We start from the raw sequence: 115,343 nt of genomic DNA, 5'->3' as shown, positions 1-115,343 counted from the left end.
TTTCCATGTCTTTCACATCCGCGCGCCGGCTTGCCGCCGCGTTTTCGCTTGCCGTCCTGTTTGTCCCAGCCGCCCATGCCGGCGACGTCACCTTCGCCGTCAAGAACAGCCACCCCAATGCCATGCGCCTCGAGCTCTACAGCCAGGACCGCGACTATGTCTGGCCGGGCGATGGCAAGGATTTCTATCTCGACGACGGCGAGACCAAGCAGCTGCCGATTTCCTGCAACGAAGGCGAATCGATCTGCTATGGCGCCTGGGTCGACGGCGACGAAGGCACCTATTGGGGCGTCGGCCCCGGCAACAAGGAAAAATGCGAGGATTGCTGCTATACCTGCAGCGGCGGCGAGACCGAGGAGATCGATCTGGTCCCCTGACCGGTTTGCCAGCTTGACGGTTTTCCTGCTGGGAGCCATAGCCTGTCCAAATACCCAAGGCACGCCGCGTATTCAGGCGCGGCGTGCTCCAGGCAAACAGGGAGCACGCCAATGGCTGGCATGGTCGAAAGCGACAAGATCGACGTCGGATTTTCCGGCAAGCGCTGCATCCACTCGCGCAATTGCGTGCTCGGCGACCCGCACGTCTTCGTGCCCAACGCGCCGGGCCAGTGGATCCATCCCGAGGCGGCCAGCGTCGAGAAGATCGTCGCGCTGGCCGAGAACTGCCCCTCGGGCGCCATCACCTATGTGCGCAAGGATGGCGGGCCGCAGGAAAAGCCACCAGTGGTCAACACCGTGCGGCTACGAGAAAATGGTCCGCTGGCGGTGCATGCCGAGATCGTGCTTGGTGACGAGACTTTTTATCGCGCCACGCTCTGCCGCTGCGGCGCCTCGCAGAACAAGCCGTTCTGCGACAACAGCCACATCAAGGCGGGCTTTACCGCCACCGGCGAACCGGCGCTGAAGGACACGCCCGCGCTGGAGACCCGTGACGGGCCGCTGAAGGCGACGCCGACCCCCAACGGTCCTCTCAAGCTCGAAGGCAATGTCGAGATCGTCACCGGCACCGGTCACACGGTCGACCGCACCACCAAGGTCTTCCTTTGCCGCTGCGGTCATTCCGCGAATAAACCGTTCTGCGATGGCAGTCATAAGAAGGTGGGGTTTGTGGGATAGGTGAGTAGCCAATCTCCCCCCTCGTGGGGGAGATGTCCGGCAGGACAGAGGGGGGCGCCGTAGAGCGCTGCCTCCAACACGCAGCGAATAGTGCAATGCCTCATACGCCTTTGCCTCCAAGACATCGCGCAAACGCCAGATCGATGCGCAAGGTCACGACACCAGCTGAATTGAAGCTGTGGAACGAGCTTCGCGCACTGTTTGATGGGGCTTGGCTTCCGCCGGCAATTTCCAATCGCCGGCTACATTGTCGACTTTGCTTGTCCGGAGAAGAAACTTGTCGTCGAAGTCGATGGCTCCCAGCATGCGGACCCAATCACCGGCGACCAAGCCAGGACATCGCGCCTGGAGCAAGACGGCTGAATCGTTCTGCGCTTCTGGAACGACGACGTCATTCGCGACATCGATAATGTGTGCCAGCATATTGTTATGGCGGCCGGGCTTGGCTGATGCTGCCATAACCGCGGCAAGGTCGGCGGGACAGCGCCCCCCTCTGTCCTGCCGGACATCTCCCCCACGAGGGGGGAGATCGCTTGTGGCCCATCTCTCCCGGCTTTATCCGCAAGCCCGTATCCGCTAAGGGCAGGCAACCAAACAATCTGCCCGGACCCCGCCCCAAAATGACCAAGCCAAAACCTCTCTTCCTCGGCATCGACACCGGCGGCACCTACACCGATGCCGTGCTGTGGTCCGAGACCGAAGGTCCCCAGCAGGGAGCGAACAAGGGCAAGGTGCTGGCCAAGGCCAAGGCGCTGACCACGCGGCATGATCTGGCCGTCGGCATTTCTGGCGCCGTCGATGCGGTGCTGGAGAAAGCGGGCACCGATCCGGCTGACATCAAGCTGGTCTCGATGTCGACGACGCTCGCCACCAACGCACTGGTCGAGGGTCAGGGCGGCCGGGTGGCACTGGTCATGATCGGCTTTTCCGAGGCCGATCTTGCCCGCGATGGCTTGAAGACCGCACTTGGCACCGACCCGGTGGTGTTTTGTCCGGGCGGCCATGATGTGCATGGCAATGCGGCAAAGCTCGATCTGTCCGGGCTGGAGGCGATGCTGCCGGAACTCGGCGCCTCGGTGTCCGGCTTTGCCGTCTGCGCCTATTTCGCCACCCGCAATCCCGCGCACGAGATCGCCGCCCGCGAGCTGATCCGCGACAGGACCGGCCTGCCGGTCACGGCAAGCCATGAATTGTCGGCCAAGCTCGGCGGTCCGCGCCGGGCGCTCACCACGCTGCTCAACGCCAGGCTGATCTCGATGATCGACCGGCTGGTGGCGGCGACCGAGGGCTTTCTCGCGGCGCGCGACATCGCCGCGCCCCTGATGGTGGTGCGTGGCGATGGCGCGCTGGTTTCGGCGGCGTTTGCCCGCCAGCGGCCGATCGAGACGATCCTCTCGGGTCCCGCCGCCAGCCTCGTCGGCGCCCGCCACATGACCGGGCTCGACAATGCGGTGGTGTCCGACATTGGCGGTACCACCACCGACGTCGCCGTGCTCGATGGCGGCCGGCCGCGGCTCGATCCGGAAGGCGCCACCGTCGGTGGCTTCCGCACCATGGTCGAGGCGGTCGCCATGCGCACGTTCGGCCTCGGCGGTGATTCCGAGGTGACGCTGGAGGATGGCGCGCTCAACCCGAAAATCCTGCTCGGGCCGCGCCGGCTGGTGCCGCTGGCGCTGGCTGGCATGGCGCATGGCGAGGCGGTGACGGCGGAGCTCGAACGCCAGTTGCGCGCCCCCAACACCGGCCGCATGGATGGCCGCTTCGCGGTCCGCACCGGCGTGCCGGACCGGCTCGCGGCGGGGCTGACCGTCCCGGAGGCAAAGCTCTACGAGGCGATCGGCGCGACGCCGCTTGCCCTCGACAGGCTGCTGACATCGAACGCCCAGAATGCCACCCTGAACCGCCTGGTCTCGCGCGGGCTGGTGCATATCTCAGGCTTCACGCCATCGGACGCCGCTCATGTGTTCGGCAAGCAGGCGAATTGGGATGTCGCCGCCGCTCGCCTTGGCGCCGAATTGTTCGCCCGCAGGCGCGATGGCCGTGGCCAGCCGATCGCCGCATCACCGGAGGTGATTTCGGAACGCGTGCTGGTGACGCTGACGCGCTGGTCGGCCGAATACATCCTGGAAACCGCCTTTGCCGAGGACGGGCTCGATGGTGCGGCCACCGTGGCGCACGCGCTGGTGCAGCGCGCCGTCGATGCGCATCCAGGCATCGCTCGCCTCAGCGTCGCGCTCGACCGTCCCGTCATTGGGCTGGGCGCTTCGGCCCCCCTGCATTACGCCGGTCTGGCGCCCTTGGTCGGCAATGACTGCGTGGTGCCCCGGGATACCGATGTCGCCAACGCGCTCGGCGCCGTCGTCGGCCAGGTCAGGGTTTCGGCCGAGGCCCGCGTCAGCCAGCCCAAGGAAGGCCTGTTCCGGCTTGCCTCGGGCGAAACGGTGCGCGACTTCCTCGACGAAGCGGCGGCGATCGCGGCCGCCGAGGCCGACGTGCGGGCCATTGTCGCCCAACGCGCCCGGGATGCCGGCACCGACAGCGCCGAGATCGAGGTCGCGACGGAGTTCCGTGTCTCGACCGTCGAAGCGCAGCGCATGTTCATCGAAGCGCATGTCGTGGCAGTGGCCTCGGGCAGGCCAAGGATCGCGGTTTAGATTCAGGTGAGGCCGGCCTGCAAATGGCGGCGTCCTGCGCTTCCGGTGCTCACGTACCTTAAGTACGCTCCGCTCCGGTTCTCGGACGCCACCATTTTCGACTCGGCCTGACCTGAATCCTGCGCGTTCGTCATCCTAGGGCGGAGCAGGAGCGAAGCGACGTTGCGGAGACCCTAGGATCCATTCCGTGACGTTGGAGGTAGAGCGAACGGTTCAGAATGGCGCACGCAAACAGATGAAGAACACATCCGCACGGATGTGTCTTCAAAGAAGGCCCAAAATGCCCCACCTTCACCCTAAGCTGAATTGACCCTGCACCCCCAACATGCCAAACGCCCCGCAAAGCCTTTCATCTGGAGTTAGCCTGATGACCGATCGCATCGAGATCGCCGGATTGCGCATTGCCCGCGAGCTGCATGACTTCGTCGTCGACGAAGCGTTGCCCGGCACCGGCATCGAAGCGGCGCGCTTCTGGAACGGATTCTCCTCCATCGTCCATGATCTGGCGCCCAGGAACCGGGCGCTGCTGGCGAAACGCGACGCCATGCAGGAGAAGCTCGACGGCTGGTACCAAGACAAGGGCGCGCCGATCGACATGGGCGCCTACAAGGCGTTCCTGAAGGAGATCGGCTATCTCGTTCCCGAAGGTCCGGCCTTCAGCGTCTCGACCGAAAATGTCGATCCGGAAATCGCCGTCGTCGCCGGGCCGCAGCTCGTCGTGCCGGTAATGAACGCGCGCTATGCGCTCAACGCCGCCAATGCGCGCTGGGGTTCGCTCTACGATGCGCTCTACGGCACCGACGCCATTCCCGAGACCGGCGGCGCTGAGAAGGGCAAGGCCTTCAACCCCGCGCGCGGCGCCAAGGTGATTGCCTGGGCAAAGGACTTCCTCGACCAGTCGGTACCGCTGACCACGGGCAAATGGGCAGGCGTCAACGGGCTCTCGATCGCCAATGGCGCGCTGAAGCTCGGCGAGGGCGCCGGCGCCACCACCCTTGCCGACCCGAAACAGTTCGCCGGCTATCGCGGCGATGCCGAGAATCCGGAAGCCGTGCTTCTGGTCAAGAACGGCCTCCATACCGAAATCCTGATCGACCGCGCCAACCAGATCGGCCGCACCGACCCGGCTGGAATCGCCGACGTCATCCTGGAATCGGCTTTGACCACCATCCAGGACTGCGAGGACTCGGTCGCCGCTGTCGACGCTGAGGACAAGGTCGTCGTCTACCGCAACTGGCTCGGCCTGATGAAGGGCGACCTCGCCGAAGAGATCAGCAAGGGCGGCAAGAGCTTTGTCCGCAAGCTCAACCCCGACCGCGCCTACACTGGACCCGCCGGCGGCCAACTCACCGTGCCTGGCCGCTCGCTGATGCTGGTGCGCAATGTCGGCCACCTCATGACCAATCCGTCGATTCTGGACCGTGACGGCAACGAGGTGCCGGAAGGCATCATGGACGCGGCGATGACGGCGCTGATCGCGCTGCACGATGTCGGGCCGAAGGGGCGGCAGATGAACTCCCGCGCCGGTTCGATGTATGTGGTGAAGCCAAAGATGCACGGACCGGAGGAAGTCGCCTTCGCGGTCGAGATCTTCGACCGCGTCGAGGCGCTGCTCGGCATGGCGAAGAACACCATCAAGATGGGAATCATGGACGAGGAGCGGCGCACCACCATCAACCTCAAGGAAGCGATCCGCGCCGCACGCGAGCGCGTGGTGTTCATCAACACCGGCTTCCTCGACCGCACCGGCGACGAGATCCACACCTCGATGGAAGCCGGCCCGATGATCCGCAAGGGCGACATGAAGCAGGCCGCCTGGATTTCCGCCTACGAGGCCTGGAATGTCGACACCGGTCTCGAATGCGGGCTGGCCGGTCATGCCCAGATCGGCAAGGGCATGTGGGCGATGCCCGATCTGATGGCGGCGATGCTGGTCGAGAAGATCGCCCACCCCAAGGCCGGCGCCAACACTGCCTGGGTGCCGTCGCCGACGGCCGCGACGCTGCACGCCACGCACTATCACAAGGTCGATGTCCACGCCGTCCAGGCGGCGCTGAAGAGCCGGCCGAAGGCGAAACTCGACGATATCCTGTCGGTGCCGGTGGCCGTGCGGCCGAACTGGACACCCGACGAGATCCAGCGCGAACTCGACAACAACGCGCAAGGCATTCTGGGCTATGTCGTGCGCTGGATCGACCAGGGCGTCGGCTGCTCGAAAGTGCCCGACATCAACGATGTCGGCCTGATGGAAGATCGCGCCACGCTGCGCATCTCCTCGCAGCACATCGCCAACTGGCTGCGCCACAAGGTCTGCTCGGAAATCCAGGTCAGGGATTCGTTGCAGCGCATGGCGGCCATCGTCGATCTGCAGAATGTCGGCGATCCGCTCTACCGGCCGATGGCGCCGGATTTCGACAGTTCGATCGCCTTCCAGGCCGCCTGCGACCTGGTGTTCAAGGGAACGAGCCAGCCGAATGGCTACACCGAGCCGGTGCTGCATAAGCGGCGGCTGGAGTTGAAGGCGAAACAGGGCTGAGCTGGCGCAAGCTTGGGCCGGAACCGGCCCACGGACCCTCCTGAATGGGCTCAGTTCAGCCCAAGCGCATCGCGCAGCTTCGAAACGTTATCTGCCAGCCGTCACCGGCCCGGCCGGTGCCTCGAGGCCGCCTCGCGAGCGTAGAGCCGGCAATGTTGTGCCCAGTACTGCGGTCTCTACGCCGCCTGCGCCACACGCTCCGCGCTCATGCGATAGGAAATCGCCTCGGCCAGATGGATGCGGCCGACGGTTTCGCTGGCGTCGAGGTCGGCCAGCGTGCGCGCCACTTTCAACACCCGGTGGTAGGCGCGGGCGGAAAAGGCGAGTTTTTCGCTGGCGTCCTTGAGCAGCGACAGGCCGGCGGCATCGGGCATGGCGATCGCCTCGATGACAGCCGGCGCGCAATGCGCGTTGGTGGTGGCGCTGTTGACGCCGAGCCGTTCGAAGCGCTCGCGCTGGAGCGTGCGCGCGCGGCCGACGCGGAGTGCAACGTCAGCACTCTTCTCCGCCCTGTCGGGGCGGATCAGGTCGCTGGCCGAGACCGCCGGCACTTCAATACGAAGATCGATGCGGTCGAGCAGCGGTCCTGAGATGCGCGCTTGATAGTCGGTGCGGCAGCGCTCGCCGCGTACGCAACGATAACCCGGCTCGCCGGCCATGCCGCAGCGGCACGGATTCATCGCCGCCACCAGCTGGATGCGCGCCGGATAGGTGACGCGGTGGTTGGCGCGCGCGATCATGCAGTCGCCGGTCTCAAGCGGCTGGCGCAGCGCATCGAGCGTCTGCGGCGTGAATTCGGGGAACTCGTCGAGGAACAGCACGCCGTGATGCGCTAGGGATACTTCGCCCGGCCGGGCGCGCATGCCGCCACCGACCATCGCCGCCATCGAGGCCGAGTGGTGCGGAGCGCGGAACGGTCGCCGGTCCGTCAGCTTGCCTTCGCCGAGCTCGCCGGCCACCGAGGCGATCATCGAGACCTCCAGGAGCTCCTTCGGCGCCAGCGGCGGCAGGATCGACGGCAGCCGCTGCGCCAGCATCGATTTTCCAGAGCCGGGCGGACCGACCATCAGCAGGTTGTGGCCGCCGGCGGCCGCCACCTCCAGCGCCCGCTTGGCCGTCTCCTGGCCCTTGATGTCGGCGAGGTCCGGCAGGTCGCGCGGCGCGGCGCGGATGCCGGCCTCGGGCCGCGACAGCACCTGCGTGCCGCGGAAATGGTTGGCGATGGCAATCAGGCTGCGCGGCGCCAGAATGTCGAATTCCCGCCCCGCCCAAGCAGCTTCCGGTCCGCAGGCGAACGGGCAGATCAGGCCCTTGCCCTCGGCATTGGCGCCGATCGCCGCCGGCAGCGCGCCGGCCACGGCGGTAATCGTGCCGTCGAGCGACAGTTCGCCAAGCACGACATAGCCGGCCAGCATGTCGCCCGGAATGGCGCCAAGTGCTGCCATCAGGCCAAGCGCGATCGGCAGATCGTAGTGGCTGCCTTCCTTGGGCAGATCGGCCGGCGCCAGGTTAACGGTGACCTTCTTCGACGGCATCGACAGGCCCGACGCATGCAGCGCCGCCTGCACCCGCTCGCGGCTCTCGGCCACCGCCTTGTCGGGCAGTCCGACGATCTGGATGCCGACCTTGCCGGGCGCGATCATCACCTGCACGTCGACCGGCACGGCCTCGATGCCCTGGAAAGCGACCGTACGAACCCGCGCCACCATTCTTTGCCCCCGATGCCGTCTCTCCCCAGCCTTTGTGAGCCGGCCGCGAGCGACGTCAACGCGAGACAACCACAGATTTTAGCCCAAGGCAAGAACAATACAGGAACAAAGAGAGGCGTGCGCCTACCGTCGACGGGCTCGCAACAGCCTGCAAGGCGCCTCACCGAGCGCGTGACGATGCGAGCCGCGCAGGATGGAGGCGAATGTTCCGGGAGTCCGTGCAGATCACGACGGCTTCACCGCCAGAAAAGTGTTCCACCCTCGCTCCTTCCTGCCGACGCGGAAGCTGTGGCTGACAAGCTCCATGCCGGCGGCCTCGATGCGCGCCGCGAAGGCGTCCTTGCGCCAGTCGACCGTATGGTATCTGCCGCTCGTTTCGCCGTCGCCGTCGCGCATCGAGACGACAGAGGCACCACCGGGCCGCAACGCCCGCGCGATCTTCTCCAGAACCGGGTCGATCTGGTCGCGCGGCACATGGATCAGCACGGCAAGCGCCACCACCGCGTCATAGGGACCGCCAAGCTCGTCGGTGATCACATCGAGCAGATCGCCGGTCTTGCCGCGGGCTGCCTGCAGTTCGAGAAAGCGCCGCGTCGCGTCGGTCCGCCGGACCTTGACGCCGAGGCCCTCCAGGAAGTCCGCATCGCGGCCAGGTCCGGACCCGATCTCCAGGATTCGGCCGCCCGGCCCGGCGATCGCCGCGGCGCGCTTGAGCGCGGCCTGGTCGTTCGGGTGGGGAACATGTCCGACAATCTCGTCATAACGGACCGCGTAGTCCTCATACGACTCGACCGTCCGACGGCTCTGCGCCAGGGCTTTCGCGGGCACGGTCATCATTCTCTCTGTCTCCGGGCGCCAATCGTGTCTAGCGGATGCTGCCATAAGGCGCGTGGCCGTCGAGCAGGCCGATGTCGCGCTTGAAATGGTCGGACAGCGCGCGCTGATCGAGCAGGCGGCGCGACCGCGATCGGAAGGGAGCAACGAAGAGGTCCAGCATCGGATGACGGACTGTGAGGCGCCGCGTGGAAGTGTTCATGGCCATGTCCTTTCGGGTTGGGTCGATGGTTTGAGTGTGCGCTTGCCGGCTCTTGGCTTCCAATCGAACGTCGCTTATCATGCATCAACAGGATTGATGTGTGATGAGCTGGGACCTGCCGCCATTGGGCGCCATCAGGGTGTTTGAAGCCGCATCGCGGCTGGGCAGCTTTACCAAGGCGGCCGAAGAACTCGGCATGACCCAGTCGGCGGCGAGCTACCAGATCAAGGTGCTGGAGGAACGCGCCGGAACACCGCTTTTCGTAAGAAAAACAAGGCAGATCGCCTTGACCGAGGCCGGCGAGCAGCTGGCGCCGCACGCATCGGGTGCCTTCTCGGCGCTGGCCGATGCGTGGGTGGCGACCAAGGGCGGCGCCACCGGCGTCTTGTCGGTCACCACGGTCCAGACCTTTGCCTCGACCTGGCTCGCCGTGCGCCTTGGAGCATTCCAGCTGATGCATCCGGACCTTGCCGTGAAAGTCGACACATCGTCCCGGCTGGCCGATTTTGGGCGCGACGGCATGGATATCGGCATTCGCACCGGCACCGGGAAATGGCCGGGCCTGGCAGCCCACTATCTGTTCAAGGCGGATTACACGCCGATGCTCAGCCCGAGGCTGGTGCGGAGCGTGGGAGGCATCCGCCGGCCCGAGGATCTCTACAAGCTGCCACTATGCTGTTCGACCGATCCCTGGTGGAAGATCTGGTTCGAAGCAGCCGGCGCCCGCTTCGAGCCCGATCGCATCATAGCCGGCCCGGAGCTTGGCACGCAGGCCTACGACGCGATGGCGGCGCTGACCGATCAGGGCGTCGCCATCCTCACCCGCAACCTCTACAGCTCGTTGCTGGCGACAGGACAGCTCATTCAGCCGTTCGAGGCCATGGGGTCCGACGGCGACGGCTACTGGCTGGTGCATTCCGAAAGCCGCCGCAACACCCCGAAGATCAGGCTGTTCAGGGACTGGGTGCTGGCCGAGACGGCTGATGTCAGGGAGCGCGAACAGCGCCGGGTCGAAGAGCCTTGATCAAATCAGGAACATCAGGGGAACCGGTAACCGGACCGGTTGCGCCCCGGTTGTAGCCGGCTGCAAAAAGCGGAACATGGTTAACACAAAATGAAAACGGATTATGTCCGCTTCGCTTCGACCGCATCCCAGAACAGGGCGGCAATATCCGCCCCGCCGAAGCGATGCACTTCGCGCACGCCCGTCGGCGAGGTGACATTGATCTCGGTCATGTAGTCGCCGATGACATCGATGCCGACCAGGATGAAGCCGCGTTCCCTGAGCGACGGCCCGATGCGGGCGCAGATCTCGCGCTCGCGCGCCGTCAGCTCGGTTTTCTCGGCACGGCCGCCGACATGCATGTTGGAGCGCGAATCGTGCTCGGCCGGCACCCGGTTGATGGCGCCGACCGGCTCGCCGTCGATCAGGATGATGCGTTTGTCGCCCTTGCGCACATCCTTCAGGTAGCGCTGCACGATATAGGGCTCGCGGAACAGCTGGCCGAACATTTCGAGCAGCGAGGCGAGGTTGCGGTCGGCCTCGTGCAGATGGAAGATGCCGGCGCCGCCATTGCCGTAGAGCGGCTTGACGATGATGTCGCCGAATTCCTTGCGGAAGGCGGCCACCTCGAGCGGATCCTTGGTGATCAGCGTGTCCGGCATCAGATCGGAAAACTCGGTGACGAAGATCTTTTCCGGGCTGTTGCGCACCCAGGCCGGGTCGTTGACGACCAGCGTCTTCGGATGGATGCGCTCGAGGATATGCGTGGTGGTGATGTAGTTCATGTCGAAGGGAGGGTCCTGGCGCAGCAGGATGACGTCCATCTCCGATAGGTCGGTGCGAACCTTTTCGCCCAGCGAGTAGTGGCTGCCCTTTTCGTCGCGCACCTGCATCTCCTCGATGCGGGCAAACACCTTGCCGTCGCGCAGCGACAGGCGGTCGGGCGTGTAGTGGAACAATTGATGGCCGCGCCGCTGCGCTTCCAGCGACAGCGCGAACGAGGTGTCGCCGGCGATCGACACGGTCGAGACATGGTCCATCTGGACGGCGATTTTCAGCTTCATGGCGGATCCCCAGCGCAGTCAACGCAAGCGATATAAGGGTCCCGGCGCCTTCTGCCAATCGGGCCACGCCGTTAACGGTCGAAGACCAGCCGCGAGTAACCCAGGAAGGACAGCGTCATGGCCACCAGCGAAGCGATGGCAAGCGCCGCCAGTGGTGGCGCCGCCGGCAGCACCAGCAGGATGGCTGAGTAGACGGCATAGTTGACGATGCTGGTGGCGACGCCGACGCCGCCATAGCGGGCGCCTTCCTGTGTCACGCCTCTGCTCGACGGCGAGAAGGTCAGGTGCCGGTTGATCTGCCAGGTGACGAAGAGCGCGAAGCCGATCGACAGCATGCGGGCGACGAAGGGTCCGAGCGGCGTGACGGCGAGCAGCAGCCACAGCGCCGCCGCGTCGGCGACGAAGCCGATGCCGCCGGCGAAGACAAAGCGGACGATGCGTTGCATCGGTCAGGCCGCACGCGAGGCCTTGCCCGGTTGCGGCTTCCGAACCACGTCGCCGGTGCGGCGCTCGACACGGCCCGAAGGCATGGAGAGATAGAAGATCCGCTTCTGCTCGGCGCGCCCACGCGAGACCGAATCGAGGATCAGTCCGGTCACCGCCGCCAGCATGGACAGAAGCAGCAGGCCGACCGACAGCACCCAGGTCGGCATGCGCGGTACCAGGCCGGTCTCGGCGAATTCGACCAGCACCGGCGCCATCAGGAACAGGCTCGAGGCCAGGAAGAACAGCGAAAAGGCGCCGAAGAAGCGCAACGGCTGCGTCTCCTTCATCAGCATGGCGAACATCCACAGGATCCTGGCGCCGTCGCGGAAGGTCGACAGCTTCGACGACGAGCCTTCCGGCCGGCGGCCGTAGTCGAGCGCAATCTCGCTGACCGGCAATTTGAGCTGCGAGGCGTGCACCGACATTTCGGTCTCGATCTCGAAGCCGCCGGAGACGGCGGGGAAGCTCTTGACGAAACGCCTGGTGAAGACGCGGTAGCCGGAGAAAATGTCGGTGAAATCGCTGCCGAACAGCCATTTGTAGAGGCTGTTGAAGGCCCGGTTGCCGAAGGCATGGCCGGCCCTGCCGGCATCGTCGGTGACGCCGCGCCTGGTGCCCACCACCATGTCGCAACGCTCGGTCAGGAGCGTGTTGATCAATTGCGGCGCGTCCTCGGGCGCGTAGGTGCCGTCGCCATCGGCCATCAGGTAGATGTCGGCGTCGATGTCGGCGAACATGCGCCGCACCACATTGCCCTTGCCCTGGCGCGGCTCGCGAACCACGATGGCGCCGGCCGCGCGGGCGCGCAGCGCCGTCAGATCCTTCGAATTGTTGTCGTAGACATAGATGGTTGCCGCGGGCAGCGTCTCGCGGAACCGCCGCACCACCTCGGCGATGGTGAGCTCCTCATTATAGCAGGGCAGGAGCACGGCGATGACGGGTTCATGGCTGATGTCTTGCGGCATTTTCGTCTCCGAATGCCTTGTCGACCATGCGGTCGCGCTCCGGAAACCGGCCGCGTTCAGGCGGTTTTACTATTTATTGAAGCCGTTAAGGCTAGGTTTAAGACCGACTTCACGAGTGTCGATTGGCCTGGAAAGGCCCGGCATTCCCGCCAAGGGCGATCGGCATGAGCACAGCAACGGGAACTTCCACAGGGAAGTCCGATATCGCGTTCGCGTTGCTTGCCGCCTTGCTGCTGCTCGGCCTCAATGCCCAGCAGGGATTCCCGCAACTGGCCAATCCGGCGGGCGACAATGACAGCCTGCTGCAACTGGTCGAAGTCCGCGACCTGCTGGCGGGCCAAGGCTGGTTCGACTTGCACCAATACAGAATGGGGCTGGAGGGCGGCTTCGTCATGCACTGGTCGCGGCTGCTCGACGCGCCGCTGGCATTGAGCATCCTTGCCGTTTCGAGCCTGACTGGCAGCGCCGCCCTGGCCGAACAGATCGTGCAAATAGTCTGGCCGGCCCTGCAGTTCTTTATCGCGGTCTTGTTCATCATCCGCGCCGCGCGCGCTTTCGCCGGCCCGCCCGCTGTGCTGCCCGCCGCCGTCGTCGGCGGGGCGGCCTTGTATTACATCGGGATTTTTTCCCCAGGCGCGCTCGATCATCACAATGTCCAGCTGATGCTGACGCTGGCGAGCCTGGCCCTGCTGCTCGAGGCGCCCACGTATCGGCCGGCTGCCCTTGTCGCGGGCATCTGCGCCACGCTGACCCTGGCCATCGGCATGGAAAGCGCGCCCTATGCCGGGGCCCTCGGCGCCGTCGTCGCTCTGCTGTTTCTCGGCAATGGCGACGCCGAAAGGCTGATCGCCAGGGATTTCGGCCTCGGCGTCGCCGGCGTCTCGGCTCTGGTCTTCGCCGCCACCATCCCCGTCTCGTCCTGGGGCCAGGCCCAGTGCGACACGTTCTCGGTCGTGCAGTTCGCCGTCACAGCGCTTGCCGGCACCGGTCTGGTAATCATTGCTTCATGGAGGGCAGCCAACGCGACGGCCGCCCAGCGCCTGATGTCGCTTGGCCTGCTTGCCGTCGCTCTCGCCCTCGTCGTGGCGTTGCTGTTCCCGCAATGCCTGGCGGCGCCCTATGCCCATCTCGACCCGCGCCTGCAGCAGATGTGGCTCGGCTATATCGAGGAGGCGCAGTCGATCGTCCAGCTTGTCGTCGACGATCCGGCAAGGGCCGTGGCGCGTTTTGCCACGCCGCTGGTGGCCATCGTGCTGATGGCGCTCCGTTTCAGCCATGGCGGCTGGCGGCGGCAGGACAGCCTCGTCGCCGCACTGCTGGTCGTGGCGGTCCTGGTCAGCGCCTGGGAAGTGCGCGGCTCGACCTTCTCCATCGCCTTCGCGGTGATCCCGCTTTCGGCCTGGATCGCCAAATGGCGGCAGCGGGCCGAAGCCAGCCCGTCCAGCGGCTCGGTACTCAGGATGGCGGCGGCCTGGCTGATCTCGGTCAATGCCATCTGGTCGGGTGCCGCCGAGGCTGCCTCGAGCGCCTTCGCAACTGCTGCACCCGCCAGGGACGCCAGCATCGATGCGCCCTGCAACAGCAAGGCCTCGTTCGCCGTGCTTGGCGCGATGGCCCCCACCACGGTGCTTGCCATCTCCAATCTTGGCTCGCCCATCCTCGCCTTTACCGGTCATCGCGTGTTCGCCGGGCCCTACCATCGCAACGTCGCCGGAAACCTGCTCGTGTTCGATGCATTGCTGGGCTCGGCCACCGACGCCAAAGCCATCGTCGAAAGTCACCATGTCGGCCTTGTCGCGCTCTGCCGCGACAACCCTGAAAGCCGGCTGTTCGCTGCCAGGGCGCCGGACGGTTTTCTGGCCGGGCTGATGCGCGGCAGCGTGCCGGAATGGCTGGAGCCGGTGGCGGAGACCCGTGGCGCTCCTCTGGAACTGTACCGCGTCCGGCTCGGCGGCTGATCCAGCCGGCAGACGCTACTCCTTCCGATACAAGATCATGCCGCCGTGATGCAGCACGCCGTCGATGAACGTGCCATCGGCGGTGAATCCGGTATCGTCCCAATAGTCGATGTGATGCCCCCGGACTTCGTAACGCCCCCGATACGCGCTCTCCCGGGTTCCACGCGCTTCGTCGTACCGGCCATTTGGAAGCAGCTTGTGACGGACATGGCCATCGGCTGTCACCCACATGCCTGCATAGGGATGGCTTTGAGCAGTGATTTGCTGGTCGGGATTCATCTGGGCGACACCTTTCTGCACGGGGACCGCGCCAAAGAGAAGCATGAGCGATGCAAGCAGGGAAAACGACGACGTCATGGCCGCTACCTTGTGGCCGTCGGCCGAATGACGATCTCGTTGACATCGACGTCGTCGGGCTGCTCGATGGCGAAGCGCACCGCGCGGCCGATCGCGTCCGGCTGCAAGGCGATCGCCCGGTAGGTCTTCATGGCTTCGGCCGCCAGCGGATCGGTGATGGAATGGGCCAATTCACTCTCGACCACGCCGGGATGAATGCAGGTCACCCGAATGTCGTCGTTCTCCTGCCTGAGGCCGTCGGAAATCGCCCGCACCGCGTATTTGGTCGCGCAATAGACCGCTGCCGTTGGCGCGACCGAGAGCGCGCCGACCGAAGCGATGTTAATGATGTGGCCGGAGCCTCTCGCGGCCATCTCCGGCAGCACCGCGGCGATCCCGTGCAGCACGCCCTTGATGTTGACATCGACCATGCGGTCCCATTCGTCGACCTTGAGGGAGGCCATCAGCGAAAGCGGCATCACGCCGGCATTGTTGACGATCACGTCGACGCGTCCCCAGGCTTGTCGCGCCGCCTCGGCAAAGGCAGCGACATCGTTACGGTCGGTGACGTCGAGGCCGCGGATCCTGGCCTCCCCACCGTGCGCGGTGATCTCCTCGGCGAGCGCCTCCAGCCGGTCTGTGCGCCGCGCGCCGAGCATGACTTTCGCCCCGGCGGCGCCGAGTTCGCGGGCAATCCCCGCGCCGATTCCGCTTGATGCGCCGGTAATGAGGACGGTCTTGTCGAGGGGCATGCTTGTCTCCTGTTCCTGGATTGACCGCCGCCTTGCGTCGGTTGCCAGGAAGATAGAATTGCCCCATTGTCGCGTTAAGACAGCCATTTCTTGACGCTATGGAAAGCCACGCTAACCAATGGATCTCAACGCGCTCTCCGTTTTTGCGCTTGTCGCCGAGGAGCGGAGTTTTCGCGCCGCCGCTGACCGGCTGGGTGTCACCCGCTCGGCCGTCAGCCAGACGATCAGGCGGCTGGAAGAGACCATCGGCATAGCGCTTGTGCGGCGCACGACGCGCAGCGTCAGCCTCACCGAGGCGGGGGAGCGGCTCCGCGCCGAAATCGCGCCGGCCATCGCGGACATGCGTGCCGCGGTCGAGGCCGCCGGCAGCTTGCGTGGGCGCCCGCGCGGGCAGTTGCGGCTCGCTGTTTCGTCGATCGCCGAGGGCTTCCTGTCAGGGCCGTTCCTGGCAGCCTTCGCCGAGGCCAATCCGGAGGTTCAGATCGACATCACGGTGACGGACGATGAATTCGATATCGTTGCCCAGGGATACGATGCCGGCGTCAGGCTGGGCGAAGTCATCGAGCAGGACATGATCGCGGTTCCCGTTGCCGGTGACGAGCGGCAGCTGGCTGTCTGCGCGCCAGCCTACCGCGATCGATTTGGTGAGCCTGCGCATCCGAGCGAGCTTGCGGCCCGTCGCTGCATTGGTTGGCGTCCCGCTCCCGGGGTTGCGCCCTACCGATGGGAATTCGCGGTCGACGGCAAGGAGTTCAGCGTCGCCGTCGCCCCGGAGATCACGACAAACGACATGACGTTGATGATCAGGCTCGCTGTCGCCGGCGCCGGCATCACCTTCGGCATGGAACGGAGCTTCCGTCCCTGGCTCGACCGGGGCGAGCTGGTGCCCATCCTGGAGTCCTACTGCCCACGCTTTGCCGGCTTCTATCTCTATTATCCCGGCCGCCGCAACTTGGCGCCGAAGCTGCGCGCGCTTGTCGATCACCTGCAGCGCTTCAGATAGCGTCGTGGGATCGTTGGCGGGTCTCGAAAAATCGATTCAAGCGATACGTTTCCTAAAGGGTTTGCTGCCAGTCTCGAAATAAATTCCGACGACAAAACAGGGACGAACAGGGACACCGATGCAAGCTCCGTTTGGCACCGGTCAGGCAAACAGGGAAAGCACGGATCTGGCGTTCACCGATCCGTTGACCGGGCTTGGCAATCATCGCCGCTTCTTCGACAAGGTCGACCGCCTGATCAGCGACCGCGCCGACGATCCCGCGCCCTTCACCGTCGGCATTCTCGACCTCGACGGCTTCAAGCCGATCAACGATCTGTTCGGCCACAAGGCCGGCGACGACATCCTGATCCAGGTCGCCATGCGGCTGCGTGCCTCGATGGACGGCCATTCGACGGTCTGCCGCATCGGTGCCGACGAATTCGCCTTCCTCTACCCGCTGGTGTTCTCGGAGGATGCGGCGGCTGAAAAATCCCGCATGCTGATCGAGATCCTGTCGGCGCCCTATGATGTCGGCGAGCGCACCGCCAGGCTCTCGGCCTCGGTCGGCTGCTCGCTGTTCTATTCGGGCGACGAGACCACCGAGATCCTCATCAACAAGGCCGAAACGGCGCTCTACCATGCCAAGCGTTCCGGCCGCGGCCGCGTCGTCGTCTACACCCGTGAGATGGAAGAGGCCGCCAAGCGCGTCACCCGCATCGAGCAGGCGCTGCGCCGCGCCGTCTCCGCCGGGGAGGTGGAGCCGCATTTCCAGCCGATCGTCGACCTCACCACGCGCCGCACCATCGGCTTCGAGACGCTGGCGCGCTGGACCGATCGCGATCTCGGCGCGGTGCCGCCGACCGTCTTCATCCCCATCGCCGAGGAGCGCGGCATCATCGGTCCGCTGTCGCAGCTGGTGCTGCGCAAGGCGACCGAAGCCGCCAGGAGCTGGCCGAAGGACCTGTTCCTGTCCTTCAACCTGTCGCCCTCGCAGCTCGTCGACCAGAACACCGGCCTGCACATACTGGCGATCCTCGACCGCACCGGCTTCGATCCGCGCCGGCTGGAGATCGAGATCACCGAGACCGGCCTGATGAACGACCCTGCCTCGGCGGCGCAGATCGTCGAGGATCTGCGCCGCGTCGGCATCCGCGTCTCGCTCGACGATTTCGGCACCGGCCAGTCCTCGCTCGGCCGGCTGCGTGAATTCCATTTCGACAAGCTCAAGATCGACCGCGCCTTCGTCGCCTCCATTCTCGAAGACCGGCCATCCGAGCACATCATCCGCGCCATCCTCGCCATGTGCGAAGGGCTCGGCATGGACGTCGTCGCCGAAGGCATCGAAGAGGAAGCGCAGGCCGACCGGCTGGTCCAGTTCGGTTGCGCCGGCGGACAGGGCTATCTGTTCGGCAAACCGGCCGATGCCGATGCCACATTGGGCTACCTCCGTGATTCCTTCCGTGGCGCCTTGCGCGCCAAAGCGATCTGAGCCCAGGACTTCGGCGCCGCCCGCCATGTGGCGACGCCACTTCGCGGGTCGAGCATGGCACCATCGCCTTTTTGTCAGACATAAGCCCGAAAATGCGTCTTTTCGCCCTTGCCCGCCGGACGTGTCTGGCTAGGATGCGCGCCGGTTGACCCGGGAGACGAAAATCATGATGCCATCGGCGCGGTTTGCCGACCTCGAAGGCGCTTCGGTGCTGATCACCGGCGGCGGCTCCGGCATCGGTGCGGCGTTGACCGAAGGGTTCACGCGCCAGGGCGCCAAGGTCGCCTTCATCGACATCGCCGATGCGCCGAGCATCACGCTCGCCGACCGCGTTGAGAAAGAGCTCGGCCGGCGTCCGCTCTACCTCAAGACCGATCTGCGCGACGTCGAGGCCTTGCGCGCTGCAGCCGCCCGGGCCGCCGACGCGCATGGCGACGTCACCGTGCTGGTCAACAACGCCGCCTGGGACGAACGCCATGAAGTCGAGGACGTCACCGTCGAATTCTGGGACAACAATCTCTCCATCAATCTCAGGCCGCATTTCTTCACCGCGCAGGCGGTGGTGTCAGGCATGAAGCGGGCCGGCGGCGGCTCGATCATCAATTTCACCTCGACCTCCTACCTGATCAACCATCCCGACATGCCGGCCTATACCGCTGCCAAGGCGGGCATACTCGGCCTCACCAAGGGGCTGGCCGGCAAGCTCGGGCCCGATCGCATCCGCGTCAACGCCGTCGCGCCCGGCTGGGTGATCACCGAGCGGCAGCAGGAGCGCTGGGTGACCGAACAGGCGCTCGCCGCCCATGTCGCCAAGCAGTGCATCAGGGACGTCATGCGGCCGGACGACATGGTTGGCACGGTGCTGTTCCTGGCCTCGGACGCTTCGCGCATGTTGACCGCGCAGATGCTGATCGTCGATGGAGGCTTCCTGTGAGCCCAGCCAGCAACGTTCCGGCGGTTGCCGCGCTCGATTGGGGCACGACCCGGCTCCGGGCCTGGCTGATCGACGGCGCCGGCAAGGTGCTTGCCGAGCGTCGCGGCGACGACGGCCTGATCACCGCGCGCGAAAAGGGCTTCGCCAACGTTCTGGAGAGCCATCTGACGGCGATGGGTGCGCCGGAGGAATTGCCCGTCATCATCTGCGGCATGGCCGGTTCGCGCCAGGGTTGGCTCGAGGCGCCCTATGTCAGCGTGCCGTCGCCGCTCGGCGCCATTCTCGGCGGCGCCGCCCGTGTGCCTGATCAGAAACGTGACATCCGTATCGTTCCCGGCCTTGCCCAGCGCCTGGCCGACGCGCCCGACGTCATGCGCGGCGAGGAAACGCAGTTGGCCGGCGCCGGCCTGCCGGCCAAGGGCCGCCATCTCGTCTGCATGCCCGGTACCCATTCGAAATGGGTGCTGGTCGAGGACGGCGCCGTCACCGGCTTTGGCACCTGGCCGACGGGCGAGCTGTTTTCCGTGCTTGCCGCGCACTCGATCCTGCGCCATTCGCTGGGCGAACATCCCAGCCCGGTTGCTGCCGACAATCCGTTCTTCCGCCGCTGGTGCGAAATCGCACTGGGCGAGGGTGGTGACGTCACCTCGCGGCTGTTTGCCATCCGCGCCGCCGGCCTGCTCCAGGATTTGAAGGCCGATGATGCGGCCGCCTGCCTGTCCGGCCTGCTGATCGGCGGCGAGATTGCCTCCGCCCGGCGCCGGCACGGCGCCGGCGCGACATCGGTGGTGCTGGTTGCCTCGGGCGCGCTGGCCGTGCTCTACCAGGCGGCGCTCGGCCTTGCCGGGCTTGGCCTGCGCACCGTCGACGCCGACGAAGCAGTACGCGCCGGGCTGATCGAAGCCGCGCGCGAGAACGGCATGATCGCCAGAACCGGAGCAGCCCTATGAGCCAGACCGCACCTTTTCCCAAACTCAAGCGCGGCCTGGTCGCCATCCTGCGCGGCCTGAAGCCCACCGAGGCGATCGCCATGGGCCAGGCGCTGTTCGACGCCGGCATCGAGGCGATCGAGGTGCCGCTCAACTCGCCCGAACCGTTCTCGTCGATCGCCAGGATTGTCGAAGTGCTGCCGAAAACGGCCCTGGTCGGCGCCGGCACCGTGCTGACGGCGGCCGATGTCGACAGCCTGCACCGGGCCGGCGGTCGATTGCTGGTCAGCCCCAACATCGATGCCGAGGTGATGGGCCGCGCCAAGACATATGGCATGGTCACCATGCCTGGCGTGTTCACCCCTACAGAAGCTTTCCAGGCGATCCGGCTCGGCGCTTCGGCGCTGAAATTCTTTCCCGCCAGCGTGCTCGGCGCATCGGGCATTTCCGCGATCCGGGCCGTACTGCCGGCGCAGACGCTGGTCGGCGCGGTCGGCGGCGTTTCGGACAAGGATTTTGCCGGCTACAAGGCGGTTGGCGTGACGGTCTTCGGGCTTGGCTCCAGCCTGTTCAAGCCTGGCACGAGCGTCGACGACGTAGCGGCGCGCGCACACGCCGCCGTCGCTGCCTGGGACGCGGCATTCGGAGACGCATGATGAGCGAGGTTTCGGTTTTCTCCGACCATGTCTGCGAGCTCGGCGAAGGGCCAAGCTACGATCCCGCCACCGATGCGTTGTACTGGTTCGATATCGTCAACTGTCGGCTCCTGGAGAAATCCGTGGCCGGCGGTGCGCTGAAGATCCACGAGCTTGGCCAGATGGCGAGCGCCATCGCCATCATCGACGACAAGCGTCAGCTGATCGCCACCGAGACCGGCCTCTTCGTCCGCGACGTCGCGACCGGCCGGATGACGCTGCATACGCCTGTCGAGGCAGACAACCCCCTTACCCGCTCCAACGATTCCCGTGTCCATCCCTGCGGCGCCTTGTGGATGGGGACGATGGGCAAGAGCGAGGCAAAGGGCGCCGGTTCGATCTACTGGTTTTTCAAGGGCGAACTGCGCAAGCTATTCTCCGGCATCACCGTGTCGAACTCGATCTGTTTCTCCGGGGATGGCGCGCTCGCCTATTACACCGACACCTCGACCGGCCTGCTGATGCGCGTCGCCTGTAATCCGGCGACCGGCCTGCCCGCTGGAGAACCAAATGTGTTCGTCGATCACCGCTCGTCCAAGGGCTATGTCGATGGGTCGGTCGTCGACCACGATGGCGTGCTGTGGAACGCCGTCTGGGGCGGCAAGGCGGTCAAGGCCTATTCGCCCGACGGCACATTGTTGCGCGAAATTGCGATGCCGGTGACGCAGCCTTCCTGCCCGGCTTTCGCCGGCGCGAAGGCGGACCGGCTGGCGGTGACGTCGGCCTGGAAGGGCAAGGACGAGAAGCAGCGCCAGCTCGACCCGCAGGCCGGCATGACGTTCGTCCTCGACATCAAGGTCAACGGCCGCTTCGAGCCACGCGTGCTGATCGCCTGAACGAAGGTGGCCGATAAACGTCCTCGCCGGCGTTGTCACGCAACCGTCCGGGACGGTCGGTTTCGCGAAAGCCCACGGCATGCGCCGTGCGATGCTGGGCGATCACATAGCCGGGATTCAATCATCGCATGTCCAGCCGCAGGCCAGAACTGATCCTCGTCCACGAGCCGGAGAAGGCTTGCTTCGAGCGCCTGGTCGCCGAGGGCTATGCGCCGAAGCGTGCCGCCGAGATTTCGTCCTACCTGGCGCAGTCGACCGACCTCGCGCCCGAATTCGACACGCTCGCCGCAGCCTGTGACAGCCGCGGCCTCGCCTTCGCCGCGGTGGAGCTGGACGATGCCGCAAGCGCGCTCACCGGAGCCGATCCGGCCACGACGCTGGTCTGGACGCTGACCGACGGCATCGCCTATTTCCGTGGCGGCGGCGCACCCGCGCTGGCGCGGCTCAATGGCCTGAGAACGATCGGCGCGGACGATTCGCTGTTCGCGCTCTGCCAGGACAAGTTCCGCTCCGGCGCCGTGCTTGGCGCGCTCGGCCTGCCGGCGCCGCAGGCGGGACTTGCCCGCAATGGAAACTGGCTGGTCGAGCCGCCGGCCTCCGCTGCCGGCTGGTTCGTCAAGCCCAACAGGCTCGGCGCCAAGATCGGCATCTGGCCGGATTCGCGCGTAGCCGATCTCGGCCACGCGCTGGAGCTCAGCCGCCGTGTTTTCGCGGCCTATCGCGACGATGTCGTCGTCCAGCCCTATGTCGCCGGCCGCAATGTGCGCGCCAGCTTCCTCGGCCTGACGCCGGAAACCGGCGTCGAGGCGCTTGGCGTCGCCTTTGTCGAGTCAGGCGCGGACTTCCAGACCATGGCGGACAGCCTGGCGCTTTATGGTGACACCGGTGAGGCGGCGAAGGCTGCCGGGCACTATGCCGAACCCGAACTCGCTCCAGTCGCGGACAGCCAGCCGGTGGCCGATGCGAGGATCAGGGTGATCGCCGAACGGCTGATCAGCGGGCTCGGCCTGCGCGACGTGTTTTCCATCGACCTGCGCGTCGAGGCAGATGACACGGTTCATCTCATAGAATTCGAGGTCTGCCCCGGCCTGCCGTGCTTCGATTTCCGCGCCTACTGCCGCCAGCAATGGGCGCTGAGCCTGGCGGACGCGATGGCGGAAACCGCCGCAAGCCGGTTGCGCTCATGACGCCAGGGATAGCGGCGCGACACCCCTCGCAATCGGCATCCGACGGCTAAGCACGGAGCGAAGCGACGCGGCGCGGACATGCCGTGACTTCGATCCGCTGCGACGGTGCGGAATTCCGCTCGGCCGCCCCCGGACCTAAATGCCTTCGACCAGCACGATCTCGCCGTCGGCGACCTTCTGGCGGATGGCGACCGCGCGCTGATACTCCGGCGAGTGATAGCAGTCATGCGCGGCGGCGAGTGATGGAAATTCGATGATGACATTGCGCGCGCGGCCCGGACCTTCGGCTTTCTCGTGTTCACCGCCGCGGGCGAGAAATGTCGCGCCGAAGCGCTCGAAGGCCGGCTTGGCGGCCGCGACATAGTCCTTGTAGCCTTCGGCGTCGCGCACATCGACACGTGCGATCCAGTATCCCTTGGGCATTCTCTTTTCTCCTATCGTGCTGGCTCGTCAGGCCGAGCGCATTTCTTCCAGAATGGCCTCGGCCGCCGCGCGCCGGTCGCTTGCCGCGACGATCGGCCGTCCGACGACCAGATGGCTGGCGCCGTTGCGGACCGCCTGCGCCGGCGTCACAACGCGCTTCTGGTCGCCATGGTCGCTGCCGGCCGGCCGGATGCCGGGCGTCACCACCGCCATGTCCGGGCCGACGATGCGGCGCACCGCTTCGGCTTCCGCGGCCGAGCAGACGATACCTCCCATGCCGGCATGCAGCGCCTGTTCCGAGCGCCTCAGCACCAGCGTGTGCGGGTCATATTCATAGCCGACATCGATCATGTCCTGCTCATCCATCGAGGTCAGCACGCTGACGGCGAGCAGGCAAAGCTCGCTGCCGCGCGCTGCCTCCACCGCCGCCTGCATCGCCTTGGGATAGGCATGGATGGTCAGCATGGTCATGCCCATCTTGACGATGTTCTCGACGCCCTTGGCCACCGTGTGGTCGATGTCGAGCAGCTTCATGTCGAGAAAGATTTTCGTCCCGCCGCTGGCCAGCTCCCTGGCAAAGTCGAGCCCGCCGGCAAAGGCCAGCTGATAGCCGATCTTGTAGAAGGAGACGACGCCGTCGAGCTCGCGCACCGCCTGCTCGGCCTCCTTGACGGTCGGCACGTCGAGGCCGACGATCAGTCGCTCTTGCATGGATTGGGCCTGCATGGAATGGGCCTGCATGGTTGCGGCGGTCACACCTCGACCCTGGTCGACAGCATGCGCGAGGTCTCGATCAGCGTGCGGCATAGGTGCTCCATCGATTTGTGCAGTCTTTCGTCACGGAAATGGCCGTCCCCGTCGAAGGCGTCGCCACCCTCCGGCACCGAGCATTCGGGCGTCACCACCTCCATCTGGCAGCGCACCAGCACGGCGCGCAGATGGTTGATGCAGCGTATGCCGCCGAAGTGTCCGTTGGAGGACGAGCAGAGGCCCGCGACCTTGCCGGCAAGCGGCCTGACCGATCGGCCGCCATCCCGTCGCACCCGGCTCACCCAGTCGATCGTGTTCTTGAGCAATGGCGGGATCGAGCCGTTATATTCGGGCGTCGCGATCAGCAGCCCGTCATGAGCGGCGATCAGCCGCGCCAGCTTCTGGGCGTTTTCGGGGACGCCTCTTTCCATTTCCAGGTCTTCGTCGAGGATCGGCAAGGGATAGTCGGCGAGCGAAACGCGGGTGACCTCGGCGCCCTGCACCGCAAGTTCCTTCTGCGCCACGTCGGCGGTCCTGCCGCTATAAGCGCCTGTGCGCACCGAGCCGGCGAAGACGAGGATTTTCGGGATCACTGCCATTGGCCAACCTTGTTCTGGGACACGTACAGCCAAGGTTCGATCAAATCAACGCATCGGCGCCATAAAACGCTCGGTATTGGCCGAAGCCCCCGACTTCGTCATCCCTGGGCGAAGCAGGAGCGAAGCTCCGTCGCGGAGACCCTGGGATCCATTCCGTGACCTTGGACGTAGAGTGCAGCGGAGCAGAATTCTTCTTCGCCGCGGCACGTCGAGGTCGCGGCATGGATCCCTTGGGCTGCGAAGCAACGCCAGGGGTCTGCGCCGCGTCGCTGCGCTCCTTGCTCCGCCCGTGGATGACGAAATGAGGGATGTTTCGGCCAATCGCCAAGCTATGCAGCCAGCATCAGGAACCGCGAACGGCTCAGCGCGTCCGCTAATGCGCTTCGCGCCGGTAGATCCACAGCTGCGTCGGCGGGATGTTGCGGAAGATGAAGTCGAAATGCTTGACCGTGTAGTCGCCGCGGCCCGCCGGGATCGGCGACATCGGACCATAGGTCAGCTGGACGATCGGCCGTCCGGCCGGGATGCGATCGAGCAGGCTTTCGATATAGGCGATACGCTGGGCGACCGGGAAGTTGAGCAGCGGCACCCCGGAAACGACGCTATCGAAGATCATCCCGCGCCTCTCGCCAAGCGTGGCGTTGAGGTTGAAGGCATCGCCCTCGATGACGTTGACGCCGGGATAGAGCTGGCGCAGATGGCGCACGAAATCGGTGGAATATTCGACCGCGTAGAGGTTTTCGGGCCGCACGCCCTGGGCGAGGATGGCGCGGGTGATGACGCCGGTGCCGGGACCGACCTCGAGCACCGGCAGGCCGGACTTCGGGTTGACGATCGAGGCCATCTTGCGCGCGGTGATCGAACTGGTCGGAACGATGGAGCCGACGGTCTTCGGCTTGTCGATCCAGCCCTTGAAGAATTTGAGTTCGTCGTCGAACTTCTCGGCAAACGCCTTCCGCAGTCCGTGACCACGTGCCATGCAAGCTCTCCTCAGCGCGCCCCTTGGAAGCTACTTAACATCTGGGTGACGCAAGGCAAGGCACGGCCATGCCTATGTCGTGGATAAGATAGCTTTGGTCGCGTCTCAACTTTCGCCGAAAGACTCGAAAAAGTCCTTCATGCGAGCGAAAAAGCCGCTCGATTGGGGCGAATTGTCCTGCGAGGAGAGTTGTTCGAACTCCTCCAGCAGCTCGCGCTGGCGACGCGACAGGTTCTGTGGCGTCTCGACCGCGGTCTGGATGTAGAGGTCGCCGACATTGGGCTGGCGCAACACCGGCATGCCCTTGCCCTTGAGGCGGAACTGACGTCCGTTCTGCGTGCCTTCGGGGACCTTCACCTTGGTCTGTGTGCCGTCGAGCGTCGTCACCTCGAAGGAGCCGCCAAGGGCCGCCGTCGTCATCGAGATCGGCACCTTGCAATAGAGGTCGGCACCGTCGCGCTGGAAGAATTCGTGCGGCTTGACCGCCAGGAAAATATAGAGGTCGCCCGACGGCCCGCCGCGCAGGCCGGCCTCGCCTTCATTGGCCAGCCGGATGCGGGTGCCGTCCTCGATGCCGGCCGGGATGTTGACCGAGAGCGAGCGCTCCTCGGTGACGCGGCCCTGGCCGGCGCATTTCGGGCACGGGTCCTTGATCGTCTGGCCGCGGCCCTGGCATTGCGGGCAGGTCCGCTCGATCGAGAAGAAGCCTTGCGTGGCGCGCACCTTGCCGTGGCCGTTGCACATCGAGCAGGTAACCGGCTGGGTGCCGGGCTTGGCGCCGCTGCCGGAGCATTCCGTGCAGGATATCGAAGCCGGCACGCGGATTTGCGCGGTCTTGCCCGCGAAGGCTTCCTCCAGCGAGATTTCCATGTTGTAGCGCAGGTCGGCGCCGCGCTCGCGGCCACCGGAAGAGCGGCGCTGGCGGCCGCCCATCATGTCGCCGAAAATATCCTCGAAGATGTCGGCGAAGCCGCCGGCGCCAAAGCCTTGCGCGCCGCCATTCATGCCGCCCTGCTCGAAGGCGGCGTGACCGAAACGGTCATAGGCCGCGCGCTTCTGCGGGTCCTTCAGCGTCTCATAGGCTTCGTTGATTTCCTTGAACTTGTGCTCGCAGGAATGATCGCCGGGGTTGCGGTCGGGATGGAACTGCATGGCGAGCTTGCGAAAAGCGCTCTTGAGCGCCTTCTCGTCGGCGCCCTTTTGCACGCCCAGCGTTTCGTAGAAATCAGCTTTCATTTTTTCCCGCAGTCCGGATCAACGTCTTGATGCATTGTTGCGTCGTTTGCCGGCATGTTGTCTCGATTTAGGATCGGTGCCGCCCGGATGCCAGTGCCGGTGTGCGCCTGTCCGGGTTTTTCTGTTATTTTTTCCGCGAGGGTTGCAAAAAAGCCCGGCCTGCGCCGGGCTTTTCGCATTATCTTGCCGTCAGGCCGTTCAGGCCGACTTCTTCTTGTCGTCGTCCTCGTCGATTTCCTCGAAATCGGCATCGACCACGTCGGAGTCCTTGGCCGCATCCGCCTTGGCGTCGGCTTCCGCCGCTTCCTTCTGCGAGGCCTCGTACATGGCCTGGCCAAGCTTCATGGAAGCTTCGGCGAGCGTCTGGCTCTTGGCCTCGATGTCGGCCGGGTCGTCGCCCTCCGCAGCGGTCTTGAGCGCCGCGATCGCGTCCGAAATCGCCGTGCGCTCGGCCTCGGAGACCTTATCGCCATATTCCTTCAGCGACTTCTCCGAGGAATGCACCAGCGCTTCGGCCTGGTTGCGGGCCTCGACAACGGCGCGACGCTTCTTGTCGGTGTCGGCATTGGCCTCGGCGTCCTTGACCATCTTCTCGATGTCGGCGTCCGAAAGACCACCCGAGGCCTGGATGCGGATCTGGTGCTCCTTGCCGGTGCCCTTGTCCTTGGCCGAGACGTTGACGATGCCGTTGGCGTCGATGTCGAACGTGACTTCGATCTGCGGCACGCCGCGCGGCGCCGGCGGAATGCCGACCAGGTCGAACTGGCCGAGCGCCTTGTTGTCGGCGGCCATTTCACGCTCGCCCTGGAAGACGCGGATGGTCACGGCCGACTGCGAATCCTCGGCCGTCGAGAACACCTGGCTCTTCTTGGTCGGGATCGTCGTGTTGCGCTCGATCAGCCTGGTGAACACGCCGCCCAGCGTCTCGATGCCGAGCGACAACGGCGTCACGTCGAGCAAAAGCACGTCCTTGACGTCGCCCTGCAGCACGCCGGCCTGGATGGCGGCGCCGAGTGCGACGACCTCATCCGGGTTGACGCCCTTGTGCGGCTCCTTGCCGAAGAACTGCTTCACGATCTCCTGGATCTTGGGCATGCGGGTCATGCCGCCGACCAGGACCACTTCGTCGATCTCGCCAGCCTTCAGGCCGGCATCCTTCAGCGCCGCCTTGCACGGTTCGATGGTGCGCTGGACGAGATCCTCGACCAGGCTTTCGAACTTGGCGCGGGTCAGCTTCAGCGTCAGGTGCTTCGGGCCGGTCGCGTCGGCGGTGATGAAGGGCAGGTTGATCTCGGTCTGCGTCGTCGACGACAGCTCGATCTTGGCCTTCTCGGCCGCTTCCTTGAGGCGCTGCAGGGCAAGCTTGTCGGCCTTGAGGTCGATGCCCTGTTCCTTCTTGAACTCGGCCGCCAGATATTCGACCAGGCGCATGTCGAAATCCTCGCCGCCGAGGAAGGTGTCGCCATTGGTCGACTTCACCTCGAACACGCCGTCGCCGATTTCCAGCACCGAAATGTCGAACGTGCCGCCGCCAAGGTCATAGACGGCGATGGTCTTGCCTTCCTTCTTGTCGAGGCCGTAGGCGAGTGCCGCGGCCGTCGGCTCGTTGATGATGCGCAGCACTTCCAGGCCGGCGATCTTGCCGGCGTCCTTGGTGGCCTGGCGCTGGGCGTCGTTGAAATAGGCCGGAACGGTGATGACCGCCTTCTCGACCTTCTCGCCGAGATAGGCTTCCGCCGTTTCCTTCATCTTCTGCAGGATCATGGCCGAGATCTGGCTGGGCGACTGCTTCTTGCCGCCGGCCTCGACCCAGGCATCGCCATTGTCGCCCTTGACGATCTTGTAGGGGACAAGCTTCTTGTCCTTCTCCGTCACCGGATCGTCATAGCGGCGGCCGATCAGGCGCTTGACCGCGAAGATGGTGTTTTCAGGATTGGTGACCGCCTGGCGCTTGGCCGGCTGGCCGACGAGACGTTCGCCGTCGCCCGAGATGGCGACGATGGAAGGCGTCGTGCGCGCGCCTTCCGCATTCTCGATCACCTTCGGTTCCTTGCCATCCATGATGGCGATGCAGGAGTTGGTGGTGCCGAGATCGATACCGATTACTTTTGCCATTTTTCTAGTCTCTCCGCTAAGCAGGCTCTCAGGACCCGGTAAAGGCGTTCCGATGAAAGCCCCTGTTCACAAGAAATCCCGTCCGGCCACCGGTTGTCCGGCGCCGCACGGCTTGGCGCGTATATAAGAACAGGCGGCATCGCGCGCAAGCATTCTGCGCAAGGCTTCCATGAACCTTTCCACGCCGGCCAGCGACTGATGTCCAGGTGCCGCATGGTGCGGCCCCGGAAAGGAAGCCCCCATGACCAGCAACCCAGAGACTCCGCGGTCTCCGGGACCAACAGGAGCTCGGCGCGACCACCGCCTTCGGGACGGGGTCGATGCGCTGGGCTTTCCGCTGATTCCGTTGACCCTGCGCAGGAGCAGGCGTATCGTCACTATGAGGAAAGCAGACAATTCAATCAGGGAAGAACGAGCCGGACCGCCGCGACTTGCCCTGATTTGTGCGGCAAGTCCGGACGTCTCTCCCCTGGACTACGGGGGTAGTGTCATGTCTCGCATCCGCGGCTCGTTCGTGCCTTCTTCAGAGTTAGACGGCCGCTTGCGCGGTGCCTTGCAGGCCACAGGCTTGCTGGCTCTCGCGCTTGCCGCCAGCCTGTGGCTGGGCGGCGCGGCCAGGGCGCAGGAAACCCAGATCATTTATCCCGGCTCGATGGCGGTCACCGGCTTTCCCGGCACCATCATCCCCAATTTCGACGAGGGACTGCCGCCCGGCGTCGATCCGGTCGACGAGACCTTCATAGACACCTCGCGCGCCACCTTGCGCGTGTTCGACGTTTCGCACCTGGGCGGTCCGGCCTCCGGCCAGCTCGTCTTCACGCCGCCGCCTTTCGAGGTGACCGCAGGCCAGATCGGTGAGGTGTTCGGCCTCACCTATGATGACGGCGTGCGCGACGGTGTGCCGTCCGGCATTCCCAACCTCTATGCCGCCGCCACCTCGCTGCATGGCGTCGAGATCGTCACGCCGGACGCCGACAAGGACGGCAGGCCGGAGCGGCAGCGCCGCGGCACGGCGGGCGCCACCTTCATGAATGGCCAGTTCGGCACCGAAAACGGCGGCGGACCGGGCACCATCTGGAAGATCGACGGCATTACCGGCCAGGTCGCCAAATTCGCCGATATCGACACCAACAGCGGTCCTGGCATCGGCAATCTCACCTTCGATCCCGTCCACCGCCAGTTCTTCGCCTCCGATCTCGACACCGGCCTCATCCATCGCATCGACGCCAACGGCAGACTGATCGACACTTTCGACCACGGTGTCGCCGGCCGCCCAGCGCATGGGCTGGCCCCGGTCGCCGACGATGGCGCTATAATGGACATACAGGGCGCGGCCTTCGACACCGAAGACCCCGACAGCTGGGGCTACACCCAGGATGAGCGCCGCGTCTGGGCCGTCTCCTATCATGGCGGCCGGCTCTATTATTCGGTTGGCGAAAAGTCGGAAATCTGGTCTGTGGGCATTGCCCGCGACGGCACCTTCGCCGGCGATCCGCGCTGGGAACTGACGGTCAAGGCCGACAAGGACTACGCCGTCACCGACATTACCTTCGACAACAGCGGCTTCATGTATCTCGCCCAGCGCGGCCCTGTCGAAAACCGCTATGACTACAGCCGCTTCGCCGATTCCGGCAAGGGCGAGGTAATCCGCTACTTCAGAGAGTATCCCGACGATCCCTCGACGGAATCGGTCTGGGTCGAAGCGCCGCAGGAATATGCTGTCGGCTTCCCGCAAGGCAACAGGCAGTCGGCCGGCGGTCTCGACCTGCAATATGGCTACGATGCCGACGGCAATCTCGACACCTCGGTCTGCACCCAGACCTTGGTCAACACCGGCGACAAATTGCGCGACAACCCCGAGCTTGCCGAAAAACTCGCGGCTGGCGGGCCGCTTGCGGTCCATGGCGTGCAGATCACGCCCAAGGACCTGGTCAAGCCGGCCAACGTGCCGCCCTTCGGCTCCTGGTTCGTCGATTTCGACGGCTATTTCGAGGATCCCGAAGTGGAAGGCCATGTCGGCGACGTCGCCGTCTGGCATCCCTGCGAGGGCCGTGCCGGCTATTACGAGGAAATACCGGGCGGCTATGAGCCTCCCTTCTACCCGCCGGACTTCCCACCGCCCGGCAATCTGCCTCCGTGTCTCGATGTCGAGGACGTGCAATTCTACTGCACGCCGCGCGGCCTCGAGGCCGATCTCTATCTCCATGACCATGCCGGCTTCGGCGGCGATTCGATCAAGGTCCAGTCCAGGACGCCAGGCGTCGGGGTGACATCACCCATGTCGCATGCGCCAGGCGAGCCGTACACGATCGACATCACCGGCCACTATCCGGGCGACAGAGTGGATGTCGGGCTGTGCTTCTACAGGAAGTCCGATAAGGACAAGGGTGGCTACTACCCTTGCTGCAAGATGACCTTGCCGCTCCGCACCCCAGCCGTCAGCTGCGAACGTTGAGGAGGCAAAGATGACCATTCTTGCCCCATCCCCGCTCGCGACCAAAACGCAAAAAACCGTCATGGAGACGATCATGAAACCCCTGTCATATGCCAGGCGCGGTGCGCGCTGGCTGATGGCGGCCGGTATCGCGGTCGCCCTTGCGCCCGCGCTGCCGGCATCCGCCGCCCAGACCGTCCAGGCTGTCACCAGCCCCGATGTGCAGCCGCTGCAGCTCGACAATCCGCGCATCATCAACCCGGAACCCGGACGTGTCGTGCCGTTCTTCACCAAGACCGGTGGCCAGCGCAGCTGCGACTATGTCTTCTACACCTTAACCTTCGGGCTGCGCGGCAATCCGCAAGGTTTTGCCAATCCGGGCCTCGAGGCGGCGCTGAAGAAAGCCAAGCTCGACTTCAAGGACCAGCTTCCGCACGGTCTTTCGATCGTCAACGTGACGGTCTCCGGCGACGGCACCGATGCATCGGGCGGGGCCTTGCCGAGTGCTGTCATCAGCAATTCGGCCGGCCCCAACGACACCGCAACGGTTTCCGATTTCCGGATTTCCGCCAGCGATCTCGATGGCTCGGGCGCACCGAACGAACGCGTCATCACTTTCCGCATTACGGCCAAGATCGACCACGCCGCGTTTCCGGCGCCGGTCAATGTCGACAACCAGGGCCTGATCAAGGTTACCTCGGGCCCCGGCACGGGTACCCTCATCCCGTCGCAGGATCCGGGCAAGCCGGATGACGGCAACATCGCGACCGGCGAAAAGACCTCGATCCGGATCGACCTCACCAAATGCGACAGGCAACCTCCGCCTCCAACCGACCACGAATGCTTCAAGGTCGAGCGCGGCACGGTCGACTGCGTGCCCGGCGGCGGCGCCTTCATCTATCACATGCCTGTCGGCCCGGAGATGGGCGGTAAGTGGGTGCAGGTTTCGACGACCTCACCAGGCATCACCATCATCCCCGACACCCAGAAAGTGCCGGTGGGCGGCGGGGTGCTCGACTGGAAGATCGTCGGCGCTTCACCCGGTGACGTCATCCATCTCATCGTCACCGGCATCGAGACCTATGCCGGACCGAAGGAAGGTTGGGGCCTGTGCTGCACGCAAACCATCGACATCATCATCCCGCGCGACCAGAGGTGCCCGCCCAAGGACAAGGAGCCGGACCTCAAGGTTGAAAAGCATGCAGATGTCACACGTTGCACGATGGGTGGCGGCTGCGTCTTCACCATCCGGGTCACCAATGTCGGCACCGCGCCCTACAACGGCAAGATCGTGCTCGACGAGGTGACGCTGCCGGCCGGCTCGACGCTCGATTCAGGGCCCAATCCGCCCTGGGTCTGCGCGCCGGGTACCACCCCGATGACGTGCACCTATCCGGTGACCACGCTCAATCCGGGGGCCTTTGTCGACCTCAAGCTCGGCTTCAAGCCGGCCGGAGGCTGGCAAGGCAGCGTGCTGCGCAACTGCGCCACCTACAATTACGGCGCCAGCGGCAAGCCGCTGTTCGGCAGCCAGGCCAATGACCGTGGCTGTGCCTCGATCCCGATCTGCCGCCGCGGCGACCGCAACCCGGAGTGCCAGCCGCCGGTCGAGAAGAAGGTCGACCTGATCCTCAAGAAGCGTGCCCGCACCGAAATCTGCACCGCCGATGGCGTCTGCACCTTCATCATCGACATCATCAACAACGGCACATCGACCTATAACGGGCCGCTGACGGTGATCGACAACTACCCAAGCGGCGCGCCGACATCCTCGACCTTCGGGCCGAGCCCGCCCTGGACATGCGGCCCGAACGGCCCCGGCCAGTTCCGCTGCGACAATCCCGCCATCTCGCTGCCGGCGGGCGCCTCGACGCCGATCTTCGTCAAGGCGGTCGTGCCGGCCGGCTACCGGTCCGACACGATCGAGAACTGCGCCGAGGTGAAGGCCGTCCCCGGTGAGGTCGACCTCACCAACAACAAGGCCTGCGCCAAGGAACGCATCCGCCATCCCAATGGCGGCCAGCCGACCTTGCGCATCACCAAGGTGTGCAGCGGTTCGCTCGCCGGCGCGGCGCTGGTTTCCTGCCGCATCACCGTTAGCAGCGTCGGCACCGCTGCCCCCACCGGTCCGGTGCGGGTCAACGATGCCGCCACGCTGGTGTCGGGCGGAGCGCCCGTGCAGATCCAGACCGTCACCCCCGACGGCGCGGAATGGGCGTGCGGGCCGGTTCCGGCCAACGCGTTGTCGTGCCAGATACCAGGCGCCGTCATGACGCCCGGAACCTCCAGGCACTTTGACGTGACGGTCTCGGCCAATGGCGAGTTCGAGAACTGCGCGCGCGGCTCCTACGGGCCGGCGCAGGGCGACGATGTCGTCTATCCGATCGGCCAGGCCTGCGCCAAGGGCGGCGGTCCTTCGACGATCCGTGTCGAAAAGACCGGCGACCGCGAATGCCGCGTCGGCCAGCCCTGCTCGTTCGACATCACCATCACAAATGACGGGACGAGCCCCTTCTCGGGTCCGGTCCGCATCGGCGATGCGATCGGCGTGGAAGGGCTTGGCCGGCTGGAAGGTGTTGCGATCACCTCGATCGACCCGCCTTTCGGCTGCTCGCCGGAGCCGACGACCTTGCCGGCCTCCTGCATCGCCAACCTGACGCTCGGCGCCGGCGAAAGCCAGTCGCACCGTGTGACGGTGGTCATCCCCGACGATGGGCGTCTTGCCAACCTGCAGGGCAACGTCAATGGCCAGAACTGCGTTGGCGTGCTCTCTCCCGACACACGTGTGCAGGGCGGCGGCGATGTGCTGTCCAAGGATGCGACCAACGTCCAGGGCGATCGCGGCAAGGCCTATGCGTGCCATCCCTTCATCATCACGCATGAGGTGAAGAACGAGTGCTCGCCGGGCTTTGTCATGAACGACGCCGGCCGCTGTGTCTGCCCGGAAGGCACCACCTTCCGCAACGGCCAGTGCACGGGCGGCGGCACCAACGTTCTTCCGTTGCCACCGCCACCGCGCTGCGTGCTGCTCGAAGGCCAGATCCGCACCGAGGACGGACGCTGCGTCTGTCCGCGCGGCACGGAGCTGGAGAACGGAAAATGCGTCAGGACCGACAGGCCCGAGCAGTGCACCATCCGTGGTCAGGTCCACGACGCCGACGGCTACTGCGTCTGCCCGCGCGGCACCGAGGTGCGGGACGGCGCCTGCCGTCAGATCCGGCCAAAACCGCAGCAGTGCCGCATCCCTGGCCAGTTCCGCAATGCCGATGGCGACTGTGTCTGTCCGCAAGGCACCGAGCTGCGCAATGGCGCCTGCCGTCCGGTCCGGCCGAAGCCCGAGCAGTGCACCATCCGTGGCCAGGTCCACAATGCGGACGGGGACTGCGTCTGCCCGCAAGGCACCGAGGTGCGCGACGGAGCCTGCCGCCCGGTCCGGCCGCAGCCTGACCAGTGCACCATCCGTGGCCAGGTCCACGACGCCAACGGCAATTGCGTCTGCCCGAGGGGTACCGAGGTGCAGGGCAACGCATGTCGTCGACCAGGTCCAGTGCTCCAGCAGTGCGACATACGCGGCCAAGTCCACAACAAGCGCGGCGAATGCGTCTGTCCGCGTGGGACCGAGGTGATCGACGGCGCATGCCGCAAGCCCAGGCAAGAGAGCGAATGCGCGCCGGGCTCGCAGATGGTCAACGGCCAGTGCCAGCCGATCTTCAGGCGACACTGCCCGGAGGGTACGATCGGGCGGTATCCGAACTGCCGGCCGATACGCGGGCAGCCGTCGCTGGAGCTCGATCCGGGCCAACTGCTGCAATTGCTGCCGCAGCGCAGGCAGCAGATCGACCAGCAACAGGATCCGGTTCCTAACAGGGTCCTGAAGCTCCAGCAGCAATAGCCATCTGCGCGACGCCAAACGAGAACCCGCCGGAGCAATCCGGCGGGTTTTTCTTCATGACCCGCGCAGGCGGTGATTGGCCGCCCAGGACCAACGCGCGCCGCGACGTTACCCCTGCCTGTGGAACCGCCGTGCTTGCGCCCTCGACAAGTCGCCAGGAGCGCTTTAGGCAGTCGGTTCGGAGCGCCCGTATGAAAAGGACGCCCGGAAAGGCCACGAGATGAGCAAAAAAACCTTGATCGCACCGTCGGTGCTGGCATCGGATTTCTCGAAGCTCGGCGACGAGGTCGAGGCGGTGGCGGCGGCAGGTGCCGACTGGATCCATCTCGACGTGATGGACGGGCATTTCGTGCCCAACATCACCTTCGGCCCGCCTGTCATCAAGGCGATCCGCAACCGCACCAAGGCCTTTTTCGACTGCCACCTGATGATCGCGCCCGCCGATCCCTACCTCGCCGCCTTCGCCGAGGCCGGCTGCGACGGCATGACGGTGCATGCCGAGGCCGGGCCGCATCTCGACCGCTCGCTGCAGACCATCAGGAACCTCGGCAAGAAGGCCGGCGTCTCGCTCAATCCGGCGACGCCCGAAACAATGATCGAATATGTGCTCGACCGGCTCGATCTGATCCTGATCATGACCGTCAATCCGGGCTTCGGCGGCCAGGCCTTCATCCCGGGGATCATCGACAAGGTGAGAAGGGTCAAGGCACTGATCGGCGACCGGCCGATCCGCATCGAGATCGACGGCGGGGTCTCGCCGGAAACAGCCCCGTTGGTCACATCGGCCGGCGCCGACGTGCTGGTGGCGGGTGCTGCCATCTTCAAGGGCGGCAGCGTCGAGGCTTACCGCGCCAATATCGAAGCGATCAGGACCGCGGCCGACAAGGCTGCCGGCTAACACAGCGCGGTCATCCGGCTTCAATTCCAACACGCCGGCTTTGTGCGATCACCACCCTTCAGCGTAGGCACGCCCGAATCAGGCCGCCCGGGAGGCCTGATTCGGCGCGTTGTTCCTTGTCTTTGCGCGCGACAGAAAAGATGCTCGCACGGGCACAGGAGAAACAGATGTTTGTGCGTGCATACAAAACACGTTAAGTTTCCACTGGTTGTAGAGATATTCGAATTCCCGCGATCGGCGTGCGGATTGGGTATATTTCTTTGTTCTAAAGTACAATAGCGCGATCTTCTGCTTGAGCGGCTGGAGCGTGGCGCTGTATGGTACTGGTACAGAAGGGGAATTTTCGGACTCGAATTGCCCAAGACGACAGTTGGGGACAAGGAGTCGCTTTTGACATACGGAGTTGCCAATCTGAACGACGACGGGCCCGGAGCCAAGAGTACGCTTGCCAGCACGGTCTATCATCAATTGCGTGATGATCTTCTCGCCGGCGCCCTGGAAACCGAAAGCAAGCTGCGCGTCGAGTGGGTCGTTTCCAAGTATGGCGCCGGCGCCTCTCCGGTTCGTGAAGCCCTCAATCGCCTTGCCTCCGAAGGTCTCCTCGGCCGCCATGACCAGCGCGGCTTCTTCATCATGCCGGTCACTGCGGCCGAACTCGAGGAGCTGACGCGCACCCGTTGCTGGCTCGAGGAGCGGGCGCTGCGCGAATCCATTGCCCACCGCACCGCCGAATGGGAAGAACAATTGGTGCTGGCGCTGCATCGCCTGGGGCGTGCCTCACGTCTTTTGCCGCAAAGCAGCTCGTCGCTCAATCCGGACTGGGAGAAATTGCACCGCACCTTCCACCGGGTGCTGATCTCGGCCTGCCGGTCGCACTGGCTGGTGGGCTTCTGCGACCAGCTTTCCGATCACGCCTACCGCTATCGCCAGATGGCCAATGACGGCGAGAGCGTCCAGCGCGACGATTTCGCCGAACACCGGCTCATTGCTGAAAATGCGCTGGACGGAAATGCGGACGGCGCCGTCCAGGCCCTGATCGATCACTACCAGCTGACCGCCGCCATGTGCATGGAACGCTTCAAGCAAGGCGAGACGCCAAAGGCCGCCGCCGGTCCGGGTCAGCGCGCCCAGCGTTGACGGCTGTCTGACCGTCGCGCTCCGCTGTCCCATCTCTCGAATCTTTTCGGTAGACGCCGGGCAGCCGTTTGCGGCCTTGACGGCCGGGCCGGGAAACGCGAACGCTTCGCCGCGTGCCGACCCGCGGCCGGCGTCGACATTGCCGTCACCCACAATTGCGTCACTCCAGGAAGATTTCATGAGCAATCATCTGTTCGATGCATTCCGGTCCCGGATGCCCTCGCCTGGGCATCCGTTGATGGAAACCGATGATGGCCGCACGCTCACCTATGGCGACATGCTGGCGCGATCGGCGCAGCTCGCGCATGCGCTGCTGCAAATGGATGTCGCGCCCGGCGACCGGGTTGCCGTGCAGGTCGAGAAGAGCCCGGAGATGGTTTTGCTCTATCTCGCCTGCGTGCGCGCCGGCGCCGTCTTCCTGCCACTCAACACCGCCTATACGCTGGCCGAGCTCGGCTATTTCTTCGACGATGCGGCACCCCGGGTGATTGTCTGCGATCCGGCGCGGTCGGCGGATATCCGTGGGATGGTCGAGCCGTCCGGTGCCGTCGTGGTCACGCTCGACCGCAATGGCGAGGGATCCCTTGCGGACCAGGCATCGCGGCAGTCCTCCGATTTCCATGATGTCGAGCGCGGCGCGGACGACCTTGCGGCGATCCTCTACACGTCGGGAACGACCGGCCGCTCGAAAGGCGCCATGCTCAGCCACGAGAATCTCGCCTCGAATGCCCGGGTCCTGGTCGAGCAATGGCGCTTCACCGGGGATGACGTGCTGATCCACGCGCTGCCGATCTTCCATACGCACGGCCTGTTCGTCGCCACCAATGTCGTCCTGATGGCCGGCGCCTCGATGCTGTTTGAGCAGAAATTCGACGCCGGCCGCGTCGTCTCGCTGCTGCCGCGCGCCACCGCCCTGATGGGCGTGCCGACCTTCTATACCAGGCTGTTGCAGCAGGAGGGGCTGGATCGCGAGGCTGCGAAGACCATCCGCCTGTTCGTATCCGGTTCTGCGCCGTTGCTGGCCGAAACGCACAAGGCATGGCGCGAGCGTACCGGCCACGCCATCCTCGAGCGCTACGGCATGACCGAGACCAACATGAACACCTCCAATCCCTATGAGGGCGAGCGGCGCGCCGGCACGGTCGGCTTCCCCTTGCCCGGCGTGTCGCTGCGCATCGCCGATCCCGACACCGGCAAGCCGCTTGCCCAGGGCGAGGTCGGCATGATCGAGGTCAAGGGGCCGAACGTGTTCGGCGGCTACTGGCGCATGCCGGAAAAGACCAGGGCGGAATTTCGCGCCGACGGCTTCTTCATCACTGGCGATCTCGGCACCATCGATGCCGACGGCTATGTCCATATTGTCGGTCGCGGCAAGGACCTGATCATCTCAGGCGGTTACAACGTCTATCCGAAGGAGCTCGAAAGCGAGATAGACGCGCTCGACGGCGTCCTGGAAAGCGCCGTCATCGGCCTTGCCCATCCGGACTTCGGCGAAGGCGTCACCGCTGTCATCGTGCGCTCGCCCGCTTCGCGTATCACCGCGGCCGAAATCCTCGACGCCATCGCCGGCCGCATGGCGAAGTACAAGCACCCGAAACGGGTGATCTTTGTCGACGAACTGCCGCGCAACACGATGGGCAAGGTACAGAAGAACTTGCTTCGCGACAGCTACAAGGATCTCTATGTCTCCGCCAAGGCCGGCTAGGCAGAAACCCGCCCCGGCGAGGACGCCGGTTCAGCTTGTGTACAAGAGTTCGACGACATGGTCGGCGATCGCCAGGCTCGCCGTCAGGCCGGGGCTCTCGATGCCGTACAGATTGACGATCCGGCCCGCGCCATGATCGGCTGGACCCTGGATCATGAAATCGGCTGAAGCCTGGCCCGGGCCGGACAGCTTCGGCCTGATGCCGGCATAGGCCGGCTGCAGGGCATGATCGGCAAGATCAGGCCAATAGCTGCGGATCGCCTCGTAGAAGACAGTGCTTCGCTCGGGGTCGACCGTGTAATCCACGCTGTCGATCCATTCGACGTCGGGACCAAAGCGCGCATTGCCGGCAAGGTCGAGCGTCAGATGGACGCCGAGACCGCCCTCGACCGGAACCGGATAGATCAGCCGCGAAAAGGGCGACTGCCCGGGAAGCGCGAAGTAATTGCCGCGCGCCAGCCACTGCCGGGGGATGAGGTCCCTTGGAAAACCCTCGATCCGGCCGGCCACCGCCTGCGCATCGAGGCCCGCTGCGTTGATGAAAGCGCCGGCCTCCAAGGCGAAGGTCTCGCCATTGGCATCGCGCGTGTCGATCCGGATCCGGCCGGCTTCGGTCGTCGCGCCGGCAACGCAAGTGAGGAAAGCCAGGGATGCGCCTGATGCCTCGGCGTCGCCGCGCAGCGACAGCATCAGCGCATGGCTGTCTATGATGCCGGTCGACGGCGACAGCAGCGCGGAGGCGCAGCTCAGCGCCGGTTCCAGGCGCTCGGCCTCGCCGCGTGTCAAAAACTCAAGATCGTCGACCCCGCAGCGCCTGGCATTGGCCGCGATCGCCCGCAGCCCGTCCGCCTGGCCTGGCTCGCTGGCGACGATCAGCTTGCCGGGGCGGCGATGGCCGATATTGTGTTCGGCGCAGTAGGCGTAGAGAAGCCGGCGGCCTTCGAGGCAGAGCCGGGCCTTCAGGCTGCCGGGCGCATAATAGAGCCCGGCATGGATCACTTCCGAATTGCGTGAACTGGTGACGGTGCCGATCGCGTCGGCCTTTTCGATCACCACCACCTCGCGGCCCGACAAGGCAAGCGCCCTGGCGACGGCAAGGCCGACGACGCCTGCTCCGGCGACGACACAATCGATTGTCTGCATGCCCTCTCGCTCAGCGGGAAGCGGCAGCCTCGAACACCTTGTCGCCGCCGATCCAGACGCTTCCTATGCCAAGATCGCCCGACAGCGCAACGATGTCCGCCGCCGTGCCATTGGCGAAGCGGCCAAGCCGGTGCGACTGGCCGATCGCCTGCGCCGGATAGAGCGAAGCCATGCGCAAGGCTTCGGATAGCTCGAGTCCGACGGTGCGGTGCATGAACCGGATAGCCGAGATCATGTCGAGGTCGGCGCCGGCCAGCGTGCCGTCGGCAAGCCGCAGGCTCCCATCCTTGCGGTAGATGGTGCGGCCATTGAGGGTGAACGACGTCATGTCGGTGCCGATCGTCGCCATCGCGTCGGTGACCAGCACGATCCTGCCCGGCCCCTGCTTGGCATCGAGAGCGATCCTGATCGTCGCCGGATGGACATGGATGCCGTCGGCGATCAGGCCGGCGGACAAGGTCCCGATGTCGAGGGCGGCCCCCGCCAGTCCGGGCTCGCGGTTGCCGATCTGGCTCATCGCGTTGAACAGGTGGGTGACGACACTGGCGCCGGCCTCGGCGAAGGCTTTTGCCGTGGCATGGCCCGTATCCGAATGGCCGAGGCTGACGACGATTCCGGCCTTGGCCAGGGTGGTGACGCGGGCCGGGTCGACGGATTCCGGCGCGATCGTGGTGAGCAGCACCGGCAGCTTCCGGCGCGCCGCCATCAACATGACCTGGTCGGCGTCCGTCATCGGCCGGATCAGCGCCGGATCATGCGCGCCCTTGCGGGCGATCGAGAGATGCGGCCCTTCCAGATGCAGGCCTAGAAAGCCCGGCACCTTTTGCAGCGCTGCGGCTTCGCCGGCGGCGATGGCTGCAGCGGTGATCGCGGGCGTGTCGGTGATCAGCGTCGGCAGCAGTGCCGTCGTGCCGAACGGCGCATGCGCGCGGCAGATGGTTTCGATCGAGGCGACATCGGGATGGTCGTTGAGCATCACCCCGCCGCCGCCATTGACCTGGATATCGACGAAGCCCGGCACCAGCATGCCGCCGCCGGTGTCGATGGCGCGGATATCCCCGGGAAGTGCGCCTTGCGGCAGCATGGCCTCGACAAGGCCGTCGCGCACGACAAGGGCGGCACCTTCATGCCAGTCGTCGCCGTCGAAAATGCGGGCTCCGGTCAGGGCAAAACGATCGCTCATACGGTCTCCGTCACCTTGCGAAGGTTGCGCGGCGCGTCCGGGTCGAGGTCGCGATGGCGGGCAAAGGCCTCGACGAACATGTAGAAGGAGACGATCAGCGTCAGCGGATCGGTCAGCGGATGACCGGTGGCGACATGCGGCAGGCGCGTGGCGCGATTGGCGAGTGCCGAGGTGACGAACACCGGCGCGCCCTTGGCCGCCAGGCTGTCGGCGGCTTCGGCGACGGAGGGCTCGGACGCGTCGCGCGCGGCCAGCGCCAGCACCGGAAAGTCGGGGCCGATCAGCGCCAGCGGGCCATGCATGACTTCAGCCGCGCTATAGGCCTCGGCATGCATGCCGCAGGTCTCCTTGAACTTCAGCGCCGCCTCGTTGGCCATCGCCGCCGACGGGCCGCGGCCGAGAATGAACAACGACTTCTGCTTCTCGATCGTTTCGGAGAGCACGCTCATCCAGTCGCAGGCGATCGCCTTGCCGAAATGCTCGGGCAGGCGGGCAAGTGCCGCGAGGAGCGCTTCGTCGCCGGTCGAATGCGCCATCAAGGCAAGACCGGCAACGGCGGAGTTGATGAAGGTCTTGGTAGCCGCGACGCTGCGCTCGGGGCCGGCGAGGATGTCGATCGCATAGTCCGAGGCGCGCGCGAGCGGCGAATCGGCGGTGTTGGTGACGGCGATGGTCAGGGCGCCGCCGGTCCGTGCGGTTTCGGCCATGGCGACGATGTCGGGGCTCTTGCCCGACTGCGAGATCGCGAGACACGCCGAGCCGTCAAGCCGCAACTTGCGGCCATAGATCGAGGCGATGGAGGGGCCGACCGAGGCGACGGCAAGGCCCGCGGTCAGTTCGACGGCATATTTCATGAAGGTGGCGGCATGGTCGGACGAGCCACGCGCCACGGTGACGACGAAATGCGGGTCGCGTTCCCTGATGCCGCGCCCGGCTTCGGCCAGCACCGCGCCGGAGCCGTCGAGCAGGCGGGCGACGGCTTGCGGGATTTCCTCGATCTCGCGCTGCATATGGGTGGTGTTGGAGATCATGGTCGGCCCTCTTCGCTCGGCCCTGTCAGCCGCAGTTCGGCGACGAAATCATAGGCGTCGCCCCGGTAGATGGAGCGAGTGAATTCGATCACCTTGCCGCTCGCCAGATAGGAAATACGCTCGATGTGCAGGCCGGCAATACCCGGCGGCACTTCGAGCAGGCGCGCATCGCCCTCGCCGAGATTGGCGGCGGAGATACGCTGCACGGCGCGCACCGGCCGGTTGCCGGTCAGTTCCAGTGCCGCGTAGAGCGAGGAACCGATGCCGGCCGGATCGGGCAGCACGCTGGCCGACAGCGAAGCACGTTCGATCGCCAGCGGCGTGTCGTTGGCGATGCGCAGGCGCGCGACGCGCGCCACCAGCTCGTTCGACGACAGGCCGAGCACCATCATCTCGTCGGGCGAGGGCGCGTAGAGCCCCCGATCAAGCCAGGCGGAGCGCACCGCCATGCCGCGCCGCGCCATGTCCTCGGTGAAGGAGGTGAGCCGCGACAGCGACTGCTCGACGCGTTCCATGCGCGGCGCTACGAAAGTGCCGGAGCCATGGCGCTGGACGAGGATGCCGCCCTTGACCAGGTCCTGCACCGCCTTGCGCACGGTGACGCGCGAAATGTCGGCCTTGGTGGCGATGTCGCGCTCGGACGGCAGCGCGTCACCCGGGCCGATCAGGCCGCGATTGACCGCGTCCTCGATGCTTTTGCGCAATTGCAGGTAAAGCGGCGCACCGCTTTGCGAGGATTGTTTGAGCGCGGCGAAGATCTGGTCGGCGGCATCGCTCATCGTGCGGCCTCCGTCCTGGCGAACAGACGCGCCGCCATCTGAACGGCACCGCCTAGCGCATCGTCGAGCGGTTCCTTCAGCAGGGCGCGGTAGCGTGCCGACAAGCGCGGCGCATAGAGCGGCGCCAGCCCGCCGAGCAGGCAGAGCGGCGCGCCGGCCGCGAGGTCGAGCGCGCCGAGCGATGCCTCGACATCGGCGACCGCCTTGTCGAGGATCCAGTTGGCGACGATGTCGCCTTTTTGCGCGTGCTCGAACACTTTCGGCGCGAAGCCGCCGAAATCGCCCGGTTTGGCGTTGGTGGTAAACTCGACCACGTCCTCGGGATTGTTGCGGAAAACGGCCATCATGCTGTCGGTCAGCGGCGAGGCCTGGCGCACGCCATCATGCGCGAGCAGTGTCTGTTCAAGCAGGTCGCGGCCGATGCGGGCGCCGCTGCCCTGGTCGCCGACCTGGAACCCCCAGCCGCCAATGGCGCGCGATTTGCCATTCTTGCGCGCCATATAGGCTGTGCCGGTGCCCAGGATCGCCATCGCGCCGTCACCGGAACCGACAGCGCCCTCGAGCGCGATCTCGGCGTCGGTCTCGACGCGGCTGGTGCTGAACGGCAGGATCGCTTCGAGCTGCTGCCGATAGGTTCCGACATTGGCGCCCGCAAGTCCGAGAATGGCGGGTGTTTGCGGGATCAGGTCCGGGTCCTGCCCGGCGGCGATGAAGGCCTGCCGCGCCGCATCGACGATGTTCGAGCGGGCGCCGGTGAGGTCGGTGCGGATGTTGGCGGCGCCGCTTTTGGCGCGGCCGATGACGGCGCCGTCGACTGTTGCCAGGGCGGCCCTGCAGCTGGTGCCGCCGCCATCGATACCGAGCACGAATTTCACGCGATTTCTCCTCCGGGCGGATAATACCAATAAAATACCAATAGCCAAGAGTTAATTTCCGTTTCAAAAAGATTAAGCCGTATTTTATTGAAAAACTTGCGTAATTCGTCGGCTCAGCGATTCCCTGTCCGCGAATTCGTTAATGTGTGTGGACAAGTGGTATTTTTTTGGTATTGTTTTGTGGATTGGAGGAACTGGGATGGCCGAAATGCGCACCGAAGCGCTGCATGGGAATGCCGAGGGGCTGGATATCCAGGCGCCCGAAGCGATCCTCGGCTCGCTGGCCGATGCGCAGGTCGAGGCCGCGAAAGCGGTCCGCAACGCCATTCCTTCCATCGCCAGGGCAGCCGAGATCATTGCCGGCTGCCTGAGCAGCGGCGGCAAGCTTGCCTACGCCGCGGCCGGCAGCTCCGGCCTGATGGCGCTGGCCGACGCGCTGGAACTGCCGGGCACGTTCGGCATCCAGCGCGACCGCATTGCCATCCTGATCGCCGGCGGCGACGAAGCATTCAAGACACTGGCCGGCGGGCCCGAGGATGATACGGAGGAGGCCTCGACCGCGGTCGCCAATGCCGGCATCGGCGCGGGCGATTGCCTGATCGCACTTTCCGCCAGCGGCACGACCCCCTACGCGGTGCGCGCCATCGAGGATGCGCGGCGACGGGGTGCCGTCACCATCGGCATTGCCAACAACAGGGGTTCGGCTCTGCTGCGGCAGGCCGACACCGCCATCCTGCTCGAAACCCCGCCGGAAGTCATTGCCGGCTCGACCCGCATGGGTGCCGGCACGGCGCAGAAGATCGCGCTCAACATGCTGTCGACGCTGACCGCCATTCATCTTGGTCATGTTCATGACGGCTACATGGTCAACCTCATGGCCGACAACATGAAGCTGCGCGACCGGGCGGCGCGCATCGTCGCCGCCGTCAGCGGCCGCGGCCAGGAAGAGGCCGCCAGCCTGCTCGAAAAGAGCGGCGGCGCGGTCAAGACCGCCATTTTGCTTGCCGCCGGCGCCGACAGCGCCGACGCGGCCGAGAAACTGTTGGAAGGGACCGGCCAGAAGCTGCGGCCGGCGCTTTCAGCAATCGAGGGGAGCAAGGGGCGCAACGCCTCTGTTCTCATCAAAACGGAACCTGAAAAAGGTCAACAGGGAGACTGAGCATGACAACGAAACTACTGACGGCACTGCTTCTGGGCACAAGCATTCTCGGCTCGGCCGGGCTGGCTCACGCCGAGGACGTAACGCTCAACATCGAAAGCTGGCGCGGCGACGACCTCGCCATCTGGAAGGACAAGCTGATCCCGGCCTTCGAAGCCAAGAACCCCGGCATCAAGGTGGTGTTCGCACCATCGGCTCCGACGGAATATGATGCCGCGCTCGGCGCCAAGCTCGCTGCCGGTTCGGCGGGCGACCTGATCACCTGCCGCCCGTTCGACAAGTCGCTCGAACTGTTCAAGAAGGGCAACCTTGCCGATCTCTCGGCGCTGCCCGGCATGGAAAACTTCTCGCCCGTCGCCAAGTCCGCTTGGCAGACCGATGACGGCAAGGCGAGCTTCTGCGTACCGATGGCCTCCGTCATCCATGGCTTCATCTACAACAAGGACGCCTTCGACAAACTCGGCATCAAGGTGCCGCAGACCCGCGACGAATTCTTCGCCGCGCTCGACAAGATCAAGGCCGACGGCACCTACATCCCGATGGCGATGGGCACCAAGGACCTCTGGGAAGCCGCGACCATGGGCTACCAGAACATCGGCCCCAACTACTGGAAGGGCGAGGACGGCCGCGCGGCACTGATCAAGGGCGATCAGAAGCTGACCGACAAGGACTGGGTCGCTCCCTATGAGGAACTGGCCAAGTGGAAGCCTTATCTGGGCGACGGCTTCGAGGCTCAGACCTATCCGGACAGCCAGAACCTGTTCACGCTCGGCCGCGCCGCCATCTACCCGGCCGGCTCGTGGGAAATCGGCCTGTTCAACACGCAGGCCCAGTTCAAGATGGGCGCCTTCCCGCCGCCGGTCGAGAAGGCCGGCGACACCTGCTACATCTCGGACCATACCGACATCGGCATGGGCCTGAACGCAGCCTCCAAGCACGCCGACGCGGCCAAGACCTTCCTGTCCTGGGTGGCTTCGCCTGATTTCGCCACCATCTATGCCAACGCGCTGCCGGGCTTCTTCAGCCTGAACTCCTCGCCGGTGAAGATGGAAGACCCGCTGGCGCAGGAATTCGTCTCCTGGCGCGGCAAGTGCAAGTCGACGATCCGCTCGACCTACCAGATCCTGTCGCGCGGCACGCCGAATCTCGAAAACGAGACCTGGGTTGAATCGGCCAACGTCATCAACGGCACCGATACGCCCGAAGCCGCGGCCAAGAAGCTGCAGACCGGTCTCGACAGCTGGTATCATCCGGCGAAGTAAGAGCTCAGGCAACGGAGCCGGCTGGGCGCATGCCCGGCCGGTTCCGGACTACCTGGCAGTTCAGATAGCGATTGTCGGCATCGCCTCTCGGCCTTACCCTTGCTCTTGTTGGGGAAGGCTGGCTGACCAGTCGCAGGCTTTGTTGTTGCCTCACCGGCAAGAACATTCGGCCGTGCATCGAGGCGTCATCTAGCATCATATCGTCTGAACCGAGAGACGGCGGGGACCGAACTCATGGCCGCACAAACACGACCGAAAAGACCGTTCCGCTGGCATATCGCCGTCTTCCTGGCGCCGGCGGTGCTCGTCTATACGGCGATCATGATCCTGCCGCTGGCCGGCACGCTGCAGCTCTCGCTGTTCCGCAACGTTGACCAGTCCCAGGTCTTCGTCGGCCTGGACAATTTCCGCACCCTGTTCGGCGACCCCAACTGGTCGGTCAATTTCTGGAATGCGCTCAGGAACAATGTCTGGTTCTTCATCATCCACATGCTGGTGCAGAACCCGGTCGGCGTGCTTTTGGCCGCCCTCCTGTCCAGCCCGAAGCTTCGGTTCTCGGCCTTCTACCGCACGGCGATCTTCGTGCCGACCATTCTGTCCTTCGTCATCGTCGGCTTCGCCTGGAAGCTGATCCTGTCGCCGCTGTGGGGCGTGGCGCCGCATCTGCTCGATTTCGTCGGCCTGAAAAGCCTGTTCACGCCGTGGCTCGGCAAGGAGCAATACGCGCTGACCGCGCTCAGCCTGGTGTCGGTATGGCAGTTCATCGGCATCCCGATGATGCTGATCTATGCCGCCCTGCTGTCGATCCCCGACGAGGTGATCGAGGCGGCTGAATGCGATGGCATCACCGGACTGTCGCAGTTCTGGAAGATCAAGCTGCCGCTGATCCTGCCGTCGATCGGCATCATTTCGATCCTCACCTTCGTCGGCAATTTCAACGCCTTCGACCTGATCTACACGGCGCAAGGCGCGCTCGCCGGGCCGAACTATTCGACCGATATTCTCGGCACCTTCCTCTACCGCGCCTTCTTCGGCTTCCAGCTGCAGGTCGGCGATCCCAACATGGGCGCGACCATCGCCACGATCATGTTCCTGATCATCCTCGGCGGTGTCTGCGTCTACCTCTTCCTCATCCAGACGCGCCTGCGTCGCTACCAGTTCTGAGGGGCAAGAGATGAGCATCGCCACCCGTTCACTCCCCCGCACCATCGGCGCCCACGCGATCCTCTTGACCTACACGGTGATCGCGCTTTTCCCGGTGGTTCTGGTCATCATGAATTCGTTCAAGTCGCGCGCCGGCATCTTCGGCGCGCCGCTGACGCCGCCGACGCCGAAAACCTTCGATATGATCGGCTACACCACGGTGATCGGCCAGGGCGATTTCATCCATTATTTCCAGAACAGTCTCGTCGTCACCGTCGGCTCGCTGTTCTTCGTGCTGCTGTTCGGCGCCATGGCGGCGTTCGCGCTGTCGGAATACCGCTTTCGCGGCAACACGCTGATGGGGCTTTACCTGGCGCTCGGCATCATGATCCCGATCCGGCTCGCCACTGTCGCCATCCTGCAGCTGATGGTGGCGAGCGGGCTGGTCAACACGCTGACGGCGCTGATCCTGGTCTACACCGCGCAGGGCCTGCCGCTGGCCGTCTTCATCCTGTCCGAATTCATGAAGCAGGTGTCCGACGATCTGAAGAATGCCGGCCGCATCGACGGCCTGTCGGAGTACACCATCTTCTTCCGCCTGGTGGTGCCGCTGGTGCGGCCGTCCATGGCGACCGTCGCCGTCTTCACCATGATCCCGATCTGGAACGACCTGTGGTTCCCGCTGATCCTGGCGCCGTCCGAAGAGACCAAGACGGTGACGCTCGGCGCCCAGCTTTTCCTCGGCCAGTTCGTCACCAACTGGAACGCCATCCTGGCGGCACTCTCGCTGGCGATCCTGCCGGTGCTGATCCTCTACGTCATTTTCTCGCGGCAGCTGATCCGCGGCATTACTTCCGGAGCCGTCAAGTGAGTTCAGAAAGACCCCTTCGTGTCGTCGTCGCCGGGCTCGGCAATATGGGGCGCAGTCACGCGCTGGCCTATCACACCAATCCAGGCTTTGAGATCGCCGCCCTGATCAACCGTTCCGACGTGCCGCTGCCGGGCGGGCTGGCCGCCTACGGCATCCGGCGCTCCTTCGACGAGGTGCTGCGCGACGAAAGGCCCGATGTCGCCTGCATCGCCACCTATTCCGACAGCCATGCCGACTATGCGGTGAAGGCGTTCGAGTCCGGCTGCCACGTCTTCGTCGAAAAGCCGCTGGCAACGACGGTCGCCGACGCCAAACGCGTGGTCGCCGCCGCCAAGGCCAATGGCAAAAAACTGGTGATCGGTTATATCCTGCGCCATCACCCCTCCTGGGTGCGGCTGATCGCCGAGGCGCGCAAGTTGGGCGGCCCCTACGTCTTCCGCATGAACCTCAACCAGCAATCCTCGGGCCACACCTGGGAGACGCACAAGCAGTTGATGCAGACGACCTCGCCGATCGTCGATTGCGGCGTGCACTATCTCGACGTCATGCTGCAGATCACCGACGCGAGACCAGTCGAAGTGCGCGGCATGGGCGTGCGGCTGACCGACGAGGTGGCGCCCATCATGTACAATTACGGCCATCTGCAGGTGCTCTTCGATGACGGTTCGGTCGGCTGGTACGAGGCCGGCTGGGGCCCGATGATTTCGGAAACCGCCTTCTTCGTGAAGGACGTCATCTCGCCCAAGGGCTGCGTGTCGATCGTCATGAAGGAGGGCGTGAAGTCCGACGACATCGACACCCACACCAAAACCTCGACCATCCGCCTGCACAGTGCGGCGACCGGCACGGACGGCAAGTTCCTAAAGCCGGACGAGATGCTGTCCATGGAAGGCGAACCCGGCCATCAGGACTTGTGTGATCTCGAACAGGCTTTTGTCCTCAAGGCAATCCGCGAGGACCTGGACCTGACCCGCCACATGGACGATGCGGTGCGGTCGCTCGCCGTCTGCCTTGCCGCCGACGAGAGCGTTCGCAGCGGCGCAGCCGTCAAACTCTAACGACAGGAAGAAGCCGTGGGCTCGCTAAATATCGAGAATGTGAAAAAGGCCTTTGGGCCGGTCGAGGTGCTGAAGGGCATCGATCTCGAAGTGACGGATGGCGAGTTCGTCGTCTTTGTCGGCCCTTCGGGTTGCGGCAAGTCGACCTTGCTCCGGGTCATCGCCGGGCTGGAGGATTCGACCTCGGGCCGGGTGCTGATCGATGGCGAGGACGTCTCCGTCACGCCGCCGGCGAAACGCGGCATCGCCATGGTGTTCCAGACCTATGCGCTCTATCCGCATCTGACGGTGAAAAACAATATGGGCCTCGGCCTCAAGCAGGCGAACACCCCCGCGGCGGAGATCGACCGCCGCATCGGCATCGCCTCGTCCATGCTGTCGCTGGAACCGTACCTGGAAAGGCGGCCGGCGGAGCTCTCCGGCGGCCAGCGCCAGCGCGTCGCCATCGGCCGCGCCGTGGTGCGCGAGCCGAAACTGTTCCTGTTCGACGAGCCGCTGTCGAACCTCGATGCCGCGTTGCGCGTCAACACGCGGCTGGAAATCGCGCAGTTGCACCGCCGCCTCAAGGCGACGATGATCTACGTCACCCACGACCAGGTCGAGGCGATGACGCTGGCTGACAAGATCGTCGTGCTCAACGCGGGAAAAATCGAGCAGATCGGCGGCCCGATGGAGCTCTACAATTCGCCGGCAAACGAGTTCGTCGCCGGCTTCATCGGCTCGCCCAAGATGAATTTCGTCGACGGCGCCCGCCTCGGCGAGACAGCCAAGACCATCGGCGTGCGGCCGGAGCATCTGACCGTCGATCCGAAATCCGGCGCCTGGAAGGGCACGGTCGTCCATGCCGAGCATCTCGGCGCCGACACCAATCTCTATCTCGACTGCGAGAAGGCCGGGCTGATCACCGTGCGGATTTTCGGCGTCTACGACGCGGAACCCGGCGCCACGCTTTATGCGACGCCTGATCCGACGAGGACCTATCGGTTTGGCGCTGATGGGAAAGTGCTGAAGTAGTGTTTCAGCGTAGGTCGGCGCTGCCCCTCACCCTTACCCTCTCCCCGTGAAGAACGGGGAGAGGGGGTCGCCAACGCTGGAGCGCTTCCCTTCTCCCCGTCGCTATACGGGGAGAAGGTGCCGGCAGGCGGATGAGGGGCGGCGCAAGCTTCGCAAGGATCGCTGACTTAAACGTCAGCCCTAAACGTCTGCTTCTGCTGCCCCAGGCCCTCGATCCCCAACTCCACCACATCGCCGGCCTTCAAGAACACCGGCGGCTTCATGCCGAGACCGACGCCGGGCGGGGTGCCCGTCGAAATAATGTCGCCGGGGTGCAGCGACATGAACTGGCTGAGGTAGGAGACGAGATAGGCGACGCCGTAGACCATGGTCTTGGTCGAACCGTTCTGCATCGTCTTGCCGTTGACGGTCAGCCACATTTTGAGGTTCTGCGGGTCGGATACTTCGTCCTTGGTCACCAGCCACGGGCCGGTCGGACCGAACGTGTCGCAGCTCTTGCCCTTGGTCCACTGGCCCTGGCGCTCGGCCTGGAAAGCGCGTTCGGACACGTCATGGGAGACGCAGTAACCGGCGACGTAGTCGAGCGCATCGGCTTCGCTGACATACTTCGCGGTCTTGCCGATGACCACGCCGAGCTCGACTTCCCAGTCGGTCTTCTCCGAGCCGCGCGGGATCAGCACGTCATCGTCGGGGCCGACAATGGCCGAGCTTGCCTTCATGAAGATGATCGGCTCCGGCGGCACGGTGGCGCCGGTTTCGGCGGCGTGGTCGGAATAGTTGAGGCCGATGCAGATGAACTTGCCGGTGCCGGCCACGCAGGCGCCGAGCCGAGGCTTGCCGGAAACCGCCGGCAGCGACTTCGCATCGAGCTTCGACAGCATGTCGAGCGAGGCCGGATGAAGCGTGGTGCCGGCGATATCGGCGACATGGGCGGAGAGATCGCGGATCGTTCCATCCGCATCGAGCAGGCCGGGACGTTCGCTTCCCACCTCGCCATAGCGCAGCAGTTTCATGCATCTTCTCCTGATTGCGGCCTCGCGGCCGTTCTACAAACTCTCCGCCGAGGCATCAGCCCTTTCGGAACCGGGCGGACCCTAGCCACCGGCCTGCTTCACGACAAGCGCAGGCAGCCTGTTTTGACAGCCGGCGAGCGGGATTTTCAGACTTCCCGATCCTTCGCCAAACCCGATCGCCCGGTGCCCGCGATTGTCTCCGGGCAGCGCTCAGATCGACCAGCCGCCGTCGATATTGTAGGCCTGCCCCGATGTGTAGGTGGCGCCGCCCAGGTAGACGGCGAGATCGGCAATCTCTTCCGGCGTGCCGAGCCGGCCCATCGGCTGGCGGGCGATGAAGGCGGCACGCGCGGCTTCGTAGTCGCCCTGCGCGTGCATTCGGTCCTCCAGCGAAGGGCTCTCGACCGTGCCGGGGCAGATGGCGTTGCAGCGTATGCCCTTGCCGACATAGTCGGCCGCGACCGCCTTGGTCAGGCCGATGACCGCGGCTTTGCTCAGGCCATAGACGAAGCGGTTCGGTACACCCTTGGTCGAGCTCGCCAGCGAGGCCATGTTGATGATCGATCCGTCGCCGCGCTCCAGCATGCCCGGCAACACGGCGCGGATGGTGCGGACCATGGCGCGAACGTTGAGGTTGAGCGCGAAATCGAGGTCGCCATCCTTCATCTCGAGGATCGAGCCGGAATGGACGAAACCGGCGCAGTTGAACAGCACGTCGACACGGCCGATCTCGGCGAAGGCCGAGTTGACCGCCTCGTCATTGAGGACATCGACCTTGCGGGTCTTGATGCCGGAGGTCTTGGCGAGTTCCGCCAGCAGCGTCTCGTTGATGTCGGTGGCATGGACGGTGGCGCCGGCCTTGGCGAAGGCCAGCGCGCTTGCCTTGCCGATGCCTTGCGCCGCCGCCGTGATGACAACGACCTTGCCTGCCAGATCCGCCATATCTTTTCCTCGCCTGCTTGGGTCAATTGCCTTTATCGGCGACCGGCGAAGGCGTCATGTGCCAGTCAGGCGCGATCGTGCGGCCTGTGCCAGTTCACTGATAAAGATGTTTTTTCTCGTTAAAGAACATGCGTCCGGGCGTCAAGCCCGAACGCGATCACCAAGTGCGAACATCAGTCGCCGTAAGGCACCCAGACATTCTTCACCTCGATGGCGCGGCGCAGCAAGGCGTCACCGGCGGCTTCTTCCGAGGCCCAGTCGAGGCTGCGGCCATTGCCGCTCCAGACGCGCTTGAGGTTGCCGACGGAGTCGGCTTCCGCCTTGGCGCAGGTGTCGGCGTCGGCAAACAGCCAGAGCCCGTCGACGTCGTCATGCTTGGCCAGCACGCCTGCAAGCTCCGCCGTGCGGCCGGTAACGATGTTGATGGCGCCGGCGGGCACGTCGGAATATTCGATGACCTGATAGAGATCGGTGGCCAGCAGCGGGTGGCGTTCCGACGGCACGGCCACCACCGTGTTGCCCATGGCCAGCGCCGGCGCGACCAGCGAGATGAAGCCGAGCAAGGGCTGATTGTCGGGCGCGACGATGCCGACGACGCCGACCGGCTCATGCAACGCCAGCGTCACGGCACGCGCCGGCGGCTGGTGCACCCGGCCCTCGAACTTGTCGGCGAGGCCGGCGTAGAGGAACAGCCGCTCAATCGACTGTTCGACCTCGTCCCGCGCCGCCTTGGCGTTGGCCCCGGTCAGTTCGGTGAGGCGGGCGGCAAACTCGCTGGCACGGCCGGAAAGGTTCTCGGCCAGGTAATAGAGCACCTGGGACCTGTTATAGGCGGTTGCCTCCGGCCAGGCCTTGCAGGCGCGCGCGGCTGAAACGGCGTCACGGATATCCTTGCGGCTGCCGAGCCCGACTTCGCCGGCGAGCTTGCCCTTGGCGGTGGCGATACCAAGCGAATAATTGCCGTCCGGCCGCACCTGCTTGCCGCCGATGAACAGCTTTGCCGTGCGGTCGATGGCGTCGCCGTCGGCCTGCTCGACGGGCCGAGCGGACGACGCCGCCGGCTTGATGACCGAACCGAGCGGCAATTTTGCCGATAGATATTCGAACATGCCCTCGCGCCCGCCCTCGCGGCCGAAGCCGCTCTCGCGGTAGCCGCCGAAGCCGCAGGCGGCGTCGAACATGTTGGTGCCGTTAACCCATACCACGCCGGCCTTCAGCTGAGGCGCCACATGGAGCGCGAGATTGACGTTCTCGCTCCACACCGAGGCAGCGAGCCCGTAGCGTGTGTTGTTGGCGATCTCGATCGCTTCCTCGGTGTTGCGGAAGGTCATGGTGGCAAGCACAGGCCCGAACACTTCCTCCTGCGCCAGGATATTAGCCGGCGAAACACTCGTTGCCAGCGTCGGCAGATGATAGTAGCCGGAAGACGGCAGCGTTGCATCCGGCTGCCAGCAGACGGCGCCCTGCCGGGCACCCTCGGCGATCAGTCCCTTGACGCGGTCGAGCTGGGTGAGGTCGACCAGCGGGCCGATATCGGTGTTCTTGTCGAGTGGGCTGCCGACTCGCAACCGGCTCATTCGCGTCTTGACCTTGGCGATCAAGGCGTCGGCGATGCCTTCCTGTACCAAGAGGCGCGAACCGGCGCAGCAGACCTGGCCCTGGTTGAACCAGATGCCGTCGACGAGGCCTTCGACGGCGCTGTCGAGATCGGCGTCCTCGAAGACGATGAAGGCCGATTTGCCGCCAAGCTCAAGGGACAGTTTCTTGCCCGAGCCGGCGGTGGCCTTGCGGATGATCTTGCCGACCTCGGACGAGCCGGTGAAGGCGATCTTCTGGATGCCGGGATGGTTGACGATCGCCGCGCCTGCTTCCGGGCCGCCCTGGACGATGTTGACGACGCCCTTCGGCACGCCGGCGCGTTCGCAGATTTCGGCGAACAGGATTGATGTGAGCGGCGTGAATTCGGCCGGCTTCAGCACCACCGTGCAGCCCGCCGCGAGTGCGGGCGCGATCTTCCAGGCCAGCATCAGCAGCGGGAAATTCCACGGGATGATCTGGCCGACGACGCCGACACCCTTGTGGCCAGGGAAATCCCTGTCCAGCGCCTGTGCCCAGCCGGCGTGATGGATGAAATGGCGGATGGCCAGCGGCACGTCGATATCGCGGCTCTCGCGGATCGGCTTGCCATTGTCGATTGTCTCAAGCACCGCGAACAGCCGCTGGTGGCGCTGCATGGCGCGGCCGATGGCGTAGAGCACCTTCGCGCGCTGGTAGCCCGAACTGGCGCTCCATTTCGGCAGCGCTTTCGTGGCCGCCGCGACGGCCGCGTCGATGTCGGCGGCGTTGGCGTCCGAAATCTTGGCCAGCAACTTGCCGGAAGACGGTTCGCTGGTCTCGAAAGTCTTGCCGCCGCTCGCCGCCTTCCAATCGCCGCCGATGAACAGCGCCTTGCCGAAATCGCGCGCCGCGAGCCAGGCATCAGCTTCATTGCGCGCCTCCGGCGCCGGGCCGTATTCCATGGCGTGATAGCGTTCGAGAATGTTCATCAGGCGGGGCTCCAGATAATTGTCAGGGGGGCGCCGTAGGGCTCCACGTTCAAGGCCTCGCTCGCCTTACGCCATCGCGTGGCGGTGATTGGCCGAATAATGCCCGGTCAGATGATGCTCGAGCTGCCGCTCGATGTCGGTGAGCAGGCTCGACGCGCCGAAGCGGAACAGCTCGGGCTCCAGCCATGGCCGGCCGAGCTCTTCCTTCATCAGCACCAGCCAGTCGAGCGACACTTTCGCGGTGGAAATGCCGCCGGCCGGCTTGAAACCGATGAGATAGCCGGTTTCCTCGAAATAGGCCCTGATGGCACGCACCATGGCAAGCCCGACGGGCAGCGTGGCGTTGACGCTTTCCTTGCCGGTCGAGGTCTTGATGAAATCGGCGCCCGCCATCATCGCCACCATTGAGGCCAGCATGACATTGCGCAGCGTGGCGAGGTCACCGGTGCCGAGGATGACCTTCAGATGCGCGTCCCCGCATGCGGCACGCATAGAGACGATTTCGTTGTAGAGCTCGCGCCACTTGGCCCCGAACACCAGGCCGCGCGGAATGACGACGTCGATCTCGTCGGCGCCGTCCTTCACCGAGGCCTCGATTTCCTGCAGGCGGGTCGACAGCGGCGCCAGGCCGTGCGGGAAGGCGGTGGAGACGGCGGCGACATGGATGCCGGTGCCGCGCACGGCGTCAACGGCCGTGGCAACGAAGGGATGATAGACGCAGACGGCGGCCGGCCGGATGGTTTCGCCCGCAATGCCGAGGCCTTCCATGATGTCGCGGCGCAGCGGGTTGATCGCCTTGGCGCAGAGCCGGCGCACGCGCTCCTCGGTGTCGTTGGAGTTCAGTGTCGTCAGGTCCATGCAGGCGATCGCCCGCAGCAGCCAGGCGGCCTGGTTGTCGGCCTTGATCGAGCGCCGCTTGGTCAGGCTGACGACGCGGCGCTCCAGCGCCGAGCGGTTGACGCTGCGCACCGATTCCAGAAAACCGAGATCGAGTTTCAGGCCGGGATTGCGCGCGATGTGATGATCCAGCGGCACCGGCGTGTTGGCGGCGGCGCGTGCCGGCAGCGGCGTCACCTTGGTGCCAAGATCGGCTTCGCGGATTGTGCTGCTCATCTCCTGCCCTTTCATTCAGCGGCGTGCGCTTGATGTCTTGGTGCGCATCGTTCTCCCAAAGCCGTTCGACACTTTTGGGCGACACGCACGAAGATAGCCCGCGAAGCCGTGCTTCACGAGTCCTCAAGCGAGGGATAGCTGAAAAAGGCCGCGAAAGCAGCTGATTTTTGACCGGAAGGTCAAAACAAGGTTTCTGGGAGACCCGCGGGCCTCAGCCGACGAAGGCGCGTTCGACGACGAAACTCGAGGGGTGGCTGAGCGAACCTTCCTGGAAGCCGAGGCTTTCGGCCAGCTCCTTGACGTCCTTCAGCATATGCATCGAGCCGCAGATCATGATGCGGTCGGTTTCCGGATTGAGCTTCTCGATGCCGAGATCGCTGTAAAACTTGCCCGAACCGATCAGCGCGGTGATGCGGCCCATGCGCGCCGACTCTTCGCGTGTCGTCGAATTGTAGAGCGTGACGCGGCCGGCGGTCAGCTCGCCGATCAGCGGGTCGCTTTCCAGTGCCGCCACCAGTTCCTGGCCATAGATCAGCTCGGCATTGTCGCGGCAGGTATGGGTCAGGATGAGCTGGTCGAACTTCTCGTAGGTGTCGGGGTCGCGCAGCAGGCTGGCGAAGGGCGCGATGCCGGTGCCGGTCGAAATCATGAACAGGCGCTTGGCCGGGGTCAGCGCGTCGACGACCAGCGTGCCGGTCGACTTCTGGCGCATGATGACCGTGTCGCCGACCTGGATCTTCTGCAGTTCCGAGGTCAGCGGGCCGTCCGGCACCTTGATCGAGAAGAATTCCAGCTCTTCGTCCCAGGCCGGGCTGGCGACGGAGTAAGCGCGGTACACCGGCTTCTCGGCATTGGGCAGGCCGATCATCACGAACTCGCCCGAGCGGAAGCGCAGCGACTGCGGACGGGTGATGCGGAACGAGAACAGCCGGTCGGTATAGTGCTTCACCGAGACGACGGTTTCGGCATAGACATTGGCCGGAATCGGAAACTGCAGCGGGCGGGCTTCAGCGGTATTGAACGCGGGCGTGGTGTTCATCAATTCCAACCTTCTCGCCCAATTACAGACGCGGGCGCCAAACTTTCCCGTGCGCGCCCGAACCATTCAGGTTCCGGCGTGCCTTGCACACACTGCGAGGCGGTAAGCTCTTGTGTCGAGAATTTATTAGTATACAAACGATATTTGCGTCAAGATGCCGCCGTAAAACACCTTTCCAAACTGCGGCATATCCGTAGTCCCAGCATTTCGGGTTTCGACAATGAAAGAGAATTTTTCGGTGCAGCCGCCGGATTCCCTGGGCAGCGTCGTCGCCGGCATCGATGTCGGCGGAACCTTCACCGACCTGCTCCTGATCGACGGCAAGGACGGCGGCAAGGTGTATCTGGCCAAGACCCCGACTACGGTCGACAACCAGGCCTTTGGCGTGGTTTCGGCGCTTGGCGCCACCGGCTTTCCGGTCGACGGCATCGATCTCATCGTGCATGGCACGACCACCACCACCAACGCGGTGCTGGAGCGCCGGCTGGCCAGAACCGGCATGATCACCACGCGCGGTTTTCGCGACGTGATCGAGCTTGGCCGGCGTACGCGGCCGCAGCCCTATGGCATGACGGGCACCTTCGTTCCGGTCATCCCGCGCAATTTGCGGCTGGAGGTGTCCGAACGCGTCGAGGCATCAGGCGCCATCCGAACGCCGCTCGACGAGGCAGAAATGCGCGATGCCGTACAGGCGCTGATCGGCGCCGGTTGCGAATCCCTCGTCATCCACTTCCTGCATTCCTACGCCAACCCGTCACATGAACGGCGCGCCGCCGAAATCGCCGCCGAATTCTGGCCGAACGGCTACATCACCACCGGCCACGCGCTGCTATCGGAGGCACGCGAATTCGAGCGCGGGGTAACCGCCTCGGTCAATGCCTCGGTGCAGCCGATCCTGGAGCGCTATGTCGAGCGGCTGCGCAAGGAATTGGCCGACAAGGGCTATGCCCGAGACTTCCTGATCATGAACGGCAATGGCGGCATGATATCGGCCCGCTTCGTCACACGTGAATCGGCAAAGACCGTGATGTCAGGCCCCGCCTCCGGCGTCATCGCCGCCGCCTATACGGGCAAGCGCGCCGGCTTCGAAAACCTCGTCACCTACGACATGGGCGGCACTTCGACCGACGTGGCGCTGATCCGCAACGCCGAGCCGGCGGTCTCGAACGAGATCGAGATCGAATACGCCATGCCGATCCATGTCCCGATGGTGGCGGTGCATACGGTCGGCGCCGGCGGCGGTTCGATCGCCCGCGTCGATGCGGCCGGACTGATCCAGATCGGCCCGGAAAGCGCGGGCGCCAATCCCGGCCCAATCTGCTACGGGCGCGGCGGCACCGAGCCGACCATCACCGACGCCAACCTGGTGCTCGGCCGGCTGGCGCCGAAGAAATTGCTGGCCGTCGACAATCCGGTCACAGCGGAGCGCGTGACCGGCATTTTCGAGGACCGGATCGGCAAGTCGACCGGCCTCTCCGGCGTCGAAGCGGCTGGCGCGGTGCTCAGGCTCGGCAATATGAAGATGGCCGGCGCCATCCGCATGGTATCCGTATCGCGCGGCCACGATCCCCGCGATTTCGCGCTGTTCGCCTTCGGCGGCGCCGGGCCGCTGCATGCGACGGCGCTCGCCCGCGAACTCGGCCTGCCCAAAGTGCTGGTGCCGGCACGTCCCGGCATCACCAATGCGCTTGGCTGCGTCGTCGCCGATCTGCGCCACGACTTCGTCAACACCATCAACCAGCCAGTGGCCCTGCTTGATGAAAGCCGGCTCCACCAAGTATTGGAACGGCACCGGAACGAAGGCGAGGAACTGATCGCCAAGGAAGCGGTGAAGCCGGCAACGATCCGCGTCACCCACTCCGCGGACATGCAGTTCGTCGGCCAGACCCACATCATCAACGTGCCGTTGCCGTCCTCCTCGGTAACGCGAGCTGCATTGCAGGGCCTGTTCGAGAAAGCCTATTTCGCTCGCTTCAAGGTCGAGCTGCCCGAAATCCGCGCCAACCTCGTCAACCTCAACACCTCGGTCACCGGGATGCGCCCGGCGATCGACTTGTCACGCCTGATCGACCCGGCCGGGCGGGCAAAGACGCTGGAAGAGGCGCGGCGCGAAATCCGGCCGGTCTGGTATGGCGGACGCTGGCACGACACGCCGGTGTACATCAGGGAAAAGCTGCCGCTCGATGCGATCATCGAAGGGCCGGCGATCCTCGAACAGATGGACGCCACCACCGTGCTCGAACCCGGCGACCGCGCGCGCTGCGACGCCGACGGCAACATCATCATCGATGTGGGCAAGGAATGATGGGAAATTCGTCTGTTAGTTTCTGTCCTTTTACAGTCGGCCTCGCGCTGCCCCTCATCGCCCTGCCGGGCGATGAGGGGCGGCGCGACGTCTCAGGCCTTCCATGTCCGGCCCCTGCCATGAGGATTACTGAGCAATGACCGGTCTCGACGCCATCACGCTTTCGGTTCTCCAGGCCGCCTTGCAGCAGGTCTGCGACGAGATGGACCTGACCTTTTCCCGCGCCGCCTTCTCGCCCGTCATCGCCGAGGCCAATGATCGCTCGGACGGCATCTATTCGGCCGTCGATGGCTCGCTGATCGCCCAAGGCAGCCAGGGCCTGCCGGTGTTCGTCGGCGTCATGCAATACTCGACCAAAACGGTCATCGAGATGATCGCCGACGGCCGCTGCCTGGCGCCGGAGCCGGGCGACATCTACATCGTCAACGACCCCTATCTCGGCGGCACGCATCTGATGGATGTGCGCTTCGTCATGCCTGTCTACCGCGCTGGAAAAATCTTCTGCTGGTTGTCCAACACCGGCCATTGGCCCGACATTGGCGGCTCAGTGCCGGGCGGGTTCTCGGCTTCCGCGACCGCCGTCGAGCAGGAAGGCCTGCGGCTGCCGCCGGTAAAGCTGTTCAAGAAGGGCGTGCTCGATCCAGAGATCTACGCCATCATCTGCTCCAACATCCGGGTTGCCGACCAGCGCATCGGCGACATCAGGGCGCAGGCCGCCGCGCTGCTGATCGGCCAGGATAGGCTCAACGGGATCCTGGATCGTTACGGAGATGAAACGGTTACCAAGGCGATCGCCGAACTGCGCCGACGCGCCGCCGAGCAGATGCGCGCCAACATATCCGCCATTCCCGACGGCACCTATCGCTCCAAGGCCTTCGTCGATTCCGACGGGGTGGTCAACGAACCGCTGACCATCGCGCTCGCCGTGGAGAAAAAGGGCGATGCGCTGACCTTCGATTTCACGGGCTCATCAAAGCCCTGCGCCGGGCCGATGAACAGCGTGCTGGCGACGACCTTGTCGTCGGTCTATCTCGCCATGCGCCATATCTTCCCGGATGTGCCGATCAGCGCCGGCGCCTTCGAGCCACTCGAGGTCAAGCGGCCGGAAGGCACCTTCCTGGACGCAAAGTATCCGCGCCCGGTCTCGGGTTGCGCCGCCGAGGTCTCGCAGCGCATCGCCGAGGCGGTGTTCGCCGCCATGGTGCAGGCGCTGCCCGACAAGGTGACGGCGGCTCCCGCCGGCTCCAGCGGCAATTTCGCGCTCGGGGGCAGCGACCCGGCGCGCGGCCGCGACTATGTCATGTACCAGATCTCCGGCGGCGGCTATGGCGGCAATTCGGCCCATGACGGCCTCACCAATGGCTGCTCGACCATCGGCATTTCGAAATCGCCGCCGGTCGAGATCATGGAGCAGGCTTTTCCCGTGCTCTACCGGCACTATGCCTTGCGCGAAGGATCGGGTGGCGCCGGCAAGCATCGCGGCGGTTTTGGCCTCGCCTACGAGGTCGAAATCCTGCGCGGCGAGGCGCGCGCCTCCTTCGTCATGGATCACGGCCGTTTTGGTCCGCAAGGCGCGCTTGGCGGGGAGGATGGCCAGCCCAACAGCGTGACCGTCTTCCGCGATGGCGAAGAACACATACCGCCACACCTCTCCAAGGAGCAGGACATCCCGCTCAAGGCCGGCGACCGCGTGCGCGTCGGCACGCCGGGCGGCGGCGGCTATGGCGATCCGCGTGAGCGCGACCCGAAACTGGTCGCTCGGGATGTCCAGCTTGGCTACTATACAGCCGAGCAAGCCAAGGATCTGTTCGGGACCGAGGCACAAGCAAGCTGACCAGACTCGGATGAGCCGCCCCGCGCCGTGATCGCCGCATGACGTGTCGTTTCCGTCACCGCCGACCGCATGAAAGCCCGTAGATTTGTCCAGTCAACGGAGATCCCGAACATGCGTCTTTTCGGTCGTTTCGTGCTTGCCGCTTCCGTCGCCCTCACCATCGCCACCGGCGCTGCTTGACTATCTTGGCTGAGCGGCGTTCCCCTTTCTACAGCAGCATCGTCGGGCTGGGCGCGACCATGGGCCGGGTCGGCGGCGATTTCATCTCGGCCAGATACTATTCCGGCATTGCCGACGAGCACCTGAACACACGCGCCAATGTCGGCGTGCAGGACCTCAGCACCATGGGCAAGATGGACATCAAGGGTCCGGACGCCGAGGCGCTGGTCAACCATGTCATCGTCAACGACGCCGCGGCGATGAAACCGGGCAATGTCCGGTACTCCACCGTCTGCCGCGAGGACGGCGGCATCATGGACGACCTCACCGTGTTCCGGCTGGCGCCGGAGCATTTCATGCTGGTGACCGGCTCGGTCAACCGGCTGAAGATGCTGCCCTGGCTCCAGCATCATGCTGAGGGCCGCAAGGCCTATGTGACCGACATCACCGCGGCGGTCGCTTTCCCCACGATCCAGGGCCCGCGTTCGCGCGAACTCCTGAAGGCGCTGGTCGTGGAGGCCGATCTCGATGGCCTGAAGCGCTGGGCGTTCACCTCGGGCCGCATCGGCGAAACAAAGGTTATGATTTCCCGCACCGGCGTCACCGGTGAACTCGGCTTCGAACTGTTCGTGCCTGCGGACGAGGCGGCCTCCGTCTGGGACGCGCTGATGAAGGCTGGCCGGGATTTCGGCCTGAAACCCTATGGCGTGCTGGCCATGTTCACGCTCGGCCTGGAAAAGGCCTATCCGGCGCATGGCATCGACATGGACGAGAGCCGCACGCCGTTCCATGTCGGCCTCGACCGCTGGATCAAGTTCGACAAGGACGATTTCGTCGGCCGCGAGGCGCTGCTCAAGATCCGCGACAAGGGCCTCGACGAGCGCTGGACCGGCCTGATCCTCGACGGCGACAAGCCGGCCGCGACCGATGCCAGGGTGCTGGCCGACGGCGAGGATGTGGGCGTGGTCACCTATAGCGACCATGGCTATTCCCTCGGCAAGGTGCTGGCCACCGCGCATCTGCGGTTGCCGTTCACGGCTGTTGGAACGGAGCTCAGCATCGCCGTCGACGGCCAGCCCGTGCGCGCTGTGGTGGCGCCGATGCCGTTCTTCGATCCGGAGGGGGCGAGGTTGAGGGGCTAACCTGGTGTGTGCGCGTCCCACAGCGCCATAGCGGCCAATCCTCCGCGCTGCCCCTCACCTGCCTGCCGGCATCCTCTCCCCGTATAGTGACGGGGAGAGGGGCGCTCCGTCGCCGATTTCGCCAATCATCGCCGTTGCAAGAGGGGCGCCGGCGTCACGGCCAGCTTCTCTCTCCCCGTTCTACGGGGAGAGATGTCCGGCAGCACAGTGAGGGGCGGCGCCAACGCTAAGATTGTTTAGTCAGAAGGTTCGGCCGAACCTGAATATCAGTCGCCTCACCCTCGCCGGTCGAGCCGCGCCACCAGCCGATCGCCCACCCACTGGATGCCGCAGACCAGGATGATCAGCACGATCACCACCGCCACCATCACCGAGGTTTCAAACCGCTGATAGCCATAGCGGATGGCGAGGTCGCCGAGGCCGCCGGCGCCGATGGCGCCGGCCATCGCGGAGGCGCCGACCAGCGTCACCAGCGTCACCGTGAAGCCGGCGACGATGCCGGGCAGGGCCTCGGGCACCAGCACCTCGCGGATGATCGTCCAGCGGTTGCCGCCCATGGCGCGGGCGGCCTCGATCAGCCCGTGGTCGACCTCGCGCAACGACACTTCGGCAATCCGCGCATAGTAGGGCGTGGCGGCGATCGACAGCGGCACGATGGCCGCCCAGGTGCCGATCGAAGTGCCGACGATCAGCCGCGTCACCGGGATCAGCGCCACCAGAAGGATGATGAACGGCACCGAGCGGAAGCCGTTGATGACGGCGCCGAGCACGCGATTCACCCACGGGCTTTCGGCAATGCCGCCGCGTTCGGTGGCGATCAGCGCCAGGCCGAGCGGCAGGCCGAACACCAGCGAGATTAGGCCGGAGGCGGCCGTCATCAGCACCGTCTCCCAGATCGACCGCAGCAGAAGCTCAAACAGGATCGGCGACATGGCCAAGCACCTCCACCCGCGCCTGGCGGGATTTTAGAAAAGCGATCACCTCGGCGAGATGACCCGCATCGCCGCCAGGGATGGAGAGGAACAGCGTCCCCACCGGCTCTCGCTGGATATGGTCGATGCCGCCATGGACGAGCCGGAAGGCACCGGGCACGGTTCTCGCAAGGTCGGACAGCAGCGGCCCGCGCGCAGGCTCGCCCGCAACGTCGACGCGCAAGATCGTTTCGGTACCACCCGCGAGCAGCAGCCGCGCCGCCAGCTCCGGCGGCAGTTGCGGCCGGATCGCGCCGAGCAGGCGTCTTGTGATCTCGGACCGTGGATCGGCGAACACAGACCAGACTGGCCCTTCCTCGACGATGCGTCCGGCGTCGATCACCGCCACCCGGTCGGCGATCGAGCGGATCACCTCCATCTCGTGGGTGATCAGCAGGATGGTCAGGCCAAGTTGCCGGTTGATGTCCTTGAGCAAGGCGAGGATGGACCGCGTTGTCTCCGGGTCGAGTGCTGACGTCGCTTCGTCCGACAGAAGCAGCGCCGGCCGCGCGGCCAGCGCCCGGGCGATGCCGACGCGCTGCTTCTGGCCGCCCGACAGCGACGCCGGATAGGCTTTCGCTTTCTCCGACAGGCCGACGAGATCGAGCAGTTCCGCCGCCCGATTCAGCCGCTCGGCCTTTGGCCGGCCCTCGATCTTCAGCGGCAGCGCCACATTGTCCTCGACCGTCTTGGCCGACAGCAGGTTGAAATGCTGGAAGATCATGCCGATGCGCCGCCGCAGCGGCTGCAGGTCGCGCTCGCCGAGCCGGCTGATTTCGCGGCCCTCGATGAACACCTCGCCGGAATCGGGCCGCTCCAACCCGTTGAGGCAGCGGATCAGCGTCGATTTGCCGGCGCCGCTGCGGCCGATGATGCCGAGGATCTCCCCCTTGCGCACCGTCAGGGAAATGCCGTCGAGCGCCGCCGTCGCGCCGAAGCGGCGCTTCAGCTCGACAAGACGCACCACGTCCCGCGCCGGTGCATCGGCGTCGTTCGTGTTCTCGATGGCTGCGGTCACATGCTGGTTCATACGCGGATCCCGAAACAGGATTGCGGCCCGCGCGTTGCGCGGACCGCTTTTCTTGTCAAAGCAGACACTTTCGTGCCCGGATTGCTCAATAGGCGCTGAGGCCGGTGCCCTTGTAGACCTTGTCGAACTCGGCTTTGACCGCCTCGTTCTGGTAGGACGCCACCAGCGTCTTCACCCAGGCCTCGTTCTCGTTGCCGACCTTGACCGCAATGAAGTTGCGGTACGGATTGTCTGCGATCGGCTCCTGGGCGATGCGGTTTTCCGGTGTCAAGCCGCTTTTCAGCGCCCAGTCGGTGTTGACCACGGCTGCGTCGAGGTCCTCGACCGAGCGGCCGACGATGCCGGCGTCGAGTTCCTTGATCTCGACCTTCTTGGGGTTTTCGGCGATGTCGGCGGTGGTGGCCAGGATGCCGGTGCCGTCCTTCAGCTTGATCACGCCCTCATTCTGCAGCACGCGCAGCGCCCGGCCTTCATTGGACGGGTCGTTGGGCACGCCGATGACAGCACCCTGGGGCAAGTCGGCGACCGCTTTGTACTTCTTGGAATACAGGCCGATCGGCCAGACGCCGGTATAGCCGACGCGCACGATATGGTAGCCCTGCGTCTTGATCTGGTTGTCGAGATAGGGCTGGTGCTGGAAGGCGTTGGCGTCGATCTCGCCGCGTTCGAGCGCCTCGTTGGGCTGGGTATAGTCGTTGAACACCACCGTCTCGATGCTCAGGCCCTTCTCGGCGGCTTGAGCGACCACGACGCGCCAGACATCCTCGTCCTCGCCGCTGATGATGCCGACCTTGATCGCCTTCTTGTCCTCGGCGAAGGAGGCATGCGGCGCCATCAGGGCGCCTATCGCGACGGCCGATGCGAACAGCAGAGCCAAGCCGCTGCGGCGGTTCAGGGTTGACCTTGGGGAAGAGGACAAAGTGTTGTTGAGGTCGGACATGATTGATCTCTGCGGTTGTGAAGTCATGGCAGCAAGGCGGATTGCCTAGCCTTGTTCACATCGTCAGAAATTCTATCGATTTTATCAAAGAACGCCTTTCGCCATTCTCCTTGAAGCCGGGAATATTCTCTCAAAAATTTTGAAGAAGGGAGTAAAAGACTGCGGGCGTCGAGAAGCGGTGAGGTCCTCAGCGAACCCGGCGGCTCCTCAAAGGGCAATCCATGCCGTCTTCAGTTCGAGATACTTCTCCAGCGCGTGCAGCGACTTGTCGCGGCCGAAGCCGGATTGCTTGACGCCGCCGAGCGGCACGGTGACGTCGGCGCCGCCATAGGTGTTGACGTGGACGACGCCGGCGTTGATGGCGCGCACCATGCGATGCGCGGTGGCAAGATTTGATGTCCACACCGCCGAGGCGAGCCCGTAGACCGTCGAGTTGGCGAGCCGCACCGCTTCCTCCTCGGTCTCGAAGCGCATCACACCGAGCACCGGCCCGAACACCTCTTCGCGGGCAAGCTGCATGTCCTGCGTCACGTTCTCGAAGATCGTCGGCGCCATATAGCTGCCGCCGGTCTCGGCCAGGATCCGTTCGCCGCCGGTGACCAGCCTCGCGCCTTCTTCAGTGGCCTTGGCGACGAAACCAAGATTCTTGGCCAGCTGCTCCGCGCTCGACACCGCGCCGACATCGCTTGCGAGATCGAGCGGATCGCCGACCTTCAGCCTTGTGGTCGCCGAGAGCAGTTCGTCCATGAAACGGTCATAGACGGAGGCCTGGACAAGCAGCCGTGAGCCGGCGACGCAGACCTGGCCGGAATTGCGGAAGATGCCGTTGGCCGAGACGACAGCCGCCTGTTTCAGGTCCGGCGCGTCGGCGAAGACGATGTTGGGCGACTTGCCGCCGAGTTCGAGGAAAATACGCTTCAGATTGGAACGGGCGGAGTATTCGAGTAGGCGGCGACCGACCGGTCCCGAGCCGGTGAAGGCGATGGCGTCGACATCCCCATGCAGGCCAAGCGCCTCGCCGGTGACCGCGCCCCGGCCGGTCACGACATTGAGCACGCCGGCGGGCAGCCCGGCTTCGGCAGCCAGTTCGGCCAGCCGCAGCAGCGTCAGCGAGGCGATCTCCGGCGGCTTGACCACCACGCAATTGCCGGCGGCCAGCGCCGGCGCGATCTTCCAGGCGCCGATCATCAGCGGGAAGTTCCAGGGAACGATGACGCCGACGACGCCGAGCGGCTCCTTGTGGATCAGCCCGAGCACGTTGTCGGCGGTCGGCGCGATCTCGCCATAGACCTTGTCGATCGCCTCGGCGTAGTAGCGGATGGTGCCGGCCGCCGACAGCGGCTCGGCCTTGTAGGCCATGCCGATCTCGGTGCCGTTGTCGCGCACGCCGAGCACGGCCAGCTCGTCGACGTGTCTTTCGATCAGCTCGGCGAGCCTGGTCAGCACCTTCTTGCGGAAAGCGGGGGCAGCGCGCGACCATGAACCCGTGCCGAACGCCTTGCGTGCCGAGCGCACGGCGCGGTCGATGTCGGCTGGATTGCCGTCGGCGATGCTGGCGAAAGGCCGGCCGTCGATCGGCGAAATCACCAGCAGGCTCGCGCCGCTTGCCGCCTCCGCTTGGGCGCCATCGATGAACAGGCCGCGCGCGCCGATCTCCGCCTTGCGCAGTGTGTCGATGGCACTTTGACTGATCATTATATTCTCACTTCAGGAGGGTCTGCGGGGCGGCGTGATACGCCGCCCTGATATCTCGCTCAATCCTTGAGCGGTACGCCGAGATTGTCGAAGGCCACCGGATCGCGGCTCTTCAACGCGCCTGCCAGCAGCAGGCCCACCACGCCGGCGATCAGCACCAGTCCCGGCAGGAACGCACCGAGGAAGCCGCCGGCCCCCGACAGGCTGCCGAAATTGATGACGATCAGGTAGATGATGACGACGAAGGCGATGAAGGTCAGCCCGGGCAGGATCGTGGTCTTGAGCGCGTTCTCCTGGGCCGACGGGTTGGCGCGGAAGTACATCACCACGGCGAGCGAGGCGACCGCCATCATGACGATGACGCCGAGCGTCGCGACATTGGTCAGCCACGAGAACAGCGCCAGCACCGGATCGAGCCCGAGCACGGCGAACAGCCCGACGACGACAGCCGCCAGCACGCTCTGGATCACCGAAGCGACATGCGGGCTCTGGTGCGCCGAATGCGTCACGCCGATCGACTGCGGCAACAGCTTCTCGCGGCCGGAGACATAGATGTAGCGGGCAACCGCATTGTGGAACGCCAGCACGCCGGCAAACAGGCTCGACACGAACAGGATGCTCATCGCGTGCGTGAGCAGCGTTCCGGCATAGCGGTCGGAGAGGCCGAACAGGAAGGTGGTCGGATCCTGCAGGCCCTGCAGCGCCGGCAGCAATTTGTCGACGCCGGCGCCCACCGCCATCAGCCAGGCGGTGACCATGTAGAAGACGCCGATCAGCAGCACCGAGAAGTAGGTGGCGCGCGGAATGGTGACCTTGGGATCACGGGCTTCCTCGGCGTAGATCGTCGTCGCCTCGAAGCCAATGAAGGCGGCGAAACAGAACAGGATGGCGATCGCCGGCGCGCCAGAGGTGATCTGGCTCCAGCTGAAAGGGGCCGCCGAGAGGCCGCTGTCGCCGCCGGTCCTGAGGATCACCAGGTCGAGGATCAGCACCACGGCATATTCGCACAGCACCAGCACCGTCAGGATCTTGGCCGACAGGTCGACCTGGCGGTAACCGAGCACGGCGACGATGGCGATGGCGATGAAACTCCACACCCACCAGGGAAGGTTGATGCCCCAGCTGGCGAACAGCCCGGAGGTCGCGGCGCCTAGCAGGCCCATGACGCCGATCTGCATGGCATTGTAGGACAGGATGGCGATCAGCGCCGTGGCGCCGCCGGCAAGGCCGCCCAGGCCGCGCGCGGCATAGGCATAGAAGGCGCCGGCGTTGCCAACATGGCGCGACATGGCGACATAGCCGACCGCGAACAGAAGCAGCAGCACCGTGACGATCAGATAGGTGCCGGCAAAGCCGGCGCCGTTGCCCATCAGCATGCCGAGCGGCGTGCCGCCGGCGACCGCCGTGAGCGGGGCGGCGGCCGAGATCACCATGAAGGTGATGGCGCCGACGCCGAGACTGTTCTTGCGCAGCCTGTTGGCCGGCGCCGCTTCCGAAACTGCTGACATTGGTCCCTCCTGTTTGCAAACCGGTTGGCTTGCCGGCCGAATGGCCTGTCCCATACGCTCTGGATGTGGTTCATTATTTGAACCGTTATTTTGAATATAGACTTGCAAACAAAGCGGCTTGCTGTCAAGTTAATTCACACGTTAATTGATTGCCGCTTATGGGGCGCACAATGCTGGGAGGAATGCGTTGAGTACGGTCGGCAAGGCGATTTCACTCCTGGAGCTGTTCACCGTGGCCGAGCCCGAGCTCGGACTGTCGGACCTGGCGCGCCGGTCGGGGTTCGACAAGGCGACGACGCGGCGCCTGCTGGTGGCGCTGACCGGCCACGGTCTCGTCGAGCAGGATGCCGCCACGCGGCTCTACCGGCTCGGCGCCGGCCTGTCGCGGCTGGCGCGCATCCGCGAGGCCCGCTTTCCCTTCCTGCAGACCGCGGTGCCGCTAGTGCGGGATCTGGCAAGTGCCACGGCCGAGACCGTGCATCTGTCGGAATATGGCGTCGACCGGCTGGTCACCGTCCATGTCGAGCATCCGGCGCGGGCAAACCGGGTCAATGTCGATATCGGCCAGCTTCTGCCCCTGCATTCGACCGCCTCTGGCATCGTCTATCTGGCCTTCGCCAGGGATGAGGCCGTCAAGGCATGTTTGACCACTCCCCTGGAGGCCTTCACCGCGCATACGCTGACCGAGCCGGCCGCCATCGCGCGCTCCATGGGCGAGGCGCGCGAGCGCGGCTATTCGATCTGCGACCAGGGCCTGGAGGAAGGCGTCATATCAGTCGCGGCGGCAATCCTGGCGGCGGATGGGTTCGCGCTCGGCACGATCGCTGTGGCGGCGCCGAAGGCCAGGACGACGGCGGCCGACATCGCCGAGCGGGGACTTGCGGCCGTGGCCGCCGCGCGCGAGATTTCGATGCGGCTCAACGGCGACAATCTGCAAGCGCTGAGGAGGCAGGCCTGATGTCCGAACCCCGCATTCTGGTCATCGGCACCGGCGATACCAAGGCCGAAGAACTGCTGTTCATGAAAGCATGCATCGAGGCATCGGGCGGCAGCGCCGTTATGCTGGATGTCAGCGTGCTGGGCGACCCGCCCTACAGCCCCGATCACGACAAGCACGCGGTCGCCCGCGCCGTGGATGTCACCATCGCCGAGATCATCTCCAGCGGCGATGAGAACACCGCCATGACGCTGATGGCGGGCGGTGCCGTGCAACTGGTGCGCAAGCTCCAGCAAGACGGCGAGATCGACGCCTTCATCGCTATAGGCGGCTCGATGGGAACCGATCTGGCGCTCGATGTCGCGCTTTGCCTGCCGCTCGGCGTGCCGAAATTCGTCGTCTCGACCATCGCCTATTCGCATCTGATCCCGCCCGAGCGGGTCGCGCCAGACCTGATGATGATCCTCTGGGCGGGCGGGCTCTACGGCCTCAACACCATTTGCAAGCTCGTCCTGTCGCAGGCCTGCGGCGCGGTCGTCGGCGCGACGAAGATGATGCTTGAAACCCGCGCCTCCGCGCCGGCGAAAGGCCCGACCGTCGGCATGACCTCGCTCGGCAGCTCCTGCCTGCGCTACATGAAGACGCTGAAGCCGGCGCTGGAACGGCGCGGCTATGACGTCGCCGTCTTCCACACCACCGGCATGGGCGGCCGCGCCTTCGAATCGATCGCCGGCCAGGATCATTTCTGCGCGGTGTTCGATTTCAGCCTGCAGGAGATCACCAACCATCTGGCCGGCTCCGTCGTCAGCTCCGGCGCCGACCGGCTTGAGAATGCCGGCGCCCGCGGCATCCCGCAGATCGCGGCACCCGGCGCGATCGACATGGTCGACCTGCCGACCTGGCAGGATTTGCCGGCTAAATTTTCCGAACGCCCGTTCCACGCCCACAACAGGCTGATTGCCTCGGTTACCGTCGATGCGGATGACCGCCGCGAGGTCGCCCGGACCATCGCCGGGAAGCTCGCCGCCTCGAAAGGGCGCTCTGCCTTCATCCTGCCTTCCCGGGGTATCCAGGAATGGGACACGCAGGGCGAGCCGCTTTATGAACCCGAAGCGCTTGCCGCCTTTGTCGATGAAATGCGCAAGGGCATTCCCGCCGGGGTCGAGTTCCACGAGATCGACGCCCATATCAACAGCGACGACTTTGTCGGCAAGGCGCTGGAAATCTTCGACCGCTGGGTCGAGGAAGGCATCATCCCGCGCGGTGCCCCGGCCAAGGAGGTCGCGGCGTGAGCGCCGTTCCCGCCCAGGCCCTGGTGCTCGATTTCGGCGGTGTCGTCACCCGCACGCTGTTCGAGACGCACGCCTTGACCGAACAGGCGTTGGGACTGAAGCCCGGAACGCTGCAGTGGCTCGGCCCGTTCGATCCCGGCAGCGATCCGCTGTGGCGTTCCATGCAGGCCGACGAGATCACCGAGCGCGACTATTGGCGCACGCGTACCAGCGAGGTCGGCCGGCTCGTAGGCGAGGACTGGCAGGCGATGGAAACCTTCGTCCAGCGCGCGCGTGGCGCCCAGCCCGAAAAGGTGGTGCGGCCGGAAGCCATCAGCGCTATCCGCGCCGTCCACGCGGCGGGATTTCGCCTGGCGATCCTGTCCAATGAACTCGACCTGTTCTACGGCGCCGACTTTCGCCGCCGGTTGCCGCTGCTTGGCCTGTTCGACGTCATCGTCGACGCTACCTATACCGGCATCCTCAAACCCGACCCGCGCGCCTATGGCTTCATCACCGAGGCGCTCGGCCTGCCGGCCGGCGCCTGCGTGTTCGTCGACGACCAGTTGCGCAATTTCGAAGGCGGACGCGCCGCCGGCATGCGAACGGTCCATTTCGACGTTGCCCGGCCGGCCCAGTCCTATGCCGAAGCCCTCGCCCATTTCGACCTCGTCCCAGCTGCCTGAGACCATTTGCGGAGCCTTGTGATGCGTGACATCAATTTCCTCACCGAGACCAACGCCAGGCCGATCTGGCACCCGATGGCGCATCCGGCCGAGTTGCGGGCCAATCCGCCCAAGGTGATCATGAAGGGCGAGGGCGTCATGGTCACCGACATCGCCGGCAACACCGTGCTCGACGCCGTCGGCGGCCTGTGGAACGTCAATCTCGGCTACAGCTGCGATCCGATCAAGAAAGCCATCGCCGACCAGCTCGGCGCACTGCCTTACTACTCCGGCTTTCGCGGCACCTCGACCGGACCGTCGATCGAACTCGCCTACGAACTTGCGGAATGGTTCGCGCCGGAAGGCATGGTGCGCACCTTCTTCACTTCGGGCGGCTCGGATTCGGTCGAAACCGCGCTGCGGCTGGCGAGGCAATATTGGAAGATCCGCGGCCAGGGCGACCGCACCAAGTTCCTCGCCTTGAAGAAGGGCTATCACGGCACGCATTTCGGCGGTGCCTCGGTCAATGGCAACGCCAATTTCCGCCGCAATTACGAACCGCTGCTGCCCGGCGTCTTCCACATTCCCGCACCCTGGACCTTCCGCAACCCGTTCGACGAGACCGATCCGGCGCGGCTGGCGAAGCTGTGCGCCAAGGCGCTGGAGGACGAGATCGCCTTCCAGGGCGGCGACACGATCGCTGCCTTCATCATGGAGCCTGTGCTTGGCGCGGGCGGGGTCATCGTTCCACATGAAAGTTTCATGCCGCTGGTGCGGGAAATCTGCGATCGCCACGAAATCCTGCTGATCGCCGACGAGGTGGTCACGGGCTTCGGCCGCACCGGCGCGTGGTCCGGGTCGCGGCTGTCCGGCGTGAAGCCGGATTTCATGACCATCGCCAAGGCGATCACCTCGGGTTATTTCCCGCTCGGTGCCACCTTGATCGGCGCCAAGGTTGCTGACGTATTCGAGGCCGACAAGACCAGCTTCGGCGCGATCGGCCACGGCTACACCTATTCCGGCCATCCGGTCGGCTGCGCGGCCGGGTTGGCGGCCTTGGCCGAGACCAAACGGCTTCGCCTCGACGAAAACGCGGCCGCGCGCGGCGCAGAACTGGCGGCGGTCCTCGAAGGTTTGAAGGCCAAGCACGCGATCGTTGGCGATGTCAGGTACAAGGGCCTGATGGCGGCGGTGGAACTGGTTGCCGACCGCGCGACGAAGAAGCCCGCCGACAAGAAGACCATGGCTGTCGTTTCGGAGGCGGCCTACGAAGCCGGCGTCATGCTGCGCGTCTCCGGAAACAACATCATCCTGTCGCCACCGCTCATCATCAGCGCCGCCGACGTCACCGGGATCGGTGAGGCGATCGACGCAGGCCTGTCGAAGGTCTGACGCATGCAACGGAGTTTTGGTACACCGATGGCCCAATCGCGGCAAGAACTCGCTGGAGAAACACTGGTTAGCCGGCGTGGCCGGCTGCTCGGCGCGAAATCGCAACTGTTCTATGACGAGCCCGTGCATCTTGTACGCGGCGAGGGTGTCTGGCTCTACGACGCCGATGGCCGCAAATATCTCGACGCCTATAACAATGTCGCCCATGTCGGCCATTGTCACCCGCATGTGGTCGAGGCGCTGTGCCGGCAGTCGAGCCTGCTCAACACCCACACGCGCTATCTCCACACCGCGATCCTCGATTATGTAGAGCGGCTGACCGCTACCTTCGATGCCAGCCTCTCCACCGCCATCCTGACCTGCACCGGCAGCGAGGCCAACGACATCGCGCTGCGCATGGCGCAGGCGGTCTCCGGCCAGATGGGCATCATCGCCACCGACGCCACCTATCACGGCAACACCGCAGCCGTTTCGCAACTCTCAACCCGCATGCCGCCGGTCGGCGGCCGCGCCCACCATGTCAGGCTGGTGCCGGCCCCCGACAGCTATCGCCATCCCGATGCGATGGCCAATGGCAAGGCCTTCGGCGATGCCGTGCGCGAGGCGATCGCCTCGCTGGCCAGAGACGGCATCGGCCTTTCCGGCATGATCCTCTGCCCGCTGCTCGCCAATGAGGGCTTTCCAGCACTCCCGAACGGCTTTTTCGATGACGCCATATCGGCGGTACGCGAAGCCGGCGGTCTGATGATCGCCGACGAGGTACAGCCCGGTTTCGGCCGCACCGGCAGCCATTTCTGGGGTCATCAGCGCGCCGGTTTCGTCCCCGACATCGTCACCATGGGCAAACCGATGGGCAACGGCCACCCGGTCGCCGCTGTCGTCACCACTCGAGACATATTGGCGACCTTCCGCGACGCCTTCCGCTACTTCAACACCTTTGGCGGCAATCCGGTCTCCTGCGCCGTGGCCAATGCGGTCCTCGATGTCCTGGAAGACGAGAACCTCGTCGCCAATGCGCGCGACGTCGGCGCCTATGCGCTCGGCCTGCTGCGGCCACTGGCCGATCGTCATGAATCGATCGGCGAGGTCAGGGGCGCCGGGCTGTTCTTCGGCGCCGAACTGGTTCACGACCGCAAGACACGCGAGCCGGCGCCCGACATCGCCGGCCGCGTCATCAACGCGATGCGCGACCGTGGCGTGCTGATGGGCAAGACCGGCATCCACGGCAATGTGCTCAAGATACGCCCGCCAATGCCCTTCTCCCGCGCCAATGCGGATCTGCTGATCGAAACGCTCGACGATGTGCTCGGCGAAGTCGGCGGAGTGCCGGCGTGAACGCCGTCTCGACGCATGCGGGGCCCGAAACGGCAGCTGATGTCACCGACCTTGCCAGACGCGCGCTGGATCATTGGGGCGTTCGCGGCGGTGAGCCGGAGCTCTTGAAATACCGCGAGAATGCGGTCTTCCGGATCCACCTTTCCGATGGCCGGCCGGCCGTGATGCGTGTGCATCGGCTTGGCTACCACACGGATGCCGCGCTGCGCGGTGAACTGCAATGGATGGGCTTTCTGCAAGCCGCCGGCGTCGCCACCCCGTCTCCGATCGCAACGCAGGCCGGCGACCCGTTCGTGCTCGTCGGGACCGCGGCTTTGACGCAACCACGCCAGGTCGATTGCCTGAGCTGGCTCGAGGGCCGCGCCATCGGCGCGCGCGGCGTACCGCTGGACCATACGCCGGAACAGTTGGAGCAGGTGTTCAGGGAGATCGGGCGATGCATCGCCCACATGCACAATGTCACCGCCACGTGGTCGCCGCCTTCAGGCTTCACCCGCCATGCCTGGGACTTGGACGGTTTCTTCGGCGCGGCGCCGATTTGGGGACGCTTCGAGACCTCACCCTTCCTCGACGGCGCGCGCCGCGAGCTGGTTTTCCGGGCGCGGGAAAAGGCCGTGAAGGCGCTGTCGGAACACGAACACAGCGCCCGCAACTTCGGCATCATCCACGCCGATCTGGTGCGCGAGAACGTGCTGATCCATGACGGTGCCGTGCGCATCATCGACTTCGATGATTGCGGCTTTGGCTGGCACATGTACGACCTTGCGGTTGCGCTCTACCAGAACCGAGACGAGCCGCTCTATCCGCTGATCGAGGCCTCGCTGCTCGACGGCTACCGGCAGCAGCGGGAGTTGACCGCGCAGGACATCGCTGCGCTGCCGCTGTTCGCCGCGCTGCGGGCCTTCGCGTTTCTGGGCTGGGTGCAAAGCCGCGTCGAGGGCGACATCACCCGCGAAGTCGGCCTGCGCATGTCGAACATCGCCGCCGATGTGATAGCGGCCTATTTGCGCGACAAATGAGGCGGCATGGCTGGCGGGAAACCGTCAGCCTTTCGAAAAATGGATGCTGACCGTTCCCGAACTGCCGAAATCGGCGACGATCGTGTCGCCGGGCCTTGCCTCCACGGGCCGCACGAAGGACCCAGAGAGAACCACTTCGCCGGCCGCGATCGATAGGCCGTAGCGGGCGAGCCGGTCGGCCAGCCAGGCCACGCCCATGGCCGGATGGTTGAGCACGCCGGCGCCGAGCCCGGTCTCCTCGACCTCGGCATTGCGCGAGACGATGGCGCCGATCCAGCGCATGTCGGCTTCATCGGGCCGCTGCGGCCGCCCGCCGATGACGATGCCGGCATTGGCTGCATTGTCGGATATGGTGTCGAAGAAGGTGCGCGCCTTCTTGGTCTCGGCATTGATGCGCTCGATGCGCGTGTCCAGGATTTCCAGCGCCGGCGTGATGTAGTCCGTTGCGTTGAGCACGTCTAAGACGCTCACCCCAGGCCCCTTAAGCGGCGCCTTCATGACGAAGGCGATCTCGGCCTCGACGCGCGGCTGGATGAAACGGCCGGCGGCAATGGCCGCGCCGTCGCTGAAGAACATGTCGTCGAAGAGCACGCCCGAATCCGGCGTGTCGATGGCCAGCGCATATTGCATCGCCTTGGAGGTCAGGCCGATCTTCCAGCCCTTCGGCTTCAGCCCGGCAACGGTCTTGCGCTTCACCAGCGCCGCCTGGACGCGGTAGGCATCCTCCATCGTCGCCTCGGGAAAATCGAGGCTGAGCAGCCGGATCTGGCGGCGCGAACGCTCGGCCTCGAACAGCCGGTTGGCGGCGTCTTCCACCTGGCTTGGGGTCATGCTGTTGCCTCGTCGACGACACCGTTTCTGAGCACGCCGATGCCGTCGGCCTCGACTTCGATCACATCGCCCGGTTTCAGCCAGATCGGCGGGTCGAAGCGGGCGCCGGAGCCGGTCGGTGTACCGGTGACGATGATATCGCCCGGCACCAGCGTGGTGAAGGTCGAGATGTAATTGATGATCTTGCGGAAGGAAAAGATCATCCGGCTGGTGCGGTCCTGCTGGCGCGCCTCGCCATTGACGCGGGTGGTCAGCGCGATGTCGGCGATCTGCGCCTCGTCCGTGAACGGCACCAGCCACGGGCCGATCGAGCCGGTGCGCTCGAAGTTCTTGCCTTGCGTGACGTTGAACTTGGCGTGCCGCACCCAGTCGCGGATGGTGCCTTCGTTGCACAGCGACAGGGCGGCGATGTGGTCCAGCGCATCGGCCTCGGCGATGCGCCGGCCGGGCTTGCCGATGACGATGACGATTTCGCCCTCGTAGTCGAGCTGTGGTGATTCCGGCGGCCGCACCAGCGGCGCGCCATGACCGACGAAAGAGCGCGGAAAACGGATGAACAGCGAGGGGTTGGCGGGAGCTGCCTGCCCGTCCTTGTACTCCTCGTTGCGGTCGGGATAGTTGACGCCGACGCAGATGATTTTTTCCGGGGAGGGAATGGGGATGTCGTAGGTGATGGCGTCGAGCGGGAAATCGGGGGCGAAGGCCTCCGCCTCTTCCGCCAGGCGCCGCAGGGCGCCGGCCTCGATGACCTCGCGCAATGTCGGCCATTGGCTGTGGCGGGCCGACAGGTCGACGACACCCTTGCTCGTGACGGCGCCATAGCGCGTCTTGCCGTTGACGGTGAAGGTGGCGAGGCGGGTGCTCATGCTCCGGCTCCGGTTCTATTTGCCGACCGGAATCGCCGAGTTCTACGGCGCCCCCCTCTGTCCTGCCGGACATCTCCCCCACAAGGGGGGAGATCAGCCGGCCGCGCCGTCGGCGCCTCTCTTGCATCGTTGAAAATTGGGTTGAAAATTGGCGAAGGCAGGGATGCCAGCCAATCTCCCCCCAAGTGGGGGAGATGTCCGGCAGGACAGAGGGGGGGGCGACAGAACGCCGACATCTCCCAATAGCCCTTCACGGCGCGATGATCGGCGAGGCCGTCAGATCCGGCTGGCGCACTGTGGCGCCCGCAAAGACACTGCCCTCCTCGAACCAGCTTTTCGGTGCCGGCGCGCCCCACAACGTCTGGCGCTGCGGGTCCTTCAAATCCCATTTGATCGGCTCGAGGTCGGGATCGACCGTCTGGTAGTCCGAACAGTAGATCTCGATGCGATGATTGTCGGGATCACGGACATAGAGGAAGAACGCATTGGAAATGCCGTGGCGGCCGGGGCCGCGTTCGATGTTCGGCAGGTAGCCGGTAGTCGCCATCAGGTCGAGCAGATCGATGATGTTGAGCGGCGTCGGCACCCAGAAGGCGACGTGGTGCAGGCGCGGGCCGATACCGTTGGTGAAGGCGATGTCGTGGACGCCGCCCTTGCGATGCGTCCAGGCCGCCCACAGCTTTCCGCTCGAGGCATCTTCCGTATATTCGGTAACGCGAAAACCGAGCTCGTTGTAGAAGGTGACGGACTCGTCGACATTGGGCGAGAAGCAGTTGAAATGGTCGATGCGCAACGGCTTCACGCCCTTGTAGAGCGCGTATTTCTGGTGGATCGGCGGCAGCCGATCCATCGTCGCGTAGAATTCGAGCGGAATGCCATGCGGGTCGCGCGTGCGGAAAGTACGCGACTGGTAGGGACGCTCGACCCATTCGACCGGCAGGCCCTTGCCCCTGAAGAAGTGCTCTGCCTTGTCGAGGTCCTCGTCGGAAAAAACCTTGAAGCCGAGGTCGCGGGCTTCCGGCGTCGTTGCCTTGCGCAGCACGATGCAGTGATGGCCGCGCTCCTCCATGGCCCTGAGGTAGATGGCGCCTGATGACTCGTCGGTGACCTGCAGGCCGAGCGTGTTGACATAGAAGGCGCGGGATCGGGTAAGGTCGGTTACCGCGAGTTCGACATGGCTGAGACGCACGATGTTGAAGGCGGGGAAGAGGTTGGGCTTGGGCAAGGGCATCTGATTTCCTCCGGTCAGCCGCCGAGTTTCTGGATTGCGTGCGCCGAAGTGGCGAAGGCGATGTTCTTCGTCTCCATGTAGAAATCGAAGGAATGGTCGCCGCCGTCGCGACCGATGCCGGAGTTCTTGACGCCGCCGAACGGCGTCGGCAGATGGCGCACATTCTCCGAATTGACCCAGATCATGCCGGCATCGAGCGCATCGGTGAAGCGGAAGGCGCGGGTCACGTCGGATGTCCAGAGATAGCCGGTGAGGCCATATTGCGTGTCGTTGGCCAATGCCAGCGCCTCCGCCTCGTCCTTGAAGGCGATCGCGGTCAGCACCGGCCCGAAAATCTCTTCCTGGGCGATGCGCATCCTGTTGGTCGCGCCGGTAAACAATGTCGGGCTGACATAACAGCCACCGCCCGGACCGGCGAACTTCCCACCGCCGGCGGCGACCACCGCGCCCTCCGATTTGCCAATCTCGATATAGGACAGCACCTTCTCCTCGTGCACCGGATGGATCAGCGGCCCGACCACGGTGTTGGGGTCGAGCGGATGGCCTATCTCGATGCGCTTGGCCTTCTCCGCCACCAGATCGGTGAACCGGTCATAGACCGAGGCCTCCACCAGCAGCCGCGACGAGGAGGTGCAGCGCTCGCCGTTGAGCGAGTAGATCATGAATACCGCCGCATCCGCCGCGCGCTCCAGATCCGCATCGGCGAAGACGATCACCGGGTTCTTGCCGCCGAGTTCGAAATGCACGCGCTTCAGCGTATCGGCGCCTTGCTTCATGATCATCGAGCCGGTGCGGCTTTCGCCGACGAAACCGATCGCCTTGATGTCGGGGTGCTCGGTCAGCGCCTTGCCGGCATGTTCGCCGAGGCCGTTGACCAGGTTCCACACCCCCTTCGGCAGGCCGGCCTCCTCGGCGATCTCGACCAGCAGCCGCGCCGTCAGCGGGGAGAACTCAGCCGGCTTATGAACCACCGTGCAGCCGGCGGCCAGTGCCGGCGCGATCTTCCAGGTCGACAGCATGAATGGCGTGTTCCACGGCGTGATGATGCCGACCGGCCCGATCGGCACCCGCGTCGTCATGTTGACCTGGCCAGGCGTCCGTAGCGTTTCGCCATCGCGCGCTTCCGGCGCGCGGTCGGCGAAGAAGCGGAAGTTTTCGGCGCCGCGCAGTGCGGCCTTGGCCATGAACTTCAGCGCCTGGCCGGTGTCCATGCATTCGACGAAGGCGATCTCCTCGGCGCGCGCCTCGATCGCGTCGGCTATTTTGTGCAGCAGCTTCTTGCGCGCCTCGCCAGGCATGCCGGCCCAGGCCGGAAATGCCGCCTTCGCCGCTTTTGCCGCGCGGTCGATGTCGGCGATGCCGCCGCGCGCGACCTTGGCCAGCGGCTTGAGATCGACCGGCGACAACGTCTCGAAGGTCGAGCCGTCGGCGGCAGGCACCGCTTCGCCGCCGATCTGGTTCAGCACGCCATCGCGCTTGAAGCGGGCGAGGTAGGCTTGCGCCTTTTTCAGATTGCCTTCGAGATCGGACATGTCGGTCTTTCGTCACTTGCCGCGCAGCCGCGGGTGGATTGCATTCTTCTTCCAGCTCAACACCGGGTCGATTTCCCTGATCTCCAGCGACAAGGCGAAATGCGGGGTCTCGAACAGCGTTGCCAGGTATTGGCTTACCGCGGTGAACACGGCCTCGCCGGTGCGTTTCTTGTCCTCGGCGCCGCGGCCGCTACCGATGCGAAACGACATATCGAGAAAGGCGTTTTCCGGCAGGCGATCGGCAATGGCGTAGGCGTCGGCGCGAAAAGCCCGCACCCGCACGGCGCCGGTCTCGAACAGCCCGGTGTCGAGCACCGTGCGCAATACCAGCGCGCACAATTCATTCATGTCGACCTTGGCATCGAGGTTGGCTGAATACTCGATGGAGAAGTGCGGCACCGCGTTTCGTTCCCTGGATTCTTGCATTTTGTAGTTAACGCGTTAATTACATGACGTGCCCCCGAAGTCAAGTCTTGCATCGGGCTGGAGGCGACGATACGGGATGGGAAGGTCGGGGTTTGACGTTGGTCCATGCGGCGTCAAAACTCGCCGACCACCGAATTTATTGGGGGCGCTGCTTCTTGCTGCCGGAAAACACTCGTCGCTCCTTGCCGATGGCATTGCTTCACGCCCGCGAAGCCGTGATGGCGCGGTTTCGCCCCATGCTTGCCGCGCATGACGTGACCGAGCAGCAATGGCGTGTTCTGCGCGTGCTGAGCGAGGCCGGCCCGGTCGAGGCGACCGAGCTTGCCGACCGCGCCTCGGTGCTGCCGCCCAGCCTGACCCGCATCATCAAGGCGCTCGAAGGCCGGAAATTCATCACCCGCAACAAGGCGGAAGGCGACGGCCGCCGCGTCGTACTCACCATCGCGCCAGCCGGCTCGGCCCTGATCGACGCGCTCTCGCCCGAGCGCCGTATCATCTACGACGACATCGAAAAGCGCTTCGGCCAGGAAAGGCTGGAGCAGCTGCTTGATTTGCTGGAAAGCCTGATCGACGGCGAGAGCTGAGGCTTTTCGGTTCGTCGCGGCGGCTCGCATGATCGCCGCCAGGACAGCAACACGCCTTCGCGATTAGCCGCGACATCCATCGTGTCGTCATCCTAGGGCGAAGCAGGAGCGAAGCTCCGTCGCGCAGACCCTAGGATCCATGCCGGGACTCCTGAGCGCCCCCACGGTGCAGATTCTGCACCGCTGCACTCGTCGTCTAATGTCACGGAATGGATCCCAGGGTCTCCGCGACGCCGCTTCGCGGCTGCTCCGCCCAGGGATGACGAGGTTGAGAGGGCGGCGGCCGATCTCCAATGCCTGTACCGCGCTCCCAAGGCCTCGCCTCACCCGCCAAAACTGCCCAGCCGCGTCGGCTGCGTATAATTCCGGTCGACGTAGAGCAGCGCCGAGCCGCCGCTGCCGTGCCTGACGTCGGTGACGCGGCCGATCATGACATTGTGCGTGCCGACGATATGCACCGTCTCGATCTCGCAGTCGAAATTGACGATGGCGTCCGACAGTGCCGGCGTGCCCGAGGCCAGGGTCTGCCAGCGCGCCGACGAGTAGCGGGCTTCCATGTCCCTGGTCGCGCCGGCAAACTTTCCTGCCAGATGCATGTGGTCATGCGTCAGCACGTTGACGCAGAAGCGCCGGTTGGCGAGGAACATGGCGGCCTGCGTCGACCGTCCGTTCATGCACACAAGCAGCGTCGGCGGCTCGTCGGAGACGGTGCACATGGCCGTGGCGGTGAAGCCGCCGCGTCCGGCCGGCCCGTCGGTGGTGATGATGTTGACCGGCGCGCAGACCCTTGCCATGGCGTCGCGGAAATCGGCTTTCGAAATCTGCGCGGCCATAGGCTTCATCCCGCCGTTGGAGTGAGTGGCGGCAACCAGGTGTCGCCCGTCCAGCCATGCTCGTCATAGTCGGCCATGCAGGTGTCGACGAGTTCCTCCATCGCCTTCAGCCGGCCGCCGCGCTCGGCGCCTTTCAGAACCTGCAGGCGCACCTCTTCCGGGGCGCCGGCATAGTTGAGCTCGTAGAGCGCGTGGCGGCCGCCGAACTCGGTGCCGGTCGCGTCCCACAACAGCTTCATGATCTTGATGCGCTCGATGTGGCCCATGTCGTTGGAGCCGCGCACATATTGCGCCAGATATTTGTCGATCTCGGGATTGTTGAAATCGCGCACCGACGACGGCAAATAGATCAGGCCGGATGCGATCACACGGCGCACCGTGTCGATGACACGCGGATAGGCCTCCGACATGAAGGTGCGGTAAGCCAGCGCGGCATCGAGATTGGGCAGCACCGCGCCGTTCGCCCACGGGATCGGGTTGTGGGCCATGGCATTGGAGAAACTCCAGAACATGTGGCGCAGCGCAATGACCTCGCCAAGCGCTGCCTGGTTGCCGCGAAACGCGTCGCCGCCGGTGGCGCGCAGCGCCTTGGCCAGCAGGCCGGCGAGGAAGTCGAGCTTCACGGCAAAACGGGTGCAGCCCTGGAAGCAGTAACCGTGCATGAAGCCGGATGCCGGGTGGAACGACAGGATCTTTTGCGCGTCGCGCAGCACCAGCACGTCCTCCCAGGGGATGAAGACATTGTCGAGCACGAGGATGGCGTCGTTCTCGTCGAAGCGCGACGACAAGGGATAGTCGAAGGGCGCGCCGACCGTGTTGGCCGTCTGCTCATAGGAGACGCGGCAGAACATCTTTATCCCCGGCGCGTTCATCGGCACGATGAACATCACCGACAGCGACGGATCCTCGGTCACCGTCGCCGAGCCCTGCGCCAGGAAATTGTAGTGCGTCAGCGCTGAGGACGTCGCCACCACCTTGGCGCCGGAAACATAGATGCCGGCATCAGTTTCCCCAGTGATGTGGACGAAGACGTCCTTCACCTGTTCGGCCGGTTTGTGGCGGTCGATCGGCGGGTTGACGATCGCGTGATTCATGAACAGCACGGCTTCCTGGGCTCTGCTGTGCCAGGCGAGCGCATTGTCCTTGAACGGTCCGTACCAGTCGGCATTGGCGCCGAGCGTGTTCATCAGCGCCGCCTTGTAGTCGGGCGTGCGCCCCATCCAGCCATAGGACATGCGTGACCACTCGGCGATCGCCGTCTGCTGGGCCGCGAGTTCGCCGGAGGATTTCGCGACGCGGAAATATTTGTGGGTGTAGCCGCCCGACCCGGTGTCGGTCGCAGAGGTCAGCGTCTCTCGCCGCTTGGGGTCATTCAGCGCATCGTAGAGCCGCGCCAGGGACCGCGCCGAATTGCGCATCGCCGGATGGGTGGTGACGTCTGCTATGCGCTCGCCATTGATATAGACCTCGCGCCCATCGCGCAGGCTCTCCAGATATTCCACCCCGGTGAACGGGCGTGCTTTGTCCGCGCGAAACTCTTCCGACCGCATGATGCTCCTCCACTTTGTACCGCAACCCTAGCGCCTCCGCTGGCGATCGGGTATGGACGGAACAGCAAAACCGATTGGACTTTTTCCGGCGCCATGAGCCAGAATTCCATTCCCGATTTCTTCGTCTATGGCGAACCGGTGCGGCCGCTCGATGTTGGCTTCCTGCATGTCGAGACGGTGCTTGCCCGCAGCAACATTCACCTTGGCCAGGTTGCCGCGCACAAGCACCCGCAGATGGGCCAGATCACCTACTGGACCGGCGGTTCCGGCACCTACCGCATCGAGGATCGCTCCTGGGACTTTTCGGCGCCGGCCGTCAGCTTCGTGCCAAGCACTATCGTGCATGGTTTTTCGATCGGGCCAGGTACCGACGCCATCGTCGTCTCGGTCGCCGACGATGCGCTCGCCACGCTTGCTGGCCACAGCCTGCTGCCGCTCGACCGGCCGGTCTTCACCGACGCCCTGCCCCAGCACGCCGCATGGCAAAGGCTGGCAACGGTGCTGGACATGATCGCCGCCGAATACGCCGAGGCGCAGGGCGGCAGCGACAAGGTGCTGCCGGCGCTGATCGCTGTCGCGCTCTCCCATATCGGGAGGCTCGCTCCTGAGGCGACGGATGCCCGGGGCTCTTCCGACACTTCACTGGCGCGGGGGCTGCGGAGGCTTGTCGATGCGCATTTCCGCGACAACTGGCCGGTCGACCGCTACGTCGAGGCCCTCGCCACGACGCCGCATTTGCTCGACAAGGCCGCCCACGCGGTGCTGGGCAGCGGCGTCAAGCGGGTGGTCGGCGAGCGCCGGTTGCTGGAAGCCAAGCGGCTGCTGCTGTTCACCGTTCGCACGGTCGAGGACATCGCCTACGAAATCGGCTTCGACGATCCGGCCTATTTCTCCCGCTTCTTCCGCGAGCGTACCGGCGAGGCGCCGGCCGCGTGGCGGCGGAGGCAATTGCGGGGTCAGTGATCCTTACGCTGATTGATTGTGCCTGAAGCCAGCATTCTTCCCCGATGCAGCCACGGCCACCTTTTCGTGAAGGTGCGCGGGTTGATCCGGCGGCCTGCATGCCTAGGTAGGGAGAGCGGCCGGGGCGCCACGCGATCTCAACAATCGGTATGACATTTTCCTCTATTCGAAAGCTTGCCCTTTCTGGTCTCATCGTCGCCGTCCAGTCTTCCTGCGTCGTTCCCGACGACACGTCGCGCATCGCCAAGGTTGATCCCACGGCGGCGGCGGCTCGCAAGGAGATGATAGGCCTCAGCGAAGCCGACGTTCGTATGTGCGCGGGGTTTCCAACCGCCACCGCGGATGCCGGCGGATCCGGCCAGATCTGGACCTATAAGCGCGTCGTTCAGCGCGGCAACCTCAGCATCGTCGTCCCCACCCTGTCGGTGGGACCGGTCCCGGCGCTCGGTGGCTCCCTCAATGTCGCTCCCGGCGGCTATTGCGACACGCAGGTCCGCATGGTCGGCGGCCGCGTCGCCGAAGTTGCCTACGCCGGCGACAACAATCTGCCAAACAGGCGCGACGCGCTTTGTGTCAGCACCGTGGATGCCTGCGTGGCCTATGCCCGCCAACACAGGCCGGCCGCCAAATAGCGGCAGCGGATTTCGCGGGAAATAGCGATGGCCGGCCTTCGCTGTTTGACGCGGATGGCGTTGAGGGCTTGACTGACCCGCCGGACCGAATACGCTAAGGCTAAATACCGGCTCTGATCGCCGGGCGGCAAACATGCCTCGTATGCCTCGCCTTTCCGGCGCTGGCTGCGGGGCATTGTCATTTCTGGGGTCCTGTTTGAAACGGCGCATCGAAATCGGCATCCTCTATTCCCGCTCGGGCAGTTATCAGCTCGTTTCCGACGCGTGTCGCATGGGCGCCATGCGCGCCATCGCCGACATCAACGCCGACAGGAGTTCAGGCATCGAGCTGGTGCCGGTCGAGCGCGATCCGCAAAGCAATGCCGATCGCTACGCGACGCTGTGCGAGGATATTTTCAAAACCAGCAGCGCCCGTCATGTCGTCGGCTGCGTCACCTCCTGGAGCCGCAAGGAGACGATTCCGGTGCTTGAGAAGGCCGGCGGCATGCTCTGGTATGCTTGCCCCTATGAGGGTTTCGAGGCCAACGAGCATGTCGTCTACATGCACGCCTGCCCCAACCAGCACCTGGTGCCGCTGCTGGCTCATGTCGTGCCGCGCTTCGGCGCCAACGGTTTTCTGCTCGGTTCGAACTACATCTGGGGCTGGGAGATGAACCGGGTCGCGCGCGACCTGATCGCGGACGCCGGCGGCAAGGTCTTGGGCGAGCGCTATCTGCGCATCGGCGAGACCGACGTGTCGCGGCTGATCGCCGAAATCCGGGCGACGCGGCCGAACTTCATCCTCAACAATCTGATCGGCACCTCGTCCTATGCCTTCCTGGCGGCCTATCGTGACCTGGGTATTGAGGATCCCGCCTTCAGTTCGCAAAACTGCCCGGCGATCTCCTGCAACCTCACCGAGGGCGAGCTGCCGGCGATCGGCGAGACCGGCAAGGGCCATCTGTCGGTCGGGCCCTATTTCGCGCCAAGGCCGGCCGCCTTCGCCTCGTCCTTCGAGGCCTCCGCCTATGCCTCGGTGCAGGTGATGGCCGACGTGCTGTCGCGCGATCCCGAGGCCGGTCCGGCGGAATTCTCCAAGGCTTTCGCCGAACGGCGCTTTTCCACCCGCCTCGGCCCGATCGCCATCGACGCCCATTCCCAGCACGCGACGCTGCCTGTCATCATCGGGCGGATCGCGGATGGCTTCTTCGAAGTCGTCAGCCGCGAGGACGAGGTCGCGCCGGACCCGTATCTGTCGCGCTACGACCCCGCAAAGACATTCGGCCGGCCACGCCTCAGGGTGGTGTCGTGACCCGAACCCCGCGCATCCCCAATCTCGGCGGCGCCAGGGCCTTTGTCCTGCATCGCCCGCACCCGACGGTGCAGGCGATCACCAGGCAATTGTCGGCCATCGGGCTTGTCACCGTGGACTGCTGGCCGGAACTGGCGCCGGAGGCGCTGGCCGCGGACTTCGTCTTCTTCGACGCCGATCTCGGCTTCGACGAGCAATTCCCCTGGAAGCCGGGCGAGGCGCCGATGCCGCTGGTGGCGCTGATCGGTTCCGAAGCGCCCGGCCGCATCGAATGGGCGCTGTCGCACAAGGCCGATGCCCAGCTCCTGAAGCCGGTCGGCAATGCCGGCGTCTACAGCGCGCTGCTGATCGCGCGCCAGAGTTTCGAGGCTCGAAAGCATTTAGCCGGCGAGATCGCCGCGCTGCGCCAGCGTGTCGCCGAGCGCCAGACCATCGTGCGGGCTGTCTCGGCTTTGTCGAAAGGCGGCGACGACGACCGCGCCTATGCGCAGCTGCGCTCGCTGGCGATGAGCTGGCAGATCAGCGTCGAGGACGCCGCGCGCCGTATCGTGGCGATGACGGACGAGGCCAAGACCGAAGAGGAAGGCGGCGATGACCAGTCCCATCGCGCCTGATCTCACGGCCGGGCGCATGCCGGCCAAGCCGCGCGCTGGCGTCTGGCGCCGGCTGGTCAAGCGCCGCCTGGCGCTGCTCGGCCTGGCCATCGTCGCCATCGTCGTCGCCGGTGCGATCCTGGCGCCGTGGCTGACCGGCTACGATCCCAACGAACAGATGTTCGACGGCCTGACCATCGAGGGCTCGCCGCTGCCGCCGACCGCGAAATTCTGGCTGGGCACCGACCTGCTCGGGCGCGATCTCCTGACCCGCATCCTCTACGGCGCGCGCACCTCGCTGATCATCGGCATCGTCGCCAATGGCGTCGCGCTGTTCATCGGCACGCTGGTCGGCGTCACCGCGGGCTATTTCCGCGGCTGGGTCGGCAGCGCGCTGATGCGTTTCACCGATCTGATGATGGCCTTCCCGGCGCTGCTGCTGGCCATCTGCCTGGCGGCGGTGTTCCAGCCCAGCCTGTGGATCGTCGCCATGGTCATCGCCCTGGTCAACTGGGTGCAGACCGCGCGCGTCATCTACACCGAAACCTCGTCGCTCGCCGAACGCGAGTTCATCGACGCCGAGCGCACCATCGGCGCGAGCGCGCCGCGCATCCTGTTTCGCCACATACTGCCGCATCTCCTGCCCACCATCATCGTCTGGGGCACGCTCGGCATCTCGACCACGGTGCTGCTGGAGGCGACGCTTTCCTTCCTCGGTATCGGCGTGCAGCCGCCGACGGCATCGTGGGGCAACATCATCTTCGAGAACCAGACCTATTTCCAGGCCGCACCCTGGCTGGTGTTTTTTCCCGGCGCCGCGATCCTGGCGCTGGCGCTGGCCTTCAACCTGATCGGCGACGCGCTGCGCGACATCCTCGACCCGACGCAAAGGGGCCGGGAATAATGGGGGGCCGGGAATAATGGGAGGCCGGTCATGATCGCCTATCTCGGCCGCCGCCTGATCCAGTCGCTGCTCATCCTGCTCGGCGTCTCGCTGATCACCTTCGCGCTGCTCTATCTCCTGCCCGCCGATCCGGTGCGCCAGATCGCCGGCCGCAGCGCCACGCCGCAGACGGTGGAGAACATCCGCCAGCAGCTCGGCCTCGACCAGCCCTTCGTCGTCCAGTACTGGCACTATCTGGTCAAGCTCGTCGGCGGCGATCTAGGGCGCTCCTACATCCAGCGCTCCGAGGTTACCGAGCTGATCGTCTCGCGGCTACCGGCCAGCCTGCTTCTGATGGTCGGCGCCATCCTGTGCGAATTGCTGATCGGGCTCTCGATGGGCCTGATCGCCGCCGTCAAGCGCGGCACCGCCACCGACCAGACCTTGATGGTCGCCTCCTTCGTCGGCGTCTCGGCGCCGCAATTCGTCGTCGGCCTTTTGCTGCTCTACGTCTTTGCGGTCAGGCTGAGCTGGTTTCCGATCGGTGGTTACGGCACCTGGCGCCATCTCGTGCTGCCCTCGCTGACCATGGGCATCCTCGGCGCCGGCTGGTATGCGCGTATGATGCGCTCGTCGATGATCGACGTGCTGCGCCAGGATTACGTGCGCACCGCGCGTGCGAAAGGTCTGGCGCGCGGCGCCATCATTTTCCGCCATGCTCTGCCCAACGCCATCCTGCCGGTCATCGCCATGATCGGCATCGACATCGGCATCTTCATGGGCGGCATCGTCGTCGTTGAAAGCGTGTTCGGCTGGCCCGGCATCGGCCAGCTCGCCTGGCAAGCCATCCAGCGTGTCGACATCCCGATCATCATGGGCGTCACGCTGGTTTCGGCCTTCGCCATCGTGCTCGGCAACCTCTTGGCCGACATCATCGCGCCGTTCATCGACCCCCGTATCAAACTGAGATGAGCGCCCGGATGAAACCAGAAAACAAACAGAGAAAGGGAACACGACAATGAAGAAGTTTCTCGCATCGACCGTCGCCGCATCGGCCTTGGCGCTGATGCTCGGCATGACCAGCGCCCGCGCCGAGGAAACGATCGACCCCAACGCCAGGCAGGGCGGCGAAATCATCGCCACATACAAGGACGATGTCACGACGCTCGATCCGGCGATCGGCTATGACTGGCAGAACTGGTCGATGATCAAGAGCCTGTTCGACGGACTTATGGATTACGAGCCCGGCACCACCAACCTCAAGCCCGACCTCGCCGAGAGCTACGAGATTTCGCCCGACGGCAAGACCTTCACCTTCAAGCTGCGCCACGGCGTGAAATTCCACAATGGCCGCGAGATGACGGCCGACGACGTCAAATATTCGCTCGACCGCGTCACCAACCCCAAGACGCAGAGCCCCGGCGCCGGCTTCTTCGGCTCGATCAAGGGTTATGACGATGTCGCCGCGGGCAAGGCCGAGGGCCTCTCCGGCGTCACCGTCGTCGACCCCTACACGGTCAAGTTCGAGCTGACCCGCCCCGATGCCACCTTCCTGCATGTCATGGCCATCAACTTCTCGCATGTCGTGCCGAAGGAAGAGGTCGAAAAATATGGCGCCGATTTCGGCAAGCATCCGGTCGGCACCGGGGCGTTCAAACTCGCCGAGTGGACGCTCGGCCAGCGCATCGTCTTCGAACGCAATCCGGACTATTGGCACAAAGGCCTGCCGCATCTCGACAAGATCACCTTCGAGGTTGGCCAGGAGCCGATCGTGGCTTTGCTGCGCCTGCAGAAAGGTGAGATCGACCTGCCGCTCGACGGCATTCCTCCGGCAAAATTCCAGGAGGTGATGGCCGATCCCGAGCAGAAGGCGCGCGTCGTCGAGGGCGGCCAGCTGCACACCGGCTATGTCACCATGAACACCACCATGGCGCCGTTCGACAATGTGAAGGTGCGCCAGGCCGTCAACATGGCGCTCAACAAGGCGCGCATCATCCAGATCATCAACGGCCGCGCTGTGCCGGCCAACCAGCCGCTGCCGCCGTCGATGCCGGGCTACGACAAGGCCTACAAGGGTTATCCCTACGACGTCGCCAAGGCCAAGGCGCTGCTTGCCGAGGCCGGCCACCCCGATGGTTTCGAGACGCAACTGTTCGCCATGAACACCGACCCCAACCCACGCATCGCCCAGGCGATCCAGCAGGACCTCGCGGCAATCGGCATCAAGGCCAGCATCCAGTCGCTGGCGCAGGCCAACGTCATCGCCGCCGGCGGCGACAAGGCCGGCGCGCCGATGATCTGGTCGGGCGGCATGGGCTGGATCGCCGACTTCCCCGATCCGTCGAACTTCTACGGTCCAATCCTGGGCTGCGCCGGTGCCGTGCCGGGCGGCTGGAACTGGTCGTGGTATTGCAACAAGGAACTCGACGCCAAGGCGGCCGAGGCCGACTCGATTGTCGACCCTGCGAAGGCCGGGGAGCGCAGCAAGATGTGGAGCGACATCTACGCGAAGATCATGGTGGACGCGCCCTGGGCGCCGGTCTTCAACGAGCAGCGATTCACCATGAAATCGGCCCGCATGGGAGGCGCCGACAACCTCTATGTCGACCCGGTCCACGTTCCGATCAACTACGACAATGTGTACGTAAAAGATGTGCAATAACTGCGACTACACCATCCACGGGCGCCACCACCATTTCGGCTGGGACAATTCGTTTGTCCCGGCGCAGCGCGTGGCGCCCGGCTCCACCATCGAGTTCCAGTGCCTCGATGCCGGCGGTGGCCAGCTGAGGCCCGATAGCACCGCCGCCGACATTGCCAAGCTCGACTTCGCGGGGATCAATCCGGTTACCGGACCGATCTTCGTCGAGGGTGCCGAGCCCGGCGATGCGCTGAAGGTGACGATCGAGATGTTCAAACCGTCCGGCTTCGGCTGGACGGCGAACATTCCGGGCTTCGGCCTGCTCGCCGACGACTTCAAGGAGCCGGCGCTGAACATCTGGAAATACGATGCGGCTTCACTGGAGCCAGCATTGTTCGGCAAAAACGCCCGCGTGCCGTTGAAGCCCTTTGCCGGCACCATCGGCAATGCACTGGCCGAGATGGGCCACCACTCGGTGGTGCCGCCACGTCGCGTCGGCGGCAATCTCGACATTCGCGACCTTGCCGCCGGGACCACGCTCTATCTGCCGGTGGAGGTGGCGGGCGCGCTGTTCTCGGTCGGCGACACCCATGCCGCGCAAGGCGACGGCGAGGTCTGCGGCACCGCGATCGAAAGCCCGATGGACGTCGTGCTCAAGCTCGATTTGGTGAAAGATGCGCGGCTGAAGACGCCGCGCTTCACCACATCTGGCCCGGTGACGCGCCATCTCGACGCCAAGGGCTATGAGGTGACGACCGGCATAGGCCCCGACCTGATGACCGGCGCGAAGGAAGCGGTCGCCCAGATGGTCGACCTGTTGGCGGGCCGCTACAGAATAGATCCCGTCGAGGCCTACATGCTGGCATCGGTCTGCGGCGATCTCCGCATCAGCGAGATCGTCGATATGCCCAACTGGGTGGTGTCGTTCTATTTTCCGCGTTGCGTGTTTGAATGAGGCCAGGTCAGCGCCAAGGCACCCCCCTCTGCCCTGCCGGGCATCTCCCCCTCAAGGGGGGAGATTGGCTGTCATTCATGCCGGCTTCCCCGATTGCAGCGTTGGAAATTGGCGAAGGCCTGCGTGCCGTTCAATCTCCCCCCTCGAGGGGGAGATGTCCGGCAGGACAGAAGGGGGCGTGCCGCGCTAAACCTCTCGGAAGCCTGCGCCTGCAATGACCACCACCAACCCCATCCTCACCATCGCCAACCTCTCCGTCTCCGTGCGCGGCGAGGAGGGCTCCCGCGAGGTCGTCTCCAACCTCTCCCTGACGCTCGAGCGTGGCGAAACACTCTGCATCGCCGGCGAGTCCGGCTCCGGCAAGTCCATGACCGCGCTTGCCATCATGCAGCTGCTGCCGCAGCCCGCCGCGCGCATCTCCGCCGGCACCATCCGTTTGGCCGACACCGAGCTGACCACGCTTGACGAACGCCGCATGCGCCGTATCCGCGGCGACCGTATCGCCATGATCTTCCAGGAGCCGATGACATCGCTCAATCCGGTGCTGTCGATCGGTCGCCAGCTCACCGAATCCATCGAGGCGCACACCAGCCTGACGCCTGCGCAGGCCCGCCAGCGTGCCATCGAGGCGCTGAAGGCGGTGCGCATTTCGGAAGCCGAAAGCCGGCTAAAACAGTTTCCGCACGAGCTCTCCGGCGGCATGCGCCAGCGGGTGATGATCGCCATGGCGCTGGCGCTGGAGCCCGACGTGCTGATCGCCGACGAGCCGACGACGGCGCTCGACGTCACCGTGCAGGGCGAGGTGCTGGAGCTGCTGCGCGACCTGCAACAAAAGCATGGCACCAGCGTCATCCTGATCACCCACGACATGGGCGTGGTCGCCGAGATGGCCGACCGCGTCATCATCATGCGGCATGGAAGCATGGTCGAGGAAGGCAAGACATCTGACATTTTCGCTCACCCGCAAGCCGATTATACGCGCGAGCTGCTCGCCGCCGTGCCGCGCATCGGCAAGCGACGGGATCCGGACTCGGCGCTGGCCCCCTCACCCAGCCTCCGCTCCGCTCGGCTGACCTCTCCCCCAGGGGAGAGGAGTTCTTCGACGTTTGCGCCAGTCTCCTTTGCCCAACGGAAAGAGGAGGAACTGGCCGTGGCGTCAACCTCCTCTTCTCCCCCACGGGGAGAAGGTGGCCCGCAGGGCCGGATGAGGGGGCCTTCCGCCGAGCACTCAACCCCCGTCGCCATGGTCAAAGACCTCCACGTCCGCTTCGACCTGCGCGGCGGCGTCTTCGGTCGGGTCACCCGCCGCGTCCATGCCGTCGAGGGCGTCAGCTTCTCGATCGCGCCCAACGAGACGCTGGCGCTGGTCGGCGAATCAGGCTGCGGCAAGTCGACCACCGCCAAGGCGCTGGCCGGGCTGGTGCCGTATAGCGGCGATATTGTCGTCGGCGGCCGCAACCTCTCCGGCCTCGGCCGCGACGAACGCAAGGCGGTGCGCCGCGACGTGCAGATGATCTTTCAGGATCCGTTTGCTTCGCTCGACCCGCGCATGCGCGTCGGCGACCTCGTCGCCGAGCCGCTGGTCATCCACGGCATCGCCTCGAAGGAAGAGCGCCGCGAGCGGGTCGCGGCCTTGTTCGATCGTGTCGGCCTATCATCGGATCAGATGGAGCTCTATCCGCACGAGTTCTCCGGCGGCCAGCGCCAGCGTGTCTGCATCGCGCGTGCGCTGGCGCTCAGGCCAAAACTGATCATCGCCGATGAAAGCGTCTCCGCGCTCGACGTCTCGGTGCAGGCGCGCGTGCTCGACCTGTTGAAGGAACTGCAGCGCGAATTCGGTGTCGCCTATCTCTTCATCTCGCACGACATGGCCGTGGTCGAGAACATCTCCGACCGTGTCGCCGTCATGTATCTCGGCCAGATCGTCGAGATGGGCTCGCGCGACCAGGTTTTTTCAAACCCGCGCCACCCCTACACCAAAAGGCTGATCGAAGCCGTGCCGGTGCCCGATCCCGCGCGGCGCAGAAACCGTTTCGACCGCCTCGATCAGGAAATCCCCAGCGCGACGCGCCGGATCGGCGAGGCGCCGCTGAAACTGGCGCTGAGCGACGTCGGCGACGGCCATCTCGTCGCCACCGAGGGCTGAGGGACGGCCGCCGCTGGCCGGGCTCCCTCAAGGCGATCGTCTTCCAGTTCGCCACCTCACCGACGTCACCTGGCAGATGTCGGGCGAGGTGATCCTGATGACGCTTCTCGGCGGCATCGGCACCATGGTCGGCCCGATCATCGGCGCCAGCCTCGTCGTCGGCCTGGAAAACACGCTGGCCACGTCAGGCTTCCCGGTGACCATCGCGACGGGGCTGATCTTCATGGTGTGCGTGCTCATTTTCCGACGCGACATCGTCGGCGAACTTTACGCGCGGCTTCTCAAACGGCCGGGCAGGGGCTGATCAGCTCCAGATCGACTAACCGCGATTGAGCGGGCCGCGAAGGGCGCTTTGCCCAGAATAGGAACGTCTTGATCGGCGAGGCAAGCGAGAAGGCAGCGTCAAGTTCGAGCCGGAGATGAAGAAGAACGGAGCTATCGCCGCATAGGCGTCCGCCTCCGTGGGTATGGACGGATCCAATCATGCGCAATATGGATGGGGATGAAGCCTGCTATGGTGTTCGCGTTTTCGCCGCGTCGCTAAGGCAGGTGACGTTTGTTGAATGACGCAGCGCAGGGCGGGTTGGCCTTCTGGTCCAATGCCGCTCGCATAAGTGTCGATATCAGGGGATCTGGTCAATGACCGACAACAAGCCAGACGTTACCAAGGATTGGCAAGCGACGCAGGGCCAGAAGTCCTCCGCCACGCGTCTTCGCCTTTTCGCCGCGCTGTCGTGGATCGTCGCCATTGGCGGCGAGATCTACGGGATTATTCTGCTTCGCCAGAACAGGTTCGACCAGGGACACCTGCCGCTGATCATCGGCCTTCTGGTCGGCATTGCGATTTTCGCAATCGCCGGCAATTTGCTGTGGAAGGCGGCCAACAGGCACGATCCGGCCCGTGCATCCGACACAGCCAGGTTCTTCTTCCAAAACCAGCTCGGCGCAATCATCACGCTGATAGCCTTCCTCCCGCTGGTTTTCCTGATCCTCACCGACAAAAACATGGATCCGCAGACCAAGAAGGTTGCCGGCGGCCTCGGCGCTGCGCTGGCCGTGCTCGCGACTGTCATGGGGATCAGTTTCAAACCCCCGTCGGTCGAACAATACACCCAGGATATGAACGCCTGCGCAGCCCAGATCAAGTCGGGGCAGCCCACCACCGCCTGTTCGCCCGACGTCGCCGCCCAGGCGCAGGCGATCGCCACGGACACCGCCGCGGTGGCGACGGCGACGCAGGATGCGAGTCACCCCGCCGGTCAGGATGTCGTCTACTGGATCGCGCCCGAAAACGGAGCCGCGAAGTCCACGGAGCCGCATGTTTTCCACCTCTGCGCGGGCGTCAGCCCACTGAAGGACAAGACCGTGAATAGTGGCTCCGTGACGGAGGCCTACGCACAGAACGCCGTCCGCATCACGAAACAGATCGAGATGGAACAGAAGCAGTGCGGGTTTACCGCCACAACCAGCACCAACTGAGCACGCCTGCTTTCGATCGCGTTCAGCTCTTGTCGAGAGGGATGGCGCGCAAGCGCAGCCTCAGCCCGCCTCCTCACCCGTAACACCCGCGCTCCACCGCCAGCCGCCGCACCAGCGCCAGCACCCCATCGATCGCCGGCGTCGGCTGCCCCGTCAGCCGCCCCAGTTCCTGCACCGCGCCCACCAGCGCGTCGATCTCCATAGGGCGGCCGCGTTCCAGGTCTTGCAGCATCGAGGTCTTGTGTTCGCCGACATCGCCGGCGCCCTTGATGCGGCGGTCGACGTCTATGGGGAAGCGCACGCCGAGGCTTTCGCCGATCGCCTGCGCTTCCAGCATCATGGCGCGGGCGAGCGTGCGGGTGCCCTCGTCGGCGACGATTCCCGCCAGCGTGCTGCCGGTCAGCGCCGAGATCGGATTGAAGGAGAGGTTGCCCCACAGCTTTATCCAGATTTCGCCGCGTATGTCGTCGCGGACCGGCGCCTGCAGCCCGGCCTTGACCAACTCCCCGGCCAGAAGCATGGTCCGTTCGCTCTTCTCGCCCGAGGGCTCGCCGAGCGAGAAGCGCCTGCCCTCGACATGGCGGATGAGGCCGGGCGCGTCGACCTCGACGGCGGGATAGACGACCGAGCCGATGACACGCTGCGGGCCGAGCCGTTCCCAGACCGTGCCGCCGGGATCGACCTGCTGCAGCCTGGTGCCTTCGAGCGCGCCGCCGGCCTTGTAGAAATACCACCACGGCACGCCGTTCTGCATGGTGACGACGGATGTGTGGTCCCCAAGCAGCGGTGCGATCTGGTCGAGCGCGGGCGCGACGGAATGCGCCTTCAGCGCCAGCACGACATAATCCTGCGCGCCAAGCTCTTCCGCCTTGGCGGCGGCCCTGACCGGGGCGGTCGTTTCCTGTCCGTCCTCGATCAGGCGCAGGCCATCTGCCTTGATCGCTTCGAGATGCGCGCCGCGGGCGACGATCGACAGATCGGTGCGGCCGGCGATGGCCAGCTTGGCCGCGAGATAGCCGCCGATGGCGCCGGCGCCGAAGATGGTGATCTTCATCGTCAGAGCCCGAGCTTGGCGGCGAGCCCGATGCGCTGCAGCTTGCCGGTGGCGCCCTTGGGGATCTCGTCCAGGATCAGCACCTTGCGCGGCACCTTGAAATCGGCGAGCCGGGTCGCGGCGTGGGCGCGGATATCGCCCTCGGTGGCGCTCATGCCTTCGCGCAGCACCACGGCCGCCGCCACCTCCTCGCCAAGCTTGTCATGCGGCATGGCGAAGGTGACGACCTGCGCCACCGCCGGATGGTCCATCAGCACGTCGTCGACCTCGAGCGGCGAGATCTTTTCGCCGCCGCGGTTGATGATCTCCTTCAGCCGGCCGGTAACCTTGAGATAGCCGTCGCCGTCGAGCACGCCCTGGTCGCCGGTGTGGAACCAGCCATGCGCAAAGGCCGTGGCGTTGGCGTCCGGGTTCTTCTCGTAGCCTGACGTGACATTGGGTCCGCGAATGACGATCTCGCCGGTTTCGCCGGCCTGCATCAGCCGTCCGTCCGGCGCCATGACCGCCACTTCGGGTCCGCCCGCCGCACCGACGCTGCCCGGTTTGCGCAAGCCCGGCGGCAGCCGGTTCGAGGCCATCTGGTGCGCGGCCTCGGTCATCCCATAGGATTCGATGACCGGGCAGCCGAAGGTCGCTTCGAGTTCGGCCATGACCTGCGCCGGCAGCGATGCCGAGGACGAGCGGATGAAGCGCGGCTTAGCTGCTGCCAGCACGCCTTCATTGCGCGCCGCGCGCGCCAGGATCGCCTGGTGCATGGTCGGCACGGCCGTGTACCAGCTTGGTTTCGCGTCACTCAGCCATTGGAAGAAGCGCAGCGCGTTGAAGCCCGGCGTGCAGTAGATGCTGCCGCCGGCGGCGAGCGACGACAGCACCGCCGCGATCAGCCCATGGATGTGGAACAGCGGCATGATGTTGAGGCAGCGATCGCTGGCCGTCAGGCCGAGCGTCGCGCCGATATGGCGGGCGGAGGCCGCGACATTGGCATGGCTGAGCGGCACCAGCTTGGGCCGCGACGTCGTGCCGGAGGTGTGCAGCAACAGCGCGATGTCGTCGTCCCCCGCCATGGCGGGCGCCGCCTGCGGGCCGACCGCCTTGCCCTCGATGATGAAGCTGCCGGCCGGAGCATCTGGCTGCACGATGAGCCGCAGCACGCCGATGCCGAGACGCTCGGCCACCGTCACGGCCGGACCGGTCTCGGTCTCCGCGACGAGGATAGCCTTGGCGCCGATGTCGGTGAGATAGAAATCGAGTTCGTCGGCCCGGTAGGCCGGATTGAGCGGCGCCGTCGAGGCTGTGGCCGCCACCGCGATGAAGGCCGTCGCCATCTCCGGTCCGTTCGGCAGCACGATCGCCACCCGGTCGCCCTGGCCGATGCCGAGGGCGTGCAGCTGAGTGGCGGTGGCGGCGATCAGCGCGCGCAGACCGCCATGGGTCAGCGTGGGCCTGTCGGGCGCCAGGATGGCGGGGGCGTTGTCGTCTCCGGCGGCGAGGCGGCGGGAGAGGTCTGGGTGGGTTTGGGTCATGATCACCGACTATGTTTCAAAGCTTGTGAAAGTCCAGCGGAGGTTCGCGCCGCCCCTCATTGCCCTGCCGGGCATTTCTCCCCGTATAGCGACGGGGGAAAGGGCTGTTCGCCGATGGTTTCGCCAACTGCCAGCGTTGCAGAAAAGCGCCGAGGGAGCGGAGCGTCCCTCTCCCCCGTCACTATACGGGGAGAGGATGCCGGCAGGCAGGTGAGGGGCAGCGCCAGCGCCTGGAGAAGTAGCGAGCAACCTTGAACTGAATCCCATCAGTACGCTCTACCGGTACCCATACCTCAATATCCCAGCGCCATCCCGTCCTTGCGCGGGTCCGACGCCCCGGTCAGCGTTCCCTTCTCCCAGTCGATCAGCACCGCCTGTCCGCCGCCGAGCGGATGGTGCGGCTCGGCGATGGCGTGGCCGCGCCGGCGCAGGCCTTCGATCGCCTCGGTGGGCACGTTGCGCTCCGCCTCCACCATGCCGTCATTGTAGAACACGCGCGGCGCGTCCAGCGCCTGCTGCGGGTCCATGCCGAAATCGATCATGTTGGTCAGAAGGTGGACATGGCCGAAGGGCTGGTAGCCGCCGCCCATCACGCCGAACGGCATCACCACGCGGCCGTTCCTTGTCGCCATGCCCGGCATGATCGTGTGCATCGGCCGCTTGCCGGGCGCGATCGCGTTGGGGTGCGCCGGATCGAGGCGGAAGCTTGAGCCGCGGTTCTGCAGGACCACGCCGCTCTTCGGGCCGACCACGCCGCTGCCGAAGGAATAATAGGTCGAGTTGATGAACGAGACCGCGTTGCGGTCGCGGTCGACAATCGAGATATAGACCGTGTCGCTGCCGGGCAGTTGCACATCCGGCAGGTGGGTCATGGCGCGCTCGCGGTCGATCTGGGCGCGCAGCCGCTCGGCATAGGCGGTCGACAGGAGCTCTCGCACCGGCACCTGGACACGGTCCTGGTCGCCGACGAAACGGTCTCGGTCGCGATAGGCCAGCCGCCCGGCCTCGATCTCCAGATGCAGGCGCTCGGCGCCGTTGGGATCGAGCTCGCCAAGCTTGAAGCCCGACAGCACGTTCAGCATCAACAGCGCCGTCAGGCCCTGGTTGTTCGGCGGCATCTGGTGGATCTCGTGGCCGCCATAGCTGATGCTCACCGGCGCCACATAGTCGCCCCGGGTCGCGGCAAAATCCTCATGCGAATGCAGCCCGCCCAGTTCCTTGAGCCGGCGCACCATGTCGTCGGCCATCGCGCCTTCGTAGAAACCGGCGCGGCCCTGTTTGGCGATGATGCGCAGGGTGGCGGCAAGCTCCGGCTGCCGGTGCACGTCGCCGGCCTTGGGCGCCACGCCACCCGGCAGGAAGATGCGGGCGGCATGCTCGTCGGCGGAAAGGTCGGTTTCGGGTTCGGCCCAGTCGAAGGCGACGCGGTCGTGCACGACATAGCCGTTCTCGGCATAGTGGATCGCCGGCGCCAGCACCTCGGCCAGGCTCTTGCTGCCATGGTCTTCCAGCAGCCGGCACCAGGCGTCGATGGCGCCCGGCACGGTCACCGCATGCGGCCCCTGTTTGGGAAGTTCGCTAAAGCCCTTGTCGCGATACCAGTCGACGGTCGCGGCCGCCGGCGCCCGGCCAGAGCCGTTGAAGGCCAGCACCTCGCTCTGTCCCCTGGGGCAGTAAAGGACAAAGCAATCGCCGCCGATGCCGGTCGATTGCGGCTCGACCACGCCCTGCACGGCGGCGGCGCAGATGGCGGCATCCATCGCATTGCCGCCGACGCGCAGCATCTCGATGGCCGCAAGCGTCGAAAGCGGATGCGATGTCGCGGCGATCGCTTCGGTGGCACGAACCGGCGAGCGGCCGGGAAACTGGAAATCACGCATTCTGTCTGGATATCCCTAGGTCATTTCTGCGAATTGGTCCGATGAAATCAATGCCGCCGGCCGAAAATCTGTGCCAGCGACAAAAGCAGCACCGACAGCACGATCAGGCAGGTCGAGATGGCAGCGATGGTCGGGTCGATCTGGTCGCGCAGCGCGTTGAACATGCGGCGCGTCAGGGTGGTGGTCTCGCCGCCCGAGATGAACAGCGAGACGACAACTTCGTCGAAGGAGGTGATGAAGGCAAATAGCGCGCCCGAGACGATCGAGAAGCGGATCTGCGGCATCGTTACCTGCCAGAAGGCCGCGATGCGTCCCGCACCCAGGCTGCGCGCCACCCGCTCCTGGTTCATGTCGTAGGAGCGCAGGCCCGAAAGCACCGTCAGCACCACCAGCGGCAGCGCCTGCACCGTATGCGCGATAACGAGGCCGGTCAGCGTGTTGTTGAGGCCGATGCGCGCGTAGAGGAAGAAGGTGCCGATACCGACCAGGATCACCGGGATGATCAGCGACGCCGTGAGCAGCGCGTTGATGGTGCCGTTGAAGCGCAGCGTGCCCCGGTTGATCGCATAGGCGGCAGTGGTGCCGAGCGGCGTCGCCACCAGCGCGGTCATGATAGCTACCTTGACCGACACGATGGTCGCATCGCGCCATTCCAGCGACTGGAAATAGCTCTGGTACCAGCGCAGCGACCATTGCTGCGGCGGGAATTGCAGCAGCGTCGAATCCGAAAACGACATGATGACGATGATGACCGACGGCGCGATCAGGAACAACAGCACGAGGCCGCCGAAGCCGTAGAGCCACAGGCGTTGCCGGTGCGAGATCGGCAGGCCGATACCGTCGCTCATCGCGAGCTCCATACGCCGGTGGCGCGCGCGCCGAGCAGCCACTGGAACAGGCCGAGCAGCGCCAGCGTGACCACCAGCAGCACGACGCCGAGTGCCGCACCGGCGCCCCAGTTGGAATAGAGGCTGGTGGTCTGTTCCATGCGCATCGCCCACATCACCACCTTGCCGCCCCCCATCAGCGCCGGGGTGACGAAGAAGCCGAGGCACAGCACGAAGACGATGACCACGCCCGAGGCGAGGCCGGGCAGCGACAGCGGAAAGAAGACCTGCCGGAACGTCGCGGCCGGGCCGGCGCCGAGATTCATGCCGGCGCGCAGGCAGTCGGTGTCGATGGTCTTCATCGAGGCATAGAGCGGCAAAACGAGAAATGGCAGCAATATGTGCGTCATGCCGATGACCACGCCGGAGAAATTGTTGGCGAGCGACAGCGGTTGGCTGATCACGCCCAGATCGATCAGCCAGCTGTTGATCAGGCCCTTGCGCTGCAGGATCACCAGCCAGGCATAGGTGCGCACCAGCACCGAGGTCCAGAACGGCAGGATGACGAAGATCAGGCAGATCGACGCGGCCCGGCGCGGCAGTTGCGACAGCATATAGGCCAGGGGATAGCCGAGCAGCACACAGGCGCCGGTGACGATGAAGGCGACCTTGAAGGTGCTGATGAAGGTCTTGATGTAGGAGGCCTGTTCGAAGAAACGCGCATAATTGGCGGCGCTGAAGGCGCCGGTCTCGTCGAACAGCGACAGCCAGAACAGCCAGCCGATCGGCACGATGATGATGGCGCAGACGAGGAACAGGCTCGGCGCCAGCAGCGCCAGCAGCCGCAGCGACTCACGCCGCGCGTCGGCGCGCAGCGCCTGCGCGTTGAGATCCTGCCCTGCCGGGCCGGCGATCTCCTTCAGCAGGGCGGATTGCGCGCTCATCCCTCGGCCGCCACCAGGATCGTGTCCTTCGCGTCGAGGCCGAGCATGATCGGCTGGCCGGGCGCCGGCATCCTGGCCAGCACATCGCTGCGGCAATAGTCGCGCAACGTCAGCTGCCGGCCGTCGCGCAGGCTGGCGTAGCAAACGAAACTGTCGCCCTGGTAAATGATGTCGCTGACCGTCGCTTCGAGCACATTGATGCCGGCCGACGGGTCAGCTGCCGTGACCAGCCTGAGCTTCTCCGGTCGCACCACCATCAGATGCGGGCCAGCCGGCGGTGTCGGTGCCCCGGTCTGGATCCGCCTGTCCCCATACCAGACCGATCCGTTGCGGCTTTCGACCGGGATGAAGTTCGATTCGCCTATGAAGCCGGCCACGAACTGTGTCTTCGGCGCGGCGTAAAGCGTTTCGGGCCGATCGAGCTGTTCAATGCGGCCGCCGTTCATCACGGCGATGCGGTCAGACATGGTGATGGCTTCGCGCTGGTCGTGCGTGACATAGACCGTCGTCATGCCAAGACGGCGATGAAGCGCGCGCAACTCGATCTGCATGTGCTCGCGCAGGCCCTTGTCGAGCGCCGACAGCGGTTCGTCCATCAAGACGATGCGCGGCTCGAAGACGATGGCGCGCGCCAGGGCCACACGCTGGCGCTGGCCGCCGGAGAGCTGGTCGACGCGGCGCTCGCCCAGTCCCTGCAATTTCACCAGCTCCAGCGCCTTCTCCACCCGCTGCGCCGTCTCGCCGGCCGCGACGCCGCGCTGTTTCAGCGGGAAGGCGATGTTGTGGAAGACGTTCATATGCGGAAACAGCGCATAGTTCTGGAACACCATGCCGATATTGCGCCTGTGCGGCGGCGTGGTGATGATCTCGTCGCCGCCGACCTTGATGCTCCCGGCATTGGCCCTGACGAAACCGGCCAGGATCATCAGCAGCGTCGTCTTTCCCGAGCCGGAGGGGCCAAGCAGGGTCAGGAACTCGCCGGCCTCGACATCGAGGTTCAGGTCGCGCAGCACCGGCACGCTGCCAAATCTCTTCTCGATCCGGCGCATGCTGATCGGCAGCGCGGATGGTGCAATGGACAAGGTTCTTCTCTCCTGGGCAGAAGGCTGAAGGAGCAGGGCGGCGTTCGCGCCGCCCCGCAATGTCAGGGTTCCGGCCTATTGCTGGATCAGATTGTTGAACTTCTCCGTCGCCTCGACAAGGTTGTCGCGCCAGAACTCGGCATCCTGCAGCACCTGCTTCTTGACGTTTTCGGGCGCCGAATTGATGTCCTTGATCCGCTCGGGCGGGATCTTGCCGGTCTCGAAGGCCTTCTCGTTGACCGGCCCATTGTCGACATAGAGCGGCAGATTGGCCTGCAATTGCGGGCTGACGAACATCGCCAGCGCTTTCATCGCCGCTTCCTTGTTCTTGGCGCCCTTGGGGATGACCATGCAGTCGGCGGTGAGCACGCCCTGGTCGAAGGAGAAGCTGACCGGCGCGCCTGCCTTCTTCAGGGTGCCGGCGCGTCCGTTCCAGATGCTCGCCATGTCGACTTCGCCGTCCTTCACCAGTTGCATGGCCTGGGCACCGGAGGTCCACCAGGCATCGACATGGCCGCGGATCTTGTCGACCGATTTCAAGGCGCTATCGACATCGACCGGATAGACCTTGTCGATCGGCAGGCCCGAGGCGAGTGCGGCAACGCTCAGCGTCTCCGTCGCCTGGCTGCTGCTCAACGCGCGCCGTCCCGGGAATTTTTCCACGTTCCAGAAGTCGGCCCAGGTCTTCGGGCCCTTGTCGCCGAAGACATCGGTCCGGTAGATCAACACGACGGAGGTGTAGGAAATGCCGACCCAGTCGTCATGCACCAATTTCGGGTTGATGCCGCTCTTGTCGATAATGCCGTAATCCAGCTTTTCGAACAGGCCTTCCTTCGAGCCGCGCGCGCATTCGTCGGCGCCGAGCTCGGTGATGTCCCACTTCACTGCATTTCCGGTCACCTGCAGCCGCACGTCGTCGAGGCCGTTGGTGGTGTCTTCCTTGATGGTGATGCCGAGCGCATCGGCGGTCGGCTTGAAGAAGGCCTTGGTCTGCGCCTCCTGATAGGTGCCGCCCCACGAGGCGACGGTGATCGTGTCGGCGGCGACGGCGGGCACTGCGAACGCCGCCACGAGGCCCGCGATCGCCACAACGCTAACGTTTCTGATCCTGTTCATTTCGGTTCTCCGACCGGTGTTCCCATTTGTTTTTGATTTGGCATGCGATTTTGTATACAATTTAGAATGTAGCCGAGAGATCGATGTTGTCAACTGCGACAGGCACGATCAGTTCGACGCGATGGGACGATGCCGCAGGCGTGGCAAATTGCGCCGACTGCGACTACAAACGAGGCAATGTCCGGCTAAAGCGGCTGGAGAACTGGGAACGGAACTTGGCCAAGGAAACCAAAAACACACTGCGCGACTCGGTCTATTCCGCGCTCAAGGCGATGATCGTGACCGGCCAGATTCCGCCGGGCTCGCGCGTCACCGAAAGCGACATCGCGGCGAAACTCAATGTCAGCCGCACGCCGGTGCGCGAAGCCTTCAATCGGCTGGAGCGCGACGGGCTGGTCACCGGCCGGCCGCGCCAGGGCTATGCCGTCACCGAGTTCGACATCAACATGTTCCGCGAGGCCTTCGACATCCGCGAACTGCTCGACGGCCATGCGACCGAACTCGCGGCCACCGCGGCGACCGACAAGGACAAGGCGCGGCTGCGCGCCATGCTGGCCGAATGCGAACGGCTGGCCGCCATCCCGGATCGCACCACGCGCGAGAAATTCCAGGAACTGGAAGTCGGCATCGACCTGCACCGTGTCATCGCCGAAATCAGCGGCAACGCGATGCTGCACGGCATGCTGTGCGGCATCCTCGACAAGTGCCAGCATTATGTCTGGACCGAACTCTTGTGGCTCGATGAATGGAAGATCGCCCGCGACGAGCATGCCCGGATCGTCGAGGCGATCTGCGCCGGCGATGCCGCTAAGGCCGGCGCCCTGGCGCGCGCCCATGTGCGGGGATCGCGCGAGAACGTGCTGCGCCTGCTGCAGGCGAAATCGGACTATCAGAGTTTCCTGGCCAAGGCCTCCTGAGCGGGATGGCCCCCGGCCCTACCAGGTCCAGCCGCCCTTTCCGAGCGTCGCCACCGCATCGACGATCCGGGTGAAGCTCGCGCGGGCGCGGCCGACGCTGTGCCGGGCCCTGAGATAGCCGTGCACCAGGCCGGGCTCCTCGAACCAGGTGGCGCGCCCGCCGGCCGCGACGATGCGGTCGCGATAAGCCTCGCCGTCGGATGACAAGGGGTCGCATTCGGCGGTGATCAGCACGGTCGGCGGCAAATTGGCGAAATCGGCATCGGCCAGCGGCGACAGCGTGATGTCGCCGGTTTGATCCACGCCCCCGGTTCGGATGTGCTTGTAGAATTCGAGATCGCGTACCGTCAGCATCGGCGCTTCGGCGTGCCTTACATAGGAGCCGCGCAAGCGATCGCCGCCGAGACCGGGATAAATCAGCACCTGGCCGATCGGCTTTTTCACATGGCCACGCGTCGCGTGTGCAACGGCGGCGCAAAGGTTGCCGCCGGCGCTGTCGCCGCACAGCACGACCGGGCGATCGTAGGTACGGGCCGCCCATTCGAAGGCGCTCATCGCATCATCGAAAGCGGCCGGATGCAGATGTTCAGGCGCCAGCCGGTAATCGACCGAAACCACTTCATGACCGGTGCGGCCGCAAAGTTCGGCACAGACATCGTCATGGCTGTCCAGCCCGCCGAGAATGAAGCCGCCGCCATGGATGTAGACCACCATCGCCGCATCGTCCGGCGTCGCGTTGCGGTAGATGCGGATCGGGACGTCTCGCGCGGGCGTGGCGATAACCGTGGTTTCGGCCGTCACGCCCTCGGGATAGCCGGCAAAGAACTCGCGGCACATCCGGTCATAGATCGCGCGCTGCCGCGCGACCGTGTAGTCGATCGTGTCGGGCGGATAATAGGAATTGGTCCGCTCGATAAAGGCCCAGGTCTCGGCATCGATGAGTTTTGCGTAGTCGGTCATGAAGGGAGACCGGACAGCAACGAATGCGCCCAGGGGCCGCCCTCTGGCCTAACGGGTCCGGCAGGGCAGAGGGGGGTGCCTGGCGCCATCATCTCCAGTGTCACTTCCCCTTCCACACAGGCTCGCGCTTTTCGGCGAAGGCACGGAACCCTTCCATACCGTCCTCCGACCCATAGAGCGCGTCGACGGTCGGCAACTGCCGGCGCGTCACCTTGTTCATCGCATCCTGGAAGGTCAGCGCCTCGGCCACCCGCGCCGTCTCCTTAATCGCGGCGAAGACCAGCGGCGGGCCGCTGGCGAGCAGGCGGGCGATCTCCCAAACGCGGTCCTCGAGCTTTTCCTTGGGCAGCACCTCGTTGACCAGGCCCCAGCGATGCGCCTCGGCGACATCCATCCAGCGGCCGGTGAGCAGAAGGTCCATGGCGACATGATAAGGGATGCGCTTCGGCAGCTTGATCGTCGCCGCGTCGGCCAGCGTGCCGGCACGGATTTCGGGCAGTGCGAAGGAGGAATGGTCCGAGGCGTAGATGAGGTCGCAGGACAGCGCCAGCTCGAAGCCGCCGCCGACCGCCATGCCGTTGACGCAGGCAATGACCGGTTTGTTGAGGTCACGCAGCTCCTGCAGCCCGGCAAAACCGCCGACGCCATAGTCGCCGTCGACCGCGTCGCCGCTGGCCGCGGCCTTCAGGTCCCAACCGGCGCAGAAGAACTTGTCGCCGGCGGTCTTGACGATGGCGACCCGCAGTTCCGGGTCGTCGCGGAACACCTTGAAGGTCTCGCCCATCAGCCGCGAGGTTTTCAGGTCGATCGCATTGGCCTTGGGGCGGTCGAGCGTGACCTCCAGGATGGTGCCTTCGCGGCGAGTCGAAATGACGTCAGACATTCTTGGTCTCTCCCAGCACCAGCAGCGCGTCGGCGATCCAGGCGCCCTTGCCCTGTGTGCAGACGATCAGCGGATTGATGTCGAGTTCCTCGATCTCGCCGGCATTCTCCTGCACGAAACCGGCGATGCCAGCGATCGCGTCTATGGCGGCGGCGACATCGGCCTTCGGCCGGCCGCGATAGCCTTCGAGCAGCGGGAACAGTTTCAGCCCGCGCAGCGCGGCCTCGATGTCGTCGCGCGTCGCCGGCAGCATCAGCGTGACGCTGTCGCGCAGCAGTTCGACCAGCACGCCACCGGTGCCCAGCGTCATGACGGCGCCGAACATCGGATCCCTGGTGAAGCCGACGATCAGTTCGGCGACGCCGTCGCGCACCATGCGCTCGACATAGAGCCCGGTGCCGAGCGGCAACAGGTCATGCGCCGCCGTGCTGACCGACTCGGCATCCTTGAGGTTGAGCCGGACAGCGCCGACCTCGGATTTGTGGGTGACGCCAAGAGCCTTCAGGGCAACCGGAAAGCCGAGCGCCATGGACGAAATCACCGCCTCGACCGCATTGCCGGCGCGCTCGCCCTTGGGCACGGGAAGCCCGGCCTTGATCAGCCGCGCCTTGGCTTCGGCCTCGTCGGGCGTGACGTGGTCGCCGCCAGCCGCGCCGGCAGCGGATGTGTCGACCGGCTGCGCCTGCGGTTCAGCCCATGCCCAGCCGATGAAGGCTGCCGCGCCTGCGGCGTCCATCGCCTCGGAAATGCCGAACAGCGGCACCATGCCCCGCGCCATCAGCTCGGCGGTGTATTCCTCGGGCAGGTTCTCCGGTAGCGAGGAAACAATGGCGCCATGCGCCTTGTTGGTCTTCAGCGCCGATTCGAAGGCGCGCAGCGTCGCCCACCAGTCGGTCACCGAGCAGCGGTCGGGGCGCGGGAAGTCGAGCACCAGCATGTTCAAGTCGAAGCCGCCCGACACCATGGCGGTGAAGGTGGCCGTCATCGCCGGCTCGTTGTTCCAGATGAAGGTGTGGTAGTCCAACGGGTTGGCCACCGCGACCAGCGGCCCGAGGGTCGATTTGACATGGGCGCGGTGGGTGTCGGTCAGCACCGGGAAGTTGACCCAGCGCCCTTCGGCACTGTCGGCCATGACCGACGCTTCGCCGCCCGAACAGCTCATCGACGAGAGCTTGTAGCCAGGCAGCGGGCCGGTGATGTGCAGCAGCTTCAGCGCCTCGATGAAGGCGGGGATGGAATCGACCCGCGCAATGCCAAGCCGCCTCAGGAAGGCGCCGGAAGCAGCGTCCGAGCCGGCCAGCGATGCGGTGTGCGAAACGGTTGCCTGCCGCGCCTGTTCGGACCGGCCGACCTTCATGGCGATGATCGGTTTCCTGAGCTCGCGCGCCCGTGCGGCCAGGCGCTCGAAGCCGGCTACCGAGTCGAAGGCCTCGATATGCAGGCCGAGCGACGTCACACGCTCATCCTCGATCAGGCCGAGCGCCATTTCCGACAGGCCGGTCTGCGCCTGGTTGCCGGCGGTCATCAGGAAGGCGATCGGCAGGCCGCGCTTCTGCATCGTCATGTTGATGGCGATGTTGGACGACTGGGTGATGATGGCGACGCCCTTGCCGCCCTCGTCCAGCCTGATGCCGCCATGTTGGTCGGGCCACAAAAGCGCACCGTCGGCATAGTTGATCAGGCCGTAGCAGTTCGGCCCGATGATCGGCATCTGGCCGGCGGCCGCGACCAGTTCGGCCTGCAGCCGTTCGCCGTCGTCGTCATAAGCATCGGTTTCGAGAAATCCGGCGGCAAAGCAGACGGCGCCGCCGGCCCCGCGCTCGGCCAGCGCCTTGACCACCTCGATGGTCAGGTGCCGGTTGACACCGACAAAGGCGGCATCCGGCGCGCCGGGCAGATCCGCGACCGAGCGGTAGGCCTTGCATCCGGCAACCTCGTCCTTGGTCGGGTGCACCGGCCAGATATCGCCGGCAAAGCCCATCTTGATCGATTGCACCACGACGGCGGCGGCCTGCACGCCACCGAACACGGCGATCGATTTCGGGCGCAGGAGACGTTCAAGTTTATGCATGGTCATCTTTTCGTTTTGAGCGAGATCTCAGGACAAACGATCTCGTTTGCCCGACAAACCGAATCCCGGCTTTGCGCGATCATGCTCTAAGCGCCGAACGGACGCAGCAGCGCCCGCGAAATAATATGTCGCTGAATCTCCGAAGTGCCTTCCCAGATGCGCTCGACACGGGCATCGCGCCAGATGCGCTCCAGTGGCAGGTCGTCCATCAGCCCCATGCCGCCATGGATCTGGATTGCCTCGTCGGCGACAAAGGCGAGCATTTCGGTGGCCTTCAGCTTGGCCATGGCCATGTCCTGGTCGGTGACGGTGCCCTGATCGTACTTCCAGCCGGCTTCGAAGACCATCAGGTCGGCGGCCTTGAGTTCCGTCGCCATGTCGGCGAGCTTGAACGACACGCCCTGGAACTTGCCGATCTGCTGGCCGAACTGCTGGCGCTGCGCGGCGTATTCGACGGCATGGCCAAGCGCCCGCTCGGCACGGCCGAGACAGGTGGCGCCGACCTGCAGACGCGTGGCGCCGAGCCAGGAATTGGCGACGTCGAAGCCCTTGTGAACCTCGCCCAGAACCTGGGATGCCGGCAGCCGGCAATCGTCGAACTCCAAAATGGCGTTGGTGTAGCCGCGATGCGAGACGTTGCGATAGCCGTCGCGCACCGTGAAACCCTTGGTGCCCTTGTCGACGAAGAAGGCGGTGATCTTCTTGCGTTTGCCGCGCGCAGACTCCTCCTCGCCCGAGGCCATGAAGACGATGGCGAAATCGGCGAGATCGGCGTGCGAGATAAAATGCTTGGTGCCGTTCAGCACCCAGTCGTCGCCATCCTGCACGGCTGATGCCTTCATGCCGCGCAGATCGGAGCCAGCGCCCGGCTCTGTCATTGCCAGGCAATCCCATTTCTCGCCGCGGATGCAGGGGAAAAGGTACTTTTCGCGCTGCTCCGGCGTGCCGGCGAGCAGAATGTTGGAAGGACGCGCCACGCAGGTCCAGTGCAGCGCGTAATTGGCCCGGCCGAGTTCCTTCTCGTAAAGCAGCCAGGTCACCGTATCGAGCCCCGCGCCGCCGACATCGGCCGGCATGTTGGCGGCATAGAGCCCGGCCTCGATCGCCTTGGCCTTGATCTCCTCGATCAGCTCGCGGCGCAGCACGCCGGTGCGCTCGACCTCGCGCTCATGCGGATAAAGCTCGTTCTCGACGAAGGCACGCGTCGTCTCGACAATGAGCTTTTGCTCTTCCGAAAGACCGAAATCCATGGTCTCAGCCCTTCTTCTTTTTCTTCGGCTTTTCGGCTTTCTTCACCGGCTTGGCGGCCTTGGCCTTTTCCGCCGCCTTTGAAGCCGCGGGCTTCTTCGCCGCCAGCTTGGCGAGCTGTTTGGTATAATCCTTGTGCAGCGCGCCGGCGCCCCAGCCCTTGCCCTTGTTCTGCTTCGACAGCGCATCCATGATCGCGACCAGATTGTCGTCGCGGATCTTTTCCAGCTCGCGGATCGACAGGCCGTGCGCCTGGTCGTCCGACTGGGTGGCGATCAGGTCGACCAGCTCGTCGTTGAACTCCGGAACGTCCATCAGCTTGGTCCACGGCCATTTCAGGCAGGGCCCGAACTGCGCCATGAAGTGGCGCATGCCGGCCTCGCCGCCGGCGACGCGGTAGACCTGGAACATGCCCATCTGCGCCCAGCGCAGGCCGAAGCCATAACGCATGATGTCGTCGAGTTCCTCGACCGTGCAGATGCCGTCCTTGATCAGCCACAGCGCCTCGCGCCAGGCGGCTTCGAGCAGGCGGTCGCCGACGAAAGCTTCGATCTCCTTGCGGATCACGACCGGCTTCATGCCGATCGAGGCATAGATTTCCTTGGCGACCTCGACAGCCTCGGGGAAGGTCTGGTCGCCGCCGACGATCTCGACCAGCGGCAGCAGGTAGACCGGGTTGAACGGATGGCCGACGACCAGCCGCTCCGGATGCTTCTTCATCGCCACCTGCATGTCGGTCGGCTTGATGCCGGAGGTCGAGGAGCCGACAATGGCGTTGGCCGGCGCATGCGCATCGATCTCGGCCAGCACCCTGTGCTTGAGATCGAGCCGTTCCGGCACGCTCTCCTGGATGAAATCGGCATCGGCGACCGCTTCGGCGATCGTCTTGGCGAAGGTGAGCTTGCCCTCCTTGGGCAGACCGCCGGGCACCATCTGCTTATAGGCGCGGCGCGCGCCCTTCATCACTTCCGAAACCTTGCGTGAAGCTTCCGGATCGGGATCGAAAATGGAGACGTCGATGCCGTTCAAGAGCAGGCGCGCGACCCAGCCGGCCCCGATGACACCGCCGCCAATGGCGGCCGCCTTGTTGATGATGCTCATTGAGAGGCTCCGGTTCTTGTCCTGGCGGTTTCGGGATCGATGAGAGGCACGCGCTCGCCGGCGCGGATGACGGATGGGTCGTAGGCCTTGCGGGCGAAGACTTCGAGCACGAAGGGTCGGAAGAATTCGATCGGCAGCGTCTCATAGTCGGGGTCGAAGCTCGACTGGTCCCAGCGCTCGCAGAACTGGTCGCAATCGTCGAAATAGGCGTGGCCGGCGAAGCGGTCGCGGGCATGGCGGTTGCCGCCGAGATGGTGGGCATAGTAGAGGCGCTGGAAGTCGCCGTGTTTCTCCACCACCCAGGTGCATTGCTCGCGCACAAACGGCTTCAGGATCGAAGCGGCGTATTCGTCGTGATTGTAGGGCGCGTAGATGTCGCCGATGTCGTGCAGCAGCGCGCAGGCGATCCAGTCGGTGTCGGCGCCGTCGCGCCAGGCCCGTGTCGCCGCCTGCAGCGAATGGCCGAGCCGGGTGATCTTGTAGCCGGACAGGCCTTCGTCGAGCTGGACCAGCGCGTCGAGCAGCCGCTCGCCGGTCCTGGCCGCATAGTCGATTTCATGGGCGGTCAGGAACTCGTGGTCTTGCCTGTCGCCATCCTTCATCGCGGTGAATTTGACGGTAGCCATAGCGACCCTCCCTGCGAATTAATCTTCTTGTTTGAGCATGATCTCTGGACAAACGAGAACCGTTTGTCCGAGAAAACCGGTTCCCACTTTCGGGATCATGCTCATGCCGCTATCGGCGCTCGCTTGGTCAGGTTGAGCTTCTTGCGCACTTCTTCCGGGCCAAGAATCCTGGCGCCGAGATTGGTGACGATCGAGGCGGCGCGCTCGACCAGCTGGGCATTGGTCGCCAGCACGCCCTTGTCGAGCCAGAGATTGTCTTCCAGGCCGACGCGGACATTGCCGCCGGCGAGCACCGCCGCCGCCGCATAGGCCATTTGGTTGCGGCCGATGGCGAAGGCCGACCAGTTCCAGGTCGACGGCACGTTGTTGACCATCGCCATGAAGGTGTTGAGGTCGTCGGGCGCCCCCCACGGCACACCCATGCAAAGCTGCACCAGCGCGTCGGGGTTGAGCACCTTTTCCTCGACCAGTTGCTTGGCGAACCAGAGATGCCCGGTGTCGAAGGCCTCGATTTCCGGCTTGACGCCGAGCGCCGTCATCATGCCGCCCATGGCGCGCAGCATGCCGGGCGTGTTGGTCATGACATAGTCGGCTTCGGCGAAATTCATGGTGCCGCAGTCCAGCGTGCAGATTTCCGGCAGGCACTGGCGCACATGTTCCATGCGGTTGGTGGCGCCGCCCATGTCGGTGCCCTTTTCGTTGAGCGGCAACGGCGCTTCCGGCGAGCCGAACACCATGTCGCCGCCCATGCCGGCGGTCAGGTTCAGGATGACGTCGACGTCAGCCGCGCGGATACGCTCGGTCACCTCGCGATAGAGATGCACGTCGCGCCTGGGCTTGCCGGTTTCGGGGTCGCGCACATGGCAATGGACGATGGCCGCACCCGCCTTGGCCGCATCGATGGCCGAGTCGGCGATCTGCTTGGGCGAGCGCGGCACATGCGGGCTGCGGTCCTGCGAGCCGCCGGAACCGGTCACGGCACAGGTAATGAAAACCTCACGGTTCATCGCGAGCGGCATCGAAACTCTCCTCCCATTCGAAACAGCCACTAGCATCGCTCGCCTTGATCCAGGCTGCTTTGCGTTTTACGAAGGCGATATGATCAAAAGCGAAAAATCTGTCTTTCGCGCCGAACGCGAGACCCTCAAGGTGACGTTCCTGGTGTTTTCCGGGTCGTCGATCATGTGCGTCGCCTCGGCCGTCGACCCGCTGCGCGCCGCCAACCGCATCTCCGGCGAGACCCTGTTCGATTTCAAGCTGGTCTCGGTCACCGGCGAGGCTCCGGTCACCACCTGCGGCCTGCCGGTCGCGGTCAGCGGGCGTTTCGACGCGGCGGAGCCGACCGACGTTCTCGTCGTCGTCGCCGGTTTCGGCACGCAGAATTACGCGACGTCGGGTCTGCTTTCAGGTTTGCGGAGGGCGGCGCGAGCGGCCCGCGCGTGCGGCGGGGTCGAGGCCGGCACCTGGCTGGTGGCGCGTGCCGGCTTGCTGGAAGGGCGCAGCGCTACCACCCATTGGGAGGACATGGAGGATTTTTCCTCGGCCTTCCCTGGCGTCGACGTCCGTCCGGACCGCTATGTCATCGACGGGCCGGTGTTCACCTCGGGCGGCGCGTCGCCGACTTTCGACCTGATGCTGCATCTCATTCGCACGCGCCTCGGCATGGCCGTGGCGCTCGATGTCGCCAGCGTCTTCATCTACGACCAGGCCCGGGCCGCGACCGATGCCCAGCCGCTGGTCTCGCTCGGCCGGCTCGACGGCTATGATCCGCGCCTGGCGCAGGCCATCCGGCTGATGGAATCGCATGTCGATCAGCCGTTGACCGTCGAGGCGGTCGCCAAACGCGCCGGGGTGACGGCGCGGACCCTGGAAAGCATCTTTCGCAAGTCGATCGGCGAGACGCCGGGCGCCTATTATCTCAGGCTGCGGCTGGGCGCCGCGCGCCGGCTCGTGGTCGACACGCGGATCGCCATGGCGGATATTGCCGGGCGGACGGGGTTCTCGTCGGCCGCGGCTTTTTCCAGGGCATTTTCAAGAGCTTTCGGCGAAGCCCCTGTCAGGCTTCGCCGGGGTTGATTGGGGCCGGGGTTGATTGGGGCCTGGGTTGATTCGGGCCGGAGTTGATTCGGCCAGGGTTGATTTGGGAAGTCAGGCAGCATTCCGGCGGTCGCTGCCGCCGTCGATCTGCGAGCGCATCTGCCGCGCGAGATGGGTCTCGAAGCGGCTGGCAACGGCGCGGTCCCATTCATTGGTGCTGCGTGCGCCCTGTTTTGGATGCGGCATTGCCATCAGCCGGTCAATGATCGATCCGGCTTCGCCAGGTGAGAGCAGGGCGTCGATTTCACGTTCGTTCTGCATATCGGTTCGCCTCCTTCTTCCTCTCCCGCCACGAGCGATACCTATACGAGATTCGTGACGGCAGTTTGAAGGCAAGAGCGAGGTCATTGAGAGGCGGCAAGGGGCAAAACCTTGTCGTCGGTTTCAGCATGGCGCGCAAAATGTTTCCGCGCGCCAAGCTTTCGAATCGCATAGTGCGCCGGCTTGGATTGCCGACGGCCAGGCAGCGTCAGACGTAGCGGTTGACGATGTTTTCGAGCAGTTCCTGGCGGCCGGAACGCGGCTGCGGCTCGATCTTCTTCTTCACCACGCGTTCGGCGATCTCTTCCAGCGTCCGCTTGCCCGACAGCATCGCCTTGGCCTCGGCGCTGTTCCAGCCGGCGTAGCGTTCGGCGAGCGGGCCCGACAATGCCTTGTCCTCGACCATGCGGGCCGCCGCCTTGAGGCCGCGCGCGCAAGAATCCATGCCGCCGATGTGGCCGATCAGCAGGTCCTGCGGGTCGAGCGACTGGCGGCGCAGCTTGGCGTCGAAATTGGTGCCGCCGGTCTTGAAGCCGCCAGCCTGGAGGACCTGGTAGTAGGCGAGCGCCATCTCCGGCACGTTGTTGGGGAACTGGTCGGTATCCCAGCCCGACTGGTAGTCGTTGCGGTTCATGTCGATCGAGCCGAAGACGCCGAGCGCATTGGCCAGGGCCAGTTCGTGCTCGAAGGAATGGCCGGCCAGGATGGCGTGGCCCTGCTCGATGTTGAGCTTGACCTCCTTTTCCAGGCCGAAGCGCTTGAGGAAGCCGTAAACGGTCGCGACGTCGTAGTCATATTGGTGCTTTGTCGGCTCCTGTGGCTTCGGCTCGATCAGGATCGTGCCCTTGAAGCCGATCTTGTGCTTGTAGTCGACGACGAGGTTCAGGAAGCGGCCGGCCTGTTCCTGCTCGCGGGCAAGGTCGGTGTTGAGCAGGGTCTCGTACCCCTCGCGCCCGCCCCACAGCACGTAGTTCTCGCCCTTCAGCCGCTTGGTGACGTCGATGCAGCTCTTCACCGTCGCAGCCGCATAGGCGAACACATCCGGATCGGGATTGGTCGCGGCACCGGACATGAAGCGGCGGTTGGAGAACAGGTTCGCCGTGCCCCAGAGAAGCTTGACGCCGGTCTGCTTCATCTTTCCGGCAAAATAGTCGGCGATTTCATCCAGCCGGGCCGCACTTTCGGAGAAATCCTTGCCCTCGGGCCGTACATCGGCGTCATGGAAGCAGAAATAGGGAGCGCCGAGCAGCGAGAACATCTCGAAGGCCACATCCGCCTTCAGTTTCGCCAGTTCCATCGTGTCGACGCCGCCGGCCTTGGGGAACCAGGGACGGTCGAAGGTCTGGCCGCCGAACGGGTCGCCGCCCGGCCAGGCGAAGGAATGCCAGTAGGCGACGGCAAAGCGCAGATGGTCTTCCAGACGCTTGCCAGCCACCACTTCGTCGGGATTGTAGAAACGATAGGCCAGCGGATTGGTCGAATCCGGTCCCTCATATTTGATCTTCTGGATGTCGCCGAAAAAGCCGCTGTTCATGTTCTCTTCCTCTCCAAGATAGTTTTGCCTGATTACCTCAGGCGTAATTGGTTTCACGCCGGTGCTGGTCGAAAACGGTCACGTCAAAACCGTCAAACGAAGGAGACAGATCATGACCGACCTCAACACGATCGCCCAAAACTACATCACCGCCTGGAACGAGAGCGATGCCGGCCGCCGGGCAGCGTTGCTCAAGGCTGTTTTCACCGAAGACATCAGCTATCGCGATCCGCTCATGCAGGGCGACGGCCATGAAGGCGTCGCGGCGCTGATCGACGGCGTGCAGCAGCGCTTTGCCGGCTTCCGCTTCTCTCTGAAGGGGACTCCGGACGGCTTTGCCGACAAGATCCGGTTTTCGTGGAATCTCGGGCCGGAAGGGGTCCCGTCCGTCATCGAAGGCACCGACATCGGCATCATCGAGGACGGTCGCCTGAAAAGCGTGACCGGCTTCCTCGACAAGGTGCCGGCGCAGTGAGGTCACCTCGTCAAGACGTGGTGGAGAATACCAATCGCCAAAGTCGGTGCTGTCCCTCATCGCCCTGCCGGGCACTTCACCCCGTATAGTGACGGGGAGA

The 115,343-nt window shown here is 65.0% G+C and carries 99 protein-coding genes and 2 pseudogenes; 49 read left to right on the top strand and 52 right to left on the bottom strand.

From position 1 onward, the window contains the following. Nucleotides 1–5: 5 nt before the first annotated feature. The 5 genes and pseudogenes from EN861_RS05945 (at nt 6) to EN861_RS05925 (ending at nt 6,305) form a co-directional block, all read left to right on the top strand. Nucleotides 6–377 (top strand): hypothetical protein, encoded by a 372-nt coding sequence (locus EN861_RS05945; RefSeq protein ID WP_127279667.1) that lies wholly within the window; start codon nt 6–8, stop codon nt 375–377. Nucleotides 378–488: 111 nt separating this feature from the next. After that, nucleotides 489–1,115, top strand: coding sequence for a CDGSH iron-sulfur domain-containing protein (locus EN861_RS05940; RefSeq protein WP_127279668.1), 627 nt, complete (start codon nt 489–491; stop codon nt 1,113–1,115). Nucleotides 1,116–1,210: 95 nt separating this feature from the next. Further along, nucleotides 1,211–1,565 (top strand): annotated as a pseudogene (locus tag EN861_RS05935) (endonuclease domain-containing protein). Nucleotides 1,566–1,735: 170 nt separating this feature from the next. Next, nucleotides 1,736–3,769 (top strand): hydantoinase/oxoprolinase family protein, encoded by a 2,034-nt coding sequence (locus EN861_RS05930; RefSeq protein ID WP_127279669.1) that lies wholly within the window; start codon nt 1,736–1,738, stop codon nt 3,767–3,769. A gap of 367 nt (nt 3,770–4,136) precedes the next feature. After that, nucleotides 4,137–6,305 (top strand): malate synthase G, encoded by a 2,169-nt coding sequence (locus EN861_RS05925; protein WP_135862845.1) that lies wholly within the window; start codon nt 4,137–4,139, stop codon nt 6,303–6,305. 176 nt (nt 6,306–6,481) lie between these two features. Here the strand turns inward: EN861_RS05925 and EN861_RS05920 are convergent, their stop codons facing one another. From EN861_RS05920 to EN861_RS35300, 3 genes are all read right to left on the bottom strand, one after another. After that, nucleotides 6,482–8,014, bottom strand: coding sequence for a YifB family Mg chelatase-like AAA ATPase (locus EN861_RS05920; protein ID WP_135862843.1), 1,533 nt, complete (start codon nt 8,012–8,014; stop codon nt 6,482–6,484). Between the two features lie 225 nt (nt 8,015–8,239). Further along, complete coding sequence (locus tag EN861_RS05915) at nt 8,240–8,848, bottom strand: class I SAM-dependent methyltransferase (RefSeq protein WP_127871113.1); 609 nt, start codon at nt 8,846–8,848, stop codon at nt 8,240–8,242. Between the two features lie 31 nt (nt 8,849–8,879). Continuing rightward, nucleotides 8,880–9,050 carry a hypothetical protein gene (locus tag EN861_RS35300; RefSeq protein ID WP_189343562.1) on the bottom strand — a complete coding sequence of 57 codons (171 nt, stop codon included), beginning with the start codon at nt 9,048–9,050 and terminating at the stop codon, nt 8,880–8,882. A gap of 103 nt (nt 9,051–9,153) precedes the next feature. On the opposite strand from EN861_RS35300, the gene EN861_RS05910 reads away from it, so the two are divergent. After that, nucleotides 9,154–10,074, top strand: a complete 921-nt coding sequence (locus EN861_RS05910) for a LysR substrate-binding domain-containing protein (protein WP_127277973.1) — start codon at nt 9,154–9,156, stop codon at nt 10,072–10,074. Nucleotides 10,075–10,175: 101 nt separating this feature from the next. Here the strand turns inward: EN861_RS05910 and gshB are convergent, their stop codons facing one another. The 3 genes from gshB to EN861_RS05895 form a co-directional block, all read right to left on the bottom strand. Beyond that, nucleotides 10,176–11,117 (bottom strand): glutathione synthase, encoded by a 942-nt coding sequence (gene gshB, locus EN861_RS05905; protein ID WP_127277974.1) that lies wholly within the window; start codon nt 11,115–11,117, stop codon nt 10,176–10,178. Nucleotides 11,118–11,188: 71 nt separating this feature from the next. Then, on the bottom strand, nt 11,189–11,563 hold the full coding sequence (locus tag EN861_RS05900) for a GtrA family protein (RefSeq protein ID WP_127277975.1): 375 nt from the start codon (nt 11,561–11,563) through the stop codon (nt 11,189–11,191). 3 nt (nt 11,564–11,566) lie between these two features. Further along, a complete protein-coding gene (locus tag EN861_RS05895; RefSeq protein ID WP_127871116.1) occupies nt 11,567–12,568 on the bottom strand; it encodes a glycosyltransferase in 1,002 nt (333 codons plus the stop codon). A 164-nt stretch (nt 12,569–12,732) separates the two neighbouring features. On the opposite strand from EN861_RS05895, the gene EN861_RS05890 reads away from it, so the two are divergent. After that, nucleotides 12,733–14,526: a GtrA family protein gene (locus tag EN861_RS05890; RefSeq protein WP_135862841.1), complete on the top strand. Its 1,794-nt coding sequence runs from the start codon at nt 12,733–12,735 to the stop codon at nt 14,524–14,526. A gap of 15 nt (nt 14,527–14,541) precedes the next feature. Here the strand turns inward: EN861_RS05890 and EN861_RS05885 are convergent, their stop codons facing one another. Together EN861_RS05885 and EN861_RS05880 are read right to left on the bottom strand one after the other, a co-directional pair. Continuing rightward, on the bottom strand, nt 14,542–14,883 hold the full coding sequence (locus EN861_RS05885) for an Atu4866 domain-containing protein (RefSeq protein ID WP_127277978.1): 342 nt from the start codon (nt 14,881–14,883) through the stop codon (nt 14,542–14,544). A gap of 5 nt (nt 14,884–14,888) precedes the next feature. Further along, nucleotides 14,889–15,614, bottom strand: coding sequence for an SDR family oxidoreductase (locus tag EN861_RS05880; protein ID WP_127277979.1), 726 nt, complete (start codon nt 15,612–15,614; stop codon nt 14,889–14,891). A gap of 118 nt (nt 15,615–15,732) precedes the next feature. Between EN861_RS05880 and EN861_RS05875 the strand changes: the two genes are divergently transcribed. From EN861_RS05875 to EN861_RS05845, 7 genes are all read left to right on the top strand, one after another. Next, nucleotides 15,733–16,617: a LysR family transcriptional regulator gene (locus tag EN861_RS05875; protein WP_127277980.1), complete on the top strand. Its 885-nt coding sequence runs from the start codon at nt 15,733–15,735 to the stop codon at nt 16,615–16,617. A gap of 118 nt (nt 16,618–16,735) precedes the next feature. Then, the gene (locus EN861_RS05870; protein ID WP_127277981.1) at nt 16,736–18,085 is read left to right on the top strand and encodes an EAL domain-containing protein; all 1,350 of its coding nucleotides are present in this window, start codon (nt 16,736–16,738) and stop codon (nt 18,083–18,085) included. 166 nt (nt 18,086–18,251) lie between these two features. Beyond that, nucleotides 18,252–19,019, top strand: a complete 768-nt coding sequence (locus EN861_RS05865; RefSeq protein ID WP_127277982.1) for an SDR family oxidoreductase — start codon at nt 18,252–18,254, stop codon at nt 19,017–19,019. Beyond that, a complete protein-coding gene (locus EN861_RS05860) occupies nt 19,016–19,969 on the top strand; it encodes a 2-dehydro-3-deoxygalactonokinase (RefSeq protein ID WP_127871120.1) in 954 nt (317 codons plus the stop codon). Before EN861_RS05865 ends, EN861_RS05860 begins: the two co-directional genes overlap by 4 nt. Beyond that, entirely contained in the window at nt 19,966–20,604 is a 639-nt protein-coding gene (locus tag EN861_RS05855; protein WP_127277744.1) for a 2-dehydro-3-deoxy-6-phosphogalactonate aldolase, read from the top strand. Before EN861_RS05860 ends, EN861_RS05855 begins: the two co-directional genes overlap by 4 nt. Then, nucleotides 20,604–21,479 carry an SMP-30/gluconolactonase/LRE family protein gene (locus EN861_RS05850; RefSeq protein ID WP_127277745.1) on the top strand — a complete coding sequence of 292 codons (876 nt, stop codon included), beginning with the start codon at nt 20,604–20,606 and terminating at the stop codon, nt 21,477–21,479. Before EN861_RS05855 ends, EN861_RS05850 begins: the two co-directional genes overlap by 1 nt. A 128-nt stretch (nt 21,480–21,607) precedes the next feature. Continuing rightward, on the top strand, nt 21,608–22,666 hold the full coding sequence (locus EN861_RS05845; RefSeq protein ID WP_127277746.1) for a D-alanine:D-lactate ligase-like protein: 1,059 nt from the start codon (nt 21,608–21,610) through the stop codon (nt 22,664–22,666). Nucleotides 22,667–22,801: 135 nt separating this feature from the next. On the opposite strand, the gene EN861_RS05840 is transcribed toward EN861_RS05845, so the two are convergent. The 6 genes from EN861_RS05840 to dnaK all read right to left on the bottom strand — a co-directional run bounded on the left by EN861_RS05840 (nt 22,802) and on the right by dnaK (nt 28,768). Continuing rightward, nucleotides 22,802–23,089 carry a DUF1330 domain-containing protein gene (locus EN861_RS05840; protein ID WP_120017644.1) on the bottom strand — a complete coding sequence of 96 codons (288 nt, stop codon included), beginning with the start codon at nt 23,087–23,089 and terminating at the stop codon, nt 22,802–22,804. Between the two features lie 27 nt (nt 23,090–23,116). After that, a complete protein-coding gene (gene pyrF, locus EN861_RS05835; RefSeq protein WP_167531400.1) occupies nt 23,117–23,830 on the bottom strand; it encodes an orotidine-5'-phosphate decarboxylase in 714 nt (237 codons plus the stop codon). An 11-nt stretch (nt 23,831–23,841) separates the two neighbouring features. Next, a complete protein-coding gene (locus EN861_RS05830) occupies nt 23,842–24,438 on the bottom strand; it encodes an NADPH-dependent FMN reductase (protein ID WP_127277747.1) in 597 nt (198 codons plus the stop codon). A gap of 373 nt (nt 24,439–24,811) precedes the next feature. Further along, entirely contained in the window at nt 24,812–25,417 is a 606-nt protein-coding gene (gene pmtA, locus EN861_RS05825) for a phospholipid N-methyltransferase PmtA (RefSeq protein ID WP_127277748.1), read from the bottom strand. 105 nt (nt 25,418–25,522) lie between these two features. Then, complete coding sequence (gene dnaJ, locus EN861_RS05820; RefSeq protein WP_135862839.1) at nt 25,523–26,653, bottom strand: molecular chaperone DnaJ; 1,131 nt, start codon at nt 26,651–26,653, stop codon at nt 25,523–25,525. A 198-nt stretch (nt 26,654–26,851) separates the two neighbouring features. Next, complete coding sequence (gene dnaK / locus EN861_RS05815; protein WP_127277750.1) at nt 26,852–28,768, bottom strand: molecular chaperone DnaK; 1,917 nt, start codon at nt 28,766–28,768, stop codon at nt 26,852–26,854. A 490-nt stretch (nt 28,769–29,258) separates the two neighbouring features. Between dnaK and EN861_RS05810 the strand changes: the two genes are divergently transcribed. The 5 genes from EN861_RS05810 (at nt 29,259) to EN861_RS05790 (ending at nt 38,834) form a co-directional block, all read left to right on the top strand. Then, nucleotides 29,259–31,223 (top strand): hypothetical protein, encoded by a 1,965-nt coding sequence (locus EN861_RS05810; protein ID WP_135862837.1) that lies wholly within the window; start codon nt 29,259–29,261, stop codon nt 31,221–31,223. Between the two features lie 10 nt (nt 31,224–31,233). Further along, entirely contained in the window at nt 31,234–35,094 is a 3,861-nt protein-coding gene (locus tag EN861_RS05805) for a DUF11 domain-containing protein (RefSeq protein ID WP_135862835.1), read from the top strand. 220 nt (nt 35,095–35,314) lie between these two features. Beyond that, a complete protein-coding gene (gene rpe, locus EN861_RS05800; RefSeq protein WP_127871127.1) occupies nt 35,315–35,992 on the top strand; it encodes a ribulose-phosphate 3-epimerase in 678 nt (225 codons plus the stop codon). 390 nt (nt 35,993–36,382) lie between these two features. Beyond that, nucleotides 36,383–37,129, top strand: coding sequence for a GntR family transcriptional regulator (locus tag EN861_RS05795; RefSeq protein ID WP_127275346.1), 747 nt, complete (start codon nt 36,383–36,385; stop codon nt 37,127–37,129). 178 nt (nt 37,130–37,307) lie between these two features. Continuing rightward, the gene (locus EN861_RS05790) at nt 37,308–38,834 is read left to right on the top strand and encodes a malonyl-CoA synthase (RefSeq protein WP_135862833.1); all 1,527 of its coding nucleotides are present in this window, start codon (nt 37,308–37,310) and stop codon (nt 38,832–38,834) included. 30 nt (nt 38,835–38,864) lie between these two features. Here the strand turns inward: EN861_RS05790 and EN861_RS05785 are convergent, their stop codons facing one another. The 5 genes from EN861_RS05785 to EN861_RS05765 are packed head-to-tail and all read right to left on the bottom strand — an operon-like array spanning nt 38,865 to nt 43,845. Next, nucleotides 38,865–39,977, bottom strand: a complete 1,113-nt coding sequence (locus EN861_RS05785; RefSeq protein WP_135862831.1) for an NAD(P)/FAD-dependent oxidoreductase — start codon at nt 39,975–39,977, stop codon at nt 38,865–38,867. A gap of 10 nt (nt 39,978–39,987) precedes the next feature. Beyond that, the gene (nagA, locus tag EN861_RS05780) at nt 39,988–41,160 is read right to left on the bottom strand and encodes an N-acetylglucosamine-6-phosphate deacetylase (RefSeq protein ID WP_135862829.1); all 1,173 of its coding nucleotides are present in this window, start codon (nt 41,158–41,160) and stop codon (nt 39,988–39,990) included. Next, nucleotides 41,157–42,191, bottom strand: a complete 1,035-nt coding sequence (locus EN861_RS05775; protein WP_135862827.1) for an SIS domain-containing protein — start codon at nt 42,189–42,191, stop codon at nt 41,157–41,159. The genes nagA and EN861_RS05775 overlap by 4 nt, the downstream gene beginning before the upstream one ends. Further along, entirely contained in the window at nt 42,188–42,970 is a 783-nt protein-coding gene (locus EN861_RS05770; RefSeq protein WP_127275351.1) for a GntR family transcriptional regulator, read from the bottom strand. The genes EN861_RS05775 and EN861_RS05770 overlap by 4 nt, the downstream gene beginning before the upstream one ends. Next, complete coding sequence (locus tag EN861_RS05765) at nt 42,967–43,845, bottom strand: N-acetylglucosamine kinase (RefSeq protein WP_127871132.1); 879 nt, start codon at nt 43,843–43,845, stop codon at nt 42,967–42,969. The genes EN861_RS05770 and EN861_RS05765 overlap by 4 nt, the downstream gene beginning before the upstream one ends. 199 nt (nt 43,846–44,044) lie before the next feature. Between EN861_RS05765 and EN861_RS05760 the strand changes: the two genes are divergently transcribed. The 6 genes from EN861_RS05760 to EN861_RS05735 all read left to right on the top strand — a co-directional run bounded on the left by EN861_RS05760 (nt 44,045) and on the right by EN861_RS05735 (nt 50,352). Continuing rightward, the gene (locus EN861_RS05760; protein WP_127871133.1) at nt 44,045–45,004 is read left to right on the top strand and encodes an N-acetylmuramic acid 6-phosphate etherase; all 960 of its coding nucleotides are present in this window, start codon (nt 44,045–44,047) and stop codon (nt 45,002–45,004) included. 2 nt (nt 45,005–45,006) lie between these two features. Beyond that, nucleotides 45,007–46,266 carry an ABC transporter substrate-binding protein gene (locus EN861_RS05755; RefSeq protein WP_135862825.1) on the top strand — a complete coding sequence of 420 codons (1,260 nt, stop codon included), beginning with the start codon at nt 45,007–45,009 and terminating at the stop codon, nt 46,264–46,266. 234 nt (nt 46,267–46,500) lie between these two features. Beyond that, nucleotides 46,501–47,430, top strand: coding sequence for a sugar ABC transporter permease (locus tag EN861_RS05750; protein WP_127275355.1), 930 nt, complete (start codon nt 46,501–46,503; stop codon nt 47,428–47,430). Between the two features lie 10 nt (nt 47,431–47,440). Then, entirely contained in the window at nt 47,441–48,280 is an 840-nt protein-coding gene (locus EN861_RS05745; RefSeq protein ID WP_127871135.1) for a carbohydrate ABC transporter permease, read from the top strand. Then, nucleotides 48,277–49,338, top strand: coding sequence for a Gfo/Idh/MocA family oxidoreductase (locus EN861_RS05740; protein WP_135862823.1), 1,062 nt, complete (start codon nt 48,277–48,279; stop codon nt 49,336–49,338). The genes EN861_RS05745 and EN861_RS05740 overlap by 4 nt, the downstream gene beginning before the upstream one ends. A gap of 15 nt (nt 49,339–49,353) precedes the next feature. After that, on the top strand, nt 49,354–50,352 hold the full coding sequence (locus EN861_RS05735) for an ABC transporter ATP-binding protein (RefSeq protein ID WP_135862821.1): 999 nt from the start codon (nt 49,354–49,356) through the stop codon (nt 50,350–50,352). Between the two features lie 167 nt (nt 50,353–50,519). On the opposite strand, the gene EN861_RS05730 is transcribed toward EN861_RS05735, so the two are convergent. The 5 genes from EN861_RS05730 to EN861_RS05710 all read right to left on the bottom strand — a co-directional run bounded on the left by EN861_RS05730 (nt 50,520) and on the right by EN861_RS05710 (nt 57,005). Then, the gene (locus EN861_RS05730) at nt 50,520–51,365 is read right to left on the bottom strand and encodes a fumarylacetoacetate hydrolase family protein (protein WP_127275359.1); all 846 of its coding nucleotides are present in this window, start codon (nt 51,363–51,365) and stop codon (nt 50,520–50,522) included. Nucleotides 51,366–51,575: 210 nt separating this feature from the next. Next, nucleotides 51,576–52,307, bottom strand: coding sequence for an SDR family oxidoreductase (locus tag EN861_RS05725; RefSeq protein WP_127871138.1), 732 nt, complete (start codon nt 52,305–52,307; stop codon nt 51,576–51,578). A 173-nt stretch (nt 52,308–52,480) separates the two neighbouring features. Continuing rightward, on the bottom strand, nt 52,481–54,853 hold the full coding sequence (locus EN861_RS05720; RefSeq protein ID WP_135862819.1) for an aldehyde dehydrogenase family protein: 2,373 nt from the start codon (nt 54,851–54,853) through the stop codon (nt 52,481–52,483). Nucleotides 54,854–54,919: 66 nt separating this feature from the next. After that, a complete protein-coding gene (gene deoC, locus EN861_RS05715; RefSeq protein WP_127275362.1) occupies nt 54,920–55,966 on the bottom strand; it encodes a deoxyribose-phosphate aldolase in 1,047 nt (348 codons plus the stop codon). Nucleotides 55,967–56,177: 211 nt separating this feature from the next. Then, nucleotides 56,178–57,005: a ferredoxin--NADP reductase gene (locus tag EN861_RS05710; protein ID WP_127275363.1), complete on the bottom strand. Its 828-nt coding sequence runs from the start codon at nt 57,003–57,005 to the stop codon at nt 56,178–56,180. Nucleotides 57,006–57,225: 220 nt separating this feature from the next. Between EN861_RS05710 and EN861_RS05705 the strand changes: the two genes are divergently transcribed. The 3 genes from EN861_RS05705 (at nt 57,226) to EN861_RS05695 (ending at nt 62,445) form a co-directional block, all read left to right on the top strand. Continuing rightward, nucleotides 57,226–59,310 (top strand): hydantoinase/oxoprolinase family protein, encoded by a 2,085-nt coding sequence (locus EN861_RS05705; protein ID WP_127275364.1) that lies wholly within the window; start codon nt 57,226–57,228, stop codon nt 59,308–59,310. Between the two features lie 136 nt (nt 59,311–59,446). Beyond that, on the top strand, nt 59,447–61,144 hold the full coding sequence (locus tag EN861_RS05700) for a hydantoinase B/oxoprolinase family protein (RefSeq protein ID WP_127275365.1): 1,698 nt from the start codon (nt 59,447–59,449) through the stop codon (nt 61,142–61,144). Between the two features lie 185 nt (nt 61,145–61,329). Continuing rightward, nucleotides 61,330–62,445 carry an aminomethyltransferase family protein gene (locus EN861_RS05695; RefSeq protein WP_127275366.1) on the top strand — a complete coding sequence of 372 codons (1,116 nt, stop codon included), beginning with the start codon at nt 61,330–61,332 and terminating at the stop codon, nt 62,443–62,445. 275 nt (nt 62,446–62,720) lie between these two features. Here the strand turns inward: EN861_RS05695 and EN861_RS05685 are convergent, their stop codons facing one another. The 5 genes from EN861_RS05685 to EN861_RS05665 all read right to left on the bottom strand — a co-directional run bounded on the left by EN861_RS05685 (nt 62,721) and on the right by EN861_RS05665 (nt 68,589). Beyond that, nucleotides 62,721–63,377 (bottom strand): methionine ABC transporter permease, encoded by a 657-nt coding sequence (locus EN861_RS05685; protein ID WP_127871143.1) that lies wholly within the window; start codon nt 63,375–63,377, stop codon nt 62,721–62,723. Beyond that, a complete protein-coding gene (locus tag EN861_RS05680) occupies nt 63,358–64,446 on the bottom strand; it encodes a methionine ABC transporter ATP-binding protein (RefSeq protein WP_127275368.1) in 1,089 nt (362 codons plus the stop codon). The genes EN861_RS05685 and EN861_RS05680 overlap by 20 nt, the downstream gene beginning before the upstream one ends. An 85-nt stretch (nt 64,447–64,531) precedes the next feature. Further along, the gene (locus EN861_RS05675; protein WP_127275369.1) at nt 64,532–65,386 is read right to left on the bottom strand and encodes a MetQ/NlpA family lipoprotein; all 855 of its coding nucleotides are present in this window, start codon (nt 65,384–65,386) and stop codon (nt 64,532–64,534) included. A gap of 207 nt (nt 65,387–65,593) precedes the next feature. Then, entirely contained in the window at nt 65,594–67,081 is a 1,488-nt protein-coding gene (locus EN861_RS05670) for an aldehyde dehydrogenase (RefSeq protein ID WP_135862816.1), read from the bottom strand. 59 nt (nt 67,082–67,140) lie between these two features. Further along, nucleotides 67,141–68,589 carry an APC family permease gene (locus EN861_RS05665; protein ID WP_135862814.1) on the bottom strand — a complete coding sequence of 483 codons (1,449 nt, stop codon included), beginning with the start codon at nt 68,587–68,589 and terminating at the stop codon, nt 67,141–67,143. Between the two features lie 187 nt (nt 68,590–68,776). Here EN861_RS05665 and EN861_RS05660 point away from each other — a divergent pair, with 187 nt between their 5' ends. From EN861_RS05660 to EN861_RS05635, 6 genes are read left to right on the top strand one after another with little or no spacing between them, the layout of a single operon-like run. Beyond that, nucleotides 68,777–69,547: an IclR family transcriptional regulator gene (locus EN861_RS05660; protein WP_135862812.1), complete on the top strand. Its 771-nt coding sequence runs from the start codon at nt 68,777–68,779 to the stop codon at nt 69,545–69,547. Further along, nucleotides 69,547–70,818 (top strand): Tm-1-like ATP-binding domain-containing protein, encoded by a 1,272-nt coding sequence (locus EN861_RS05655; RefSeq protein WP_189343560.1) that lies wholly within the window; start codon nt 69,547–69,549, stop codon nt 70,816–70,818. Before EN861_RS05660 ends, EN861_RS05655 begins: the two co-directional genes overlap by 1 nt. Further along, nucleotides 70,815–71,483 (top strand): HAD-IA family hydrolase, encoded by a 669-nt coding sequence (locus EN861_RS05650; RefSeq protein WP_135862809.1) that lies wholly within the window; start codon nt 70,815–70,817, stop codon nt 71,481–71,483. The genes EN861_RS05655 and EN861_RS05650 overlap by 4 nt, the downstream gene beginning before the upstream one ends. Before the next feature lie 21 nt (nt 71,484–71,504). Then, nucleotides 71,505–72,854: an aminotransferase class III-fold pyridoxal phosphate-dependent enzyme gene (locus EN861_RS05645; RefSeq protein ID WP_135862807.1), complete on the top strand. Its 1,350-nt coding sequence runs from the start codon at nt 71,505–71,507 to the stop codon at nt 72,852–72,854. Nucleotides 72,855–72,881: 27 nt separating this feature from the next. Then, nucleotides 72,882–74,189 (top strand): aminotransferase class III-fold pyridoxal phosphate-dependent enzyme, encoded by a 1,308-nt coding sequence (locus tag EN861_RS05640; RefSeq protein ID WP_135862805.1) that lies wholly within the window; start codon nt 72,882–72,884, stop codon nt 74,187–74,189. Then, nucleotides 74,186–75,208: a phosphotransferase gene (locus tag EN861_RS05635; RefSeq protein ID WP_127281113.1), complete on the top strand. Its 1,023-nt coding sequence runs from the start codon at nt 74,186–74,188 to the stop codon at nt 75,206–75,208. Before EN861_RS05640 ends, EN861_RS05635 begins: the two co-directional genes overlap by 4 nt. Before the next feature lie 24 nt (nt 75,209–75,232). Here EN861_RS05635 and hpaH read toward each other — a convergent pair whose 3' ends face one another. The 5 genes from hpaH to EN861_RS05605 form a co-directional block, all read right to left on the bottom strand. Continuing rightward, on the bottom strand, nt 75,233–76,039 hold the full coding sequence (hpaH, locus tag EN861_RS05630) for a 2-oxo-hept-4-ene-1,7-dioate hydratase (protein WP_135862803.1): 807 nt from the start codon (nt 76,037–76,039) through the stop codon (nt 75,233–75,235). Then, nucleotides 76,036–76,905 (bottom strand): fumarylacetoacetate hydrolase family protein, encoded by an 870-nt coding sequence (locus EN861_RS05625; RefSeq protein WP_135862801.1) that lies wholly within the window; start codon nt 76,903–76,905, stop codon nt 76,036–76,038. Before EN861_RS05625 ends, hpaH begins: the two co-directional genes overlap by 4 nt. 250 nt (nt 76,906–77,155) lie before the next feature. Then, a complete protein-coding gene (hpaD, locus tag EN861_RS05615) occupies nt 77,156–78,136 on the bottom strand; it encodes a 3,4-dihydroxyphenylacetate 2,3-dioxygenase (protein ID WP_135862799.1) in 981 nt (326 codons plus the stop codon). Nucleotides 78,137–78,150: 14 nt separating this feature from the next. Then, complete coding sequence (gene hpaE, locus EN861_RS05610; protein WP_135862797.1) at nt 78,151–79,668, bottom strand: 5-carboxymethyl-2-hydroxymuconate semialdehyde dehydrogenase; 1,518 nt, start codon at nt 79,666–79,668, stop codon at nt 78,151–78,153. A 12-nt stretch (nt 79,669–79,680) separates the two neighbouring features. Next, nucleotides 79,681–80,067: a 5-carboxymethyl-2-hydroxymuconate Delta-isomerase gene (locus EN861_RS05605; protein WP_135862795.1), complete on the bottom strand. Its 387-nt coding sequence runs from the start codon at nt 80,065–80,067 to the stop codon at nt 79,681–79,683. Nucleotides 80,068–80,282: 215 nt separating this feature from the next. Between EN861_RS05605 and hpaR the strand changes: the two genes are divergently transcribed. Then, on the top strand, nt 80,283–80,678 hold the full coding sequence (gene hpaR / locus EN861_RS05600; RefSeq protein WP_245511996.1) for a homoprotocatechuate degradation operon regulator HpaR: 396 nt from the start codon (nt 80,283–80,285) through the stop codon (nt 80,676–80,678). Nucleotides 80,679–81,001: 323 nt separating this feature from the next. Here hpaR and EN861_RS05595 read toward each other — a convergent pair whose 3' ends face one another. Further along, nucleotides 81,002–81,511: a flavin reductase gene (locus tag EN861_RS05595; RefSeq protein WP_135862792.1), complete on the bottom strand. Its 510-nt coding sequence runs from the start codon at nt 81,509–81,511 to the stop codon at nt 81,002–81,004. A 5-nt stretch (nt 81,512–81,516) separates the two neighbouring features. Next, a complete protein-coding gene (locus EN861_RS05590; protein ID WP_135862790.1) occupies nt 81,517–83,061 on the bottom strand; it encodes a 4-hydroxyphenylacetate 3-hydroxylase N-terminal domain-containing protein in 1,545 nt (514 codons plus the stop codon). A 93-nt stretch (nt 83,062–83,154) separates the two neighbouring features. Here EN861_RS05590 and EN861_RS05585 point away from each other — a divergent pair, with 93 nt between their 5' ends. From EN861_RS05585 to EN861_RS05530, 11 genes and pseudogenes are all read left to right on the top strand, one after another. Beyond that, on the top strand, nt 83,155–84,024 hold the full coding sequence (locus EN861_RS05585) for a helix-turn-helix domain-containing protein (protein WP_135862787.1): 870 nt from the start codon (nt 83,155–83,157) through the stop codon (nt 84,022–84,024). 149 nt (nt 84,025–84,173) lie between these two features. Beyond that, entirely contained in the window at nt 84,174–84,656 is a 483-nt protein-coding gene (locus tag EN861_RS05580) for a hypothetical protein (RefSeq protein WP_135862785.1), read from the top strand. Between the two features lie 196 nt (nt 84,657–84,852). Beyond that, a complete protein-coding gene (locus EN861_RS05575; protein ID WP_135862783.1) occupies nt 84,853–85,947 on the top strand; it encodes a transporter substrate-binding protein in 1,095 nt (364 codons plus the stop codon). After that, nucleotides 85,944–86,561, top strand: coding sequence for an ANTAR domain-containing protein (locus EN861_RS05570; protein WP_127278050.1), 618 nt, complete (start codon nt 85,944–85,946; stop codon nt 86,559–86,561). The genes EN861_RS05575 and EN861_RS05570 overlap by 4 nt, the downstream gene beginning before the upstream one ends. Then, the gene (locus tag EN861_RS05565) at nt 86,539–87,444 is read left to right on the top strand and encodes an ABC transporter permease (RefSeq protein WP_135862781.1); all 906 of its coding nucleotides are present in this window, start codon (nt 86,539–86,541) and stop codon (nt 87,442–87,444) included. Before EN861_RS05570 ends, EN861_RS05565 begins: the two co-directional genes overlap by 23 nt. A 30-nt stretch (nt 87,445–87,474) precedes the next feature. Beyond that, nucleotides 87,475–88,395 carry an ABC transporter permease gene (locus tag EN861_RS05560; protein WP_127278048.1) on the top strand — a complete coding sequence of 307 codons (921 nt, stop codon included), beginning with the start codon at nt 87,475–87,477 and terminating at the stop codon, nt 88,393–88,395. A gap of 46 nt (nt 88,396–88,441) precedes the next feature. Beyond that, complete coding sequence (locus EN861_RS05555) at nt 88,442–90,085, top strand: ABC transporter substrate-binding protein (protein WP_135862779.1); 1,644 nt, start codon at nt 88,442–88,444, stop codon at nt 90,083–90,085. Next, entirely contained in the window at nt 90,075–91,019 is a 945-nt protein-coding gene (locus tag EN861_RS05550; RefSeq protein WP_135862777.1) for an acetamidase/formamidase family protein, read from the top strand. The genes EN861_RS05555 and EN861_RS05550 overlap by 11 nt, the downstream gene beginning before the upstream one ends. Nucleotides 91,020–91,233: 214 nt before the next feature. Next, nucleotides 91,234–93,165: an ABC transporter ATP-binding protein gene (locus tag EN861_RS36060; protein ID WP_135862775.1), complete on the top strand. Its 1,932-nt coding sequence runs from the start codon at nt 91,234–91,236 to the stop codon at nt 93,163–93,165. 26 nt (nt 93,166–93,191) lie between these two features. Further along, nucleotides 93,192–93,469: pseudogene (locus EN861_RS05535) on the top strand (branched-chain amino acid ABC transporter permease); the annotation flags it as partial. A gap of 335 nt (nt 93,470–93,804) precedes the next feature. Further along, a complete protein-coding gene (locus EN861_RS05530; RefSeq protein ID WP_135862773.1) occupies nt 93,805–94,644 on the top strand; it encodes a hypothetical protein in 840 nt (279 codons plus the stop codon). Between the two features lie 73 nt (nt 94,645–94,717). Here EN861_RS05530 and EN861_RS05525 read toward each other — a convergent pair whose 3' ends face one another. From EN861_RS05525 to EN861_RS05490, 7 genes are all read right to left on the bottom strand, one after another. After that, a complete protein-coding gene (locus EN861_RS05525; RefSeq protein WP_127278044.1) occupies nt 94,718–95,698 on the bottom strand; it encodes a 2-dehydropantoate 2-reductase in 981 nt (326 codons plus the stop codon). A gap of 2 nt (nt 95,699–95,700) precedes the next feature. Then, on the bottom strand, nt 95,701–97,221 hold the full coding sequence (locus EN861_RS05520) for an acyl--CoA ligase (protein WP_189343559.1): 1,521 nt from the start codon (nt 97,219–97,221) through the stop codon (nt 95,701–95,703). A 293-nt stretch (nt 97,222–97,514) separates the two neighbouring features. Then, on the bottom strand, nt 97,515–99,101 hold the full coding sequence (ggt, locus tag EN861_RS05510; RefSeq protein ID WP_135862769.1) for a gamma-glutamyltransferase: 1,587 nt from the start codon (nt 99,099–99,101) through the stop codon (nt 97,515–97,517). A gap of 47 nt (nt 99,102–99,148) precedes the next feature. Next, complete coding sequence (locus tag EN861_RS05505; protein WP_127277781.1) at nt 99,149–99,949, bottom strand: ABC transporter permease; 801 nt, start codon at nt 99,947–99,949, stop codon at nt 99,149–99,151. Further along, nucleotides 99,946–100,872: an ABC transporter permease gene (locus tag EN861_RS05500; protein ID WP_127277782.1), complete on the bottom strand. Its 927-nt coding sequence runs from the start codon at nt 100,870–100,872 to the stop codon at nt 99,946–99,948. Before EN861_RS05500 ends, EN861_RS05505 begins: the two co-directional genes overlap by 4 nt. Then, complete coding sequence (locus tag EN861_RS05495; protein ID WP_127277783.1) at nt 100,869–101,954, bottom strand: ABC transporter ATP-binding protein; 1,086 nt, start codon at nt 101,952–101,954, stop codon at nt 100,869–100,871. The genes EN861_RS05500 and EN861_RS05495 overlap by 4 nt, the downstream gene beginning before the upstream one ends. Before the next feature lie 75 nt (nt 101,955–102,029). Further along, the gene (locus EN861_RS05490; protein ID WP_127277784.1) at nt 102,030–103,070 is read right to left on the bottom strand and encodes an ABC transporter substrate-binding protein; all 1,041 of its coding nucleotides are present in this window, start codon (nt 103,068–103,070) and stop codon (nt 102,030–102,032) included. A gap of 215 nt (nt 103,071–103,285) precedes the next feature. Here EN861_RS05490 and EN861_RS05485 point away from each other — a divergent pair, with 215 nt between their 5' ends. Continuing rightward, nucleotides 103,286–103,987: a GntR family transcriptional regulator gene (locus EN861_RS05485; RefSeq protein WP_189343558.1), complete on the top strand. Its 702-nt coding sequence runs from the start codon at nt 103,286–103,288 to the stop codon at nt 103,985–103,987. A gap of 18 nt (nt 103,988–104,005) precedes the next feature. Here EN861_RS05485 and EN861_RS05480 read toward each other — a convergent pair whose 3' ends face one another. From EN861_RS05480 to EN861_RS05450, 7 genes are all read right to left on the bottom strand, one after another. Continuing rightward, nucleotides 104,006–104,947 (bottom strand): alpha/beta hydrolase, encoded by a 942-nt coding sequence (locus EN861_RS05480; protein ID WP_127277785.1) that lies wholly within the window; start codon nt 104,945–104,947, stop codon nt 104,006–104,008. A 100-nt stretch (nt 104,948–105,047) separates the two neighbouring features. Beyond that, nucleotides 105,048–105,830, bottom strand: a complete 783-nt coding sequence (locus EN861_RS05475; RefSeq protein WP_127277786.1) for a carnitinyl-CoA dehydratase — start codon at nt 105,828–105,830, stop codon at nt 105,048–105,050. Beyond that, entirely contained in the window at nt 105,823–107,901 is a 2,079-nt protein-coding gene (locus tag EN861_RS05470) for an acetate--CoA ligase family protein (RefSeq protein ID WP_135862767.1), read from the bottom strand. The genes EN861_RS05475 and EN861_RS05470 overlap by 8 nt, the downstream gene beginning before the upstream one ends. Before the next feature lie 86 nt (nt 107,902–107,987). Then, nucleotides 107,988–109,151 carry an acyl-CoA dehydrogenase gene (locus EN861_RS05465; RefSeq protein WP_127277788.1) on the bottom strand — a complete coding sequence of 388 codons (1,164 nt, stop codon included), beginning with the start codon at nt 109,149–109,151 and terminating at the stop codon, nt 107,988–107,990. 4 nt (nt 109,152–109,155) lie between these two features. Continuing rightward, complete coding sequence (locus EN861_RS05460; protein ID WP_127277789.1) at nt 109,156–110,250, bottom strand: carnitine 3-dehydrogenase; 1,095 nt, start codon at nt 110,248–110,250, stop codon at nt 109,156–109,158. Next, nucleotides 110,247–110,876: an HD domain-containing protein gene (locus tag EN861_RS05455; protein ID WP_135862765.1), complete on the bottom strand. Its 630-nt coding sequence runs from the start codon at nt 110,874–110,876 to the stop codon at nt 110,247–110,249. Before EN861_RS05455 ends, EN861_RS05460 begins: the two co-directional genes overlap by 4 nt. A 101-nt stretch (nt 110,877–110,977) precedes the next feature. Continuing rightward, nucleotides 110,978–111,895, bottom strand: a complete 918-nt coding sequence (locus EN861_RS05450) for a 3-keto-5-aminohexanoate cleavage protein (protein WP_091586279.1) — start codon at nt 111,893–111,895, stop codon at nt 110,978–110,980. 79 nt (nt 111,896–111,974) lie between these two features. On the opposite strand from EN861_RS05450, the gene EN861_RS05445 reads away from it, so the two are divergent. After that, entirely contained in the window at nt 111,975–112,952 is a 978-nt protein-coding gene (locus tag EN861_RS05445) for a GlxA family transcriptional regulator (RefSeq protein WP_135862763.1), read from the top strand. A 72-nt stretch (nt 112,953–113,024) separates the two neighbouring features. Here EN861_RS05445 and EN861_RS05440 read toward each other — a convergent pair whose 3' ends face one another. Then, nucleotides 113,025–113,234 carry a hypothetical protein gene (locus EN861_RS05440; protein ID WP_127279348.1) on the bottom strand — a complete coding sequence of 70 codons (210 nt, stop codon included), beginning with the start codon at nt 113,232–113,234 and terminating at the stop codon, nt 113,025–113,027. A gap of 208 nt (nt 113,235–113,442) precedes the next feature. Further along, entirely contained in the window at nt 113,443–114,768 is a 1,326-nt protein-coding gene (gene xylA, locus EN861_RS05435; RefSeq protein ID WP_135862761.1) for a xylose isomerase, read from the bottom strand. Between the two features lie 112 nt (nt 114,769–114,880). Between xylA and EN861_RS05430 the strand changes: the two genes are divergently transcribed. Continuing rightward, complete coding sequence (locus tag EN861_RS05430) at nt 114,881–115,243, top strand: nuclear transport factor 2 family protein (protein WP_135862758.1); 363 nt, start codon at nt 114,881–114,883, stop codon at nt 115,241–115,243. Nucleotides 115,244–115,343: the final 100 nt, after the last annotated feature.

Origin of the sequence: Mesorhizobium sp. M8A.F.Ca.ET.218.01.1.1, from assembly GCF_004791165.1 — a bacterium.
GTDB lineage: Bacteria > Pseudomonadota > Alphaproteobacteria > Rhizobiales > Rhizobiaceae > Mesorhizobium.
Note: the sequence above shows the minus strand (reverse complement) of the source record. Positions and strands in the feature narration are given on the sequence as shown.

Bases quoted from the DNA above. Each gene is read 5' to 3' on its own strand.
- EN861_RS05945 (WP_127279667.1), top strand. From the start codon at position 6: ATGTCTTTCACATCCGCGCGCCGGCTTGCCGCCGCGTTTTCGCTTGCC.
- EN861_RS05940 (WP_127279668.1), top strand. From the start codon at position 489: ATGGCTGGCATGGTCGAAAGCGACAAGATCGACGTCGGATTTTCCGGC.
- EN861_RS05930 (WP_127279669.1), top strand. From the start codon at position 1,736: ATGACCAAGCCAAAACCTCTCTTCCTCGGCATCGACACCGGCGGCACC.
- EN861_RS05925 (WP_135862845.1), top strand. From the start codon at position 4,137: ATGACCGATCGCATCGAGATCGCCGGATTGCGCATTGCCCGCGAGCTG.
- EN861_RS05920 (WP_135862843.1), bottom strand. From the start codon at position 8,014: ATGGTGGCGCGGGTTCGTACGGTCGCTTTCCAGGGCATCGAGGCCGTG.
- EN861_RS05915 (WP_127871113.1), bottom strand. From the start codon at position 8,848: ATGACCGTGCCCGCGAAAGCCCTGGCGCAGAGCCGTCGGACGGTCGAG.
- EN861_RS35300 (WP_189343562.1), bottom strand. From the start codon at position 9,050: ATGAACACTTCCACGCGGCGCCTCACAGTCCGTCATCCGATGCTGGAC.
- EN861_RS05910 (WP_127277973.1), top strand. From the start codon at position 9,154: ATGAGCTGGGACCTGCCGCCATTGGGCGCCATCAGGGTGTTTGAAGCC.
- gshB (WP_127277974.1), bottom strand. From the start codon at position 11,117: ATGAAGCTGAAAATCGCCGTCCAGATGGACCATGTCTCGACCGTGTCG.
- EN861_RS05900 (WP_127277975.1), bottom strand. From the start codon at position 11,563: ATGCAACGCATCGTCCGCTTTGTCTTCGCCGGCGGCATCGGCTTCGTC.
- EN861_RS05895 (WP_127871116.1), bottom strand. From the start codon at position 12,568: ATGCCGCAAGACATCAGCCATGAACCCGTCATCGCCGTGCTCCTGCCC.
- EN861_RS05890 (WP_135862841.1), top strand. From the start codon at position 12,733: ATGAGCACAGCAACGGGAACTTCCACAGGGAAGTCCGATATCGCGTTC.
- EN861_RS05885 (WP_127277978.1), bottom strand. From the start codon at position 14,883: ATGACGTCGTCGTTTTCCCTGCTTGCATCGCTCATGCTTCTCTTTGGC.
- EN861_RS05880 (WP_127277979.1), bottom strand. From the start codon at position 15,614: ATGCCCCTCGACAAGACCGTCCTCATTACCGGCGCATCAAGCGGAATC.
- EN861_RS05875 (WP_127277980.1), top strand. From the start codon at position 15,733: ATGGATCTCAACGCGCTCTCCGTTTTTGCGCTTGTCGCCGAGGAGCGG.
- EN861_RS05870 (WP_127277981.1), top strand. From the start codon at position 16,736: ATGCAAGCTCCGTTTGGCACCGGTCAGGCAAACAGGGAAAGCACGGAT.
- EN861_RS05865 (WP_127277982.1), top strand. From the start codon at position 18,252: ATGATGCCATCGGCGCGGTTTGCCGACCTCGAAGGCGCTTCGGTGCTG.
- EN861_RS05855 (WP_127277744.1), top strand. From the start codon at position 19,966: ATGAGCCAGACCGCACCTTTTCCCAAACTCAAGCGCGGCCTGGTCGCC.
- EN861_RS05850 (WP_127277745.1), top strand. From the start codon at position 20,604: ATGAGCGAGGTTTCGGTTTTCTCCGACCATGTCTGCGAGCTCGGCGAA.
- EN861_RS05845 (WP_127277746.1), top strand. From the start codon at position 21,608: ATGTCCAGCCGCAGGCCAGAACTGATCCTCGTCCACGAGCCGGAGAAG.
- EN861_RS05840 (WP_120017644.1), bottom strand. From the start codon at position 23,089: ATGCCCAAGGGATACTGGATCGCACGTGTCGATGTGCGCGACGCCGAA.
- pyrF (WP_167531400.1), bottom strand. From the start codon at position 23,830: ATGCAGGCCCATTCCATGCAGGCCCAATCCATGCAAGAGCGACTGATC.
- EN861_RS05830 (WP_127277747.1), bottom strand. From the start codon at position 24,438: ATGGCAGTGATCCCGAAAATCCTCGTCTTCGCCGGCTCGGTGCGCACA.
- pmtA (WP_127277748.1), bottom strand. From the start codon at position 25,417: ATGGCACGTGGTCACGGACTGCGGAAGGCGTTTGCCGAGAAGTTCGAC.
- dnaJ (WP_135862839.1), bottom strand. From the start codon at position 26,653: ATGAAAGCTGATTTCTACGAAACGCTGGGCGTGCAAAAGGGCGCCGAC.
- dnaK (WP_127277750.1), bottom strand. From the start codon at position 28,768: ATGGCAAAAGTAATCGGTATCGATCTCGGCACCACCAACTCCTGCATC.
- EN861_RS05810 (WP_135862837.1), top strand. From the start codon at position 29,259: ATGTCTCGCATCCGCGGCTCGTTCGTGCCTTCTTCAGAGTTAGACGGC.
- EN861_RS05805 (WP_135862835.1), top strand. From the start codon at position 31,234: ATGACCATTCTTGCCCCATCCCCGCTCGCGACCAAAACGCAAAAAACC.
- rpe (WP_127871127.1), top strand. From the start codon at position 35,315: ATGAGCAAAAAAACCTTGATCGCACCGTCGGTGCTGGCATCGGATTTC.
- EN861_RS05790 (WP_135862833.1), top strand. From the start codon at position 37,308: ATGAGCAATCATCTGTTCGATGCATTCCGGTCCCGGATGCCCTCGCCT.
- EN861_RS05785 (WP_135862831.1), bottom strand. From the start codon at position 39,977: ATGCAGACAATCGATTGTGTCGTCGCCGGAGCAGGCGTCGTCGGCCTT.
- nagA (WP_135862829.1), bottom strand. From the start codon at position 41,160: ATGAGCGATCGTTTTGCCCTGACCGGAGCCCGCATTTTCGACGGCGAC.
- EN861_RS05775 (WP_135862827.1), bottom strand. From the start codon at position 42,191: ATGATCTCCAACACCACCCATATGCAGCGCGAGATCGAGGAAATCCCG.
- EN861_RS05770 (WP_127275351.1), bottom strand. From the start codon at position 42,970: ATGAGCGATGCCGCCGACCAGATCTTCGCCGCGCTCAAACAATCCTCG.
- EN861_RS05760 (WP_127871133.1), top strand. From the start codon at position 44,045: ATGGCCGAAATGCGCACCGAAGCGCTGCATGGGAATGCCGAGGGGCTG.
- EN861_RS05755 (WP_135862825.1), top strand. From the start codon at position 45,007: ATGACAACGAAACTACTGACGGCACTGCTTCTGGGCACAAGCATTCTC.
- EN861_RS05750 (WP_127275355.1), top strand. From the start codon at position 46,501: ATGGCCGCACAAACACGACCGAAAAGACCGTTCCGCTGGCATATCGCC.
- EN861_RS05745 (WP_127871135.1), top strand. From the start codon at position 47,441: ATGAGCATCGCCACCCGTTCACTCCCCCGCACCATCGGCGCCCACGCG.
- EN861_RS05730 (WP_127275359.1), bottom strand. From the start codon at position 51,365: ATGAAACTGCTGCGCTATGGCGAGGTGGGAAGCGAACGTCCCGGCCTG.
- EN861_RS05725 (WP_127871138.1), bottom strand. From the start codon at position 52,307: ATGGCGGATCTGGCAGGCAAGGTCGTTGTCATCACGGCGGCGGCGCAA.
- EN861_RS05720 (WP_135862819.1), bottom strand. From the start codon at position 54,853: ATGAACATTCTCGAACGCTATCACGCCATGGAATACGGCCCGGCGCCG.
- deoC (WP_127275362.1), bottom strand. From the start codon at position 55,966: ATGAGCAGCACAATCCGCGAAGCCGATCTTGGCACCAAGGTGACGCCG.
- EN861_RS05710 (WP_127275363.1), bottom strand. From the start codon at position 57,005: ATGAACACCACGCCCGCGTTCAATACCGCTGAAGCCCGCCCGCTGCAG.
- EN861_RS05705 (WP_127275364.1), top strand. From the start codon at position 57,226: ATGAAAGAGAATTTTTCGGTGCAGCCGCCGGATTCCCTGGGCAGCGTC.
- EN861_RS05700 (WP_127275365.1), top strand. From the start codon at position 59,447: ATGACCGGTCTCGACGCCATCACGCTTTCGGTTCTCCAGGCCGCCTTG.
- EN861_RS05685 (WP_127871143.1), bottom strand. From the start codon at position 63,377: ATGTCGCCGATCCTGTTTGAGCTTCTGCTGCGGTCGATCTGGGAGACG.
- EN861_RS05680 (WP_127275368.1), bottom strand. From the start codon at position 64,446: ATGAACCAGCATGTGACCGCAGCCATCGAGAACACGAACGACGCCGAT.
- EN861_RS05675 (WP_127275369.1), bottom strand. From the start codon at position 65,386: ATGTCCGACCTCAACAACACTTTGTCCTCTTCCCCAAGGTCAACCCTG.
- EN861_RS05670 (WP_135862816.1), bottom strand. From the start codon at position 67,081: ATGATCAGTCAAAGTGCCATCGACACACTGCGCAAGGCGGAGATCGGC.
- EN861_RS05665 (WP_135862814.1), bottom strand. From the start codon at position 68,589: ATGTCAGCAGTTTCGGAAGCGGCGCCGGCCAACAGGCTGCGCAAGAAC.
- EN861_RS05655 (WP_189343560.1), top strand. From the start codon at position 69,547: ATGTCCGAACCCCGCATTCTGGTCATCGGCACCGGCGATACCAAGGCC.
- EN861_RS05645 (WP_135862807.1), top strand. From the start codon at position 71,505: ATGCGTGACATCAATTTCCTCACCGAGACCAACGCCAGGCCGATCTGG.
- EN861_RS05640 (WP_135862805.1), top strand. From the start codon at position 72,882: ATGGCCCAATCGCGGCAAGAACTCGCTGGAGAAACACTGGTTAGCCGG.
- hpaH (WP_135862803.1), bottom strand. From the start codon at position 76,039: ATGACCCCAAGCCAGGTGGAAGACGCCGCCAACCGGCTGTTCGAGGCC.
- EN861_RS05625 (WP_135862801.1), bottom strand. From the start codon at position 76,905: ATGAGCACCCGCCTCGCCACCTTCACCGTCAACGGCAAGACGCGCTAT.
- hpaD (WP_135862799.1), bottom strand. From the start codon at position 78,136: ATGCCCTTGCCCAAGCCCAACCTCTTCCCCGCCTTCAACATCGTGCGT.
- hpaE (WP_135862797.1), bottom strand. From the start codon at position 79,668: ATGTCCGATCTCGAAGGCAATCTGAAAAAGGCGCAAGCCTACCTCGCC.
- hpaR (WP_245511996.1), top strand. From the start codon at position 80,283: ATGGCATTGCTTCACGCCCGCGAAGCCGTGATGGCGCGGTTTCGCCCC.
- EN861_RS05595 (WP_135862792.1), bottom strand. From the start codon at position 81,511: ATGGCCGCGCAGATTTCGAAAGCCGATTTCCGCGACGCCATGGCAAGG.
- EN861_RS05590 (WP_135862790.1), bottom strand. From the start codon at position 83,061: ATGCGGTCGGAAGAGTTTCGCGCGGACAAAGCACGCCCGTTCACCGGG.
- EN861_RS05585 (WP_135862787.1), top strand. From the start codon at position 83,155: ATGAGCCAGAATTCCATTCCCGATTTCTTCGTCTATGGCGAACCGGTG.
- EN861_RS05580 (WP_135862785.1), top strand. From the start codon at position 84,174: ATGACATTTTCCTCTATTCGAAAGCTTGCCCTTTCTGGTCTCATCGTC.
- EN861_RS05565 (WP_135862781.1), top strand. From the start codon at position 86,539: ATGACCAGTCCCATCGCGCCTGATCTCACGGCCGGGCGCATGCCGGCC.
- EN861_RS05560 (WP_127278048.1), top strand. From the start codon at position 87,475: ATGATCGCCTATCTCGGCCGCCGCCTGATCCAGTCGCTGCTCATCCTG.
- EN861_RS05555 (WP_135862779.1), top strand. From the start codon at position 88,442: ATGAAGAAGTTTCTCGCATCGACCGTCGCCGCATCGGCCTTGGCGCTG.
- EN861_RS05550 (WP_135862777.1), top strand. From the start codon at position 90,075: ATGTGCAATAACTGCGACTACACCATCCACGGGCGCCACCACCATTTC.
- EN861_RS36060 (WP_135862775.1), top strand. From the start codon at position 91,234: ATGACCACCACCAACCCCATCCTCACCATCGCCAACCTCTCCGTCTCC.
- EN861_RS05530 (WP_135862773.1), top strand. From the start codon at position 93,805: ATGACCGACAACAAGCCAGACGTTACCAAGGATTGGCAAGCGACGCAG.
- EN861_RS05525 (WP_127278044.1), bottom strand. From the start codon at position 95,698: ATGAAGATCACCATCTTCGGCGCCGGCGCCATCGGCGGCTATCTCGCG.
- EN861_RS05520 (WP_189343559.1), bottom strand. From the start codon at position 97,221: ATGACCCAAACCCACCCAGACCTCTCCCGCCGCCTCGCCGCCGGAGAC.
- ggt (WP_135862769.1), bottom strand. From the start codon at position 99,101: ATGCGTGATTTCCAGTTTCCCGGCCGCTCGCCGGTTCGTGCCACCGAA.
- EN861_RS05505 (WP_127277781.1), bottom strand. From the start codon at position 99,949: ATGAGCGACGGTATCGGCCTGCCGATCTCGCACCGGCAACGCCTGTGG.
- EN861_RS05500 (WP_127277782.1), bottom strand. From the start codon at position 100,872: ATGAGCGCGCAATCCGCCCTGCTGAAGGAGATCGCCGGCCCGGCAGGG.
- EN861_RS05490 (WP_127277784.1), bottom strand. From the start codon at position 103,070: ATGAACAGGATCAGAAACGTTAGCGTTGTGGCGATCGCGGGCCTCGTG.
- EN861_RS05480 (WP_127277785.1), bottom strand. From the start codon at position 104,947: ATGACCGACTACGCAAAACTCATCGATGCCGAGACCTGGGCCTTTATC.
- EN861_RS05475 (WP_127277786.1), bottom strand. From the start codon at position 105,830: ATGTCTGACGTCATTTCGACTCGCCGCGAAGGCACCATCCTGGAGGTC.
- EN861_RS05470 (WP_135862767.1), bottom strand. From the start codon at position 107,901: ATGCATAAACTTGAACGTCTCCTGCGCCCGAAATCGATCGCCGTGTTC.
- EN861_RS05465 (WP_127277788.1), bottom strand. From the start codon at position 109,151: ATGGATTTCGGTCTTTCGGAAGAGCAAAAGCTCATTGTCGAGACGACG.
- EN861_RS05460 (WP_127277789.1), bottom strand. From the start codon at position 110,250: ATGAGCATCATCAACAAGGCGGCCGCCATTGGCGGCGGTGTCATCGGG.
- EN861_RS05455 (WP_135862765.1), bottom strand. From the start codon at position 110,876: ATGGCTACCGTCAAATTCACCGCGATGAAGGATGGCGACAGGCAAGAC.
- EN861_RS05450 (WP_091586279.1), bottom strand. From the start codon at position 111,895: ATGCCGCTCGCGATGAACCGTGAGGTTTTCATTACCTGTGCCGTGACC.
- EN861_RS05445 (WP_135862763.1), top strand. From the start codon at position 111,975: ATGATCAAAAGCGAAAAATCTGTCTTTCGCGCCGAACGCGAGACCCTC.
- EN861_RS05440 (WP_127279348.1), bottom strand. From the start codon at position 113,234: ATGCAGAACGAACGTGAAATCGACGCCCTGCTCTCACCTGGCGAAGCC.
- xylA (WP_135862761.1), bottom strand. From the start codon at position 114,768: ATGAACAGCGGCTTTTTCGGCGACATCCAGAAGATCAAATATGAGGGA.
- EN861_RS05430 (WP_135862758.1), top strand. From the start codon at position 114,881: ATGACCGACCTCAACACGATCGCCCAAAACTACATCACCGCCTGGAAC.